General features: G+C 33.7%; 107 protein-coding genes, 22 tRNA genes, 2 rRNA genes, 1 riboswitch and 3 other annotated features (1 of these 135 running past the window's edge). Of the genes, 37 read left to right on the top strand and 94 right to left on the bottom strand.

The window, feature by feature from the left end:
* Window positions 1–40: the 5' portion of a DUF1292 domain-containing protein gene (locus tag ACX6U0_RS14660; RefSeq protein WP_464960626.1), read on the bottom strand. Its footprint begins 230 nt before the window's first position; 40 of the gene's 270 nt are visible here — the first part of the coding sequence; its start codon is at window positions 38–40; its stop codon lies beyond the left edge, outside the window.
* Window positions 41–148: 108 nt separating this feature from the next.
* On the bottom strand, window positions 149–652 hold the full coding sequence (locus tag ACX6U0_RS14655) for a hypothetical protein (RefSeq protein WP_464960625.1): 504 nt from the start codon (window positions 650–652) through the stop codon (window positions 149–151).
* 182 nt (window positions 653–834) lie between these two features.
* Here ACX6U0_RS14655 and ACX6U0_RS14650 point away from each other — a divergent pair, with 182 nt between their 5' ends.
* Window positions 835–1,137: a hypothetical protein gene (locus tag ACX6U0_RS14650; protein ID WP_464960624.1), complete on the top strand. Its 303-nt coding sequence runs from the start codon at window positions 835–837 to the stop codon at window positions 1,135–1,137.
* A 283-nt stretch (window positions 1,138–1,420) separates the two neighbouring features.
* Here ACX6U0_RS14650 and ACX6U0_RS14645 read toward each other — a convergent pair whose 3' ends face one another.
* From ACX6U0_RS14645 to ACX6U0_RS14625, 5 genes are all read right to left on the bottom strand, one after another.
* Complete coding sequence (locus ACX6U0_RS14645; protein WP_464960623.1) at window positions 1,421–1,861, bottom strand: OsmC family protein; 441 nt, start codon at window positions 1,859–1,861, stop codon at window positions 1,421–1,423.
* Window positions 1,862–1,923: 62 nt separating this feature from the next.
* Window positions 1,924–2,139 (bottom strand): hypothetical protein, encoded by a 216-nt coding sequence (locus ACX6U0_RS14640; protein ID WP_464960622.1) that lies wholly within the window; start codon window positions 2,137–2,139, stop codon window positions 1,924–1,926.
* Window positions 2,136–3,230 (bottom strand): GerAB/ArcD/ProY family transporter, encoded by a 1,095-nt coding sequence (locus tag ACX6U0_RS14635; RefSeq protein WP_464960621.1) that lies wholly within the window; start codon window positions 3,228–3,230, stop codon window positions 2,136–2,138. Before ACX6U0_RS14635 ends, ACX6U0_RS14640 begins: the two co-directional genes overlap by 4 nt.
* An 11-nt stretch (window positions 3,231–3,241) precedes the next feature.
* A complete protein-coding gene (locus ACX6U0_RS14630; RefSeq protein WP_464960620.1) occupies window positions 3,242–4,342 on the bottom strand; it encodes a Ger(x)C family spore germination protein in 1,101 nt (366 codons plus the stop codon).
* Between the two features lies 1 nt (window position 4,343).
* A complete protein-coding gene (locus tag ACX6U0_RS14625) occupies window positions 4,344–5,795 on the bottom strand; it encodes a spore germination protein (protein WP_464960619.1) in 1,452 nt (483 codons plus the stop codon).
* Window positions 5,796–6,104: 309 nt separating this feature from the next.
* On the opposite strand from ACX6U0_RS14625, the gene ACX6U0_RS14620 reads away from it, so the two are divergent.
* Together ACX6U0_RS14620 and ACX6U0_RS14615 are read left to right on the top strand one after the other, a co-directional pair.
* On the top strand, window positions 6,105–6,656 hold the full coding sequence (locus tag ACX6U0_RS14620; RefSeq protein WP_464960618.1) for a TetR/AcrR family transcriptional regulator: 552 nt from the start codon (window positions 6,105–6,107) through the stop codon (window positions 6,654–6,656).
* A 54-nt stretch (window positions 6,657–6,710) separates the two neighbouring features.
* Window positions 6,711–7,505 (top strand): alpha/beta hydrolase, encoded by a 795-nt coding sequence (locus tag ACX6U0_RS14615; protein ID WP_464960617.1) that lies wholly within the window; start codon window positions 6,711–6,713, stop codon window positions 7,503–7,505.
* A gap of 128 nt (window positions 7,506–7,633) precedes the next feature.
* Here ACX6U0_RS14615 and ACX6U0_RS14610 read toward each other — a convergent pair whose 3' ends face one another.
* The 3 genes from ACX6U0_RS14610 to ACX6U0_RS14600 all read right to left on the bottom strand — a co-directional run bounded on the left by ACX6U0_RS14610 (window position 7,634) and on the right by ACX6U0_RS14600 (window position 10,062).
* Window positions 7,634–8,008, bottom strand: coding sequence for a hypothetical protein (locus ACX6U0_RS14610; RefSeq protein WP_464960616.1), 375 nt, complete (start codon window positions 8,006–8,008; stop codon window positions 7,634–7,636).
* Between the two features lie 226 nt (window positions 8,009–8,234).
* Window positions 8,235–9,563, bottom strand: a complete 1,329-nt coding sequence (locus tag ACX6U0_RS14605; RefSeq protein WP_464960615.1) for a Na+/H+ antiporter NhaC family protein — start codon at window positions 9,561–9,563, stop codon at window positions 8,235–8,237.
* A 133-nt stretch (window positions 9,564–9,696) separates the two neighbouring features.
* Window positions 9,697–10,062 (bottom strand): hypothetical protein, encoded by a 366-nt coding sequence (locus ACX6U0_RS14600; RefSeq protein ID WP_464960614.1) that lies wholly within the window; start codon window positions 10,060–10,062, stop codon window positions 9,697–9,699.
* 534 nt (window positions 10,063–10,596) lie between these two features.
* Here ACX6U0_RS14600 and ACX6U0_RS14595 point away from each other — a divergent pair.
* Window positions 10,597–10,803 (top strand): hypothetical protein, encoded by a 207-nt coding sequence (locus tag ACX6U0_RS14595; RefSeq protein ID WP_464960613.1) that lies wholly within the window; start codon window positions 10,597–10,599, stop codon window positions 10,801–10,803.
* A 158-nt stretch (window positions 10,804–10,961) separates the two neighbouring features.
* Window positions 10,962–12,632, top strand: a complete 1,671-nt coding sequence (locus tag ACX6U0_RS14590) for a ribonuclease J (RefSeq protein WP_464960612.1) — start codon at window positions 10,962–10,964, stop codon at window positions 12,630–12,632.
* Between the two features lie 36 nt (window positions 12,633–12,668).
* Here the strand turns inward: ACX6U0_RS14590 and ligD are convergent, their stop codons facing one another.
* Genes ligD through ku form a run of 3 tightly spaced genes read right to left on the bottom strand, consistent with a single transcriptional unit; the run spans window position 12,669 to window position 15,729 of the window.
* Window positions 12,669–13,925 carry a DNA ligase D gene (gene ligD, locus ACX6U0_RS14585; protein ID WP_464960611.1) on the bottom strand — a complete coding sequence of 419 codons (1,257 nt, stop codon included), beginning with the start codon at window positions 13,923–13,925 and terminating at the stop codon, window positions 12,669–12,671.
* A 13-nt stretch (window positions 13,926–13,938) separates the two neighbouring features.
* A complete protein-coding gene (locus ACX6U0_RS14580) occupies window positions 13,939–14,883 on the bottom strand; it encodes an ATP-dependent DNA ligase (RefSeq protein WP_464960610.1) in 945 nt (314 codons plus the stop codon).
* Complete coding sequence (gene ku / locus ACX6U0_RS14575) at window positions 14,884–15,729, bottom strand: non-homologous end joining protein Ku (protein ID WP_464960609.1); 846 nt, start codon at window positions 15,727–15,729, stop codon at window positions 14,884–14,886.
* Window positions 15,730–15,869: 140 nt separating this feature from the next.
* Here ku and ACX6U0_RS14570 point away from each other — a divergent pair, with 140 nt between their 5' ends.
* The gene (locus ACX6U0_RS14570) at window positions 15,870–16,721 is read left to right on the top strand and encodes an MBL fold metallo-hydrolase (RefSeq protein WP_464960608.1); all 852 of its coding nucleotides are present in this window, start codon (window positions 15,870–15,872) and stop codon (window positions 16,719–16,721) included.
* A gap of 47 nt (window positions 16,722–16,768) precedes the next feature.
* Here the strand turns inward: ACX6U0_RS14570 and ACX6U0_RS14565 are convergent, their stop codons facing one another.
* On the bottom strand, window positions 16,769–17,623 hold the full coding sequence (locus ACX6U0_RS14565; RefSeq protein ID WP_464960607.1) for a manganese catalase family protein: 855 nt from the start codon (window positions 17,621–17,623) through the stop codon (window positions 16,769–16,771).
* 180 nt (window positions 17,624–17,803) lie between these two features.
* Between ACX6U0_RS14565 and ACX6U0_RS14560 the strand changes: the two genes are divergently transcribed.
* The 3 genes from ACX6U0_RS14560 (at window position 17,804) to ACX6U0_RS14550 (ending at window position 19,593) form a co-directional block, all read left to right on the top strand.
* Entirely contained in the window at window positions 17,804–18,277 is a 474-nt protein-coding gene (locus ACX6U0_RS14560; protein ID WP_464960606.1) for a DUF2243 domain-containing protein, read from the top strand.
* Window positions 18,267–19,061 carry a cytochrome c oxidase assembly protein gene (locus ACX6U0_RS14555; RefSeq protein WP_464960605.1) on the top strand — a complete coding sequence of 265 codons (795 nt, stop codon included), beginning with the start codon at window positions 18,267–18,269 and terminating at the stop codon, window positions 19,059–19,061. Before ACX6U0_RS14560 ends, ACX6U0_RS14555 begins: the two co-directional genes overlap by 11 nt.
* Window positions 19,062–19,134: 73 nt before the next feature.
* Entirely contained in the window at window positions 19,135–19,593 is a 459-nt protein-coding gene (locus tag ACX6U0_RS14550; protein ID WP_464960604.1) for a hypothetical protein, read from the top strand.
* A 46-nt stretch (window positions 19,594–19,639) separates the two neighbouring features.
* On the opposite strand, the gene ACX6U0_RS14545 is transcribed toward ACX6U0_RS14550, so the two are convergent.
* Window positions 19,640–19,936: an antibiotic biosynthesis monooxygenase family protein gene (locus ACX6U0_RS14545; RefSeq protein ID WP_464960603.1), complete on the bottom strand. Its 297-nt coding sequence runs from the start codon at window positions 19,934–19,936 to the stop codon at window positions 19,640–19,642.
* A gap of 33 nt (window positions 19,937–19,969) precedes the next feature.
* Window positions 19,970–20,329 (bottom strand): MerR family transcriptional regulator, encoded by a 360-nt coding sequence (locus ACX6U0_RS14540; protein ID WP_464960602.1) that lies wholly within the window; start codon window positions 20,327–20,329, stop codon window positions 19,970–19,972.
* Between the two features lie 127 nt (window positions 20,330–20,456).
* On the opposite strand from ACX6U0_RS14540, the gene ACX6U0_RS14535 reads away from it, so the two are divergent.
* A complete protein-coding gene (locus tag ACX6U0_RS14535) occupies window positions 20,457–21,224 on the top strand; it encodes an SDR family NAD(P)-dependent oxidoreductase (protein WP_464960601.1) in 768 nt (255 codons plus the stop codon).
* A gap of 40 nt (window positions 21,225–21,264) precedes the next feature.
* On the opposite strand, the gene ACX6U0_RS14530 is transcribed toward ACX6U0_RS14535, so the two are convergent.
* The 10 genes from ACX6U0_RS14530 to ACX6U0_RS14485 all read right to left on the bottom strand — a co-directional run bounded on the left by ACX6U0_RS14530 (window position 21,265) and on the right by ACX6U0_RS14485 (window position 32,652).
* Window positions 21,265–21,735 (bottom strand): DinB family protein, encoded by a 471-nt coding sequence (locus ACX6U0_RS14530; protein WP_464960600.1) that lies wholly within the window; start codon window positions 21,733–21,735, stop codon window positions 21,265–21,267.
* Window positions 21,736–21,752: 17 nt separating this feature from the next.
* Entirely contained in the window at window positions 21,753–22,082 is a 330-nt protein-coding gene (locus tag ACX6U0_RS14525) for an HIT domain-containing protein (protein ID WP_464960599.1), read from the bottom strand.
* 203 nt (window positions 22,083–22,285) lie between these two features.
* Window positions 22,286–23,578: a UDP-N-acetylmuramate--L-alanine ligase gene (murC, locus tag ACX6U0_RS14520; RefSeq protein ID WP_464960598.1), complete on the bottom strand. Its 1,293-nt coding sequence runs from the start codon at window positions 23,576–23,578 to the stop codon at window positions 22,286–22,288.
* A gap of 295 nt (window positions 23,579–23,873) precedes the next feature.
* Window positions 23,874–24,989, bottom strand: a complete 1,116-nt coding sequence (locus ACX6U0_RS14515) for a nicotinate phosphoribosyltransferase (protein ID WP_464960597.1) — start codon at window positions 24,987–24,989, stop codon at window positions 23,874–23,876.
* Between the two features lie 93 nt (window positions 24,990–25,082).
* Window positions 25,083–28,481, bottom strand: coding sequence for a DNA translocase FtsK (locus tag ACX6U0_RS14510; RefSeq protein ID WP_464960596.1), 3,399 nt, complete (start codon window positions 28,479–28,481; stop codon window positions 25,083–25,085).
* 242 nt (window positions 28,482–28,723) lie between these two features.
* Window positions 28,724–29,329 (bottom strand): YtpR family tRNA-binding protein, encoded by a 606-nt coding sequence (ytpR, locus tag ACX6U0_RS14505; protein ID WP_464960595.1) that lies wholly within the window; start codon window positions 29,327–29,329, stop codon window positions 28,724–28,726.
* A gap of 14 nt (window positions 29,330–29,343) precedes the next feature.
* Window positions 29,344–30,141, bottom strand: a complete 798-nt coding sequence (locus ACX6U0_RS14500; protein ID WP_464960594.1) for a DUF1444 family protein — start codon at window positions 30,139–30,141, stop codon at window positions 29,344–29,346.
* 17 nt (window positions 30,142–30,158) lie between these two features.
* Window positions 30,159–30,476, bottom strand: a complete 318-nt coding sequence (locus ACX6U0_RS14495; RefSeq protein WP_464960593.1) for a thioredoxin family protein — start codon at window positions 30,474–30,476, stop codon at window positions 30,159–30,161.
* 72 nt (window positions 30,477–30,548) lie between these two features.
* Window positions 30,549–31,067 (bottom strand): DUF84 family protein, encoded by a 519-nt coding sequence (locus tag ACX6U0_RS14490; protein ID WP_464960592.1) that lies wholly within the window; start codon window positions 31,065–31,067, stop codon window positions 30,549–30,551.
* Window positions 31,068–31,581: 514 nt separating this feature from the next.
* On the bottom strand, window positions 31,582–32,652 hold the full coding sequence (locus tag ACX6U0_RS14485) for a M42 family metallopeptidase (RefSeq protein ID WP_464960591.1): 1,071 nt from the start codon (window positions 32,650–32,652) through the stop codon (window positions 31,582–31,584).
* A gap of 162 nt (window positions 32,653–32,814) precedes the next feature.
* On the opposite strand from ACX6U0_RS14485, the gene ACX6U0_RS14480 reads away from it, so the two are divergent.
* Window positions 32,815–33,126, top strand: a complete 312-nt coding sequence (locus ACX6U0_RS14480; RefSeq protein ID WP_192603070.1) for a PepSY domain-containing protein — start codon at window positions 32,815–32,817, stop codon at window positions 33,124–33,126.
* 111 nt (window positions 33,127–33,237) lie between these two features.
* Here the strand turns inward: ACX6U0_RS14480 and ACX6U0_RS14475 are convergent, their stop codons facing one another.
* Window positions 33,238–34,077, bottom strand: coding sequence for a YtnP family quorum-quenching lactonase (locus ACX6U0_RS14475; protein ID WP_464960590.1), 840 nt, complete (start codon window positions 34,075–34,077; stop codon window positions 33,238–33,240).
* A gap of 123 nt (window positions 34,078–34,200) precedes the next feature.
* Here ACX6U0_RS14475 and ACX6U0_RS14470 point away from each other — a divergent pair, with 123 nt between their 5' ends.
* Entirely contained in the window at window positions 34,201–34,674 is a 474-nt protein-coding gene (locus ACX6U0_RS14470) for a hypothetical protein (protein ID WP_464960589.1), read from the top strand.
* Between the two features lie 44 nt (window positions 34,675–34,718).
* Here ACX6U0_RS14470 and trmB read toward each other — a convergent pair whose 3' ends face one another.
* Entirely contained in the window at window positions 34,719–35,360 is a 642-nt protein-coding gene (trmB, locus tag ACX6U0_RS14465; RefSeq protein WP_464960588.1) for a tRNA (guanosine(46)-N7)-methyltransferase TrmB, read from the bottom strand.
* 373 nt (window positions 35,361–35,733) lie between these two features.
* On the opposite strand from trmB, the gene ACX6U0_RS14460 reads away from it, so the two are divergent.
* Complete coding sequence (locus ACX6U0_RS14460) at window positions 35,734–36,012, top strand: YtzH-like family protein (RefSeq protein ID WP_464960587.1); 279 nt, start codon at window positions 35,734–35,736, stop codon at window positions 36,010–36,012.
* Between the two features lie 33 nt (window positions 36,013–36,045).
* On the opposite strand, the gene ACX6U0_RS14455 is transcribed toward ACX6U0_RS14460, so the two are convergent.
* The 6 genes from ACX6U0_RS14455 to pepV all read right to left on the bottom strand — a co-directional run bounded on the left by ACX6U0_RS14455 (window position 36,046) and on the right by pepV (window position 43,439).
* Window positions 36,046–36,831, bottom strand: coding sequence for a phosphotransferase family protein (locus tag ACX6U0_RS14455; protein ID WP_464960586.1), 786 nt, complete (start codon window positions 36,829–36,831; stop codon window positions 36,046–36,048).
* A gap of 142 nt (window positions 36,832–36,973) precedes the next feature.
* Window positions 36,974–39,130, bottom strand: a complete 2,157-nt coding sequence (pulA, locus tag ACX6U0_RS14450) for a type I pullulanase (RefSeq protein WP_464960585.1) — start codon at window positions 39,128–39,130, stop codon at window positions 36,974–36,976.
* Window positions 39,131–39,168: 38 nt separating this feature from the next.
* The gene (locus tag ACX6U0_RS14445) at window positions 39,169–40,170 is read right to left on the bottom strand and encodes an NERD domain-containing protein (RefSeq protein WP_464960584.1); all 1,002 of its coding nucleotides are present in this window, start codon (window positions 40,168–40,170) and stop codon (window positions 39,169–39,171) included.
* Window positions 40,171–40,191: 21 nt separating this feature from the next.
* Window positions 40,192–40,749 carry an RNA 2',3'-cyclic phosphodiesterase gene (thpR, locus tag ACX6U0_RS14440; protein WP_464960583.1) on the bottom strand — a complete coding sequence of 186 codons (558 nt, stop codon included), beginning with the start codon at window positions 40,747–40,749 and terminating at the stop codon, window positions 40,192–40,194.
* A complete protein-coding gene (locus tag ACX6U0_RS14435) occupies window positions 40,749–41,930 on the bottom strand; it encodes an MFS transporter (RefSeq protein WP_464960582.1) in 1,182 nt (393 codons plus the stop codon). The genes thpR and ACX6U0_RS14435 overlap by 1 nt, the downstream gene beginning before the upstream one ends.
* A gap of 105 nt (window positions 41,931–42,035) precedes the next feature.
* Entirely contained in the window at window positions 42,036–43,439 is a 1,404-nt protein-coding gene (gene pepV, locus ACX6U0_RS14430; protein WP_464960581.1) for a dipeptidase PepV, read from the bottom strand.
* 307 nt (window positions 43,440–43,746) lie between these two features.
* On the opposite strand from pepV, the gene ACX6U0_RS14425 reads away from it, so the two are divergent.
* Entirely contained in the window at window positions 43,747–43,947 is a 201-nt protein-coding gene (locus ACX6U0_RS14425) for a DeoR family transcriptional regulator (RefSeq protein WP_371870385.1), read from the top strand.
* Between the two features lie 63 nt (window positions 43,948–44,010).
* Here the strand turns inward: ACX6U0_RS14425 and ACX6U0_RS14420 are convergent, their stop codons facing one another.
* Together ACX6U0_RS14420 and ACX6U0_RS14415 are read right to left on the bottom strand one after the other, a co-directional pair.
* Window positions 44,011–44,733, bottom strand: coding sequence for a pseudouridine synthase (locus ACX6U0_RS14420; RefSeq protein ID WP_464960580.1), 723 nt, complete (start codon window positions 44,731–44,733; stop codon window positions 44,011–44,013).
* Between the two features lie 204 nt (window positions 44,734–44,937).
* The gene (locus tag ACX6U0_RS14415) at window positions 44,938–46,560 is read right to left on the bottom strand and encodes a putative polysaccharide biosynthesis protein (protein ID WP_464960579.1); all 1,623 of its coding nucleotides are present in this window, start codon (window positions 46,558–46,560) and stop codon (window positions 44,938–44,940) included.
* Between the two features lie 149 nt (window positions 46,561–46,709).
* Between ACX6U0_RS14415 and ACX6U0_RS14410 the strand changes: the two genes are divergently transcribed.
* Entirely contained in the window at window positions 46,710–47,975 is a 1,266-nt protein-coding gene (locus tag ACX6U0_RS14410) for a BaiN/RdsA family NAD(P)/FAD-dependent oxidoreductase (protein WP_464960698.1), read from the top strand.
* Between the two features lie 246 nt (window positions 47,976–48,221).
* Here the strand turns inward: ACX6U0_RS14410 and ACX6U0_RS14405 are convergent, their stop codons facing one another.
* The 4 genes from ACX6U0_RS14405 to ACX6U0_RS14390 form a co-directional block, all read right to left on the bottom strand.
* Window positions 48,222–48,434 carry a DUF2553 family protein gene (locus ACX6U0_RS14405; RefSeq protein ID WP_464960578.1) on the bottom strand — a complete coding sequence of 71 codons (213 nt, stop codon included), beginning with the start codon at window positions 48,432–48,434 and terminating at the stop codon, window positions 48,222–48,224.
* A gap of 179 nt (window positions 48,435–48,613) precedes the next feature.
* Complete coding sequence (locus tag ACX6U0_RS14400) at window positions 48,614–49,156, bottom strand: GNAT family N-acetyltransferase (RefSeq protein WP_464960577.1); 543 nt, start codon at window positions 49,154–49,156, stop codon at window positions 48,614–48,616.
* Window positions 49,157–49,163: 7 nt separating this feature from the next.
* On the bottom strand, window positions 49,164–51,065 hold the full coding sequence (locus ACX6U0_RS14395; protein ID WP_464960576.1) for an endonuclease MutS2: 1,902 nt from the start codon (window positions 51,063–51,065) through the stop codon (window positions 49,164–49,166).
* Window positions 51,066–51,520: 455 nt separating this feature from the next.
* Entirely contained in the window at window positions 51,521–51,817 is a 297-nt protein-coding gene (locus tag ACX6U0_RS14390) for a rhodanese-like domain-containing protein (protein WP_192603082.1), read from the bottom strand.
* Between the two features lie 161 nt (window positions 51,818–51,978).
* On the opposite strand from ACX6U0_RS14390, the gene ACX6U0_RS14385 reads away from it, so the two are divergent.
* Complete coding sequence (locus tag ACX6U0_RS14385) at window positions 51,979–53,118, top strand: D-alanyl-D-alanine carboxypeptidase family protein (protein ID WP_464960575.1); 1,140 nt, start codon at window positions 51,979–51,981, stop codon at window positions 53,116–53,118.
* A 90-nt stretch (window positions 53,119–53,208) separates the two neighbouring features.
* Here ACX6U0_RS14385 and ACX6U0_RS14380 read toward each other — a convergent pair whose 3' ends face one another.
* The 4 genes from ACX6U0_RS14380 to ACX6U0_RS14365 form a co-directional block, all read right to left on the bottom strand.
* On the bottom strand, window positions 53,209–53,781 hold the full coding sequence (locus ACX6U0_RS14380) for a YARHG domain-containing protein (RefSeq protein ID WP_464960574.1): 573 nt from the start codon (window positions 53,779–53,781) through the stop codon (window positions 53,209–53,211).
* A gap of 531 nt (window positions 53,782–54,312) precedes the next feature.
* Window positions 54,313–55,662: an amino acid permease gene (locus ACX6U0_RS14375; RefSeq protein ID WP_464960573.1), complete on the bottom strand. Its 1,350-nt coding sequence runs from the start codon at window positions 55,660–55,662 to the stop codon at window positions 54,313–54,315.
* Window positions 55,663–55,766: 104 nt separating this feature from the next.
* Window positions 55,767–55,994, bottom strand: a binding site (T-box leader).
* 55 nt (window positions 55,995–56,049) lie between these two features.
* Window positions 56,050–56,284 (bottom strand) — a binding site (T-box leader).
* Window positions 56,285–56,515: 231 nt separating this feature from the next.
* A complete protein-coding gene (leuS, locus tag ACX6U0_RS14370) occupies window positions 56,516–58,933 on the bottom strand; it encodes a leucine--tRNA ligase (RefSeq protein WP_464960572.1) in 2,418 nt (805 codons plus the stop codon).
* An 87-nt stretch (window positions 58,934–59,020) separates the two neighbouring features.
* Window positions 59,021–59,238 (bottom strand) — a binding site (T-box leader).
* 64 nt (window positions 59,239–59,302) lie between these two features.
* Window positions 59,303–60,502: an MDR family MFS transporter gene (locus tag ACX6U0_RS14365; RefSeq protein WP_464960571.1), complete on the bottom strand. Its 1,200-nt coding sequence runs from the start codon at window positions 60,500–60,502 to the stop codon at window positions 59,303–59,305.
* 456 nt (window positions 60,503–60,958) lie between these two features.
* Between ACX6U0_RS14365 and ACX6U0_RS14360 the strand changes: the two genes are divergently transcribed.
* The gene (locus ACX6U0_RS14360; RefSeq protein WP_464960570.1) at window positions 60,959–62,575 is read left to right on the top strand and encodes a cell shape-determining protein; all 1,617 of its coding nucleotides are present in this window, start codon (window positions 60,959–60,961) and stop codon (window positions 62,573–62,575) included.
* Window positions 62,576–62,618: 43 nt separating this feature from the next.
* On the opposite strand, the gene ACX6U0_RS14355 is transcribed toward ACX6U0_RS14360, so the two are convergent.
* Window positions 62,619–62,765, bottom strand: coding sequence for a glycogen biosynthesis protein GlgD (locus tag ACX6U0_RS14355; RefSeq protein WP_464960697.1), 147 nt, complete (start codon window positions 62,763–62,765; stop codon window positions 62,619–62,621).
* A gap of 64 nt (window positions 62,766–62,829) precedes the next feature.
* Window positions 62,830–63,093 (bottom strand): DUF2524 family protein, encoded by a 264-nt coding sequence (locus ACX6U0_RS14350; RefSeq protein ID WP_464960696.1) that lies wholly within the window; start codon window positions 63,091–63,093, stop codon window positions 62,830–62,832.
* 206 nt (window positions 63,094–63,299) lie between these two features.
* On the opposite strand from ACX6U0_RS14350, the gene mnmL reads away from it, so the two are divergent.
* The 4 genes from mnmL (at window position 63,300) to ACX6U0_RS14330 (ending at window position 69,158) form a co-directional block, all read left to right on the top strand.
* The gene (gene mnmL, locus ACX6U0_RS14345) at window positions 63,300–64,262 is read left to right on the top strand and encodes a tRNA modification radical SAM protein MnmL/YtqA (RefSeq protein ID WP_464960569.1); all 963 of its coding nucleotides are present in this window, start codon (window positions 63,300–63,302) and stop codon (window positions 64,260–64,262) included.
* On the top strand, window positions 64,259–64,834 hold the full coding sequence (mnmM, locus tag ACX6U0_RS14340) for a tRNA 5-(aminomethyl)-2-thiouridylate-methyltransferase MnmM (RefSeq protein ID WP_464960568.1): 576 nt from the start codon (window positions 64,259–64,261) through the stop codon (window positions 64,832–64,834). The genes mnmL and mnmM overlap by 4 nt, the downstream gene beginning before the upstream one ends.
* A 124-nt stretch (window positions 64,835–64,958) precedes the next feature.
* Window positions 64,959–65,414 carry a hypothetical protein gene (locus ACX6U0_RS14335; RefSeq protein ID WP_464960567.1) on the top strand — a complete coding sequence of 152 codons (456 nt, stop codon included), beginning with the start codon at window positions 64,959–64,961 and terminating at the stop codon, window positions 65,412–65,414.
* Window positions 65,415–66,038: 624 nt separating this feature from the next.
* A complete protein-coding gene (locus ACX6U0_RS14330) occupies window positions 66,039–69,158 on the top strand; it encodes an MMPL family transporter (RefSeq protein WP_464960566.1) in 3,120 nt (1,039 codons plus the stop codon).
* A gap of 104 nt (window positions 69,159–69,262) precedes the next feature.
* Here the strand turns inward: ACX6U0_RS14330 and ACX6U0_RS14325 are convergent, their stop codons facing one another.
* A complete protein-coding gene (locus tag ACX6U0_RS14325) occupies window positions 69,263–69,559 on the bottom strand; it encodes a DUF3817 domain-containing protein (protein WP_464960565.1) in 297 nt (98 codons plus the stop codon).
* A gap of 409 nt (window positions 69,560–69,968) precedes the next feature.
* Here ACX6U0_RS14325 and ACX6U0_RS14320 point away from each other — a divergent pair, with 409 nt between their 5' ends.
* Window positions 69,969–71,120, top strand: coding sequence for a cation:proton antiporter (locus ACX6U0_RS14320; protein WP_464960564.1), 1,152 nt, complete (start codon window positions 69,969–69,971; stop codon window positions 71,118–71,120).
* Window positions 71,121–71,134: 14 nt separating this feature from the next.
* Here the strand turns inward: ACX6U0_RS14320 and ACX6U0_RS14315 are convergent, their stop codons facing one another.
* Window positions 71,135–72,226 (bottom strand): tetraprenyl-beta-curcumene synthase family protein, encoded by a 1,092-nt coding sequence (locus ACX6U0_RS14315; RefSeq protein WP_464960563.1) that lies wholly within the window; start codon window positions 72,224–72,226, stop codon window positions 71,135–71,137.
* Between the two features lie 94 nt (window positions 72,227–72,320).
* Here ACX6U0_RS14315 and ACX6U0_RS14310 point away from each other — a divergent pair, with 94 nt between their 5' ends.
* From ACX6U0_RS14310 to speE, 5 genes are all read left to right on the top strand, one after another.
* Window positions 72,321–72,851, top strand: a complete 531-nt coding sequence (locus ACX6U0_RS14310; RefSeq protein ID WP_464960562.1) for a gamma carbonic anhydrase — start codon at window positions 72,321–72,323, stop codon at window positions 72,849–72,851.
* 209 nt (window positions 72,852–73,060) lie between these two features.
* Window positions 73,061–73,594, top strand: a complete 534-nt coding sequence (locus ACX6U0_RS14305) for a phosphatase PAP2 family protein (protein WP_464960561.1) — start codon at window positions 73,061–73,063, stop codon at window positions 73,592–73,594.
* A gap of 11 nt (window positions 73,595–73,605) precedes the next feature.
* Window positions 73,606–74,760, top strand: coding sequence for a glycosyltransferase family 4 protein (locus ACX6U0_RS14300; RefSeq protein WP_464960560.1), 1,155 nt, complete (start codon window positions 73,606–73,608; stop codon window positions 74,758–74,760).
* Window positions 74,761–74,959: 199 nt separating this feature from the next.
* Entirely contained in the window at window positions 74,960–75,805 is an 846-nt protein-coding gene (gene speD, locus ACX6U0_RS14295; RefSeq protein ID WP_464960559.1) for an adenosylmethionine decarboxylase, read from the top strand.
* Complete coding sequence (gene speE / locus ACX6U0_RS14290) at window positions 75,792–78,119, top strand: polyamine aminopropyltransferase (RefSeq protein ID WP_464960558.1); 2,328 nt, start codon at window positions 75,792–75,794, stop codon at window positions 78,117–78,119. Before speD ends, speE begins: the two co-directional genes overlap by 14 nt.
* A gap of 45 nt (window positions 78,120–78,164) precedes the next feature.
* On the opposite strand, the gene ACX6U0_RS14285 is transcribed toward speE, so the two are convergent.
* The 3 genes from ACX6U0_RS14285 to ACX6U0_RS14275 all read right to left on the bottom strand — a co-directional run bounded on the left by ACX6U0_RS14285 (window position 78,165) and on the right by ACX6U0_RS14275 (window position 79,739).
* Window positions 78,165–78,590, bottom strand: coding sequence for an OsmC family protein (locus ACX6U0_RS14285; RefSeq protein WP_464960557.1), 426 nt, complete (start codon window positions 78,588–78,590; stop codon window positions 78,165–78,167).
* A 372-nt stretch (window positions 78,591–78,962) separates the two neighbouring features.
* On the bottom strand, window positions 78,963–79,391 hold the full coding sequence (gene fosM, locus ACX6U0_RS14280) for a FosM family fosfomycin resistance protein (RefSeq protein WP_464960556.1): 429 nt from the start codon (window positions 79,389–79,391) through the stop codon (window positions 78,963–78,965).
* 15 nt (window positions 79,392–79,406) lie between these two features.
* Window positions 79,407–79,739 carry a thioredoxin family protein gene (locus ACX6U0_RS14275; RefSeq protein WP_464960555.1) on the bottom strand — a complete coding sequence of 111 codons (333 nt, stop codon included), beginning with the start codon at window positions 79,737–79,739 and terminating at the stop codon, window positions 79,407–79,409.
* A 224-nt stretch (window positions 79,740–79,963) separates the two neighbouring features.
* Between ACX6U0_RS14275 and ACX6U0_RS14270 the strand changes: the two genes are divergently transcribed.
* A complete protein-coding gene (locus ACX6U0_RS14270; RefSeq protein ID WP_464960554.1) occupies window positions 79,964–80,476 on the top strand; it encodes a DinB family protein in 513 nt (170 codons plus the stop codon).
* Between the two features lie 40 nt (window positions 80,477–80,516).
* On the opposite strand, the gene ACX6U0_RS14265 is transcribed toward ACX6U0_RS14270, so the two are convergent.
* Together ACX6U0_RS14265 and metK are read right to left on the bottom strand one after the other, a co-directional pair.
* On the bottom strand, window positions 80,517–81,050 hold the full coding sequence (locus ACX6U0_RS14265) for a cysteine hydrolase family protein (protein ID WP_464960553.1): 534 nt from the start codon (window positions 81,048–81,050) through the stop codon (window positions 80,517–80,519).
* A gap of 226 nt (window positions 81,051–81,276) precedes the next feature.
* Entirely contained in the window at window positions 81,277–82,473 is a 1,197-nt protein-coding gene (gene metK, locus ACX6U0_RS14260; RefSeq protein WP_464960552.1) for a methionine adenosyltransferase, read from the bottom strand.
* A gap of 208 nt (window positions 82,474–82,681) precedes the next feature.
* Window positions 82,682–82,794, bottom strand: a riboswitch (SAM riboswitch).
* Between the two features lie 321 nt (window positions 82,795–83,115).
* On the opposite strand from metK, the gene pckA reads away from it, so the two are divergent.
* A complete protein-coding gene (gene pckA, locus ACX6U0_RS14255; RefSeq protein WP_464960551.1) occupies window positions 83,116–84,702 on the top strand; it encodes a phosphoenolpyruvate carboxykinase (ATP) in 1,587 nt (528 codons plus the stop codon).
* Between the two features lie 835 nt (window positions 84,703–85,537).
* Here pckA and ACX6U0_RS14250 read toward each other — a convergent pair.
* Window positions 85,538–86,161 carry a hypothetical protein gene (locus tag ACX6U0_RS14250; RefSeq protein ID WP_464960550.1) on the bottom strand — a complete coding sequence of 208 codons (624 nt, stop codon included), beginning with the start codon at window positions 86,159–86,161 and terminating at the stop codon, window positions 85,538–85,540.
* A 324-nt stretch (window positions 86,162–86,485) separates the two neighbouring features.
* Here ACX6U0_RS14250 and ACX6U0_RS14245 point away from each other — a divergent pair, with 324 nt between their 5' ends.
* Genes ACX6U0_RS14245 through ACX6U0_RS14235 form a run of 3 tightly spaced genes read left to right on the top strand, consistent with a single transcriptional unit; the run spans window position 86,486 to window position 89,063 of the window.
* Complete coding sequence (locus ACX6U0_RS14245; RefSeq protein ID WP_464960549.1) at window positions 86,486–87,484, top strand: ABC transporter substrate-binding protein; 999 nt, start codon at window positions 86,486–86,488, stop codon at window positions 87,482–87,484.
* A 15-nt stretch (window positions 87,485–87,499) separates the two neighbouring features.
* A complete protein-coding gene (locus ACX6U0_RS14240; protein WP_464960548.1) occupies window positions 87,500–88,264 on the top strand; it encodes an ABC transporter ATP-binding protein in 765 nt (254 codons plus the stop codon).
* Window positions 88,224–89,063, top strand: coding sequence for an ABC transporter permease (locus tag ACX6U0_RS14235; RefSeq protein WP_464960695.1), 840 nt, complete (start codon window positions 88,224–88,226; stop codon window positions 89,061–89,063). The genes ACX6U0_RS14240 and ACX6U0_RS14235 overlap by 41 nt, the downstream gene beginning before the upstream one ends.
* Window positions 89,064–89,501: 438 nt before the next feature.
* Here ACX6U0_RS14235 and ytkD read toward each other — a convergent pair whose 3' ends face one another.
* Entirely contained in the window at window positions 89,502–89,981 is a 480-nt protein-coding gene (ytkD, locus tag ACX6U0_RS14230) for an RNA deprotection pyrophosphohydrolase (RefSeq protein WP_464960547.1), read from the bottom strand.
* Window positions 89,982–90,146: 165 nt separating this feature from the next.
* Here ytkD and ytzI point away from each other — a divergent pair, with 165 nt between their 5' ends.
* Window positions 90,147–90,302 carry a YtzI protein gene (ytzI, locus tag ACX6U0_RS14225; RefSeq protein ID WP_464960546.1) on the top strand — a complete coding sequence of 52 codons (156 nt, stop codon included), beginning with the start codon at window positions 90,147–90,149 and terminating at the stop codon, window positions 90,300–90,302.
* A gap of 9 nt (window positions 90,303–90,311) precedes the next feature.
* Window positions 90,312–90,554, top strand: a complete 243-nt coding sequence (yidD, locus tag ACX6U0_RS14220) for a membrane protein insertion efficiency factor YidD (protein WP_464960545.1) — start codon at window positions 90,312–90,314, stop codon at window positions 90,552–90,554.
* A 48-nt stretch (window positions 90,555–90,602) separates the two neighbouring features.
* On the opposite strand, the gene menC is transcribed toward yidD, so the two are convergent.
* The 6 genes from menC to ACX6U0_RS14190 form a co-directional block, all read right to left on the bottom strand.
* Window positions 90,603–91,712, bottom strand: a complete 1,110-nt coding sequence (gene menC, locus ACX6U0_RS14215; RefSeq protein ID WP_464960694.1) for an o-succinylbenzoate synthase — start codon at window positions 91,710–91,712, stop codon at window positions 90,603–90,605.
* 15 nt (window positions 91,713–91,727) lie between these two features.
* A complete protein-coding gene (locus tag ACX6U0_RS14210; RefSeq protein WP_464960544.1) occupies window positions 91,728–93,167 on the bottom strand; it encodes an o-succinylbenzoate--CoA ligase in 1,440 nt (479 codons plus the stop codon).
* An 88-nt stretch (window positions 93,168–93,255) separates the two neighbouring features.
* Window positions 93,256–94,074 (bottom strand): 1,4-dihydroxy-2-naphthoyl-CoA synthase, encoded by an 819-nt coding sequence (gene menB, locus ACX6U0_RS14205; protein ID WP_464960543.1) that lies wholly within the window; start codon window positions 94,072–94,074, stop codon window positions 93,256–93,258.
* Window positions 94,071–94,925, bottom strand: a complete 855-nt coding sequence (gene menH / locus ACX6U0_RS14200) for a 2-succinyl-6-hydroxy-2,4-cyclohexadiene-1-carboxylate synthase (RefSeq protein WP_464960542.1) — start codon at window positions 94,923–94,925, stop codon at window positions 94,071–94,073. Before menH ends, menB begins: the two co-directional genes overlap by 4 nt.
* Window positions 94,909–96,648: a 2-succinyl-5-enolpyruvyl-6-hydroxy-3-cyclohexene-1-carboxylic-acid synthase gene (gene menD / locus ACX6U0_RS14195; protein ID WP_464960541.1), complete on the bottom strand. Its 1,740-nt coding sequence runs from the start codon at window positions 96,646–96,648 to the stop codon at window positions 94,909–94,911. Before menD ends, menH begins: the two co-directional genes overlap by 17 nt.
* Window positions 96,638–98,044: an isochorismate synthase gene (locus ACX6U0_RS14190; RefSeq protein ID WP_464960540.1), complete on the bottom strand. Its 1,407-nt coding sequence runs from the start codon at window positions 98,042–98,044 to the stop codon at window positions 96,638–96,640. The genes menD and ACX6U0_RS14190 overlap by 11 nt, the downstream gene beginning before the upstream one ends.
* 144 nt (window positions 98,045–98,188) lie before the next feature.
* On the opposite strand from ACX6U0_RS14190, the gene ACX6U0_RS14185 reads away from it, so the two are divergent.
* Both ACX6U0_RS14185 and ACX6U0_RS14180 read left to right on the top strand, forming a co-directional pair.
* The gene (locus ACX6U0_RS14185) at window positions 98,189–99,121 is read left to right on the top strand and encodes a 1,4-dihydroxy-2-naphthoate polyprenyltransferase (RefSeq protein ID WP_464960539.1); all 933 of its coding nucleotides are present in this window, start codon (window positions 98,189–98,191) and stop codon (window positions 99,119–99,121) included.
* A gap of 99 nt (window positions 99,122–99,220) precedes the next feature.
* Window positions 99,221–99,970 (top strand): TraR/DksA C4-type zinc finger protein, encoded by a 750-nt coding sequence (locus ACX6U0_RS14180; RefSeq protein WP_464960538.1) that lies wholly within the window; start codon window positions 99,221–99,223, stop codon window positions 99,968–99,970.
* 161 nt (window positions 99,971–100,131) lie between these two features.
* Here the strand turns inward: ACX6U0_RS14180 and ACX6U0_RS14175 are convergent, their stop codons facing one another.
* Window positions 100,132–100,332 (bottom strand): cold-shock protein, encoded by a 201-nt coding sequence (locus tag ACX6U0_RS14175; RefSeq protein WP_088002455.1) that lies wholly within the window; start codon window positions 100,330–100,332, stop codon window positions 100,132–100,134.
* Between the two features lie 473 nt (window positions 100,333–100,805).
* On the opposite strand from ACX6U0_RS14175, the gene ACX6U0_RS14170 reads away from it, so the two are divergent.
* Window positions 100,806–101,594, top strand: coding sequence for a TIGR00266 family protein (locus tag ACX6U0_RS14170; protein ID WP_464960537.1), 789 nt, complete (start codon window positions 100,806–100,808; stop codon window positions 101,592–101,594).
* Window positions 101,595–101,667: 73 nt separating this feature from the next.
* On the opposite strand, the gene ACX6U0_RS14165 is transcribed toward ACX6U0_RS14170, so the two are convergent.
* The 32 genes from ACX6U0_RS14165 to ACX6U0_RS14010 form a co-directional block, all read right to left on the bottom strand.
* Window positions 101,668–102,462: a lipase family protein gene (locus ACX6U0_RS14165; protein ID WP_464960536.1), complete on the bottom strand. Its 795-nt coding sequence runs from the start codon at window positions 102,460–102,462 to the stop codon at window positions 101,668–101,670.
* 58 nt (window positions 102,463–102,520) lie between these two features.
* A complete protein-coding gene (locus tag ACX6U0_RS14160) occupies window positions 102,521–104,929 on the bottom strand; it encodes a glycogen/starch/alpha-glucan phosphorylase (RefSeq protein ID WP_464960535.1) in 2,409 nt (802 codons plus the stop codon).
* Between the two features lie 23 nt (window positions 104,930–104,952).
* Window positions 104,953–106,386, bottom strand: a complete 1,434-nt coding sequence (gene glgA / locus ACX6U0_RS14155) for a glycogen synthase GlgA (protein WP_464960534.1) — start codon at window positions 106,384–106,386, stop codon at window positions 104,953–104,955.
* Window positions 106,380–107,399 carry a GlgC family sugar phosphate nucleotidyltransferase gene (locus ACX6U0_RS14150; RefSeq protein WP_464960533.1) on the bottom strand — a complete coding sequence of 340 codons (1,020 nt, stop codon included), beginning with the start codon at window positions 107,397–107,399 and terminating at the stop codon, window positions 106,380–106,382. The genes glgA and ACX6U0_RS14150 overlap by 7 nt, the downstream gene beginning before the upstream one ends.
* 48 nt (window positions 107,400–107,447) lie before the next feature.
* The gene (locus ACX6U0_RS14145) at window positions 107,448–108,575 is read right to left on the bottom strand and encodes a glucose-1-phosphate adenylyltransferase (protein WP_464960532.1); all 1,128 of its coding nucleotides are present in this window, start codon (window positions 108,573–108,575) and stop codon (window positions 107,448–107,450) included.
* Window positions 108,523–110,460, bottom strand: a complete 1,938-nt coding sequence (glgB, locus tag ACX6U0_RS14140; protein ID WP_464960531.1) for a 1,4-alpha-glucan branching protein GlgB — start codon at window positions 110,458–110,460, stop codon at window positions 108,523–108,525. Before glgB ends, ACX6U0_RS14145 begins: the two co-directional genes overlap by 53 nt.
* Window positions 110,461–111,276: 816 nt before the next feature.
* The gene (locus ACX6U0_RS14135) at window positions 111,277–112,179 is read right to left on the bottom strand and encodes a DMT family transporter (RefSeq protein ID WP_464960530.1); all 903 of its coding nucleotides are present in this window, start codon (window positions 112,177–112,179) and stop codon (window positions 111,277–111,279) included.
* Complete coding sequence (locus ACX6U0_RS14130; RefSeq protein ID WP_464960529.1) at window positions 112,161–112,730, bottom strand: bifunctional transcriptional activator/DNA repair enzyme AdaA; 570 nt, start codon at window positions 112,728–112,730, stop codon at window positions 112,161–112,163. Before ACX6U0_RS14130 ends, ACX6U0_RS14135 begins: the two co-directional genes overlap by 19 nt.
* Window positions 112,731–112,962: 232 nt before the next feature.
* A tRNA-Glu gene (locus ACX6U0_RS14125) sits at window positions 112,963–113,034 on the bottom strand.
* A gap of 7 nt (window positions 113,035–113,041) precedes the next feature.
* Window positions 113,042–113,132 (bottom strand) — tRNA-Ser (locus ACX6U0_RS14120).
* Between the two features lie 4 nt (window positions 113,133–113,136).
* Window positions 113,137–113,211 (bottom strand) — tRNA-Asn (locus ACX6U0_RS14115).
* Between the two features lie 24 nt (window positions 113,212–113,235).
* A tRNA-Ile gene (locus tag ACX6U0_RS14110) sits at window positions 113,236–113,312 on the bottom strand.
* 18 nt (window positions 113,313–113,330) lie between these two features.
* Window positions 113,331–113,401: transfer RNA gene (locus ACX6U0_RS14105), tRNA-Gly, on the bottom strand.
* Between the two features lie 4 nt (window positions 113,402–113,405).
* Window positions 113,406–113,481: transfer RNA gene (locus tag ACX6U0_RS14100), tRNA-His, on the bottom strand.
* 5 nt (window positions 113,482–113,486) lie between these two features.
* Window positions 113,487–113,562, bottom strand: a tRNA-Thr gene (locus tag ACX6U0_RS14095).
* A 29-nt stretch (window positions 113,563–113,591) separates the two neighbouring features.
* A tRNA-Phe gene (locus ACX6U0_RS14090) sits at window positions 113,592–113,667 on the bottom strand.
* An 8-nt stretch (window positions 113,668–113,675) separates the two neighbouring features.
* A tRNA-Asp gene (locus ACX6U0_RS14085) sits at window positions 113,676–113,751 on the bottom strand.
* Window positions 113,752–113,754: 3 nt separating this feature from the next.
* Window positions 113,755–113,831, bottom strand: a tRNA-Met gene (locus tag ACX6U0_RS14080).
* An 87-nt stretch (window positions 113,832–113,918) separates the two neighbouring features.
* Window positions 113,919–114,011: transfer RNA gene (locus ACX6U0_RS14075), tRNA-Ser, on the bottom strand.
* Between the two features lie 8 nt (window positions 114,012–114,019).
* Window positions 114,020–114,096: transfer RNA gene (locus ACX6U0_RS14070), tRNA-Ile, on the bottom strand.
* Window positions 114,097–114,103: 7 nt separating this feature from the next.
* Window positions 114,104–114,177 (bottom strand) — tRNA-Met (locus ACX6U0_RS14065).
* 20 nt (window positions 114,178–114,197) lie between these two features.
* A tRNA-Ala gene (locus ACX6U0_RS14060) sits at window positions 114,198–114,270 on the bottom strand.
* A gap of 9 nt (window positions 114,271–114,279) precedes the next feature.
* Window positions 114,280–114,356 (bottom strand) — tRNA-Pro (locus ACX6U0_RS14055).
* A gap of 36 nt (window positions 114,357–114,392) precedes the next feature.
* Window positions 114,393–114,469, bottom strand: a tRNA-Arg gene (locus ACX6U0_RS14050).
* A gap of 10 nt (window positions 114,470–114,479) precedes the next feature.
* Window positions 114,480–114,566 (bottom strand) — tRNA-Leu (locus ACX6U0_RS14045).
* An 8-nt stretch (window positions 114,567–114,574) separates the two neighbouring features.
* Window positions 114,575–114,649 (bottom strand) — tRNA-Gly (locus tag ACX6U0_RS14040).
* Between the two features lie 25 nt (window positions 114,650–114,674).
* Window positions 114,675–114,758, bottom strand: a tRNA-Leu gene (locus ACX6U0_RS14035).
* Between the two features lie 14 nt (window positions 114,759–114,772).
* Window positions 114,773–114,848: transfer RNA gene (locus ACX6U0_RS14030), tRNA-Lys, on the bottom strand.
* Between the two features lie 7 nt (window positions 114,849–114,855).
* Window positions 114,856–114,928 (bottom strand) — tRNA-Thr (locus tag ACX6U0_RS14025).
* 3 nt (window positions 114,929–114,931) lie between these two features.
* Window positions 114,932–115,007, bottom strand: a tRNA-Val gene (locus tag ACX6U0_RS14020).
* 5 nt (window positions 115,008–115,012) lie between these two features.
* A 5S ribosomal RNA gene (rrf, locus tag ACX6U0_RS14015) occupies window positions 115,013–115,128 on the bottom strand.
* A gap of 130 nt (window positions 115,129–115,258) precedes the next feature.
* Window positions 115,259–115,343 (bottom strand): 23S ribosomal RNA (locus ACX6U0_RS14010); the annotation flags it as partial.

Here is a 115,343-nt window from a genome sequence, read left to right as displayed (position 1 = left end):
AGCTTAATGTTAGGATTTCGCCTACTTCAATTTTTTCCATGGATTTTTGTCCTCATTTCTAGATTCATTTTACATAAAGTACATCTATTCTTTATGTTCCCTAAGTGTATCAGATTCATACGAAAAGCTTAAATTTTATTTAGCGATGCTACTTTTTGAATTCAATATAGTTCCCAACATTGTATTCCATTGTACTACTAACCGAATCCTTTGTTTGATAAGAAATTCTTATAAACGTATTCTCAAAAGCTCTTCTAATTTGTTCTTCAGTTACCCCTTTTGAATAAAACACAATTTCTCGATGAACCATTGAATTGTCTTTCATTTCATTATAATTCCCAAACCAATAACGTTCTCCATCAATCGAATTGATTCTCATTTTCCAAATAGGATGTTCTGGGATATTAATACTTCGATATGTAATATGTTTCGAAGTTTTCATTTCAAAATCAAAAACTAGCTTCTTAAAATCATGAATAGTAGGATTATTTAAATCCTTCGTACCTACTTCACTATATTCTTTTTTCGTTAACTCTCTAACTATTATGTGCATTTTTATTTTTGGTTCGTACGGTATATTACTACATGAAGATAATAAAACCAATTGAAAAAAAACGATCAAAGCAACGATTACTTTATTTATTTTTTTCAATATAAAACCTCCCTAATAAAATTTTTATTCAAAATCAATAATTTTTTAGCATTTTCTTTATTTCACAGTAATATCTTTATAAAAACAAAGATTGTTATGAATCTATGAGTTTAGTTTATTCATTTGGACAAGTTATAAATCTATAAATATTGATTCATTCTATATTTTAGGAGGATATATTAATGGCTAATTCAGTTTTGATTCAAGAAAAAACAGTCTCTAAAAAAACAAAATTCAATTTATTTTTTAACCGTTTCTCAAAATCAACTCTTCAAGAAAATTCTCCAACGGAAATATTACATAACGAACTCCGAAACTTACAAAAACAACTAGAATATAAAGAAATCAATTTTATCCATGCTGAACCAGAATATATTGATGTTGCTATCATGGAGCTTGAAGCGATTCGTTTAAAATATAGTATTACTGTAAGACAATTAAAAGACATTGTATCTCAAAAAGAACAAATAAATTATGAGGCATAAAACGGTAATCTTATTGATTGCTGTTTTTTCTATTTACTTTTAGGTTCTAATCAAACCATATAGGTAGAGGTTAGCCAGGTACTCCTATCTATCTTAGTTTCTATGAACCATTAAAATACGAAACTTCACTAAATGCAAAAAAACTTATGAATATTTAATGATGTTCTGTAAATAATCACCATTTATTTCATAAGTTGCATTATATTCTCTTCGTCCAGTAAAATTACACTTCATAAACATAATTCAAAAGCTGCATGTTTCCTTAATTGAGTAATTGATTTAGTTACTTTTTCTTTACCCATGTAGATTCTAATTCTATTTCAGATTCAATGATTAGATTAAATAGGGGACATCTAGTTTCAGTATCTTTTTTTAATTCTTGTATTTTTTTATTAGACTCTGGCGTATCAACTTCAGCATAAATGGTGATTGTTTCAAAAGATGGTCTCACTGAATCCTCGACTTCAATGACACGCGGATCTAATTGCGCTTCAACATTAAATTCAATTCCTTTTAGTTCGAAATTTATTTTTTTTGCTAGAATGTGTGCAAAATTATTTTGGCTTCCAGCTAATATTCCTAAAAAAGCATTCAGTGGATGCATCCCTTTATCTTCCCCACCAGCTTCAATTGACTCATCTAAATAAAATTGATGATTTCCAGCCATAAGTGATGTGGTCATTTTAATAGAATCTGCATTTATCTTATATTTTTTTAAAATCAATTACGTCACCTCATACTTAAATATAGACAAGCAGTAAAATTACTTGCAATTATTTAAAGGACTTACCCATATATCAATTTAACCATCGGATTAAAGAATTTAATCATAAGATTCGCTATTGTAAACGGTTTGTGTTCATGGACAACCGTTGTAAAGATTACAATTAATAGCACTATGACATTAATCAATAAATAATGTTGATGACCTTCATTTCTATTACCCTTTATTTCAAAAACTAGTGCTAAAATGCAGGCTATCAAAATAAGTAAGATTTTCATCTAGTTGATACTCCTTTTCTTACAAGCATAATGATGAAAATTAATACTGGTATTAACAGTTCATAAGATAATAATGAAAATAAAGGATAAACTCTACCTAAGTAATAAGACAACTCAGTTGAATTGTTAGTAGCGTAAAATGCTAAAGTAAACATTAATAAAGTCATTGGCAATACGATTGGCTTATAACTTTCAAGATTTAAAATCTGTTTTATAGCTAAAAGTGTACAGTAAAACCAAAATGAGATTTTTAAAGTCACTCCACCTACCCAAGCGAACATGATTAATACATCTAATCTTCTCCAAAAGTAATCAATCTCAATTAATTTTGCGACAGTATAGATTGGGAAATATTGATCTTTTGTTTCAAGTCCAAGAATACCAATCGTTATAACTGATAAGATTGTACTTAAAACTCCTACTAGTAAAAGAGAATAAATAATCACTTTTTTGATATTCCCTTTTTCTTCTTTTGGAAATAGTGGGAATATCATTGAAATGAGTATGACTTGATTCATCAAACTAGACGGAGATAAAGAGCCCTTTAATACCGGTTTCATTCCTTCTGCCATAATCGGCTTTAATGGAATCTCAAGTAAAGGGATTGCAGTTAGTATAATTGTCAGAAAGGAAATTAGAAGAAAAATCGTAATTAACACATTTGTTCTAGCTAATACTGTAATTCCCATTTTGAGAATGTAAACTACGATCAAAAAATAGGCAATATAAAAATTAACCGGTTTAGATTCCGGTAGAAAAATATTTAAAGTAATAGAACATCCTTGTTTGATTACTGTACTTAATGAAACCAAACAATAGATGACGAATCCAACACCTAATAATTTTCCAATTATCTTCCCAGTTACTTTTTCAAATATCCCAATTAATGTATCGTTTGGAAAGTACTTATATAAAAAAAATACAATCATTCCGAGCAGTAATGCGTGAAGTGTACTAATAACAATCGATATCCATCCATCAATTCCTGCTATTAAAACAACTGTACCAGGTACGATTAATAGACCTGTTCCAGCGATTTGTACAAATATAATAGAACTAAGTTGTAGTGTATTTAATCTAATTTGTTTCACAATACCCACCTCTAGTCATAAACTGCGCCAGTTTGAGTGATTCTTGTTACGAATTCTAAATTAACTTTTGCATCTTTAAATCGATTTGGATAATCAGCTTTGATTCTCTTCCATTGCTTTGGATGAGAACGATAGAGTAGATTCCCAAATCCAAAGTAATCTAAACCAATGTTTTGTGCGTATTTTATTGTATTTAATACCGTTTTAGTAATCTCTTGATTTAATTCATTTTCTAATTTTGTAATATTTTTTGGATTCTTTAAATCTAACATACATTGGTTCTCTGTTATCATTGCCTCATAATAACCAGAAATTTTAATATGTAATTTATTATCTTGTGCAAGTGACACGCTTGTTTTCTTATTTTTATTTTTTATACTATATGAAATTTTACTTTTCTTTGAAGAGGATTGATTGCAATTCAGAATCATTCGTGACCAATCATTCTCTAAATTATATAGCCCCCAACCCTTAGCAACTTCTCCGTCAATGGTTGTTACATATTTATCTTTGTTAAACACTGATAATCCATCAATTCTTGGATCGTCTCCACTTACTGAGATATGAGTAACTCTTAAGTTCGGATCTTCAAAATATAAATTTTGATATATTTTATGAATCGTACTTAATTCACCAGTACTAGTCAGCTTTGATGCGTCATTGGCAATATTTTTTAAATTTAAACCCGTAATACTTTCACTTTGCATTTTACTTAAAATTTCACTAGGCTTCTTTGCGATTAGGATCAATACGTCTTGTCTCATTTCAAGATTTCTTCTAAAAAAGTCCAACGTTCCTCTAATTCCATTTTTTGCAATATCTTCACTTAAAATGATGACAAAATTATGAGACCAATATGTTCGTTTCGGAAGAAATTCGTTAAATCTCTTATTTGCATCGTAAAGCGAAATGCCCGATACAGTTTTGGTTATTAGTTTAGGTTCCATATTTTTAACAGGCTTTAAATATTGTATGGTCAGGTTATAGTCTTGGTCTTTTGTATAATCTACCCCTACCGAATTTATTAAAGATATTTCATTCACTTCTCGTGTTACATTACATGAAGTCAAAAATAGTGTTATCAACATGAAAGATAAAATCATTCTTTTCATCTTACTGCTCACTCACTTTATAAACATTGTTCTTTTTTCGTTCCTGAGATCTCTTCGTATGGAAAGGAATAATAAGGTCTTTGACTTCTTTAAAACTAGAAAAAGAAAGATCAAAGAATGGAACACCAAAAGATGTTAAAGAAGTAATATGTACAATAATTGCTACCATACCAAGCATTAACCCAAATAAACCAAGATATGCAGTAGTAATCATTAAGCAAAACCTTAGTATTCTTAATGGAATTGCAAAGCTGTACTTTGGAATCGCAAAATTAGCTATACCTGTTAAGGCTACTACAATAACCATAGCAGGTGATGCAATACCCGCTTGAATCGCAGCGTCTCCGATTACAAGGCCACCTACAATTGATACTGCTGAACCTACTGGCTGTGGTAATCGAATTCCTGCCTCACGTAACAATTCAAAAAACAATTCCATTATGACTGCTTCGAAAAAACCGGAAAATGGGGTCCCTTCTTTTTGCATTGCAATTGCAATCGCAAATTCTGTAGGTAACATTTCAATATGAAATGAAGTAACACCGATATAAAAAGATGGCAAAAGAATCGAAATTAATAATGCCATGACTCTCACAACTCTTAATGTAGCCCCAAGCCAAAATCTCTCATAATAATCCTCTGATGTTTGAAGAAACATTTTTAAAGTTGACGGAACAATTAATGCACAAGGACTACCATCTACAATAATACAGATTCTACCTTCCATAACATCCGAAGCAACCTTATCAGGACGCTCAGTCGTGACGATTTGAGGAAACAAAGAAAATGGATGTTCTTCTAAAAATCTCTCAATCGTTCCAGAATCATGTGTATTTTCAATATGTATTTCATCTATTCGATCTAAAACCTTCTGAAGTATTCCTAATGAAACCTTATTATCCATGTAAACTACTGCAACACATGTTTGTGATTCAGAACCAACTTTTTTAAATCTAATCTTTAAGTTTGGACTAGGTATTCTTGAGCGCACAAGAGCCAAATTTGTACGAATTACCTCAACAAATCCTTCTTTAGGGCCCCTGATTACTACCTCGGATTGTGGCTCTGAAACCGTTCTAAAGTTTTTACTAGAGAAGCAAACTAAGCCTGCCTTATTACTGTTTGGAAATAGAATTACGCAATATCCATAAAATAAATTAGAAATGATATCCTCTATCGTATCTAGAAAAAATATTGATGTAGGTGGGAAAACATTACTTAAGATAGACTCATCAACCATTTTCCCTTTGCTAGGATAATTTTGAATGACTTTTTCGAAAAGAGTTTCAAAGATTAACAATTCATTAATTATATTTTCACAAAAGATAAATACAATCTCGTTACCTTCGATATTGTATGGATTCAAAATACGAAACTCAATATCTTCACAGTGGGAAAGACGCTGCTGGAAAAATTTAAAATTTTCATTTACTGAATTGCTTAGTTTATCCATTTATCTCCACCATCTTATACAATTAAATTAATGTATTTGTTTCTCATATATATTGTTCCTAAAAAGCAGATTTATTCATAATTAGGTTATAAGACACCCTATATTCATTATCACTTACTATTTGTAGAAATTTTTGTGAACTGTAAAAGTAAAAAAGTTATGTAGAATAATGAAAATAACCTTATCCTTCTCTATAATGAAATAAGGTTATTTTCATTATTATTAATAGATAACGAATTGTTATGATGAAACACGCTTGACATTCTACCTACTAGTAGATAAAATCATCAATGTGAGGTGATAAAGTAAATGAGTCGTTCAAATGAAATAATATCCTCTGCTCATCAATTGATTTTAGAAAGGGGGTACAGTGGATTTAGTTATGCAGATATCGCGGAACAAATCGGTATAAAGAAGGCATCTATTCATTACTATTTTCCATCAAAAGCAAATTTAACACAGCAAGTTATAATTAACTATCGAAATGTGATTCAAAGTAATATGCGATTACTGAATTCAATCCCAGATCCTAAGGATCGAGTAAAAGAGTTCATTCTTTTTTGGGATAAGTGTTTAGCTAAAAATCCTAGAGATATATGTCTTTGTGCCATATTAATTTCTGAGATTCCTATTTTACCCCAAGAAGTTCAAGATGAGATACAGGCTCACTTTACAGAACTAAAGGAATGGCTTATTAGTACATTTGAAAGTTACGGAAATAATGATAAGAATGATTCAATAGAGAGAGCAAACTTATTGTTAGCCGGTATTCATGGTGGAATGCTTACATCAAGGATATTTAACGATTCAAATAACTTTCATTCTATAAAAAATAAATTAATAAAATTAGCTACAACCTAATTTTTTTTTGAATAAATTCTACCTACTAGTAGATAAATATAAGGAGTGTTCTTAATGACTAAACCAACAATAATATTCATTCATGGTGCATTTGTGACACCAGAAAGTTTTAAGAAAATCGAAAATTATTTTACTGATAGAGGTTTTAATACGATCACGCCACCATGGCCATTTCATGATAATTCCAAAAAAAATGATAGAAAAAACGCATCAAAGGAGCTTGGAAATTTAGGTTTAAACGATTTAATTGAACATTATTCAAAAATCATTAAATCACTTCCAGAAAAACCTATTATCATTGGTCATTCTTTCGGTGGAATGTTAACTCAGTTATTAATGGATCGTAATTTAGGTCAGCTAGGAATAGCAATTAGTCCGGCAGGAACAAAAGGAATTTTCGGTGCTGCTTATCCAACTACTGCAATAGCAACTACCCGTATATTCTCTTTCCCATGGTTAAAAACGATTAAATTGTCATTGCCAGAGTTTAAATATGCTTTTGTTAACGGTCTTCCTGAAAAAGAACAAATTGATGCTTATGATAAACATGTTGTACCGGAAACGACAAAGATTTTCTTTGAATCTGCTGCTTCTGCATTTAAATCGAACACCCCTGCTGCTGTGAATTATAATAATGGAAATAGAGGTCCACTATTAATGATTGCTGCTGAAAAAGATCGTCTCGTTACAGCAAAACAAATTAAAAAGAATTTTAGTTTTTACAAACAAAACTCAGGGGCTATTACTGAATACAAAGAATTTCCAAATCGCAATCATTGGATCATTGCCCAAGACGGTTGGGAAGAAGTTGCTGATTATATAAATAACTGGATTAAAGTAAATATCTAAAGAAAAAACGATAACACTTTTCATAATAAGTGTTATCGTTTTTCTCTTTCACTAAATATCCAACTTCTATACAGATACTTTCACCAATTCAATCGTTTGAAGGATTAAACTTTCTGTGTTTTTATATTTTATTTTTCATTCACTTTAAAATCAATTGGCGAGCTAATGTTATAGTCAATTTCAACATTTTTACCATTCTTAACTGTTTCTACATAAAATTCTGCACTACCGTTAAGGATATAGTAACCATAGGGCAAGCGTTTTGTATCCATGATTTTTTTCATAAAATCTACATATTCTTTCGGGTCATCACTACTATAGCCCCCACTTCCTACTATGTATTCTTCTCGAAAAGGTTTTCCCTTTACAATAGTTGTTTTCACTGATGGTAGATTCATAATATACCCGATATCATAATTTTTCGTTCTCTCTTTCAGATTAAAATAAAACGGTGATTCTCCATGATAAACATAATAGCAAACAACACTGTTAATAAAATACATAACTTTTTCATACAGTACCCCCTCGGCAATTCTTGATAGGTTGTATTAAAATGAATGGTTCTGTTAAAAAAGATGGTTGATTTCATAACAGAGCCAATAATAAAATATTTAGACTAATCAATTTCTAGTTTTAGCAGATTCGATTTCATTCAAAAGGTACTTTCAACCTATTAATACAAGGTCAAAATAAAAAAACACTTTTGGAAAAGTGTTTTTCGCTAAATAATTATGAACTTATCTCATATCTTGTTTGATAATTTTTACGTCTTTTCGCAAATGAAACAACTAATGTTAAGCATGGCAGTATCCATAAAAATATCGCATATGGTATATAGTCAAACAAATCCATATTTACAACAGTGCTACTCATAATAGCAAGTACATTCCATGGGATCATTGCTGGAAAAAGCAAAGTTGTATCGCTCATTATTCGTGCCAGTTCTTCTTTACTATATTTAGTTGACCAATGAGAAAGGAATGAACGACCAGTCAGAATAATTGGCATCGTTTGATTTCCGGCTATTATACAAATAAACAGAGATGCAATAACAGTTTTAAAAGAATCAGACATCATAGATGTTGATGATAAGAGCCATTTATCCAAGATGGGTTGAATTACATTTAATTCTTCCAATAATGCATTATAAACACCAGCGATTGCAATAAACAGAAGTAAGCTATACATATGAATTAGACCTCCGCCTAATCCTTCAATGCCATACCAAAGTGCATGTATAATATCTGAAAAAGAAATATTTCCATGAAAAATAGCTATGAAACTACTAGATAAAATACTTATAACGTATGAAGCGATAATGTTTAATCTTAATAAAACAAGCAAGACTAACAGAACCGGCGGGATAAAATGAATGAATGCGATCTCTTGTACGTACTCTAGTTCATTATGTATGACTGAAAGATTACTTCCATACTTAATATCCATCATGCTAAAAAACAACCCCGTCACTAAGATTGCTAAGATGGAAGTTAAAAGCATTGCTTTGCCTTGTTTTTTTACAGTTGTTTCTAATATATTGGCTAATAGTTGATGCGCACTTGAAAATGGTGAAGTTCGGTCTCCAACAAACGCTCCTGAAATAACAGCACCGGCTGTAATTTCTAATGGTATATGTAATAAAATTGCAGTACTCATTAACGGTACACCTAAAGCGCTTAATGTTCCGATTGATGAACCAAGTATCATTGAAAAAATCATTGTTGTAAGAAAACAAAAGACAAAAAAATGATGCGGATTAATAGCTTGTAAAGTAACAGAAACCATCGAGTTAATTGTTCCAGACAAAAACCAAGAGGGCAGCAAAAAGCTAATTAAAAATAAAATCATTAATACAATTTTTACTTTTCCAATTCCTTTATACCCTATCTTCAACATAAGCTTAACATCATAACCTTTTTTTAAGCTTAAAAATATTATGAAAAAAAGCCCTGGCAAAATGCCAAATACGAGTGAAAAATGTAATATAACCGAAGTAATAATTCCTAATAACGTAATAAAAATAAGTAAACTAGCTTGCCTTACAGAGTGTTGCTCCATTCTGTCTCCTTCTTTCAAAAAATCTTGATTCCTTTATTATAATGATAGAAATGAATGATTGTAAATTTTACAAGGATTAAAATTCAATTAAAAAGCACTACTTCTAGCTTTTTGAAGTAATGCTTCTATGTTCTTATGCGAAAACTAAAAACAAAATAAGAAAGATAAAATAACCGACATGTAGAAATAGAAAAACGACCACGCTCTTAATTTTTCTATGCAGTAACATGTACTTCAATACTAAACAATGTCCAAAAAGGATTAATACTGATCCAACCCATCCATAAATAAATGCTTGTAATAAATAAAAATTCATTCCGAATTTTTCACTATTTCTTGTTAATGCCTCACGCAAAAAAGCTATAATATAAAATACTGACCAATAGTTAAAAAAAGCTACAATCACTAGCGAAAAAAGAATGGCTTGTGAATAATGTCCGATCAACCATTTGAAAATCCTTCTTGCCCATCCATTTATCGCTCCAGTTTTTTTGATCAATACAATCACTTCCTTTAAGCCTTAGCAAAGTTGTATTATGGATTCCATTGAACAAAAAACTTATCTTTTCGACTGATTAACGTAAGTTATTAATCTATCAATTTTTAATATTATGATTCATTTATTATCATTACGTAACTTTTAATAAAACTTAGACCCAACTTCTAAATTATATGTACTTAATATTGCACCATTCGATGTAATGAAAAATTTTTTTACAATGCTTTTCTCTAAAAGATTGTTTCTTTGGATATAAAATGACAAAAACACAAGTTGAATACACAGAAGATGCGAGTCTTCTTTGGGAGTTGCGGGAAGGGTAGACTCCGCAGGGAGGTCAACAGGATGTCGGACATACTTGCTTTTCGACAGGACAAGATGGTTTTAGCATGCCTACCATTCTTAGCTCACGCCCCGCTGAAAGGAAACATCCTGGAGTTGTAATCAACTAACACATACTTAAAATTAAAACAATGTATACGAAAGCACATAATTGTTAACAAAAAAACCATCCTATTTAAAGGAGGTGTGATGATGTCAGAACCAATACAACCTGGAAACAAGAAGCTACCTGATTTTAATGAATTGAATGATCGTTTGATCGTGGAGCCTTCTAATACTGGGCCAACATTAGTCATAAAAACCAATTTAGATCCAAAAGACTCAACTACGGATAATCCATATTATCAACATGAGTCAAAATCAAGTAAGAAGCAATTTGAAGATTATTTTGAACAGTAAAGTTAAAAATAAGCTGGCTACCAGCTTATTTTTTTTGACTAGATAAAATTGAATCAATTCAGGTATAACGCACATACTAAGAAAAATATGGGAATTTTATGGGCATTTAATATTTAGAATTCAATTAATTTTGCTCGTAGAATTAGGAGGGATAGAAATTGAGGACAGAAGAAAGACTTTCAATTTTCGCATTAGGTGGTGTAAATGAAATTGGAAAAAATATGTATGCCATTCAATATGCAGATGAAATACTCATTATTGATTGTGGCGGGAAATTTCCCGATGAGAGTTTATTAGGCATTGATCTGATTATTCCAGATATAACGTATCTACACCAGAATAAAGAAAAAATAAAAGGATTAATTGTCACACATGGACATGAGGATCATATTGGTGGCATTCCATACATATTAAAGCAATTGAATTTACCAATCTATGCTTCACGATTAACACTTGGATTAATTGAGATTAAATTAAGAGAACATGGACTCCTAGGTGATACAGAATTACATATTATTCAATCTGATACTGAACTTCAATTTAATGAAATTGGTGTAACTTTTTTCAAAACAAATCATAGTATCCCTGATTGCCTCGGTATTGTATTTCATACCCCTGAGGGAGTTGTTGTTCATACTGGTGACTTTAAGTTCGACTTAACTCCAGTTAATAATCAATATCCAGATATTCATAAAATGGCTGACATCGGAAGTAAAGGCGTATTACTATTGTTATCTGAAAGTACTAACGCGGAACGACCAGGCTCAACTCCATCAGAACGTATGGTTGGCGAACATATTGAAGAAGCATTTCATAGAGCAAAAAGAAAAGTCATTATCTCTACTTTTGCCTCAAATGTTCATCGTGTTCAGCAAATTGTTGACGCCTCAATAAAGACGAATAGAAAGCTTGCCTTATTAGGAAGAAGCATGGTAAATGTAGTAACAGTTGCAATGGAAAAAGACTATTTGAGAATTCCTGAAGGTATGCTAATAGATACGCAAGAAATTCATCGTCTTCCACCAGAAAACGTTACGATTCTTTGTACAGGAAGCCAAGGTGAGCCTCTCGCTGCACTTGCTCGATTAGCAAGCTCCAGTTATCGAGATGTAGAAGTCTACCCTGAAGATACTGTTATTTTCGCAGCATCACCTATTCCGGGTAATGAACGAAATGTATCTCGAATCATTGATAATTTTTACGCGCTTGGTGCAAATGTAATTTATGGATCGGGTAGTTCAACTGGTATGCATGTTTCAGGCCATGCATATCAAGAAGAGTTAAAACTAATGCTTACACTAATGAAACCAAAGTACTTTATTCCAATACATGGTGAATTTAGAATGCTTCATCATCATAGTGCATTAGCAGAATCAGTTGGAGTAGAGAAGTCGAATATTTTTATCATCAAAAATGGCGATGTAGTAGATATCCAAAATTCTGTCGCATCCCAAACTAGAAAAATTCCTTCTGGTAATATTTATGTGGATGGAATGGGCATTGGAGATGTGGGGAATATTGTCCTCAGAGACCGTAAGCAATTGTCTGAAGACGGAATGCTAGTTATCGTGATTACCATTAGTAAAGCTGAGAAGAAAATCATCTCTGGTCCAGATACAATCTCGCGTGGCTTTGTATACGCTCGTGATTCTGAAACCCTTATTAGAGAGGTTAATAAGCTCGCAACTGATACTGTAAATGACTTATTGGATGCCAATACACTTCAATGGAATGTGATGAAACAAAATATGAAAAGATCAATTGGACAATTTTTATTTACAAAAACGAAGAGAAAACCAATGATTCTTCCAATCATTATTGAAATATAAAAAAAACTCCCTTAGACTTATTCGTTTAAGGGAGTTTTAGTTTTTATGTTCTTTTAACTTAGATATAACTTCTATTAAGGTTAGATTCTCTTGTTTAAAATAATCATTCATTGGGCAGCTTGTGCTTGCTAAACGATTTAAAACAAATGGTATTGTAAATGTTTCAATTTTTAAATCCTCTGTTATTTCATCCCAATAAAGTGGAGTGGCAACTGTAGCTCCCTCTCTCCCTCTTGCTGAATAGGGACAAATGATTGTTTTACCTTTAGCATGCTGTACATAATCAATATATAGTCGTGTTCCCCGATTTTTTTTAAATCGTTCAATTGTAAACTCATCGGGAAATTTCTCAATTAAATAATTTGCAATAAAACTTGTAAAAATCCTCGTTTCATCATAAGTTAATGAATGTTGTTTGATTGGGATATGAATTTGAATCCCTTTACTCCCAGATACTTTTGGATAGCTTTTAATCTGAAATGATTCAAAAATTGGTCTCATTTCCATTGCTGCTTTGATCGCTAAAGGAAATGCCGCTTTATCTGGTGGGTCTAAATCAAAAACAATTTCAGTAGGATGATTACTTTCAAAAGTTTGAAAGGGAATGTGAAATTCAATTGCTAGTTGATTTCCTAACCAAAGAAGCGTCGATACATCATTACAAATAATATAATTATTCCCTTCTTGCTCTTTTGTTACGATAAAGCTTGGTGCATAATCTGGGCTATTTTTTTGGAAAAAGGATTCCCCTTGTACACCATGCGGATACCTGATAGTAGTTAACAATTTATTCTTTAAAAATGGAAGCATATATGGTGAAATTTGGGCTAAGTATGAAAGATAGGCCTCCTTTGATAGATGAGGTTCACTCCAAATTGTCTTGTCACGACTTGTCATCGCTAACTCATCGTCTAGAGGCATATTTTTTAAAATTAAATGATCCCAGGTACAATCCTCAAAAGAATTCTGTAGCTGAAATGATGTAAATGAAGGATCGATTAAACGATCATTTTCAAGCCCTTTAAATGCCAGTTCAATACAGATCCCTGGTTCAACAAATATCGTTTTATTTTCGATATTTTTCTGATTATCAATAATGGCTTTTTTCAAAATTTCTTTTTCATTTTGATTTAGTCCATTTGCAAACGATCCAATTTCGATCATTTCATTTTGTTTTTTGATTCCTGCTATAAAATGTTCCTTGTCTGTTTGAAAACCTAAAATAAAGAAATAACCACTATAAATAGGGTCTTTATTTTTATGGAATGGCTCTAATAAATGTGTATGATTCATCATGTAACTTCCTTTAATTTGTGAGCTTGCATGTTTTTGGATCTTGGTTAACAAAAGCTTGGATACTTGGTTGACGTAAAGAGTGTCCTTCTGTCCATTCGATAAATTGTACCTTTACCGTTAATAATGGATTTAGCCACTGAATTTCTTTCACCCGCTTAGGCTGATTCGAAAACGGATTTTTTTCAATTTTTATTGCTTCAATGATTTTCGTTAGCTCTTTCCATTCAGCATGAGTCAATTTCCCTGTTCCGACATGTCCGATATACCAAAAGCGATCCGCATCATCATACAATCCAACTAAAATAGAATTAACAATTCCTGACCGATATGTAACTCCACCAATGACAGCAATAATATCTTTATAATTTTTTATTTTTTGCCAATCACTATTTTTTCCATCGATGATATATCGACTATTGAGGTTTTTACAAACAATCCCTTCTAAAGCATGTTGTTTTGAGACCTCAAATAATGCTTGATTATCGTTGTTGATTGGTACGACTTGAATGTGCTTATTTGGTTTAATGACTGAAGAAAGTAACTCCCATCTTTCCTTCAGGGTCTTATCGTTAACCCATTCGCCGTTATAGTACACAATATCAAAAATCATATAATAAATTGGCACAGCTTCCATAACAAACTTCACTCGATCTAACCGTCTAATTCCATCCCTACGCATAACCTCATGAAAAGAAGGATTACCATTTTGATCTAGCGCAATGACTTCCCCATCTAAAATAATTGAATCAGCATTTGTATACGATCGAATATTTGTTAACTCTGGAAAAATATTTGTTCTTTCATTGTGTTTGCGATTATAAAGTTTCGTTTCCTCACCATTCCAATAAGTTAAGATTCTAACTCCATCCCATTTAATTTGTGATATCCACTCTTGACCTTCTGGAACATTATTTGAAGAGACTGGTTCAAATGGATAAATTGGATTGAGCTCCATTTAACTTGTAGCCTTCTTTGGTGCTCGCGTTTTTTTCGGTGCCGGAGTTTTCGGAGTAGCTTGTCCTTTCGTTCGATCAATACTAGCTTGTAATGCAGACATAAGATCAACAACATTTTTTTGTTCCGCCGCAGGCTGTTCTTGTTCAGTAGCAATGAAATCATTACTTTGTACTTTTTGATTAATTAACTGTTCTAAAGCTGTTCTATAAGTGTCAGTATAATTCTCCGGATTAAATGTTGTTGTTAATTGCTCCACTAACATCATACCTGCTTGGAGTTCTCGCTCAGATAAACCTGCTTTTTCAGGTACACCACCAGGAATTCCTTCAATTGCTCTAATTTCGTCCGGAAAATGTAAAGTTTCCAAAATGATTGAATTTTTATATGGACGAATAGCGGACAAATGTTGTTTACTTCGAATGGTTATTTTTGCAAGGCCAATCTTCTTACTTTTTTTCAATATTTCTGAAAGTAGAGCATAAGCTTTTGCTCCTCCCGAGTCGGGGCCAATATAATATGTTTTGTCAAAATAGACCGGGTCAATATCAGCCAACTTAACAAAGTCAATGATCGAAACTGTTTTTAATTCAAATTCTTCTTTTAGCTTATTTATTTCCTCTTCTTTAATTTCAACAACTCTACCATTAGGTGTTTCAAATACTTTAATAATTTCATCAGAAGTCACATCGTCATCACAACTTGCTACCTTCTTATATGAAATAGGCGTTTTACAATCTTTATGATACTGTCTAAACTTCAAATCCTTATCTTCCACAGCTGAAAATAGCTTCACTGGAATTGTAACTAATCCCATACTGATCGTGCCTTTCCATACGGTATGCATATCTTCACACCCCTTTTCATTTTTCTATTATCTTTTGTTAAATGCAATCGTTTAATTCAATAAGTCGATTAGTATAAATTAATGTTTTAAAAGGAGAATACAAAATGAAAGCTTAAAGAATAGGAAGTGAATAGTATTCAATGGAAAAGGAGAACACTGAATTAGCAACAAGCAATTTTCATTATATGCCCATCACATCTGTATCTAGTGGAAAAGGAGAATCACTTACAGCTGATTTATTTTATGAAACTATCCAAATCGTTAATATTTGTCTATTTGGTAATCCTGATGTTTCAAATGAATGGGTTTTAATCGATACGGGAATGCCAAAGTCAGCCGCGAAAATTAAAGAACTTGCTGAAGAAAGATTTGGTAAAAATCATATACCAAAAGCTATTATTTTAACACATGGACACTTTGATCATGTTGGAGCTGTCACTGAACTTGTCAACGAGTGGAATGTTCCTGTTTATGCCCATTCATTAGAATTACCCTTTTTAACAGGTGAAACAAATTATCCTGAACCTGATGGATCAGTGGAAGGTGGACTGATTGCAAAAATCTCACCTCTATTTCCAAATGAAGCAATAAATTTAAAGAATTATGTACATGCTTTACCTGAAAATGGTGAAGTTCCACATATGCCAGGTTGGAAATGGATTCATACTCCTGGTCATACACCTGGACATGTCTCATTTTTTAGAGAAGAGGATAAATTCCTAATTGCTGGTGATGCTTTTGTTACTGTTAGGCAAGATGAATTATACAATGTGCTCATTCAAAAGCAAGAATTGAATGGACCACCTAGATACTTTACTACAAATTGGATAGATGCTTGGAATTCGATTAAAAAACTTGAGACATTAAAACCAAAAATTGCAATAACTGGGCATGGTTCACCTATGTTTGGCAAAGAGCTTGAAACAAATTTACATAATTTAGTGGTAAATTTTGAAAGTATAGCAAAGCCAGATTATGGCCGTTACGTTTAATGAAAAAACTCCCTAAATGGGAGTTTTTTTAAAATAGATTTACTTTTTTAGCTATTCAAATCATATAAACCAGAAGCATGTTCATTTGGCATATCTGGTAATTCAGGTACTGGGAATCCTTCAGGTGGATTCGTAACAATTAATTCCCCACCATTTCTACTTGGTGTTTGTCCATTGAATATTTCTCCGATACGAGTTTGATCAAGTCTGAAATTGAATTGTGCATTATGATAACCCATTTCAACATACTTTCGACACTCAGGATACTTATTTATATCATAATTCGGGACTGGGAATAATTTACCCCAGTTTACTCCAAGTGTTTCCAATGCTTTTGCAAATGCGTTTTGATGCGCATTATCACGTACAATTAAAAAGCCTAAAGTTTCCCTTAGTGTTTGGTTTGAACTCATTTCATAAATTCTTGTTTTTTCTAAGACTCCCGTTGATTCAACAATGAGGTTATTTAATAAATCTGCAATTAAATTTCCGTGACTATACACCCATGAGCCATTCCAAGGATTCCCACCTGCATCTACCGGTAAAGAAGCTTGAGCACCTGAAATAAAGTGGTGAGGATTAGCATGTTTAACAGCTTCATCAAGCGGTGCACCATCTTGTCCTGCATTTCCTGGAGTTGATAAGCCAGCACCGTTTAATAGTTGATTGATTGTATTTTGAACAAGTTCAACATGACTAATCTCCTCTAAAAATACACCTCTGATTAAATCACGATACTGCTTTGCTTTCCCTCTAAAATTTGAACTTTGAAAAAAGTATTGCATCATTGTTCTCATTTCACCGAATTGTCCACCTAATGTTTCTTGAAGTACTTTTGCCGCTGCTGGATCTGGTTTATCTGGTTTAATGATATTGATTAATTCCTCTTTGTAATAGTACATCTATATGTTAACCTCTATTCCTAATAAATTTTAATAACAAAATTATGATGTGTAGAATAGGCTTATTTATCCGAGTAATTAATGGGAATTAATTTGTAAGAAGGAATAGTTAAGCTGTTTGTGATTTTGAAGCTAAGGGTAGAATAATTGAAGAAAATACTGCTTAAAGGATGATTGATTTTGAATAGAGAAAATACTTCTGAATATAGAAAGCAAAATTTCTGGTCAGGAATACTGTTTGGACTTGGTATGGTTGCATTCATTGATGAAACGGCATTTCACCAGCTACTACATTGGCATCATTTTTATGACAAATCAACAACGTCCATCGGTCTTATTTCAGATGGATTGTTTCATGCATTTAGTTGGTTTTCTACAATTTGGTCATTATTTCTACTTGCAGATTTACGTAGAAAAAGAGCATTTTGGCTTAAACGGTGGATTGGCGGACTATTTCTAGGAGCAGGTCTTTTTCAACTTTATGACGGGACTGTACAACATAAATTCATGAAGCTGCACCAAATTCGTTATCATGTTGATATACTCCCATATGATATAACTTGGAATATGTCTGCTTTGATTATGGTCATAATTGGTTTTGTAATTGTGCTTAAAACTAGAAATTTTGAAACTATGGTTAAAAATGAAACATAACCATTTAGTGCATTCGCAATTTAATTATTTTGAGCTAATCCTTATGATTGGATTATTGTTTATGTTATTCATTTACTGTTTTGCAGCATTTTTCGGTAGAACACGGTATAAAAAATGGCCAAAAAATCGTTTTATCTATTGGTTTTTAGGCTTAGCATGTATCGCAATTGCGTTAGTTGGGCCAATTGCACATTCCTCGCATTTTAATTTCGTTTCACATATGTATGCTCATTTATTGTTAGGAATGCTTGCACCATTACTTATTGCCCTTTCTTTTCCTCTCACACTTTTATTACGTTCAATCAAAGTACAGCATGCACGTTTCATAACCCGAATGTTAAACAGTAAAATGATTGGTTTTTTAAGTAACCCGGTCACTGCATCACTACTCAATATTGGAGGTTTGTGGATTCTGTATACTACCAATTTATATAGTTTGATGCATCAATATAAGCTAATACATCTTTTTGTACATTTTCATATTTTTCTAGCTGGGTATTTATTTACGATTTCAATGATTTATTTTGATCCAACATCACATCGCTATCCTTTCTCTTATCGTTCAATTTGCATGATATTGGCTTTAGCGGGTCATGATATTTTATCAAAATTTATTTTCGCCCATCCTCCTTATCAAGTACCAATTGAACAATCGAAAGCTGGTAGTAAGGTTATGTATTATGGTGGAGATATAATTGATTTACTGATTATTTTTATCCTTTGCCTTCAATGGTATAAAACGTCAAACCAAAGAGTTTTAGTCATAAAAGGCCAACCGTCTTAATGGTCAGATTTGGTATAAATAATTCCTCCTATAGTAACAAAAAGTAATACTACATTCCTAAAGGAGGACTTGTATGAACAGAATTTTATTAACACTAACTACTCTAATGCTCACATTATTATTATCGATAAATGCATTTGCAGCTTCAGATTCAACAAATTTAGATCAAAGCTACGAAAAAAACAACAAACGTATCAATAGAGACTTTGATCATGATTTCTATGATCCAAATCATGTAATGGATGACAAAGATAACATTTTAAATAACACAAAAAATGAATTTAACGATATGAAAAATGATGTGAATCGTAATGTTGATGAGTTGAATAATGGAACAATGAATAACAATGGTACATCAGATACAAATCGTTATTACGAAAGAACTGTTACACCAAAACCAGTTGGAAATACATTAAATCCAGCAGACGATGATGTTCATATGAATTATGGTTGGTTAGGATTTCTTGCGCTTGCAGCATTACTTGGATTAATTGCATATTTTATGTTCCGAAGAAAAGAAAGAGTAGATTGATGAGTAAAACCTTATTGGATGAGCCCAATAAGGTTTTTTTAACAAATTATAAAAGTTTTACATTTTCAAAATGCTCAACTGTCGGAAATGGATCATAGAAATGATGTAATAATTTCCTCCATTCCTGATATTCTGGAGATTCTCTAAATCCAATAGTATGGTCTTCCAACGTATTCCATTTAACTAATAGAATATATTTTCCTTTCACTTCGATACATTTTTGCAATTCATGTCCTAAATACCCATTCATAGAAGAAATTAGATGGGATGCTTTTTTGAATGCCACTTCATAATCTTCTTCCATCCCAGGTTTAACCATCAATATACAGGCTTCTAAAATCATGTCATTTCTCCTTTAACGAATATCAAAGTAAAGTTAATTTTTTTGAATGAAATCTTTATAAGAACTAATTTTCTTCTCCAACATCTTGTTTGTTTCTTCTAAGGTTTTCAGCTGATTTTCAATCGAGGTTTTATGTTCTTCTAACAACTTTAATCTTGCTAGAGAAGTTTGTTCTCCTTGGGTAAACAAATGAGCATATTCTTTAATTTTCGATATTGGCATTTGTGTTTCCTTTAATTTTAGAACAAATTGTAACCATTGGACGTGGTTTGTATCATATATTCTTTCTCCATTTTCATTTCGATCAGGAAGAATGATTTTTTCCTTTTCATAATAACGCAGTGTATGTGCACTTATTCCTAGCTTTTGAGATACTTCACCTATTGAATACACAAAAAACCTCCCATATTTAAATAAACCTCAAAAAATGATTTATTGACTTAGAGTTTACTCTAACCAGTATAATAAATCCGTATTCGCCAGACAATCAATTATATATAAAATTTTAGGAGGAAATAATATGAAAAAATATACAGTCATTACAGGAGCTAGTTCAGGAATTGGATATGAAACTGCTCTTGCGTTTGCAAAGCGTGGAAAAAACTTAGTGATTGTTGCTCGTCGTACTGAAGAATTGGAGAAATTAAAATTAGAAATTAAAAAAATGAATGCTGACTTAGATGTAATCATACATCCTACAGACTTATCTATCTCTAAAAATGCGTACAATCTATATGAAAGTCTAAAGAATTTAGAAATAGAAACATGGATTAATAATGCTGGATTTGGAAACTTTGCATCAATTGGTGATCAAAATTTAAACAAAATTGAATCCATGCTCCATTTAAATATTGAAGCATTGACAATTCTATCATCACTTTTTGTTCGCGATTATAGTGCCGTTGAGGGTACGCAGATCATTAATGTTTCATCTGGTGGAGGATACACAATTGTTGGCGATGCCGTTACTTATTGTGCTACTAAATTTTATGTAAGTGCATTTACTGAAGGACTATCTCATGAATTAAAGAGAAACGGCGCAAAAATGCAAGCTAAAGTATTAGCCCCTGCAGCAACTGAAACTGAATTCGCAAAAGTTTCCTATGATTTAGACCATGACGTTAACTACGAAGGGCTAATACCTAGATACCATACTGCAAAAGAAATGGCTGGGTTTATGCTTGATTTATATGATAGCGAAAAAGTCGTTGGGCTAGTGGATGGTATATCGTACGAATTCCAATTAAAGGATCCTATCTATCCACATGTTGTGAGAATGAGAGACTAAATATAACAAGCTCAGAGTAACTTGCTCTGAGCTTTTATTTTCAGTTATGAACAATAAGATTTCTTCCAACTAAATTTGCTGAAATAGGTTGTATCCCTAACTCCCTTGCCCATATTGATAATTGACCAATATGATGGATTTCATGAGCAATAATATGCCTCACAATTTCACCTTGTGTAAATTCATTTTTTGACCATGAGGCTCTTACTGGTGTATGCTCCATTTTACTCGACCATGATTGAAAAAATTGCTTACATTCCATTTGTAGCTCATTTGATAAATCTCTTACACTTTCTACTGTTTTATATTTATCAAAATCGAATTCTACATCTGGTTTTCCTTGAATACATCTGATCCAGCTGTACTCAACATCTACAATGTGAAGTAGTGTATGAAGAATATTACCGATTCCACCAATTCGCTCTTTTAGCAATTCTTCTTTTGGTAAGGTTTCACACAAATCCAACCACTCATTTCTTACTTGCCAATTATATTCAAAAAATGTAATCATTTGAATCCTCCATTCATCTAAAGTGGATTACCTGAGGCAACATGCCAATGTAGATGTTTAGAATCTTGGTAATTTCCTAAATTTGTTAAAACTCTACATGCCCCAGCATCTGAATTCACTTTTCCCGCTACAATTTTAATAACACTTAGCATTTCTAGTAACAAATCTTGATCCTCTTCTTCTATCGTCAACAAGGAAGAAATATGTTTTTTTGGTATGACCACAATATGTATTGGATAAAAAGGCCTTGTATGATGATAAGCTAATACTCTCTCTGTCTCGTGAACAATGTTTACTTTAGTTTTACCACTTAATACTTCCTCACAATAAAAATCATTTCCGATCATAATCACCTCACTTCTAAAAGATGTCTACACAGGATATTTCTTTCTATTTAAGAAAATACCTCCATTGACATTCATTTTAGAAGTTCATTAAAAATTCTTTCCTAAAATAAATCCCTTCGGAAAAAAAGTTACATGCTTCGTCCGACAAGCTCAGAACACAATAAAAAACCCACCTATGAATAACATAAATGGGTTTAAAAGTCTTATAATTTTTCGTAAGCCGCTTGATACTTCTGAATATCTCCTGCGCCCATAAAAATTAATACACTGTTTTTATGGTTTTGAAGATCGGCAATGTTATCATCAGTTAAAAGTTGAGCACCTTTAATTTTACTTGAAAGGTCTTCAATTGTTAACGTCCCTTTTTCTTCTCTAGCAGAACCAAAAATATCGCATAAATAAACTTTATCTGCTTTTTCTAAAGTTCCAGCAAACTCAGCTAAAAATTTGCTAGTACGTGTAAATGTATGTGGTTGGAATACCGCAACAATTTCCCTATCAGGAAATTTTTGACGTGCTGCTTGAATCGTAGCTTGGATTTCAGTTGGGTGATGTGCATAATCATCGATTAGCACTTGATCCCCGAATCTTTTTTCGCTAAAGCGACGTTTTACTCCACCGTACGTTAATAATCTAGCTTTAATAATTTCCACTTCTATCTCTTCATAATGACATAATGCAATTACAGCTAATGCATTAAGTATACTATGGTCACCATATCCTGTGATATCAAATGTCGCATAGTACGTATTACGAACAAACACATCAAATGTTGTACCATTTGTATGCTTTTCAATATTTCGTGCTTGGAAATCATTATCTTCATTAAATCCATAATACATTACTGGTACTTTTGTATAAATTCTTTGAAGATGCTCGTCATCACCACATGCGATGATACCTTTTTTAACTTGATCAGCCATTTGTTGGAATGCATCAAATACGTCATCCACACTTTTATAGTAATCTGGGTGGTCAAAGTCAATATTCGTCATGATGCAATAATCTGGATGATATGAAAGAAAATGACGGCGATATTCACAAGCTTCGAATACGAAATATTCACTATCTTTCTCACCTTTACCAGTTCCATCTCCAATTAAGAAAGATGTTGGGCGCGCACCAGAAACAACATGCGCAAGTAAACCTGTTGTTGAGGTTTTGCCATGTGCACCTGTGATTGCTACACTAGTAAATTTCTCCATAAATTCACCTAAGAATTTATGGTAGCGAGCCATTGGAATACCTTTTTCAATAGCAGTAGCAATTTCTTCATGTGTGTCAGGAAATGCATTACCTGCTATCACAAATTGGCCTTCTTTAATGTTTTCTTTATCAAATGGTAAAATCGTAATATTTTTTTTTCGTAACTCATTTTCAGTGAAAAAGTGCTTTTCTTGATCTGATCCTTGAACATTAAAACCAGAGTCATGTAAGATTTGTGCTAATGCACTCATTCCAGTACCTTTAATTCCTACAAAATGGTAAACTGTCATATTAAAAGAACCTCCAAAATCGATCACTAATACAACGGCCTATCTCTTAGACAGTATATGTGTGAATAAAAGAAATGGCATCATTATTTTTTCAATTTGATGCAGTAATAAATCGCCGAGTCTAGTTATTGTTTTATTGATAACTAACTTATATTTTTACGCAAATAGTATTATATCACTTTACAAGCTAAACGACTATTCCTTTTCAGTTACACGAAAAGGAAATAGATGGAAGTGAATACATACTGTCACGAAATTCTTATACTATGAAACTGATTTTTTGGTATCAATTTTCTCAATCTCTACGTTTCATCTCTACTTTTTCAAGTCTATTGTTTTCACGTATCTTACGGCCAGCTTTTGCTTGTGGTACACCGTTTAGCTCAACATTATCACCAGTAAATCCAATGTTTACTTTTAGTAAGCTTCCACCGACACCATACAAGTCCACTGGCACACCTTGTTTTTCAAATGCTAAAATTCTATCCACTGTAAAACCACCACTTACAACGATTTGAACATGATGGTATCCTTCCTTATCTAGTGCCTCACGTAAAGCAAAAATTAATGGTGGATTGACACCTCTTGGATCAAATGTGCCTAACAGTTCTGGATTCGCAATAAAATATTGATCAATCATTGTTTTAGATGTATCTACACGAACTGCCTTTAATTTATTACCGAATTCTCGAGCCACTTTTAACGCATCATTTATAACATCATTATTATAGTCCACTAAGACAATTAAATCATCTTGTGGATAAACTTCAGTATATGCACGTGCGGCTTCTACTACATCACCGTTATACATTTGAATTAATGCATGTGGCATTGTACCCATACCTTCATTGCCCCACCATTCGTTCATTGCATGTGTAGCTTGTGCAGTTGCGCCACCTATAAAGGCAGCATAACCATCACCAGCTTGCGTTGTAAAGTGATCATCACGATCACCCATAAAAATAATCGGTTTCTTTATACCAGCTGATTTTGCTGAATGCTTTACATTATATACATTTGTTGCTACAGATGTACGTCGTGCTAAGATTCCATCAATAATTCCTTCTAGGAAACCAAAATCAGCATATTTACCTTGTACCGTTAATACAGTCTCAAACGGTTCTATTTTATCGCCATCTTTTAACGAATGCACGATTAAATCCTCAGGACTGTCTGCAAATGTTTGTAAGAGAGCAATAGCCTCATCTGTTCCACATAATACTGCATTTTCTCTTTGGAAAAATTGCATAGTAACTTCAGTTTCTGGCTTTTGTTTTCTAATAATCTCCCTCGTTTTCAAGAAATAAACTGCTGAAAACCATCCTTCACCAATACGCTCGTCGAATTTAAATGTTTGATTCGTTAAACGATTTATTTTACCTTTTAATTTTAAATCTAATTCTTTTTCCATGAATCTTCACCTGCTGATTGTATCGTTCTATTTTTCTAGTATGGGTCAAAAACACTTTAACATTCGTTTCTTAGAGTCTTACTGCCATCAAATTTATTCTTCAGAATGAAACTGCTCCAATGTCATAAGAACATCACGAGGCTTACTTCCATTTTGATTCGATACAATGCCGTGGTCAAACATTAGATCAACTAATCTTGCTGCACGATTATATCCAATTCGAAAGCGTCTTTGAAGCATTGATACAGAAGCGCCTTTTTGATCAATAACAAATTCAACTGCTTCTTCAAACAATTCATCATCTACTTCATGTGCATCTGCTTTTGCTACAAGTTCTTCCTGATTAAATAAATAATTAGGTTTTTGTTGGTCTTTCACAATTTCAACTACATGTTCAATTTCATCATCTGAAACATAAACTCCTTGTAAACGAATTGCTTGAGATTTTCCATTATCTAAGAATAACATATCTCCTCGTCCAAGTAACTTTTCAGCTCCACCAATATCTATAATCGTTCTTGAATCAACTTGAGATGATACAGTAAAAGCAATTCGTGTTGGAATATTAGATTTAATGATACCTGTGATTACATCAACTGAAGGTCTTTGGGTAGCAACTAGTAAATGTATACCACAAGCTCTTGCTTTTTGAGCAATTCGACAAATATAAGTTTCTACATCCCCTGGTGAAACCATCATTAAATCAGCTAACTCATCAATAACGATCACTAAATATGGAAGTTCATCATTATAAGCGCCTTTTTTCTTTGCCAAATCATTAAATCGTTTGATATCTCTTGCACCTGCATGAGCAAATAAATCATAACGTCGATCCATCTCATCACATGCCCACTTTAATGCCGCTGTTGCTGCTCGTGCATCCGTAATGACCGGAGAAATTAAATGTGGTATATGATTATAAGGCGCAAGCTCAACCATCTTAGGATCAATTAAAATTAATTTGACTTCGTGTGGTTTAGCTTTATATAAAATACTGACTAAGATTGAATTGATACAAACACTTTTCCCAGATCCCGTTGCACCCGCAATTAATCCATGAGGCATTTTAGAAATGTCTGCAAAAACAGGTTCTCCTCCGATATCTAGACCAAGTGCTACAGTTAACGGTGATTCACTTTGTAAAAATTTATCCTCGCTAACAAGCTCTCTTAAGTAGACTGGCTTACTTTCTCGATTAGGTACTTCAATTCCAATTGCACTTCTTCCAGGTATAGGCGCTTCAATTCTAATATCTCTAGCTGCTAAACTTAATTTGATATCATCCTGTAAATTGGTAATTTTATTAACTTTTACGCCTGGCTCAGGTTGTACTTCAAATCTAGTAACGGTCGGGCCCTGTGTTGCCGCAATGACTTTTGCTCCAACATTGAAATTTTGTAGCGTTTCTTGAAGTAATTCTTTTTGCGATTCAACCCAATCACCGTCATTAAATTGTTCAACCGGTGGCTCAGTTAATAAATCCAATTCAGGTAACTCATAAAGAACTGGTGGCATAACTGGCTCTTCTTGATCTTGGTTTGGCGTTGTTTCAATTGAATCAACCGTTTCAACAATCACTTCATCTATTTGCTTTTCTAAAGCATTCTCAATTATTTCTTCATGAACAATTTCATATTGTAATGACTCTATCATGTCATCTTTGGTTTGTGTAATTTCATGGATCGTGTCTATCTGTTTCACTGAAGGACTTTCATTTACATGATTCTCTACACTTTGTTGTTCTTTTACGATTTCACTCTCTAAAGATGTCGTTGCATTTTCGGCTTTTTGACCAGGCACTTCTGTTTCTTCGTCCACTTTTTCTAAAGTTGCTGCTGCTTCATTTTGCAGTTCACGAAGCTGTCTCATGATATTTGCCTTACGTGAAGCTTCTATATCACTTCTTAGCATCATTACATTGAATGGGAAATTTCGCTTTTTCTCCCGCTTCTCTTCGTTATTTTTCTCAGGTGCAACCTGACTTACTTGAGATGCTTCTTCTATCGAAGGCTCACTTTGTTCAACGATTGTTTCCTGTTCATTTTGGAGTTGATTTGAAGTAGTTACAATCTCTTCTTCAGCAGAATCTAACTGTTCGTTGACTACCAGATTTCCCATTTTTTCTGAATTATCAATTTGTATCATACTTTCAGTCGTTCCATTATGAACTTCTTCTTCACAATCTGAAACTTGCTCTTTTTGAATGATATCTTCCTCTTTAGTTACATATCCGTTCTCTATGATTTCTTTTAGAACCTCAACTGCTTCGTCTTCAGTATTATTTTGCTCATTCGAAACTGGCTCTTTTTCGTAAGATTCATTAAATTCTTTAGTTTCACTTTCTTGAATACTACTTTCTTCATCCTTTAATTCGTAATAATCTGTGACTAGATTTGTAGAATCAATCGTGTCGATTACCTCTGTTACTTTTGGTTTTTCTATTTCTTCCTCTATTAAAGGAACAACTGGATCCGGGGTGAGTTTCATATCAGTAACGACATCTACGTTATTATGAATTTCATGTTGCATTGCCTCGGAATGATGGTCCTCTTGACCAGATTTTTCCTCAATAATTTCAATTCCCTTTAACTCATTATTTTCATAATCATGCTTTTGCAAATTCTCTTGAATAACGTCTTCTACAAGCTCTTCACTTTGCTTTTCATCAGAAAGAATACTTGGCGTGCTATTTACTTCGCTTTCAATCGAATCTTGTTGATTTTGATGATAGTTATGAGCTGTTTGATTTAGCTCGATTTGGTTAACTTCAACTGTCATTACTTCAGGCTGAGATTGTACTTCTTCTATAGCAGCAACTTCTCTTTTTAATAGTTGATCAGATTGCACTTCATTTTCTGAGTTAACAGGTTTTTGATAACCATATATAGGTGAAATATATTCACTTGGTCGAAAAGGAGTTTTACGTTTAGGTCGAAATACAATATCAACTTTTTCTTCTTTTTCAGGTACTGCTTTTTCTGTTTGATGAATCTCTTCACTTCTCGTGAAATTATGTTTCTGTTGTTTATACACAGATTGAACTTCTTCTCTATGTAATTGATTCTTTGAGTTCGTTGAATCCTGCCAAAAATCATCTCTTTGATTGTATGTAGGCTGGATTTTTTCTCTATTTGATTGACTCATTACATTCGATGAACTATGCCAAAAATCGTCTCTCTGTTTGAATGAAGTCTGATTTTCTCTATTTATTTGATTATGGTTGGTTGATTGTGAAGAATTATTTTGCCAGAAATCATAATTTTTTTGCTTCTGGAATACTGCGTCGACTTCGTGATCTTGTTCTTCTTTCATTATGACATCGTCATCTAATTGCAAGGGAAATCTAAAATTAGGACGTTCAACTTCATCTTGTTTTTTTATATCGATAGAGTGCGATTGTAATACTCTAGCATCAGATGGCTTTTCGTCAATCTCATCTTTCATCTCATTAAGGCTATCTCCCTTAAATAGACTCTTTAACCACTTTTTCATTATTCTCACTCTCTCTATTTCATTTCGTATCTTCTATTTTACCATGTGATATAATGACAAAAAACACAATATTATTACAAATTCTGCTTTATCTAGTATATTTCGAGATAAAAATTTAGAAATCAATTAAATAATGACATATTTCAAATCTAAATAGAAAATAGCTTTCTTAAAATAAGTTAAATATAATAAAAAAATGCTAGTTGCCCATTATTGGCCCTAGCATTTTTTACTGCTTTTATTTATTGATTGAAAGGTTTTCCTACTTCAGCATCTGACTCTAAAACTAGAATTCCTTTTTCTTGAGGAGCATTCGGTAAATCAAGTTCACGTGCAGAACAAATCATTCCAAATGAGTCTACACCACGTAGGTTTGCATCTTTGATGACTAATCCTGATGGCATAACAGCGCCAACTTTCGCAACAACTACTTTTTGGCCTTGTTCAACATTTGGAGCACCACATACAATTTGTAAAGTTTCTGTTCCTACGTCAACTTTACATACATTTAATTTATCAGCATTTGGATGTTTTTCTTTTTCAAGAACATAACCAACTACGAATTTAGGTGATAAGTCTAACACTAATGAATCAGTAAAGCCTTCTTTCGCTAATAATTCATTTAATGTATTCACCAATGGTTCAGTAATTGTAACGACTCCTTGTTCTTGTACATCAACGTATGTAGATGCTGAAAAAACATTAATAGCTACAGTTTCATTTGTATGTACACTATAAACACGGGCAATATTCCCTTTACGTTCTACTTTTCGATCTTCTGATGGAATTTGTTTTAAAGTGATTAAAAGTGTATCACCAATTCCTTCAAGATTATAAAAAATGTTCACTGATTTCTTCCTCTCTACTGTTTCTTCTGTTTTCCTAAAATAAATACTGGTGTTAGCTTTTCATTTTCATAAGCAAATGAAAGTGATGTTATCGGAATTTTCCCACTTGCAAAGAAGCTCATATTCATTTGCGCCATTATATCATAACCTACGTTATTTCGAATGTCTGCAACAATTAATACATCTCCATGTGGGATTCCTAATAATAATTCGCCTTTTACTTTTGATTGGATTTCTTTTAAGAATGTTCCATTTAATACTCTACTTGCATCATAACCATCATTTGTTCGTACAAAGTAAAATATATTGTCAGCAACCGTATCTTCTTTTATATTAGCAGGCATTTTCCGTAAATTAAAGAGGGCCATTGTATGAATCTGTTCTTTCGTATATCCAGATTTCGTTAATAGATTTTCATCGATTAGTTGGTACGTTTTTTCTGAATCAATTGCATAGTAAACTCTTGTTTCAGCTGTATGTTCAGTTGTAACAAATAAATTTCCTTCTTCTTTTTCAGTTGGGAAAGAAGTTGCACGAATAACAGGTAAAACTTGTTCTTCTAAAAACACCGTTTTCGAATGCATTGCAGTGAGAGCTTCTTCAACGTAATAAATTAATTCTTCAAAAGCTGCTTCACCTTCAGATTCATATTTCGCTACCGCACTATTTAATGAAACACTCATCCCTTTTTGACTTTCTTTTCCCTCTATACGTAGATCTTCTTTTTCTCGATCGTAAATAAAACTCCATTGTTCGTCCTTAAGACGATTTTCAATCATTCTTTTGATATCTAACGTTGTTTTTTTAGCCAATTGAACTACCTTCCTTATTAACCTCTTAATCCAGCAAGAAACTCTTCAACTTGTTCCTTTGTTTTTCTGTCTTTATTTACATAACGTCCAATTTCTTCACCTTTATTAAATGCTACAAAGCTAGGAATTCCAAAAATATCTAATTCTTGGCAAATCTCAATGAATTGATCGCGATCTACATAATAAAAAGTAAAGTCATTATTTTCATCGATAATTTCTTGGAAGAACATATCTAAAAATCTGCAATCTGGACACCAGTCCGCAGAAAATTGAAAAACGACCTTTTCTCCTTGTTTTGCTTGTTCAAATTGTTCAACTGACGTAATTTTTTCCATTTTATTTACTTCCTTTCATGTCTAGTTTTCTTATATTTTAACGTATTTTTATCGATATGCAAAAATGACGACTTATTTCTTAGTTGTACCATGGCCAATCTGAAACTCAAATTGCCCTAATAATAGTTTAGAGATATGTTCAAAGATTTGTGTTCTTGTGATTTGACCGTTAGTAAAGATTCCAACTGCACCTTCTTTACTTCGAATATCTTTTTCATTTGTGTATGTTTCCATTATTTCTGATAGCTCAGTACCATTTTGCAACTCATTAATAAATTCCCTTGGTAATAATATTTTTGCACCACTGGCTAAAATTGTTTCATTTTCATATACAAGGGCACCCCAGTTACAAAGAAATAATCTTTCATTTTCAATGATCACTCCACCTTCTAAACCAATACCAATTTCTGAATTGCCTTCTCTTTTTGCATTATTTGCGCGGTTAATTGCACCCTCCATTGTTTCCTGGTCAGTCATCGGTTGATTTGATACGTTCGATGGGACGTTTTTTCCAATTACTTCAAAATGATGAAATACACTTTTTACTGCATCTACTTTAGTCGGATTTAGTGAACCAATCGTTATTTTCATTGTAGTGGCTCCAATTCGTTGTTTCTGTTTTTGCTCTTATACTATGATAAAAGAAGAGTGTTGAATTCCACTCCATGATGCTCGCTTTCCATGGGGCTGGCGCTGAGCCTCCTCCTTAATGGTAGGCATGCTAAAACCACGACGTCCTGTCGTAACGCATGCATGCCCCACATCCTGTGGGCCTCCTGCGGGGTCTCAGCTGTCCAGCATTTCCCATAGGAGTCGAGCACCCTTACGTTCCATTCAACTTCATAAAAAAACTATCTTTTAGAGAATTTGTTGCAACACATCTTTGGGCTGGCGCTGTGCTTTCTCGTCGCATTCACACCTACGGGGTCAAGATTTCCAGAATTTCCCTTAGGAGTCAAGTAGTCCTACATTCCATTCAACTTCTAACATTAAATAATTTTTCTCAATACTTCTTCTAATTAATCAGAAATACTTACTCAAATATAAAAGAGAAGCCCATATAAGGCTTCTTCTCTGTGTAGAAAAATAAAAAAACTTAGATTTATTAGTAGTTACGTAATGTTTCAACAGTTGTTTTGTCTGTTGATTTAACAAGTTTAACAAGTAATTCTTTCGCTGCCATATAATCATCAACATGAATAATAGAAGCTGCTGTATGGATGTAGCGTGAACAAATTCCGATAACTGCTGATGGAACGCCGTCGTTTGAAGTATGTACTCTTCCTGCATCAGTTCCACCTTGTGATACAAAGTATTGATACGGAATATTATTTGTTTCTGCAGTATCTAAAATAAACTCACGTAAGCCTTTATGTGTGACCATTGTACGATCAAGAATTCGTAATAGAACTCCTTTACCTAGTTGACCAAATTCTGATTTTGCACCTGACATATCATTTGCTGGACTAGCGTCTAACGCATAGAATATATCTGGTTTAATCATATTTGCAGCTGTCCCAGCACCTCTTAATCCAACTTCTTCTTGGACTGTAGCACCTGAGTATAAAATATTTGGTAATGTCTCATTTTGAACTTCTTTTAATAATTCAATTGCAAGACCACAACCATATCGGTTATCCCAAGCTTTTGCCATTATTTTCTTTTCGTTTGCCATTGGTGTAAAAGGACAAACTGGAACGATTTGTTGACCAGGACGAATTCCAATTTTCATTGCATCTTCTTTATTATCAGCACCAATATCAATTAACATATTTTTAATATCCATTGGTCTTGCTCTTAATTCATCACTTAGTAAATGTGGTGGAATTGATCCAATTACCCCAATAACTGGACCTTGGTCTGTTATAACTTGGACTCTTTGAGCAAGTAATACTTGGCTCCACCATCCACCAAGTGGTTGAAAACGTAGCATTCCATTTTCAGTAATTTGAGTGACCATAAATCCTACTTCATCCATATGTCCGGCAACCATTACAGTTGGTCCATCTTCAACACCACGTTTTACGCCAAAAATACTACCAAGTCGATCTTGTACTATTTCATTTGTGTATTTCTCTAATTCTTTTCTCATAAAATGACGAACTTCATGCTCAAATCCTGATGCGCCTTGTAATTCTGTAAGAAATTTAAACAGTTGAAGAGTATCTTGATTCATATTTTCGTTCCTCTCTATAGAAAACATTTTATTTTCTTCTTTATTTTATCGAAAAATAGCATATAATACCAATGCTAATCATTGAAATATTGACTCTATTTGACTAAGATTAGGTATAGATAATTTTTCACGTAAACTATTACATATTTAGAGGTGGCATAAATGAAATTAAAACGTGTATTAATCGGTTTAGGATTAGGGATTGCAGGCGGTCTTTACCTACAGAAAAAACTCTCTTCACAGTATGTACCAGCTGAGAAAGCTTTAAAAACAATTAAACCTGTCTTCTTATCCTATGGAAATGTAACAGGTACATGGATTCATTCAGAACCTAAATGGGCAGAGTTACCTGACTATGAGGGTGACGTGTATGAAGGTGGTTTCACGGTTGTTGAAGCTGATAATCATACTACAAACTATTCATTCATCATTAATGCCGTAAACGGTGAATTAATTTCAGCTCAAATTGTTTAATAATAATGTAAACTAAATCAAACTATATGTTATGTAGGCAAAAGCCCTTCATCATGATCCATTCATCTAATCGTAGAAATCGGATCAACAATGAAGGGCTATTATTACTGTTTAGCCTTTTTGAATTGATTCAAGAATTTTCCCATCTGAATTCCACTTTACTGCTCTATACACATTGTCATGATAAAAAGTAAACCAAGAGTTTCTATTCAATCCTTCGTTCACCCATTTTTCTTTTGCATATACAGAAGTCATTGGATAATCATCATATGCCATAACCCATAATGGTGACTTATGTGCATGAGTCGGCATTAAATCACCCATATGTAATAATAATTCATTTTCAGTTTCGATTTTAATGATACTATGTCCATCACTATGGCCACCCGTGTGAATAACCGTCAGTTCGTCAGTAACTGAATATTCATTTTCAAATGCTATGACTTGATTTTGAATAGCTTCCCAATTTTCTTTCCAATATGTATTAGCTGAACGAATATTAGGGTTTCTCATTTCATCCCACTCTATTTTAGATGTAATGATTTTGGCATTTAAAAAGACAGATTGGAATTCACCATTAACAAATTTCGTTAAACCACTAGCATGATCAAAATGCAAATGAGTCATAACGACATAATTGATATCTTCTACTGTTACACCATATTTTGATAAATGTTCTTCTATGCTAGAATCCTCTGTTACACCAAAGTTTCTTTTTTGTTTTTCATTTAATTTATTTACACCAATTCCGCTATCAATCAAAATATTTAATCCATTTGTTTGAATAAATAAAGGGTCTGTACGCAAAGGTATTTGATTTTGTTCATTCACAACATATTTTTTTGACCAAAGTGCTTTCGGAACAACTCCAAACATTGCACCTCCATCTAACTGAGTATTTCCACCATTCAACCATCGAATGACACAAGATCCAATCTTTAATTGTTCCATGAATATCCCCTCCAGTATTTCTCATATTTATTATAACATTTTTCGAAATTACCTGAATATTACTTGTTTTACAAATCTATTGTATACTGTTGTAAGAGTTTTTTTTATTCTAGGAGGTACATCATGAGTTTTCTTTTCAACTATTTCATTTTAAAAGCCATTATCTGTTTGTTATTTACGGTTGGATTATTTTTCATTGCGTATTTTATCAGTCTTTATTTTCAATTTAAAGACGCTAAAAAGATGAAAGAGGCATTAAGTAATGAAAAAGGTAATCAAAAAAGCTTTTTTCTAAAACAAATCTTCAAAATTGTGATTGTCATTGTTGTTGAGTACTTTGTTTCAGCACTTATTTGCTACTATTTTGATTTAGATTTTACTTCAACAGCGCCTTTCGTTGGATTATTTATTTTGATTGCTCTGCTTTTATTTAAATTTGCCCCAAGTGAAACAGGTGAAGTTTCACCTGATGCTGGAGGATGGTTCGTTGAACAAGTTGTCCCTTCTCCACACGATTATTTCAGTAGTACTGGAATGACAGCCATTTTTGGTTCTATCGTCTTTACTTTATTTGAGTTTTTACAGATCCTAATATAAAAAAGGACTAGCATTGACAATATTTGTCTTTGCTAGTCCTTTTATTATTTTCGATATGCTGCTTCCACTCTGTAAATTCGATTTCCTTTAGATGAGAATTTTTCCTCATACTCAGTCATAATATTTCCTTCAAATTCACTATTATGAAGATCTAAGCTTAAGAAATGAATTGTCATACCAAAGTTCGCCATACTCATGATTGAAAATTCGAATAACCCTTGGTTATCTGTTTTAAAATGGATTTCACCATCAGCATGTAAAATTTGTTGATACATTTTTAAAAACGTTTTATAAGTTAAGCGACGTTTTTCATGACGCACCTTTGGCCAAGGATCTGAGAAGTTTAAGTAAACACGATCTACTTCTCCATCTTCGAAAAAGTCAGTTAGTTTTTGCGCATCAACATTTAACAGCTTTAAGTTCGGAACTTCCGCTTCAATTAATTTATCTAATGCATCTGAAATAACACTTGTATACTTTTCAATTCCAATATAGTTAATATGAGGGTTCGCCTTCGCCATCTCAACCATAAAGCGTCCTCTACCTGTACCTACTTCAATGTGAAGTGGTTGTTCTTTTTCAAACACTTGCTTCCATTTCCCTTTTTGCTCTGTTGGATTTGGAATAACATAGTGAGCATATTGCTTTATTTGATCAGCCGCACCTGGCTTATGTCTTAAACGCATATTGTGCACTTCCTTTCAGTTATCTCGTTATCGAATGACTTCAAATACGCCATATTTATTTATTTTTTATAAATTATCGAATTAAGTTTAACTTTTCTATTTAGGGCGAGTCGTCTACACTTTTCGTTTTGTCTAGTTCCAACGACTTGCCCCTCGAGGTCATAAGTCAATGCCATTTAAAGGTTAAAGAGGCAACCTTTAACTGTCCTCGCCTTATGCTTGTCGGGGCAGGGCGAGTCGTCTACACTTTTCATTTTTTTCATAGAAAAAACCAAGCACAAATGGCACTCGGTTATTACGTCTATAGTATAAAATCATATTGTCTTACACAAACTATTTTAAGTGTACTTACTTAAAAAAGGATGTGGGATGTATGCCTTTAAATCACGAACATCAATTAACGATTTTAAAAGATATTTTAACCAATCATCAATCAGATTGCTGCGGTACCGTTTCAGAATGCGAGCAACTTGAAAGATTGGTACAGTCTTTATTAGCTAACGATCAAGTTACTGATGATGTAAAAAGTAAGTTAAATGATGTATATTACTATAGTCAATCTGGAAAATATTCATCAGATTTAGACCAACATATTACTAATCATCAAAATCAGCTTTCAGAGTGGGTATCAGATATTGATTCGTACTCTTAATTTATGACAATTTCCGAGGAAATTTTTGTTACATCAATTTAAGATTTTTTCAAGCAGACTTTCCATTTTAAGGGTCTGCTTTTCATTTTCACGAAGAGTATACCATTTTATCCAAATGATTGTTTGTGCAACTACATACCACTTCATTCGATTCATTAAATCTTCTGTATAGCGAATGCCATAATTTCGAAGCCATTTATCCCAATCATTTTGTTCAACATAAGTAAACAAAAACATTCCAAGATCAAATGCCTTATCAGCAATAATTGCTTCATCCCAATCTATCAAATATAAATTATTCGTTTCAGTTAATAACCAATTATGGTGATTTAGATCACTGTGACAAACAACTAAGTCGTCTGGATTAAATGAGGGCATATTTTCCTCTAAGTATTCAATTCCTTTTACAATGATTTTACTTTGAGTAAATTCCTCTGTTAAATTCCCCACAATTGTTTGTAGTAATTCTTGAGGTTCTAATGGATTGATTCCAAGTTTTGTTAACATATATACCAATTCTTTTGAAGAATGAATACGATGCAAAAACTGAGCAACCCCTTTCGCAGATAACTCAAAGGGTTCTAAACTACGCGCAATTACCCATTCCTGGGCTGTTAATACATCACCATTTTCAAGTCTTCTTGTCCAAACTAACTTCGGCACAAAACCTGCTGCAGATAATACTGCTAAAAAAGGAGAAGAATTTCGCTTTAGAAATAGTCTCTTATCTTTATTTTCAGCTATATACGCTTCACCAGTAAATCCACCAGCGGGCGAGATTGTCCATTCTTTTCCTAGTATTTCTTGTATAAGATCCATTTTTCTTCCGTTCCTTGTTGAAAAATATGTTTGAATTGGTATTTATTATTTATAGCAAAAAGAAAGATAGCCTATTACATCTAGCCGTAATAAGCCATCTTAAACAAGTTTACATCGTTTGATTAGAATCTGCAAGTAGTTGCTAATATTTTACTAATACGACCGTAGAAAGTGCACGTATGGTCAACTGATTATCATCTATAACTTTATGTTGAGTATCATACTTTTCCTTACCATCCCATAAATATTCCCATCCAGATTCATCTTGATTCAGTTCAATTTTAATGTCATTCGTACCATTGTGGAATAGCACCATGACCCCTTGTACGCCATCAATCTCTTTAATATCAGATACTTGATACCCAATTATATCCTGATGTAGGTTAACGGGTTTTACATGTGCTTGAATTTCTTCTTTTAAAGAAAATCTCAAACTATTGAATCGCTTTCTAATACTGATTAGCTCTTTAATCACCAAAATAGAACTTTTTTCACGCTCTGCTCTTGCCCAATCAATACTATTAATAGTATCACCGGCATTATAACTATTTTCATTCCCCATTTTTGTACGAAAGAATTCTTGCCCACAATGAAGAAAAGGTACACCGTAAGATAAAATCACTAGACTAGTTCCCAATAAATGTCTCTTTTTTAGGATGTCTTCACTTTCATTCGGATTAGAAAGTTGTAATCTATCCCACATCGTATGATTGTCATGTGATTCTACGTAATTGATTGACTGGTTTGGATGATTAAACAATGATAAATGATTAAATTCTCCTAAGCTTCCAGTTAATAAATCATCGAAATAATCATTATTTCTTTTCCCTTGAATAAATCCATATTCATTTATGGAAAACGTACTACCTTTCATGCCATCTCGAAACTTATCATTGAAAAATCCGATTTTTTTAAGTTGGTGACTTTGTTGAATTGACGCTTTTTGAGTTGGTTCTAAAGAAGTATTCAAGTCCCAACCTTCACCAAATAAAATAATATCTGGCTTTAATGTCAACAGCTCTTCTTGTATTTGATTCATTGTAATCGTATCCAAAATACCCATCAGATCAAATCTAAATCCATCAAGATCATATTCCTTCGTCCAATATATAAGTGAATGTAATATATAACGTCTGGCCATCAATCGTTCAGATGCGAAATCATTTCCAACTCCAGTACCATTTGATGGTAAACCGTTTTCATCTTGTCTGAAGTAATATCCTGGAACGATTCTTTCAAAGTGACTAGTTTGAAGATCATAAACATGATTGTAAACAACATCCATTATGATTCTAAGCCCAGCATCATGATAAGTAGATATAAGCGTTTTCAATTCATTTATTCTTACATAAGGATTTTTAGGATTCTGGCTATAACTACCCTCTGGTGCATTAAAATTCAAAGGATTATATCCCCAATTATATGACTGGAATGGATTCTCTTCATCTACTCCTTCAAAGTCAAAAAAAGGTAGTAATTCAATATGTGTCACACCTAGACTACGTACATAATCAAATCCAGTAGGCATATTATTAAAAGTTGTTCCTGACTCAAAAAAACCTTCATAACATCCCTTCTTTTGTACCCCACTTAAAGGATGTGATGTAAAGTCTCTAATACTCGCTTCGTAAATAATACAGTCTGTGTACCTTTCTAAAGAAGGGCTAGTTGCTTTCTTAACGTTTATCGTCTTTGATAAATCAACTACTACACCGTGTTTACCATTAACGGTTACTGCTTTTGCGTATGGGTCGACAGCTTCTCTCCAAATTAAATTCACACATACTAAAAATGTATAAACTAGTCCTTCACAATCTTCATTCTTAATGAATTCCCAAACTCCATTACTTTTTCGGTCCATTAGAAATTCTGTATACTTCTCTTTTTCATCAGTCCGTAGATATACCCTTAATTTAACTTTAGAGGCGGTTGGAGCCCAAACTTTAAATACCGTTGAATTTGTTGTATAAGTTGCACCTAGATCATTGCCTTCATAAGCGTACTTTTCATCAAATTCAATAGAATGGATTACTCCTCCCACTTGTAAATCTGTCCGCAAACCAAATTCATCTTCAACTTCATATGATTGATCTAATAAAAGGGTATTTGGTGAATGTACTGTATATTTAATAAATGTTTCAAACTCAACTCTTGAAATTACTGGTAGTCGAGTTTGATTATGTTCATGAACCAAATGAAAATAAGTATGCTCTGTCTGTTTGTTTGTTTTGGGAATAATCATTGTTATTTCTTGAAATCCATCTATATAAGCTTCAAAAGCTCTTTTAATATGAAACAATGCTATTCACCATCCAATATTATTTGAAACGCTTTACTTTACTCTTTCTCTGACTCATCACTCATTAAGTCGATATGATTAGTATATTCACAAAGTGCTAAAACGGACTTAGCAGCTTTTAATTGTCTTAATTTAATTGGCGAGGATTTTTTTAGAATCCCTTCATGCCATTGCTGATAATTTCTTCTGTCTATAATTTGAATATCTTTAGGAGGCTGTTGATAATCAATAAAACCATTTGTCGTTAACAATATTTTATGCACTGTACTCTCAATATTGTTTTTTAGATAAATTTGTTTTATTAATTTTCCCATTCGATTTAAGCCAAACATTGGATTCACAATTTTCTTTTCATGCTTTAAAACTTTTTGCAACCAAAAGTTTCCTTTATCAGCAATCGTAACATGGTGTTCATCACCTTTTACAACTGAAATGCAATACGTATCAATAGGTCCAACAATGAGTATTTCTAATTCAATTGGTGCCTTACCAATATATAAAACAGGACGATACATCACTAGCAGGTTATCTGGAAACGATTGTAAAAAATATTTTAGTGTTTCATCATAACGTATTTTACGCCCCGCTTCATTTTGATCTAAATCAATAGAGGATGCCCATTTTAATTGAAAATCAAAAAGCTCGTCTAAAAATTTTTGCTTAAGCTCATCCTCTGAAAAATACTCATTAGCAACTTTAAAAATATCTAATATAGAGCTCATGTCATCTACTTTAACTTGTGTTTCCTCTTGTTCAAGCGTAACTGGCTCATTATGTTTTCGTCTTCTTACTTTACTCAAAATTTTTGATAGAAATGATTTTTCTTCCTCTATAAAATCATTTACTTTTATCGGATCTAAATCTTCAATTTGAATCTGAGAATTTTTTTCTTCGTCTATAAATTCCCAATTATTCGATTGCCATGCCCCTTTAATTTTCTCCCAATGCTCTCTTTTTAATAGAACGTATTGGCTTGGATAGTGGTAGATATCTGCTTCGTATCGAGATGGATAATCTAGTAATTTTATTAACTGAGCCATACTTTGTTTCCCCTTTGGTCATTAATCTTTTAATAACTTTATCATTTCAATCGGTTCATAACTTGGTTGTTTCGATGGATGAATTTTATATAAAACGATTTCGTTGACATCAAATTTAATATTATTATCCTGCCATATTAAAGGAACCTCAAACTCCTTCTTAAAATGATCGTTGAATTTCTTTGCAAGGGTAATATGTGGGCTATACGGTCTTTTTTCGATAGGTAAACCGACAGATTCACATGCTTTACTTACTCTTTTTTGACATTCTAATAGTTCATTACTTTTATCTACACCACACCACCATACACGTGGTTGTTTAGTATCTCCAAACGTACCAAGATTTTGTAATGTAAGTGAAAAGCTTTTAAAGTTCTTTAGTTCTTCCTGTAATTGTTTCACAAGTTCATTACTTTTTGTATATGTAACTGGACCTAAAAATGATAAGGTTATGTGAAAGTCATCTTGATATGTCCATTTTTTAAAAGGTAATTGACCGTACCAGCTTTTTGAAAAACTACTCAACTTCTCTTTTATTTGCATCGGTAAAGGCACCGCTAGAAATAAATGTTCGCTCACTATGCAATCTCCTTCTTCGCACTAATAGTTGAATCTTTTTTGATATATTGCATTATTCCAACACCTATTAAACTTAATACGCCAAATAAAACATAAATCGCTTTTAGTGAAAATGCTTCTGATAAAAATCCACTGATAAAAGTGCAGAACCATTCACCTAGACCTAATCCTAATCCTGCATAAATCGTAACTGCAGTTGCTTTTAAAGATTCTGGTGCTTGCTCTCTTGTGTATTGCAATGCAGCTGGAATAAAAAGTCCGACTGTTAAACCTTGTGATAAACAAGTTAAAAATACAATTATTAACGGAGGATTCGTAAAGTAAATAAACCATCTCAATGCAGATACGATCGCTGTCAAAATTAAAATATTATAAATCCCATATTTAGAAATTAGTTTTTTAGCGAAAGGCATAAATGGTGCTTCACTGCCCGCTGAAATTAAAAATGCAATTCCTACTCCTGTTAATGTGCCACCTATTGATTGAATATATAAACCAAAGTAAGTATTATTTGCACTGATTGGACCAAACACAACAAATACAAACACTAAGAATAGTAAGAAGTTCTTTTTAGAAAGTAAAACTGGTAAACCTTTTACGATCGATTCTCTCTGATTCGTCGGAACGGATTTAGGTAAGAAAAATGTAATACATAAACCAACTAAAATTAAAAATGAAAATATGTAAAAAATGATTGATAAACTATAAATTTCTGCAAGACGTCCAGAAAATAAAACAGCAATTGCAAATCCAATTGAGCCAAATAAACGAATAGCCCCGTAGTTTCCACCTATTTTTTGGACATAATTGAGTGCAATGCTATCCGATAATGGAATTAATGCACTTTGCGTTAATGAAAGAGCAATAACGATAAATAATAACATGCCAAATGATGTGATTGTTGAATAGAAAAGTGCTATTGCAATCGTGGATATTTGAGCAATGAGTAGCATTTTTTTAGGATTTTGAGTATAGTCACTGATCATTCCCCATAGTGGCTGTGAAAATATGGCCACGATCGGCGTTAGTGACATTAATAATCCTATCTGTGAGGTAGATAGATCCAATACAGTTTTAAAATAAGAAGAAAGTAAAGGTCCTAGAGATCCAATTGCAAAAAACAAACAAAAATAATAAGCCATAAATATGTAAATAATACTTTTTTCGCGTAAATTATTCAAAATGATTTTCCTCTCAATTAAATGTGTAAACAAAAAGTCTCTATATAGACTTAACTATTTAAACATGATGAAAAAGGGAAAGTATTTCACTTTCCCTTCATTTTATTATTTCACTAATTCTGCAATTGCCTGTGCGTAAATTGCAGTTGCTTTTAATAAATCCTCAATCTCAGCATATTCATCTTTTTGATGAGCTACTTCTGGCTTTCCTAAAAATAGTGGTCCAAACGCAACTCCTGCACTAAGAGAACGTGCATATGTACCTCCACCAATTGTTAATAACGTAGCTTCTTCACCAGTTTGTTCTTCATAAACTTTTTGTAAAGTTTGAATTAAAGGATGATCTTTTGGAACATGATGTGGATTTGAATTTTTTAATTCATTAAATTCAAATCCATATTTGGTACCACTTGTAGTTAGGGTTGAAATAACTGATTTAATATCAGTTGTGACAGGATAACGTAAAGTACATCCAAAAGTTCCACCTTTTTGATCTTCATATTGCATAATTCCAAGATTGATAGTTAAGTCACCTGTTATATCATCACTATATGCAACCCCAAGTTTTTTACCACGTGAGTCACCTTTAAAGTTTTCAACAATAAATTTGATAAAGCTCTCTGCATGTTGGTTCATACCAAACTGATTTAAAAAGCTTGCTAAAGCAATACCAGCGTTTTTCCCTTTATCAGGTTCCATACCGTGCACAGATACGCCTTCTACTGTAAGTACTTGATAACCATTTTCTTCGCTCATACTAGGTTTACATCCTAATTCACTAATATGACGATTAAATGCATCTACATCAAATTTTGGTCCTGAAATGATCGCTTTCGCATGATCTGGTACCATATTTACACGTCTACCAGATGCAAATGAAATTAATTTATATTCACTCTCATTATTTTCTTTAGATAGATCTTGGTTAAATTGAATATCTAAAATACCTTTTTCAGCATAAATGATTGGGAAATCTGCATCAGGTGCAAAGCCCATAGTTGGCATTTCTTCTTTTTCAAAATAATGATCCACACAGCGCCATTGACTTTCTTCATCAGTCCCTAAAATCATACGAACGCGTTTATTAATAGGTAATCCTAATTCCTTCACAATTTTCATCGCATAATAAGCAGCCATTGTTGGTCCCTTATCATCGATTGCACCACGTGCATAAATATTTCCATCTCTAATAATTGCATCAAAAGGATCGTGTGACCAACCGTCTCCTGCAGGTACTACATCTAAGTGACAAAGAATTCCTACTAATTCTTCACCGCTACCCATTTCTAAATGACCAGCAAATCCATCAACATTTTTTGGTGTAAATCCATCTTTTTTACCTAGGTTCAACATGTATGTAAGAGCCTCGTTAATGCCTTTTCCCATAGGTGCTTCTTTTGTAATAGTTGATTCATCGTAAACGCTTTCGATATTTAATAACTCAATCGTTTGCTTAAGAAAATCGTCTTTTCGTTTTAAGACTTCTTCCATCCAATTAATTTGTGTCATAAAAAAACCTCCTTATATGTAGATATTCTATCATCTTCTAAAATTTAATCATAATTTCTTTATAATTGGAACGAAAAAAGAAGGATTATGACATTCTTTGTAGAATATATTACCTGAAACTCATTTAGTGATTACGTTTGCACAAATTTTCATTAAATTTTTGTATAATTTTCATAAATTTTGTTATGAATCTTCTGAAAAAGAGTACAATGAAAATATAGCTTAATCTAGTAAAATATTTTTTAACCTGTTATGAGATCAATCTAGCGGTAAAAGGAGTGGTTTTTTGAATTCTGGAACTTCTCGAATGCTAACTCGTATTAAAGCCATCTACATGTATATTAGTGAAAATGGTACCGTTTCTACAAAAGACCTAGTGGAGGAGTTTGGTATAACACCTAGAACAATCCAACGAGATTTAAACATTTTAGAGTTTAATAATCTAGTTTATAGTCCAAGTAGGGGAAAGTGGGCCGTAACAGGTAAAAAAGTAAAAGCAACTTCATAAAAAATGTAATGAAAAAAACAAGTACCTTGATTTGTCTGACGTCTAATCAAGGTACTTGTTTTTTTATTTCTCTTCATTTACAGATCTTAGTAATTCTAGTTCTTCATCCGTTAATTCTCTATATTCACCTAACTCCAAGGTGTCATCTAACTTTAAAGGTCCCATTTCTAATCTCTTTAAATATGTTACTGTTTTGCCAACAGCTTCAAACATTCTTTTTACTTGATGGAATTTGCCTTCCATAATGACAAGCTCAATTTCAGATTCTTGATCTGATTTTAAAATCGTTAAGTAGCCAGGTTTTGTTTCATAACCATCATCTAGCGTTACACCTTGTTCAAATGCTTTTATATCCTCTTCAGTAACGATTCCATCAATTGTTGCGTAGTATTTTTTTGGTACGTGCTTTTTAGGTGAAAGTAATTGGTGCGCCAATTGTCCATCATTTGTAATTAATAATAATCCTTCAGTATCTTTATCAAGACGACCTACTGGAAACGGATCAAAAATAATATCTTCATATTCTAATAATCCGATTACTGTTTCATGCTCTGAGTCCTCAGTCGAAGAAATAACACCTGGTGGTTTATTCATCATTAAATAAACATACTCTTTATACTCTACTACCTCGCCATTAACAGAAACGACTTGATTATCTAAATCGACATGTTCCTTTGGGCTTTTAACAATATTATCACCAATTTTCACAACACCTTGTTTTAATAAACCTTTTACTTCTTTTCTACTACCATAACCCATGTTTGCTAATATCTTATCGATTCTCATGATCATACACCTTGTCTTTTTTATTTTATAAAAGTCTACCTCGACGGCGCTTTCTGCCTGTTAAGTTTCACATAGATCGCTCCTAAACAGGAAAGGAACGTTTATGGAAACAGAGTTGTTTATATGATACCAAAACACTCTTTGTTTACAAAACTAAGTTAAAAAAAGTGAACCATTCTCTTCAAACGGTTCACAATGAGTGAATTAACCTCTTTTTCCTCTTTTAAACAATCGATTTGTAAGTCTAGTTCCTAATATAATTTCAAATAAGTTTAATTTATATGCAACCCCTAAATAAACAACTGCACCAACAGCGGCTCCAATTAAAACTAAAATCATTGAAACAAGTCTGCCATCATTATATGTGAACCATATACCTAAAAATTGTTCGACTATAAATACTGCACCTGCCATTATACCTGACAGTAAAATCATAAATAGGATTCGTCTCAATACCCTATTAAAAGAAAAATTTGCATGTTTTTTAATATAATAGAAATTATAGCCGATAGAAAACATATAGCCCAATGCCGTTGCTAAAATTGCGCCTTTTGTTTGAAGTAATTCAATTAAAGGTATATTTAGGATGAGTTTTATGACTACTCCATATATTAGACCCTTAATTGCATATCTTTGCTTGTCTATTCCTTGCAAAATAGCAACATTAACTGTAAATAGTGAATATAGTAAAGCAACCGGTGCGTAGAAACCTAGGATCATTCCACCAAGCTGACTCTTTTCATAGAATGCGCTATACATCGGTTCCGCTAAAACTGAAATACCAACGACTGCTGGTAGTGTTAAAAAGAACACAACCTGATATGTTTGCGTAATTTGACTATGTAATTTTTTTTGATTTTTATTTACGAATGCTTCTGTGATTGCGGGCACTAATGTTAATCCAAATGCTGTCGCAAGAGAAACAGGTATCATGACTAATTTGTGACTCGTGAATGAGAACATTACGTATGTTGTTTCGGCGATTTCTTTTAAATGGATCGATTCCATTGTACGATTATATGTAAACTGATCTATAAGCTGATATAAAGGAATTGCTAACCCAACAAATACATACGGAATCGAATATGAAAATAATTCTTTAAACATTTCCATATTGGTAGGATTGATATTCCCTTTTGATTTCGGAAGTAATTCGTCTAAATGAGTCTTTCTTTTTTTCCAGTACCAAAATAAAATTAATAATCCTCCAATTGCACCTAATGTAGCTGCAAAAGTAGATAAACCAATTGCTTGAGTAATTGTTCCACCAAAAACCTTCAGGATTAAATAACTTCCGACTAAAGTAAATACAATTCTAACTACTTGTTCAAATAATTGTGAGACAGTTGTTGGCCCCATAGACTGGTGCCCTTGGAAAAATCCTCTATATAAACTTTGAGAAGGCACAAAAATTAATGCTGTACTAACAATCCTTATGACTCCTACTACATCTTCAACACTATTTCCATGCGTATCCTTAGGAAGCATCAATGGTGCGATAATTGGAGCGATACAATATAAAACTAGGAATGCTAAAAAGCCTGTACATATTAATAGTAGTTGACTAGCGTGAAATAACCGTCTACTTGTTTCATATTCTTCAATTGCATTATATTTTGAAACGAATTTTGCTACTGCTAAAGGAACACCTGCAGTTGCAATACTAATGAATAATGTATATGGAACATAACCATAATTATATAATGCAGAACCTTGTGTACCAACTAATGCAAAAAATGGGAATGTATAAATCATTCCTAAAAATTTTATAAAAAAAGTTCCAGCAGTTAAAATAAAAGTACCACGTAGCAATTTTGAATCTGACATAAACTGCCTCCTACTAATTCGATCAAACTAACTAATCTATCTTACCATATTCATATAAAAAGAAAAAATTAAAAATAGGTAAGAAGTTGGAGCTTATTTGAAATAATGTTATGCTTTATGAAACAATTTGTAATGAAAGTAGTGAAAAAATGAACTATGATGTGATTGTAATAGGTGGCGGCACGTCTGGATTAATGGCTGCCATTAGTGCCGCTGAAAAAAAGGCAAAAGTACTTTTGCTTGAAAAAGGAACTAAACTCGGGCAAAAGCTACTGATTTCAGGTGGTGGTCGTTGTAACGTAACAAATCGCTTACCTGTTGAAGAAGTTATTAAGCATATTCCTGGGAACGGACGTTTTTTATTTAGTGCGTTTTCAATTTATAATAATGAAGATATCATTCAGTTTTTTGAAAACATGGGTGTTGCTTTAAAAGAAGAAGACCATGGAAGAATGTTCCCTGTTTCAAACGATTCAAAATCTGTTCTTGAAGCATTACTTCAAAAACTAAAAAAACATCATGTCGATATTCAAATCAATAGAACTGTTAAAGATGTATTATATGAAAATGGTAAAGTTGTAGGGATTTTGTTAAATGATCGCACAGTTATTAACGCGAAAAGTGTAGTTCTTGCAGTAGGAGGTAAATCAGTTCCACACACCGGTTCTACTGGAGATGGTTATGCTTGGGCAAAGAAAGCTGGGCACACGATTACTGAATTATTCCCAACTGAAGTTCCAATTACTTCCTCGGAGGATTTCATTCAACGTAAAACTTTACAAGGTTTGGCGTTAAGAGATATTGAATTAAGTGTCTTAAATCCAAAAGGTAAAAAAGTAATCTCACATAAAATGGACATGCTTTTCACTCATTTTGGTATATCTGGTCCGGCGGCTCTACGTTGTAGCCAATTTGTGTATAAAGTCCAACAAAAATTCAATACAAAAAATGTAACAATGTCTATCGATTTATTCCCAGAGCAAAATGAAGAAAATTTGTTCCAAGAAACAATGAAAATTGTAAAAGATGAACCCAAGAAAGCGATTAAAAATGTTTTAAAAGGTTTAGCACCTGAACGATACTTATTATTTTTATTAGCAAAAAATGGTATAGATGAATCATCGCCATGCAATGAAATTAGTACGCTTAAAATTAGAGAGCTTGTCCAAGCGTTTAAAGGCTTTACATTTGTTGTTAATGGTACATTATCAATAGAAAAAGCATTTGTTACTGGTGGCGGGGTATCAACAAAGGAAGTTCATCCAAAAGAAATGTCTTCAAAAATAATGAATGGATTATATTTTTGTGGGGAATTATTAGATATCCACGGCTATACTGGAGGATATAACATCACTGCAGCATTTGTTACTGGTCGACTAGCAGGTGCATCTGCCGCTGAATATGCAAAACTTTAATATATTTATAAACAAAGGACCGAACGAATACCATTTTTTCGTTTGGTCCTATCATTTTTTGAAAAGCATAAGATTTGATCAAACCTTCTTCCATTTAATATGACTAGTTTATTCTTAACGTAATAACCTTCTATTATCTCATTTGTTTTTACAAACTTTATCAGCGATTTTGCGAAATGTATCTCATGCTCTTCGTCATATTTGTTTGTCTTTAACACAAATTCACCGTCCCTAAATTAAGGTGTTTCAGCGTACATTAGATGGTTCGTGATGCAAATTGATTAATAAATAAAATCTACCATCCTCTTCGACATAACCTTCTGCCAATTGGAAAGTCTGTTCCATATCTTTAAAAAAGAATTTCCCAATTAAATATTTAGAGGAATACAACTCTATATATCCATCCTTAAACTTCCCAATCACTTTATCCGTAATATCAACTTTCAATGATTTTGGCAAATCAACCCCCTCCTTTCTAACTATGCAGACCTCAATGAAGAATATATGAGGTATTATTACAATATATGCTGATTCTCCAATTGTTAATCTTTTTAATAAAAAATAGACAGCCCTTTTTTTAAGGAACTGTCTATTTTCACACTAATTCACTAATAAAAATATGATTTAAACGCTGAAGTTTACGAATGATCCTCTTCAAAAAATGCTTTCGAATATGCCACGACACCTTGAACGTTTTTAAGTGCACTTTCAGTTAATTCTAAAGCCATTAATACATCGCTTTGAACCTTAAAGGGGGCTTTTATATTCCATAAATGTGCTGGCTTAAAACCAAATTTCGGATAATAATCTTTATGCCCTAGAACGATTACTGAATGATAACCGAGATCCTCTGCCCTTTTTAACCCAAAAGAGATTAACATTTGACCTATTCCTTGTTTCTGGTACTCTGGCTTAACAGAAACTGGTGCTAATGCTAAGGAATTTACTATGTTATCTTCATTCAAAATCGTAATTTTTGATAACAAAACATGCCCAACTATTTCCTCATTTTTTTCAGCTACTATTGAAAGCTCTGGAATAAATGCATCTGTTCTTCTAATTCTACTAACAAGTTTATGTTCAGTTTTATCACTAAACGGTTCGTTCAGAAATGCTTTCCTCACAACTTCTTCTGTTTCAATATAATCATTCACACGCTCTTGTCTGATGACAAATTCCATTATATCCTCACTCTTTATTCTTTCTTATTTCTTTTTGAATTTTTCGGAGCGCTTTTTTCGAACCACGTTCGATATCATGCTCCATTTTTCTTGTCTTATAATCAATAAATAATGTGTCCAAATCATATCCATCTGGATATAATTCAGACGCTTTAACCTCTAAAAAAATTCGCTTTTCATTCACTTCTATTAATTCACCATTAAAATACACTATAACATTATGGTAATTATCTATTTCTTTATATATTATTCCGAATTGTTCGTAGTCTAGTAATTTAACACGATCTCCTTTATGAAAGACATTTTTCACTTCTACTTTCTCTTTGATTACCTTAGGTTTTCTAAGTTTATTTTCATTCACTCTCTCTAAATGGTACGCCTTATTTTCCATATATTCCTTTGCTCTTTGAAGAACTTTTTCTCGTATTTCCATTTTCTTTGAAATCCATAAAGCATTACTTTCTCCAGACTTTCCAATCATTAACTTATATAGAGGCTCTAATGTTTCATTATTAAATCTCATTGCTGCATTCATAAAATCACTATGCATTTCTGAAAAACGTTTGATTTCACCATAATGAGTGGTCGCGATCGTAATACATCCCATTTGATAGAACTCTTCTAAAATAGAAATGGCAAGGGCAGCACCTTCATTCGGTTCAGTTCCACTTCCAATCTCATCAAATAGTAAAAGTGTACTATTATTAGAGGCTTTCATGATTTCAGACAGATTTTTCATATGAGATGAAAATGTGCTTAGTGCATTCTCAATACTTTGATTATCACCAATATCAACAAAGATATTTTCAAATACCGAGACTTCAGTTTCCTTTCCTGCAATCACGTGAAAACCTGACATCGTAGCTAATGTAATTAAACCAATTGTTTTTAAAACAATCGTTTTCCCTCCAGCATTTGGTCCTGTGATAATTAGACTTCTATAATCTGTTCCAATTTCAAAGTTAAGTGGTACAACATTTCCTGATAAAAGTGGATGTTTACAGTTCACTAATTTTATATAGCCATAATCATTTAATTTTGGCTCAATGCCTCCAATATGTTTGCTAAACTTCGCTTTTGCAAACACCATATCATACTGGCTAATCAATTCCATATTAATATTGATGTGATAAATATTCTCTAATACCATTCCAGACAGAGTAGCTAGAATTTGGTATTCTTCCATTGCCTCCTCAGCTTTTAAAATAGAGAGTTCTCCATTTAATTTAGTAACTGTATTTAATTCCATAAAGACGGTTGACCCTTTGGAGGAAGCTTCAACAACAGTTCCTGCAACTTGGTTTTTAAATGAAGCTTTAATTGGTATTGTAAAACGATCATCCTTCTTACTAATGAAGAAATCTTGTATATATTTCTTATTGGCACTACTATTTAAAAATTTATTTAAACGTTCTTTAATTTTCTCCTCAACTGTTTCAATATTACTTCTTATTCGCCTTAATTCCTTACTAGCAGCTGAATCAACCATGCTTCCTTTGATTGAAAAATTAATTTCCTCTTCTACTTTTTTAAATTCTGTCATTGAGTTCGCATAAGATGCTAGAACTGGTGCAAAAAAGACTTTTTCAAGCATGAACTTTTTAATCTTCCTACATCCTCTTAAAAAATCAGATATGCTAACTAAATCGCTCGAATCAAGAATCAAGCCCTTTTCAAGATTTTTAATGAGATTTTCTATATTTGAAACCCCTAAAAATGGTACATGACCTTCTGCATCTAAGATTGCTCTTGCTTCGGTAGTCTCATTTAAACGGGTTTTAACTACCTTCATATTTGAGCTTGGTTCCAATTGATCAATCAATTGTTTCCCTAATCCACTAACACAATAGGATTTTATCATTTCCTTTAAATCATTATATTGTAACTTTTCATAAGTCATCTTGTTCAATTTTTATTCTCCTCACCATGTCTTTTTTGATCATAAATGAAGATACCTACCCATTAGATTCCAATGAGTATTGTATTTAGTTTTCACCTTTTTAAAATAAACATAAAAAAGCTGCGGAGATACCGCAGCTTTCTTTACATTACAAGGCATGTGTAATTTCAAATAAAATAAACTAACTCAAAAAAGTATAGATTTATCCTATCATTATTACACGCTTTATAAAGTATTGTAGGTATCTTCATAGGTATTGAGAAATAAACCATGACAAAACTAAGGGATGAATATATACAAAATTCCCCTTAATATCATGCTTATTTCATTAAATTTTTCCTATTTAGAACCTACCGCACTCACAAAAGCACCTCTATTATCGATTTATAGTGTTTTTCATTGAAATCTAACTAATTAAAATAATCTTACTATGTGGTAAATGAAAAGTAAAGTTGAATTCTTTGTTAATCTAATTCACCTTCCCAAGCCATCATACCACCTTCCATGTTGATTGCTTTATATCCAAGCTCTGTCAAGTATTCACAAACGTTTTCGCTTCTTACACCGGCTTTACAAATGAAAATGTATTCCATTTCCTTATTAAATACATCTAATTTACTTGGTATTTCTCCCATTGGAATATGAATTGCTTCAGGAATTTTCCCATGTTGTACTTCATAATCTTCACGAACATCTACTAAAAAAAGAGTCTCACCTGCATCTAGGCGATCTTTTACTTCATTTGCAGAAATAGAATTCATTTCTTCATTCCTCCTTATTATATGACACAATCTTAACAAGTTCTTATTATCTATGCAAAAAGTATGATTTTTTAACAAAATATGTCTGTTTTTAACGGTATCGAATATATGTTATACTTTAATAAATTTTGAACAAATCTGTTAATTTCAAGGAGAGAAAAATGAGTAAGAAGTTATTATTGTTTTTTGCTACAATTTTTATCCTGGCAGGAATTCTGCCAACACCCCAAACTCAAGCCTCCATTAAGACACCTACAGTGTATAGCAATAAGGCAATTACCATTGTTGCTGAAACAGGAGAGGTTGTTTATTCCAAAAAAGGAAACTATAGAGATTTCCCTGCGAGTACAACGAAGGTTTTAACTGGATTACTATTATTAGAAAAATTAAAACCAAGCGATACCATTACAATGACAAACAGAAGTTTACAAGAGGAAAGAAGCAATGACCAAATCATTTTTAAATCTGGTGAAAAAATAACTAGAGATGAAGCGCTAAAAATATTAATGCTCAATAGTAATAATAATATAGCTTATGCAATTGGTCAGCGAATTAGCGGTAGTGTCTCAAAGTTTGCTGAATTAATGAACAAAAGAGCGAAGGAGCTTGGTGCAACTAACTCTCATTTTGCAAATGCAAGTGGTTTACCAAATTCAACTCACAAAAGTACGGCATATGATTTAGCAATGATTACAAGAGTAGCCATTAAACAGCCTTTAATGGTTAAAGCGATGAGTCTAACTAAGACTTACGTAAAGACATCTCGTCAAAAAGTCGTTTTGACAAAGTCTAGCCCTATTTACAGTAACCCAAACTTTTTAGCTGCAAAAACTGGCTATACAAAAGCAGCCAAAAATACATTAATTCAAGCTAATAAGAAAAATAATATTACTTTAATTCATGTTGTTCTCCGCTCAGATAAGGATAAATATTCAAATGATATAAAGCTATTAGACCAATATGCTTATAGCAAAGTTAAGAATATTAAACTTGTTGATCATTCAACATGGAAGACGAATTTAACAGTATTAAACCAACGAATTGAAGGAAAAGTACAAACGGACATTGTCATACCTACAGCTTTTTCATCATCAAGCTTTAAAACTAAAATCATTCCAGATCCATTAAATTACGAGAATCTATTTTCCACTGGAATCTTACCATTGCAAAATTTAGGACGAGTAGAGGTTTATCTGAAAAGTAAAAAATTAAAGCAAACTAATTTTGTTTCCTCAAATGCCTATACATTTAACGGAGATAATCTCATTATACCTGCGAGTACACAGGCTAGTTCATACTAGATAAAAAAAACAAGACCACTTATTATGTGGTCTTGTTTTCGTTTGTTTTGTACTTAACATAACTTGATCAAAGCCCGTACTACATTCATACTACTCTTTAGATTTAATAAAGTTAATATTATATTTTTCAATGTCATTTAAATCACCATTATATGTTGGATCTGGATTATACCATGACTTTGTTGAGAAATATTTATTTAAATCACTGGATTTAAATATATAACCGTGTCTCGCATATATTTCATTTCTTGCTAGACTTAACTCATTTGTTGGCAGCTTCCCAATTGCGTCATCTGTTAATTTCATCGTGTTACTATTCGGCAAAATATAATCTTTTGAAATTGGCTTTTTTTCAATAACCTTTGTTTGACTATTAGCCGGCTTTTTAGCTTTTTGATTAGACGTTTTTTCGGATGTTCCTTCTTTTTTTTCTTCTTTCTTAGCTACTTTAATTTCCTCTGTTGAAACACTTTTTTTCGATGTATTCCCATCAGTCATGATCTTTGGATATACATAAAAAATGGCCGTGGCCCCTAGTATGATAAACCCCGCAATTGTTATAAAAATTGGTAAATATCTTTGATTCCAATTTCCTTCAACATTTTTTTGTAATTTTCTTTTATCCGTTCGACTATTTTCATTTATGTATTTATTTTTAGCCATATTTTTCACTCCCCTGATCTAAAATTAAGGCTATTTTCATAGACATTGTTGCTATAAGTATGCGTTAGTTGATCACAACTCCAGGAGATCCCCTTCCGTGTGGAGTGGGCTGAGTCCATGGTAGTCAGCATACTCTCTACATCTACTACAGACGTCTCGTATCTCCCATTATAATCAACTTTTGTCTTCATCATATTAAATGAAAAAAGCAAAACTCTTTTAAAAAAGAGCTAAAATTAAATAAGTAGACCTAAAACATTATCAACCGTATTTAACGCATTTCCACTGATTTAATGAAAGTTTAATAGTTTATTAATACAATTGAAAAATCTATAAAATAAAGATTAATTTTGAAAGAAAAACTTACATTGCATAATATAGAGAAGGTTTTGCAAGTCATTTCATAAAAATAAATACCCCTAATGCTATAGGAACATTAGAGGTAAGGTGGTTTAATAATGTAAATCCAAGAATTATTCAGTTTATATTAAAAAAGAAAAAATAGTTGCCGTAGCAACTATTTTTTTCTACTTATTTCGTTATTGTAAGTTGCTGATTATTATCCTTCTTATCTACAATCATCGCTCCAAGTATTAAGAAAACTAAAATACCTAAACAAACCATAATACTTACTCGATTTTGTTCACTAAATGCAAATGCAACGCAGCTGATGATTAATGCAAGTGCCGTAAATGAAGTGATATATGGAAATCCCCATACTTTAAAATGTGGTATTGCAGCGTATGTTTTGCGTAATTTCAGCTGTGCTAAACAAATACTAATCCAAACTAATGATACCGTAAATCCAGGTATTGCCATTAAGTAACCAAATACACGATCAGGTGAGAAATAAGCAACAAATGTACCGCCAACAAGAATAACTGCACTCAATATAACGCCATATAATGGGACACCGTTCTTAGAAACGTGTGCAAATAATTTTGGTGCTTCTCCTTCTGAAGCTAAAGAAAACAACATTCGTGTACATCCATAAATACCAGAGTTTGCTGCAGATAAAACAGCTGTAATTAAAACAAAGTTCATAATATGAGCTGAACCATTAAAACCGACTGTTGATAGTACTTGAACAAATGGACTTGCTTGATTACCAATTTCATTCCAAGGGATTAAACCACAAATAATTAGAATTGGAAGCGTATAGAAAATCACTATTCTCCAAATGACACCTTTAATGACTTTAGGTAATACTTTCTCTGCATCTTTTGTTTCAGTTAATGTTAATCCGATCAGTTCCGAACCACCATATGAAAAAATGACGATTAATAAAGCTGAAAATACTCCTGACCAACCGTGCGGGAAGAACCCGTCGTATTGAATATAATTTTGCATATAATTCGTGTCATTACTTGGTATGATTCCAAATAAAATCCCTGCACCTAAAACAATAAATAAAACAATCATCGTAATTTTAATGCCTGCAAACCAAAATTCAAATTCTCCGAAACGTTTAACATTCATAAAATTTATCGCAACAATGAAAATAGCACTGATAAAGCTTAATGACCATAAAGACATTGATGGGAACCAATACTGAAGGAAGCTTCCAGCAGCAATTACTTCAATGACACATACTACTAACCACATGAAACAGTACAACCAGCCGATAACAAATGACACTTTCGTACCAAATGCTTTACGAATAAACCCTTTCATATTTAAACCTGGGTATGCAATAGCCATCTCCGCAATTGCACTCATAACAACAAGAAGCAGTAACCCTGCAAACAAGTATGAAAAAATAACCGCTGGCCCCGCTATTGAAACTGTTTCAGTAGTCCCTTTAAAAATTCCTGTACCGATTGCTCCTCCGAGTGCCATTAATCGTATATGACGTGGCAATAAACTTTTCTGTAATTCCATGATATATCTCCTTTATATCTTATTAATCTATCAATTATTCATTTCATAAATTCAATTAGTCGATTGTGCTTTTTTCAAAATAAAAAATCGCCCCTGTCATTAACGACAGGGACGATTTACACCGTGGTACCACCCTAATTGCAGACTATGCATCTGCCTCTTCATTTGATTAACGATCGATTGACCGTCTTTCCCTTATAAAAGATATCTTTTATTTCGAAAAAGATGCTCCAGGATTGAAATTCACACTTATCTATGTACTGATTCTCACCAACCATCAGCTCTCTAAAACAGTGAAATAAGTATTACTTTATTCCGTTCATTGCACGTTCTATATTAAATTGTTTTGTATTCCCGAATAATAAAAAAGTCCCTACTGATTATATCAGTAGGGACGAAAAATTCGCGGTACCACCCTAGTTGCAGACTATACTTATGTCTGCCTCTCGACTTTGTTAACGATCATATTTGACCGTTTTTTCCTCTATAAAGATTAGCCTTTATTTCGAAAAAAATGCTCCAGGATTGAAATTCACCCTTATCTATGTACTGATTTGCACCTTCCATCAGCTCTCTAAAACAGTGAGATAAGCACTACTTATATTCCCTTCATTGCCCAATTATTCTATTAACTTTTAAGACGTAGCTACGGTCCTTATTAAGTATGTTTTGAATTATAGATGTTACTCTACTATTCTGTCAATGGTTTATTTCGATATAATATTTTTTCTATTTGAAAAAGTAATAAAAGTTGATGACAACTCCAGGTTGCTTCCTTTCCATGGAGAGTGAGCTCTAGTCAATGGTGGACCTAATAAAAAGGACTAATCAATTAAGATTAGTCCTTTAAATATTAATTAGCTACAATATTTACTAACTTTCCAGGAACAGCAATAATTTTACGTACTGTTTTCCCTTCAACTTGCTCTTTCACAGCTTCATCTGAAAGTGCAATTTGCTCCATTTGTTCACGAGAAGCATCTTTAGCAACTAGTAATTTTGCTCTTACTTTACCATTGATTTGTACGACAATTTCAATCTCATCTTCAACTAACTTTGCTTCGTCATAAGCTGGCCATGTTGCATATGCGATTGAATCAGCGTGACCAAGTTTATTCCAAATTTCTTCACCAATATGCGGTGCAACTGGAGCTAGTAATTTAATGAATCCTTCTACCATATCTTTTGGTAATTGTTCAGCTTTGTAAGCTTCATTAATGAATACCATCATTTGTGAAATAGCTGTATTAAAACGAAGTCCTTCAAAGTCTTCTGTTACTTTTTTCACTGTTTGGTGATAAGTTTTTTCAAGATTGCTTACTGTAATACCTTCAACAATTTTATCTGAAATTTGATCGTTATCAGAAACAAATAAACGCCATACACGGTCTAAGAAGCGACGTGAACCGTCTAACCCATTTTCTGACCAAGCGATCGAAGCATCTAATGGTCCCATAAACATTTCATATAAACGTAATGTATCTGCACCATGACTTGCAACGATATCATCTGGATTTACGACATTTCCTTTTGATTTAGACATTTTTTCATTATTTTCACCTAAGATCATTCCTTGGTTAAATAACTTTTGGAAAGGCTCTTTAGTAGGAACTACTCCTAAATCATAAAGGAATTTGTGCCAGAAACGAGCATAAAGTAAGTGAAGTACTGCGTGCTCTGCTCCACCGATATATACATCAACTGGTAACCAGTGTTTTAATAAATCTGCATCTGCAATTGCTTCATTATTTGTTGGATCGATGTAACGTAAGTAATACCAGCAGCTTCCACCCCATTGTGGCATTGTGTTTGTTTCACGGCGACCTTTTTTACCTGTAACAGGATCAACTACATTTACCCAATCTGTAATATTTGCTAATGGTGATTCACCAGTTCCACTTGGGCGGATATCATCAGTTTTAGGTAGAATTAGTGGTAATTCTTCATCAGGAACAACTGTCATTGTACCATCTTCCCAGAAAATAACAGGAATTGGTTCGCCCCAATATCTTTGACGAGAGAACAACCAATCTCTTAAACGATACGTAACTTTTTTCTCTCCAGTTTTTGAAGAGTCTAACCACGCTAACATTTTTTCGATTGCTTCCACTTTATTTAAACCATTTAAGAAATCAGAGTTAACATGCTTACCATCGCCAGTGTATGCTTCTTTTTGAACATCTCCACCTTCAACTACTTCTACGATTGGTAAGTTAAATTTCACTGCAAACTCGTGGTCACGTTCGTCATGTCCAGGTACTGCCATAATTGCACCAGTACCATAGCTTGCAAGTACATAGTCAGCGATCCAAATTGGAAGTTTTTCATTATTAACAGGATTAACTGCATATGCACCTGTAAATACGCCAGTTTTGTCTTTAGCTAAATCTGTACGCTCTAAATCACTTTTTGATTTGATTGAATCGATATATGCCTCAACTGCTTCTTTTTGATCAGCTGTCGTAATTTTATTTACTAAATCATGTTCAGGAGCTAATACTAAATAACTTGCACCAAATAAAGTGTCTGGACGAGTAGTAAATACAGTAACTTTATCATCGTATCCTTCAACTTTGAAGTAAACTTCAGCACCTTCAGAACGACCAATCCAGTTTCGTTGCATTTCTTTTAAACTTTCCGGCCAGTCTAATTCTTCTAGATCTTCTAATAATCTGTCTGCATAAGCAGTAATTTTTAAAATCCATTGTTTCATAGGTCGACGTTCAACTGGATGTCCTCCACGTTCACTCTTCCCATCGATTACTTCTTCATTTGCTAATACTGTTCCAAGTGCTGGACACCAGTTTACTGGAACTTCATCAACATAAGCTAACCCTTTTTCAACCATTCTTGAGAAAATCCACTGTGTCCACTTATAGTATTTAGGATCAGTTGTATTTACTTCACGATCCCAATCATAAGAGAAACCTAATGCTTGAATTTGATTTCTAAATGTATTGATGTTTTTCTCAGTAAACTCGGCTGGATCATTTCCAGTATCAAGAGCATATTGTTCAGCAGGTAATCCGAATGCATCCCATCCCATTGGATGAAGTACATTATAACCTTGCATTCTTTTCATTCTTGATAAAATATCCGTTGCTGTATAACCTTCCGGGTGACCTACATGAAGTCCCGCCCCTGATGGATATGGAAACATATCAAGTGCATAAAATTTTGGCTTGCTTGTATCGTCAGTTGTTTTAAATGTTTTATTATCTAACCAATACGATTGCCATTTTTGTTCAATATTACGGTGATTAAAACTCATATTATTGCCTCCTTTTTAATGATTAAATGGCTCGGCTGGCAGTTATCACAGGACTTTTTATGAAAATAAAAAAATCCTCCCGTCCCAAATAGGGACGAGAGGATTTCCCGCGGTACCACCCAAATTAATGTAAAAAATACATTCACTTGTTTCCGTAACGTGGAACACGACATTCATTACTTGGTAAAAACCGTTCACAAATGTGGCTTATGGGCGAGTTCATGAAAAGAAGGGATTGACTTTCACCAGCCGTCAACTCTCTAAACCTCTTCACTTTCATTACTATTCCCAATCATTGCCGATCATTTAGATTTAATTTATACCATTTTATTATAACCAAGGAAAAAGGTCAATTATACATTGCCTATTTTATGAAGCAACAGTTTGTTCTTGTGCATTAATAACCTTTTTTGCAAATTTTTCATACAATACAGAAAAAATCATACTGATTACTAAGAAGAAGACCAAGACAATAAATAATATTCTCATACTAAATGTATCTACTACTGCTCCCCCTAGTAAAGGACCAATCATTCGTCCTACTGTACCTGCACTATTTACGATCCCTTGATACATTCCTAACTTATCTTTTGGAGCTAACATATTTGCAATTGTTGGAACTGCAGGCCATACGAACATTTCACCAATTGTTAAAATAATCATTCCAATCATAAACATTGAAAATTGCTCTGCCGTACTAACAAGAATTGTAGAGGCAATAAAAAATCCAATACCAAATAACATTTGCTTTCTCATACTCGTTACATATTTTCGAATGATTGTTGATACAATTGGTTGTGCTAAAACAATCAACGCGCCATTAACTGTCCATAGTAGACTGTAATTAGTTAACCCAATTTTTAGATTAGACATTTCAGAAGCAATTGTCGTCTGCCATTGAACATACACTAACCAACATAAAACATAAGAGCAACAAACAATTAATAAAGCCTTCATTGATGGCGTTAGAGAAAACTTAGGTTTTTCTTTCCCTACGATGTCCACTACCTTTTCATCCCTTGTTATTTCCATATTTCTAAAACCAACAGCCGCTACGAAAAAGAAAATAATATATAAGATCAAATTAGCTGTGAAAATATAATTGATATCGAAATCTGCTACGATTCCACCTAATGCAGTACCGATTGCGACCCCTAAATTTTGAGCAACATACAATGCATTAAATGCTTTGCGGCCACCTTCTGGCCAAGCTGTTCCGACCATTGCATACATAGATGGAAAGACAATTCCCACACCAAACCCTAATGTGATTAAGAAAAAACTATAAAATGACCAAGAATGATTAATGACTAATCCTAAAATTGAAAGAAAAGTAATAATAATCCCTGTTAGTATTGACTTGTATCCCCCAAATTTGTCAAAAAGCCAACCACCGAGCATATTACCAAAAACGCCAGCCAATGAGTTAAACATTAAAATAAGCCCTGCGACTGACAAGGACTTTCCTAAATGTTCATGTATATATATCGCATTGAATGGCCACAAAAATGAATTTCCTGTTACGTTTAAAATCATACCTATTAATAAAAACCAGAGTTTTTTTGGCATTCTTTACTCCCCTTTAAGCCGACCCTTTTTCTCTATATAACTTATTTATTGTAGATGAGAAAATGTAACCTTTCAACTAAAAAAACTGGAGAAAATTTTTCCTTTTTGCTTTTTTATAAGCTATTTGATTATTGTATTCATATCCATCGTTACTATATTAAGGAGCGTTGATTGATAACAATTCCTGGTTGTCCCTTTCCGTTGGACGTAAGCTGAGAAAGGTAGGCATGACTAAAACCACGACGTCCTGTCGTAACGCATGCATCACCCACATCCTGAGGGCCTCCTGTGGGGTCTTTAGCCTTCCCATATCTCCCACAGCAGTCGAGCAACTTCCATTGTAATCAACTAACTGCCTGTCGTTTCAAATACGGACCTTCTTTTTTTATATACTTAATTCAACACTCCAAAATTCTGGTAAAATTATATACACACTGAAAGAAAAGAGGTCTTAGTATGTCATCAGCTTTTAAAATGACTAAATATATTGCATTTATTATTTTGACGGTAATCTATTATCTTATCATGCAGTATTTTAATTTATTGCCTCATGATACTACGATTAGTTTTATCGGATTTGGCTTAATGAGCATTATTCCATTTGCAATTTTAGCCCTATTGTTAATGATTGATGTGAAAAATTTTAAGGGGCAAGTTAGCATAATCGGAATAGGACTACTTTCGATACTCCTGTTCATCGTCATAATTGTTTTGAACTCAAGACTTGGTGACGCTAGCACTTATCGAAATATGATTGGTAAAGTCGAGAAGAAAGAATTTGTGAAGGATATGAAGGTTGCGGATTTAGATCAAATCCCAATTGTTGATCATTCATTAGCACTAAACATGGCTGATAAAAAATTAGGTGAAGTTCCATCACTTGGATCGCAATCAGACATTGACCGATTAACACTTCAAGAAGTTAACGGTGTCATGTATTATGTTGGTCCATTAGAGCATACAGGATTTTTTAAATACTATAAAAATAAAAGTGGTACAAAGGGATATTTAATGGTAAATGCCAGCAATCCAGATGATGTTAAATTAGTAACTAATCTGGATGGAAAGGCCATTCATTTACGCTATTTAGATAGTGCATATTTTGGTGACGATTTAATGAGGTATGCATTCCGCCATAATAAAAATACTGGTTTAAAAGATTATACATTTGAAATTGATGATAAAGGGAAACCTTATTGGGTGATTTCAAAATTTGATTTTCATAAAATTGGAGGGGCAGAAGAAGTAACTGGTGTCATGGTAATCGATGCTCAAACAGGCGATACAAAAGAGTATTCTTTAAAAAATGCACCAGATTGGATTGAGCGCATGTACCCTGCTAATACAGCTGTCGAACATTTTGATGATTGGGGAACGCTAATTCATGGTTATTTTAATTGGAGTGACAGAGATAAAATAGCAACTACAGAAGGTATTAAAGCAATTACGAATAATGGAAAAATGTATTACTATACAGGCGTTTCATCAGTTGGTAGAGATGAAAGCTTAAGTGGATTTACGTTAATCGATACACGAACAGGTCACACGACAATTTACAAGATATCAGGAGCAACTGAAAAGGCGGGAATGACATCAGCAGAAGGTAAAGTCCAGCAATATAGATACAATGCAACCTATCCTACATTAATTAATATTCAAAATGAACCAACTTATTTTATGGCTTTAAAAGACAAAAAAGGCCTAATTAAAATGTATAGTATGGTGAATGTAAAAAACTACAATATTGTAGGTACGGGAAACACCCTTCAATCAACACTGAATAATTATATTGAAGGATTAGCTTTGAAAGGATCCTCTGCAAACTTAAAAGATTCTGATATGTATCAAGAAATAGAAGGAAAAGTCAGCCGAATCGGATTAACCTTAAAACAAGGTGAAAGTATTTACGATTTAATGCTTGAGAAAGACGGAAAGATTTTCTCTGTATCAACAGAAATTTCTCGTGAAATTGCACTTACAAAAGTTGGCGATCCTGTAAAGATTTCGTTTATCAAAGTTGGTGACACAAGCTATATTTTAGCAAAAACATTTGATAATAAAGCAATTCAATAAAAAGAAACTGCCTTCCTAAAAAGGCAGTTTTAATTCATAATATTTATTGCTTAGATCTTTGCGGTTGACCTTTTTTAGCATTACTTTGTTTTACTTTGTCCACTGCAGAAAGTTCTCCAGAGAACTCAGTAATCGTTGCATTTTTTGTTTTTTGTTCTGGATTATTACTTTTTGATCGGTCCTTTGCCATATTATAGTTCCTCCCAAGAAACATAAATTCACGTGTGTATTCTTGCATATGTTTTCACCCTCCTCTAATGCGGAGTTATGATCATTTGATGCTGCAATTGGACAAGTTGTCTGCGTAAACGATTGAACTCATCTCGATTCTCTTGATTTGCGAGTCGCTCTACTTGCTCAAGCTGTTGAATTGCTTGTTCCAGTTGCAATTGTGCATCTGAGTACTCTATATCATTATAGTGTTCCTGTTTCATACCTTCTTCTAATTGTTGTGCTGCATAGTCATAGGCTGCTTTTGCTTGCTTCACTTGTTCTTGTCCGAATGCGCGATCTGTTATTGGCAAGATAATTCCTCCTTCAGACTTTACAAAGTAATATATTGAAGTATCCGGGCTTTTAGGCTACCTCAAGGATAGTGTCTCCCAACCAATCAAAGAAAGTACAAAAATTTGTTTACAGTAAAGAGAGGTTTTTCCATTTGGTTTTCTAATGAGAGCATGATAAAATCGAGAATAGTGACTTAAATTAAGGGAGGGATGAGGAAATGACAAATAATAATCCTTTTCCATATACAATAGATCATAAAAGATATCATTCGTGGAATTATCATTTGAGACAGCAATTCGGCGAAAAAGTATTTAAAGTTTCGATTGATGCTGGCTTTGATTGCCCAAATAGAGATGGTACTGTAGCGTTCGGCGGTTGTACTTTTTGTAGTGCCTCCGGTTCAGGTGATTTCGCAGGTAACCGTGCCGAGGATGTTGTTACACAATTCCATAAAATCAAAGATAGAATGCATGAAAAATGGCAAAATGGAAAGTATTTAGGGTATTTCCAAGCCTATACGAATACGCATGCTCCAGTAGAAGTTTTAAAACAAAAATTCGAACCAATCTTAGAACAAGAAGGCGTTGTAGGTTTATCTATTGCGACAAGACCTGATTGTTTACCAGACGACGTTGTAGAATATTTAGCAGACTTAAATAAACGAACATATTTATGGGTTGAGCTTGGATTACAAACAGTTCATGAAAAAACAGCAAATATTATCAATCGAGCTCATGACTACAAAACATATGTTGAAGGTGTCGAGAAATTAAGAAAGCATAATATCCGTATTTGTTCACATATTATTAATGGCTTACCTCTTGAAACGCCTGAAATGATGATGGAAACTGCTCTTGAAGTAGCGAAACTTGATATTCAAGGAATTAAAATTCACTTACTTCATCTTTTAAAAGGAACAGCTATGATGAAGCAATACGAAAAAGGTCTAGTTGAATTTATGTACTTTGATGATTATATCAAGTTAGTCGTTGACCAGTTGGAAATCATTCCAAGTGATGTAATTGTTCATCGAATAACTGGAGATGGTCCACCTGATTTATTAATTGGACCAATGTGGAGCTTGAAAAAATGGGAAGTATTAAATGCGATAGATCGTGAATTTGAGCGACGTAATAGCTGGCAAGGTAAATTTGCAAAAAATAGAGTGCAATTAACATGATTCTAGAACGAATTTTACCTTATGCTCGAAAACTTCTTCAACTAGCTCTAAATGAAGGAGATATCGCCATAGATGCAACAATCGGTAATGGTCATGATACAGTTTATTTAGCCAAATTAGTTGGAAAAACAGGACATGTTTATGGATTTGATATTCAAGAGTTAGCAATTCAAAATACGACTGAACGTATTCAAAAAGACAATTTATCAAATCAAGTTACACTCATTCAAAAAAGTCATTCCCAAGTACAAAATGAGGTACCAAATCATTTACACGGGAAAGTAAAGGCAGCAATTTTCAACTTAGGTTATTTACCTGGGAGTGATAAAACAATTGTTACTGTCCCCTCATCAACAATTTCTGCGATTGAACAGATTCTTAATATAATGGCACCGGAAGGAATTATTGTTGTAGTGATTTACCATGGACATGAGGGTGGAGAAATTGAAAAAGATGCATTGATGGACTATGTACAAAATATCCCACAGGATCATGCACATGTATTAACATATCGATTTTTAAACCAAGCAAACAATCCACCTTTCATCGTTGCAATAGAAAAAAGAGAATAACTTTTTTTCAAACTGTCTAGTTACCTTGCTAGGCAGTTTTTTTATGAAATTTTTATTTTTGGTAAATTTTTCTTATAAAGTTGGGCACGATAAGAAAATAATAATTTGAAAAGGAGTTTTTAGAATGAAAAAATTGATTCTAGCTAGTGCAATGTTAAGTGCTTTAACTTTTAGTACGATGTCAGTAGGCGCACAAGAGGTTGATTGGTCTAAATTCAATCCTAAACATAATGAACCACAACACCATGGACACTACCACCACCATGACAATAAGCATCATCAACTGTTAAACAAACATAAAAAAGAAGTTGTTACGTATATCTCCAATTATTTAAATCAACCAGAAGCAAATGTAAATAAAATTGTAAATGAACAAAAACTCGAAATGAAAAAACTTATATTTGTAGCGGTTATTTCTAAGCTTGCAAACAAACCTATGGAAAATATAATCGCAGCTAAAAAGGAAAATAAATCATTTAAAGATTTATTAAGTAAATATAATATTGATCATGAACAATTTCATAATGAAATGAAAAGAGTTCATGGAGATATTTTCACTAGAATTTCACCAAAAAACTAAACAAAAAGCATATCTTCAATTTTAGAAGATATGCTTTTCTCGTATCATTTGAATTCATTATAAATTTTGTTAATCTGCAAAGAGAAATTAAAAAATATCGTAGCAGTAAGTACTAAATATATAAGAAAGCACCTACAATCCGCTCCAGTCACTCCTTCGCATTTTCATTTATTTTCCCCTTTATTTACTTAGCTTCAAATTCAAACTTGAGAAAAGAAGAAACTTTCGACTTGTTTCGACAAAACCAATCACATTTCGAATATTACTTTAAAATAAAATACCGTAATAATAGTTTAATTGTAATAAAAAAGTTTATTACATGTAGTCTATTCGCATTATATACAAAAATCTTCTTATGACAAATCGATTAGGTTTTTTCATTATTTCACAATATAAAAAAGCAAACAATAGACAAGCTTCGAGTTATAAATTGGCATATTTTTTAAAAACTTTGTCTAATTTTTTGTCTAATTTTTAAAATAAGTCTGAATTAAAATGATATACATACAGTCTTTTTGTACAGGTTTTAGCCATATTTTATTTAAATTAAATTCAGAATTTTCAATCTAAAATACTGTAACTGTACAAAATATTGTATTAATTAAATTTAACGGAGGTGTATCAATGTCATCATTTTTCGTAAAACGAAAATACTTAGTTATTGCTATCTGGTTAGTACTTGCGATTGCTCTAAGTTTCTTATCCCCTTCCCTATCTACTTTAGTTGAAGAAAAAGGAACATTAAAGCTGCCCTTAAGTACGCAAGTTATGAAAGCCGAACAAATCCAACTTGATCATGACATGGATCCTAAGAACAAAAAGAGTTTTGCGATTGTTTTTTACAGTAAAGAAACATTATCCGACTCAGATAAAGAGACTGTAAAAGATGTAGCAAGTAATCTTGAAGATAATAAAGATTCAATTGGTCTTGTTTCAGTATCTAATTCAATTGACGAACCCGCTTTAAAAAATACATTAGAATCAAAAGATGGAAAAGCAATCTTATTATCTGGTACGTTGAATATTAAAGATAAAAACTTAACAACTCTATACGATGAATTAGAGTCATTGTCTAAAGTTGATGGGTTAGAAAGAATTGTAACAGGTAAGATTTTCGTTGATGAACAAGCTAATTTACAAAATGAAGAAGGGCTTAAAAAAGGGATTATCATTGCTGGTATTCTTGCATTAGTTGCTTCAGTACTAATCACACGAAAACCACTTGTTGTTGTATCTGCTGTTGTTCTAACGTTAGTTAACTATTTAGTAAGCGCTTCAATTTATAGCTTATTAGTAGATAATGGACAGCTTCCGATCACGAATATCGCTCCACTTGCTTTAGGCTTATTCTCATTTTTACTAAGTATAATTGCGACCTTTAGTTTGTACTATCGTTATGCTGGAATTTTGTCTACCCAAAAATCGAATGAACACTCACTCATTTTTGCATTATCAAATAAACAATATAGTTTACTAGTTTCACATGCAGTTTTTACATTATTAAGTATTGGCTTACTAAATACAACATTTCAAATCACAAAATCATTAAGTGCATTAATTGTTTTAGGTGTCGTATCTTATCTTGCTTCAATATCATTTTTACCTAGCTTATTTGCTTTATTTGGAAAAACACTCTCTATTCCAAATGGCAAAACAACAGGCTTTGTAGGCTGGCAAAAATGGAATAGCTTAGTCGTAAGAAGAGGTGGCATTTTTACTTTAGTAGCTTTAATCATCATTGCTCCGATTGTTGGACTTTACCAACAAAAGATTGCTTATAGTACAGTAGATGGTCTTCCAAATGAAGATGCAGCTAAAGGATCAAGATTAGTTGCAAAAGAATTTGGAGAAGGTAAATCTACGCCACTTAAACTTGTCATCGAAAATACTGTACCATGGAATACAGTAACAGGTATGACGACTATTGAAGCCCTATCTCGTAGTTTGTCACAGATGGATGGAGTAGAATCTGTAAGAAGTGCTTCTCGTCCATTTAGTAGTGAGTTAGATCCATTAATGCTTGTAACACAAGCTGCTACTTTAAAGGATGGTATTGGTAAAGGAAATGATGGTGTCAATCAAATCCGTGAGGGACTTCAAGGAGCAAAGGATGAATTAGAAAGTTCTTCTCCTAAATTAAAAGAAGCAACTGACGGTATTGATCAATTAGTTACTGGTACAACAAAACTTGAAACAGGTGTTGGTAAATTAGAAGATGGTTTATCACAAATTGAAAATGGTTTAAGAAAAGGTACTGTTGGAGCTGGTCAATTACATGACGGCTTAGGAACTGCAAAAGATAGTACAAAGAAATTAATAGCAGGAAGTAAAGAATTATTAACAGGCTACAAAACAATTGAGAAGAATTTTAAAACACTTTACAACGGTGTTAGTGATATTAAAATGAACCTTGCTAAAATCCAAGCTGGTATTCAAGGCTCTCAACAATTAGCTGCAGGTCTAGGTAAAAAGTATCCTGAAATTACTTCAGATACATATTACAAAGAACTACAAGGCACGCTTAAACTGTTGGATGATAGTTTAACAGAGTTCATTACAAAAGTAGGTACAGCTGAACACGGCGCGGGATTACTTTTAGCCGGTCTTGAAAAAGCAAATGCTGGTATGACTCAAGTAGTAAATGGCCAAACACAGTTAGTAGCTGGTTTAGAAAAACTGTACGCAGGTATGGGTGAATTAGAAAATGGTATTGAAAGAGCTGCTGACGGTCAATCATTGGTACTTAAAAATGTTCCTCAAGTTACAGATGGTTTAGGCCAATTAAAGGATGGTCAAGTACAATTAGGTGATGGTATTGGTCTATTTGTTGATAAGGTTGGAGAACTGAAAGATGGATTAGGTCAAACTGTTGGTGGGTTAAATCAAATTTATGATGGCTTAAATAGTGCACAAGGCTATTTAGGTGGTTTAACAACTAGTTTTAATCCAAGTTTAACTGGTTGGTACTTACCAGAAGAGGCATTAAGTAAACCTGAATTCCAAAAAATCTTTGATAACTATATGTCAAAAGATTCATTGGTAACAACACTGGATGTTACATTTGAGAAAACACCAATCTCTACTGAAGGTACTAATTTAGTAGATCAAGCTAGAAAAACTGCTCTGAAATCATTAAAAGATCAAGGATTAGAAGCCGCTAATTTAGCTTTAGCTGAAGATCCTTCAACAGTATATAGTTTAAAACCAATTATTACTGATGATTTAAAATGGTTAATTACTTATTCATTAATTGCAGCTGTCTTATTATTAACAATTGCATATAGAAATATTTTCTATTCTATTATTTCTATAAGTGCAGCAGCCATCGTTTATTTCGCTGGTAATGCTTTTGCTGAACAAGTATTTATCCGAAATTACGATCAGTTAGGTCTGAAATTCCTAGTTCCGATTTTTGCAATCTACTTGGTATTTGCTCTTGCATGTACTTTATTAGCTCACTTATATGTTAATTCTTCTACTGACACAGAAGAGAAAGATGCTTTATTAGCAGGTAATATCGCAAGCATGTTTGCTGTTGGAGTTGTAGGTAGTGCAATTTTTGCAGGATTGTTATTTAGTAGTAGTTACTTGTTTGTTCAATCTGCTCTTGCTGCCTTAGTTGGATTTGTAGGATTAACGTTCTTGGTAATCCCAGTTCTATATCCTATTTTCTCGTCTAAGTTATTTACAACGAACAAATCACATAATCAAGTAGTGGAACACAACGTAACCCTTTCAGATTAAGAATAAAAAAAAGGATAGGTAAGCAGAGAAAATCTGCTTACTATCCTTTTTTATTTACATTAAACCGAAATTTCTTATGTTTGAAATCTGTAAAAACATCTGTATTAATTATATTGTGATCGGCGAAGTTTCGCATCTAGAATAAGATTACCAAAAGGTATAAATGCAACAACAAACGCTGAAATTGCCCACATAAATGACCATCTAATTTTAAAGGTAACATATGTTATTGTTATGACATATAAAACGAAAAAGAAACCGTGAATTGAGCCAACTAAAGTCACAATTTCAGGTAAACCTGCGAAGTACTTAAGTGGCATTGCAATAAATAATAATACGAGTAACGATAAGCCCTCTATGAACCCCATCAATCTAAATTTTCCAATTGGTGAATTTAGCATATAATTTCCCCCTGATTGATCCTACTTAACATATTAATAAACATTTAGAACAGTCCTATTATCAACACTATCATAAAATTTGAAGTTTTATATTCTAAATATGTGGCAAATTATTTACAAATCTCTTACTTATCAACATTCAACTTGTAAGTTCCATCAACCTATTATTTCAAAAGTTCAAAATGCGCTATGTACAAAACATCTTATCCTTTTCCCCTTCTTTTGTCCCTCCTCTTTTAAAATTCTATCTTGTATTACCATTCGTCCTTCGTTTATACTATTCTTATAACATATTAATTGAATGCAAAACTTGGAGGAGCCTGTCACATTAGGATAAGTATGTCTTGTACTTACCTTAATGTTACAGGCTCTTTTTTATGTACAAAAATTAGATAGGAGGAAGTTACTTATGCTTTATGTTCAATTAACCATTATATTAATCGCTTCTAAATTGGCAGGTGATATTAGTACAAGATTAGGTCAACCCGCTGTATTAGGGAAGCTTTTGATTGGGATTCTTATTGGACCAGCAGTCCTTGGTCTTGTTACAGAAACTGACACTCTACATGAAATCAGTGAAATTGGGGTCATCCTTCTTATGTTCATAGCGGGGTTAGAGACTGATGTGAAAGAATTTAAAAAGTCATGGAAAGCCTCAACCTATGTTGGAATTCTAGGTATTATACTTCCACTTTGTATTGGGTATTTATATGGGATTATGATTCAATTATCTAGCTTTGAAGCGATTTTTCTAGGACTATTGCTTTCTGCAACTAGTGTCAGTATCTCGGTAGCCACCCTAAAAGAAATGGGACAATTAAATTCAAAGGAAGGTGCCACGATATTAGGTGCTGCAGTGATTGATGATGTCCTTGTCATTGTTGCTCTAGCTTTTGTAATGAGCTTTAGTGGAGGCGATGTTCAATTATCAATTATGCTATTAAAGAAATTCGCATTTTTTATCATTGCTATTTTTGTAGGATGGAAAGTCGTTCCATGGATTTTAAAGAAATTTACTAAATTAAATGTTTCTGAAACATTAATTTCAGCTGCATTGATTATTTGCTTTGCTTTTAGTATATTTGCTGACAAAACTGGGGTAGCTGCCATAATTGGTGCATACATCGCTGGCGTTTCGATCTCTGTCACAGATTTAAAACATGTAGTTGTTCAGAAGGTTGAGACGATTGCATACTCAATATTTGTACCTGTATTTTTTACGTTAATTGGTGTATCAGTTCAATTTACTGGAATTGCATCCTCTATCCCTATGATCATCCTTTTAAGCTTGATTGCAATCGCAACGAAACTAATTGGTGGTGCACTTGGTGCCAAGCTAGCTGGCTTTAATCGCAAAAGTTCGTTAGGAATCGGCTCTGCAATGGTTTCCAGAGGTGAAGTTGCGCTGATTATCGCTTCAACAGGTTTAGCAAACCAATTATTAACCGATAAAATGTTCTCAATCATTGTAATCGTTGTACTCATTACAACAATCGTTACACCTCTACTGATGAAAATATTTTTTACAGAAAAAAGCACTTACCTAGAAATTTCTGCATAAAGAAAAGTGAAGCATTATACTGAATGCTTCACTTTTTTGTTTGATTTTAATTCTTTTATTTTAAAATATAATTTTGCATTTCCATAGAAAAAAAATGAAGTCAATCCACCATTTTTAACAATGCCTCTTCTAATCTTTTTCATCTCATCTGGACCTGCCATTTTCTTGTCTGCTAAATAAATCCCCAGTAACCCTTGATAAATCATACGGTGAAAACGATAATCTCTCAAGTTCTTTAATGATTCATCACTTTTCGTTGAAAAATATTCGATACGATTTAACATGACGTCCTTGGATGGATAGTAACTACAGAAGTTTAAATCTCCGCCATCTTCATCTTCTTTTTGATCTATCACATAATCAAGTAAAATATGAAGACCTTGCACATACGGGAAGTAGCTCTTGTAAACTTGTTCAAATAAATCTTTAGAAATTCTTTCATTAAATGAATACGAAACTAAACAAAAAATTCCTAGTGTTGAACCAGCACATGCAGAAAACTCATACCATTCTAAATCAGGAAGATCTGCCTGGTAATTTTCAAACCAATTTGTAAGTCTTGGTACACGTTCATCCATCTTAACATGCTTATGTATTTGCAATTTACAGTAATAATCTGCTAGTTGAATTAAATACTCTTTAATATCACCATAATACTGTGACTGTCTTAAGCTTTGATGGCATTTTTCTACTAACGCTTTTAAATAGCCACCATCCTCCTGCTCTTCTCTATATCGGTAGTATTGTTGCTCTGACTTCTGACAAGTAACTGCATCGATCATTGATTCGTGCAACGCTTCAAAATCCTTTGGATCAAGTGAGGTGCTTCGGTCACATAAGTTATCTAAGTAATCACTAATAGTTTGATAGGCAACTATAAATTCTATAATTGGCTGTATGTTTTTTTCAGAAAGTAATGCTAAAATTGCCCCACCTTCACAATGAAACGTTTTTGTATCAATACTCATTAATGCTTGTTTTCTTAGTTCTGGATCTGGAATCCTTCTCGCAAAATTTTTCCAATAATCTAATTCCTGGTGCACTAAAGGAAATACGTTTTTATAAACCTTAGGCATTAATTGAACTGGATTTCTAGGTAGTGACATTTTTTCACTCCTCCCTATTTTCATTAATTACAAGTTCGTTAAATAAGTTTATACTCAGTATATAGAATATAAATCATGGAGGCATAGTATAAGTATGATATTACCATATAACGGGAAGCAACCCCAAATTGATTCAACTGCTTTTATAGCTTCAAATGCAACAGTTACTGGTTCTGTCACAATTGGAGCAAAAAGTAGTATTTTCTTTGGTGCAGTTATTCGTGGAGATGTTAACGATACAATTATAGGAAATGGTGTTAATGTACAAGATTTATGTGTACTTCATCAAAGTCCTAGCTATCCGCTAATTTTAGAAGATGGTGTGACTGTAGGGCATAGCGTCATCTTACATAGTTGTACTGTTCGTAAAAATGCATTGATTGGAATGGGATCAATTATTTTAGATGGAGCCGAAATTGGTGAAGGTGCAATGATTGGTGCTGGCAGTTTAGTTCCAGGTGGTAAAGTTATCCCTCCAAATTCATTGGCATTTGGTAGACCTGCTAAAGTCGTACGAGAACTAACAAAAGAAGACATTGAAGATATGAACCGTATTCGTAGAGAATATGTGGAAAAAGGACAATATTATAAAAGCGTTGAATCAAATCATTCACCGCAAAGCTAAGAGACTTTTGATAAGTCTCTTTTTTATTGCTCGTCTAAATCCTACATGGATATCAACTATACGATATTAAAGTCTGTACATTAGGCTTAACAGGTTTTCTTAACATTTTTTTACACTTTTACATTGTTCATTTACAAAAGCTTCTATTTAAATCCATATTCCTTTTTTATAATTAATTTACAAATAACACTTATAATGAGGGATGAAAAATGAGCGCACTTCTTCAAAAGATTTATACATTTGAATGCCAATTATTTTATCGCGTTAATTCATTATTCAAAAAGCGTTACTTGAATTTATTTTTTAGTACGATTACTCATCTCGGTGGAGCGACTTTTTGTATTGTATCAACGTTAATCCTACTAATTTACTCACGTAATGATTTACAACAGGTCTCTATTTTGAGTGCATGTACATTAACACTTAGTCATATCCCTGTACACTTTTTCAAAAAATTTTATCCACGTAAACGACCTTATTTAAAATTAGAAGGTGCATTTGTTCCAAAACAACCTTTAACTGATTATTCATTCCCTTCTGGTCATACAACAGCAATTGTTTCAGTTACATTGCCAATCATGATTTATATACCAATTACTGCAATTTTCATACTACCTATAATCGGCTGTGTAGCTTTCTCTAGAATTTATTTAGGTCTTCATTATCCTACAGATGTTTTTTGCGGTCTTGTATTAGGTACATCCACCGCCTTTATTTCACAGTTTTTGCTATATAACTTATGAGGGGGAGAAATATGAAAATCGCAATTTTTACCGACACCTATGTTCCTCAAGTGAATGGTGTGGCAAAAACATTAAATCGTTTCACAAATTATTTAAATGAAAATGGCCATTCATTTCATGTATTTTCTCCAGAAGATTGTGGAGCTAGTTCTACTGCAAATGTCACAAGATTAAAAAGTGTTCCGTTTAAAATTTATCCTGAATGCAAAATATCACTTCCTAATTTCTCTAAAATAAAAAAGAAATTACAAGAATTCAATCCAGACATCATCCATGTTGCTACCCCTTTTACAATTGGATTGTGTGGTCTTCAAATCGCTAAAAAACTGAATATTCCGTTAGTTGCTTCATACCATACAAATTTTGATCATTATCTTCATTATTATAAATTAACCTATCTAGAAAACTTTTTATGGAAGTATTTAGATTGGTTTCATCGACCAACAAAAAAAATATTCGTACCATCAAAGGATACTTTACATCACTTAAATACAAAGGGTTTCAACAATCTTTCAGTTTGGACACACGGAGTAGATTGTTCATTGTTTAAACCAGCTGAGAATAAGGAAGTAATAAAACAGAAATATAATATAACCTCAAAATATACGATTTGCTTTGTTGGAAGAATTGCTCCCGAAAAGGACTTAGATACACTAACAAATATAATGAAATATTCTAAACAACGCTTTGGTAATCAACTTAACTGGGTCATTGTCGGAGATGGACCAAAAAAAGAAGAAATGATGAAGAAAACTGGAACAGATCAGATCATCTATACTGGGTATTTACAAAAAAATGAATTAGCTGAAATTTATAGTGTAAGTGATGTAATGGTATTTCCATCAGATACCGAAACCTTTGGTAATGTTGTACTTGAAGCAATGGCATGCGGCACCCCGGTTATAGGCGCAAATGCTGGCGGTGTTAAAAATATCATAAGAGATTATTCTACAGGCATACTTTGTGAACCTAAAAATACATTGTCATTTTGCAGAGCAATAGAAGAATGTTTACAACAAACTAATATGTTAGATCGGATGTCTAAAAAATCCAGAGACTATGCGTTAACACAAGACTGGAACAGTATATTAAACGCTTTAGTAATGGAATACGAGGAAATCATCACACCTTCCCTTTCCCCCATGCTTTTCACTCAAAAAGCCTGAGTATGAATATCTCAGGCTTTTTACTATAAGAAATTTGAAATCTCCCTCTTATTTTAAGACTCCTTTGGAATTATTTCTCTATAGATAAAAGTTGATTACAACGGAACGTCTGAAAAAGATAACTTATGTGAATAATGCATAATTCATAAACAAACAATACATAGGAACTAATTATCTTCGTTACTAGGAGGACTTATAAATGAAGTCATCATCAAACAATAATCATATTCAACTTCATGGTTTTAATAATTTAACAAAATCATTAAGTTTTAATATGTATGATATTTGTTTTACAAAGACAAAAGAAGAGCGAGAAGCTTATATCCAATATATTGATGATCAGTACAATGCGGACCGTTTAACAAAAATATTAACCGAGGTTACTCATATTATTGGTGCACATATCTTAAACATTGCTAAACAAGATTATGATCCTCAAGGTGCCAGTGTTACGATTCTAGTATCAGAAGGTCCGGTTGATAACCCATCCTCTGAAACTTATTCGGAATCCCCTGGACCTTTACCTGAGTTAGTGGTAGCAGCGTTAGATAAGAGCCATATCACAGTCCATACATATCCTGAATATCATCCTGATGATGGCATTAGTACATTTAGAGCTGATATTGATGTATCCACATGTGGAGAAATCTCGCCACTAAAAGCATTAAACTATTTAATCCATCAATTTGATGCGGATATTATGACGATCGATTATCGAGTTCGTGGTTTTACAAGAGATGTTAGTGGATATAAATTATTTATTGATCATGATATTAATTCAATCCAAAATTATATCCCACAGAAAATCAAAGATTTGTATCAAATGATTGATGTAAATGTGTTCCAAGAAAATATCTTTCATACAAAATGTAAATTAAAGCAATTTGATTTAGATAATTATCTCTTTGGCTATACAAAAGAAAAATTAGATCAAAATGAAATTCAAGAAATAGAAGAAAAAGTTAAATATGAGATGGATGAAATTTTTTACGGGAAAAACCTTTGGAATGGTCCTGATATGGAGGAAATTGATGGATCACAATAAAACACCGCTTTTAACAGAATTAGTCCGCTATGCTAAGGAGGATATCACGAGCTTTGATGTTCCTGGGCATAAAAGAGGAAATTCACTTGAAGAGTTAAGAGAACTTTGGAGTGATATGGCTCTTAAAATGGATGTAAATTCTTCAAAGCGTGTGGATAATTTATCGCACCCAACAGGTATTATTCAAGAAGCTGAAGCGCTTCTTGCTGACGCATTTCATTCAGATCATGCATATATGTTAGTCAATGGTTCAACTTCAGGCGTACAGTATATGATTATGAGTGCCCTTGAACAAGGTGACAAGATCTTATTACCTAGAAATGTTCATAAATCTGCAATTAATGCCTTAATCTTAGCAGGTGCTAAGCCAGTTTTTATTGAGCCTGAAATCGATTATGACTATGGCATTGCAAATGGTATTTCTGTAAAAGCAGTCATGCACGCCCTTGACTTAAACTCTGATGTAAAGGCGATTTTAATTATCAATCCAACATATTTCGGTGCAACATCTAACTTAAAAGAAATCATTGATGTTGCACATTCAAGAAGTATTCCCGTCTTGGTTGATCAGGCACATGGTGCACACTTTTCCTTTCATCCAGATTTACCAGATAATGCTGCATTATTAGGTGCGGACCTCGTTACGTTAAGTTTACACAAAACAGGTGGAGCATTAACTCAAGCTTCTGTTTTACTACATAACGATGGTTTCATTACAAAAAATAGAGTTCGATCTACGATTAATTTATTTCAAACTACATCTGCCTCGTATCTGTTAATGTGCTCTATCGACGTAGCCCGTAAAAAATTATATTTAGAAGGAAAAGAGCGATTTGAAAAGCTCCTTACCTTAACTAGAAAAGCAAAACAGGAAATAAATGAAATGAATGGCTTACAATGTATAACCCGGGAAACATATCGCAATGGTGTAGGTGTTTTCGACTATGACGAGTTAAAGCTTGTTGTGAAAGTGTCAGATTTAGGTATGTCCGGCTTCAAGGTTTACGATATGCTGGCAGATGAATATAAAATTCAAATTGAGCTTGCTGAGCCAAATGTCATTTTAGCCATTATTTCTCTTGGCGATAATGAGGAAACAATCCAAAAACTGTTAGATGCTTTACGTGACATTAGTGACAGGTTTTACGGTAAATTACCAAAGTTAGATACTGACATTAGTGTCGCCTTGAAGAATCCAAAAATGGTGATGACACCAAGAGAGGCGTATTATCATCCAAAACGGATTATCTCAATTCATGATGCAAGTGGTTTAATTAGTGGGGAATCTATTATGATTTATCCGCCTGGTATTCCATTGTGTATCCCTGGTGAGCTCATTTCCACAGAGCTTATCCAGCATTACTTATACCTAAAAGATGAAGGTACCATCACTATTAATGATGATGATGATCCGTATGTAATTAAAGTTGTTGATAGAAGTTTGGAGGAAAACTTAATGGATTTATGGTATACAGAAAATCACCAGGAAGATACAAAGTTTTCAATTAAAGTACAAGAGCATATGCACTCGGAAAAAAGTGATTTTCAACAAATCGACTTTTTCAGAAGCGAAACATTTGGAACTTTTTTCACGCTAGATGGCTATATGATGGTAACTGAAAAAGATGAATTTATTTATCACGATATGATTACCCACATTCCAATGGCAGTGAATCCTAAAATCAAAAAAGTATTAATTATTGGCGGAGGAGATGGTGGTACTGCACGTGAAGTATTACGATATCCATCAATAGAAGTAGTCGACATGGTAGAAATTGATGAAAGAGTTGTTCGCTTATGTCAACAATACCTTCCATTGACCGCTTCAAAATTAGACCAAGATCAAAGATTAACACTTTATTTTGAAGATGGCTTAAAATTCGTACAAGAAGCAGATGATGGATACTATGACCTGATATTAGTAGATTCAACAGATCCAATTGGACCTGGTGAAGGACTCTTCACAGTAGCCTTCTACAACAACTGCAAACGAGTATTAAGTGAAGAAGGTATTCTAATTAATCAACATGAAAGTCCATATTACGAAAGCTATGCACATGAAATGAAACGAGCGCATTCAAAAATTAAAGAAACATTCCCAATTTCAAAAGTATACCAATTCCATATGCCTACATACCCATCTGGACATTGGTTATTTGGATTCGCTTCAAAAAAATATGATCCAATTAAAGACATAAAAGTAGATGAATGGAATGCACTTGGAATCGAAACAAAATATTATAATACTGATCTCCATGTAGGTTGTTTTATGTTACCTACATATGTAAGAAAACAATTAGATAATGCAAAATAAAAAAGAAAAAAGCATCTACAAAGATGCTTTTCTTTTATTTTACCATTAAAGCGTCTCATCGCTCTTTGTTCCATTGATCGTAAAGCTTGCTGAAATATTGGCATTTAATGAATGAGCCACTGAACAATATTTATCCTTCGAAAGTTTGATCGCTTTTCTAACTTTTTCAACATCTAATTCTCCACCTAAAATATAGTGAAGATGTATGTCTGTAAATCTTTTCGGATGCTCCTCAGCACGATCACCGCTAACCTCAATTTCAAACGATGTTAATGTTAATCGCATTTTTTCTAATATTAGTACGATATCAATAGCTGTACATCCCGCAACAGCATTTAATAAAAGTTCCACTGGTGTTGGAGCACTATTCTCTCCACCTAGTGACTCCGCAGTATCCATTTTTAATTCATGTCCCGAAGGCGTTATTCCTGAAAAAGCTAATTTACCATTCCATTTAATACTTGTGTTCATGATCAAATCTCCTTTTTCTAAAAATATACTCTGTTATTTTACTCTTATACAGGTTGTTAATTTAGAATGTGTTTGTTGATTTCAACTCAAGGATGCTCCCTTACCGTGCAGCTTGAGCTGAGCCAAAAGGCATGCTAAAACCACGACGTCCTGTCGTAAAGCATGCATGACTCACATCCTGTGGGCCTCATCTCCCACAAGAGTCTCCATTAATATTAGCATTTCCTTCTAATAATACTAAATAAACTGATCTGAAAATCATGTTTCCTGCACTAATATATGTTTTTCATAAATTCCTGTTATTAAAACTAACACATTATTCTCATATTCCGATTAGAGTTTGATAAAGAAGACTCGTTCATCACCCAAATTTTATTCTTCATCATAAAATGTCATATGGCTTTTTGATTGTTTATAATAAGACATGCGATCGTGTAAAGTACCAGTATGAAATTCAAACTTATGGCCGTCGGGATCGGTAAAATAGATGGATTGTTTATCTCTTTCATCTCTTTCGCGGCTAGTTAGAATGTTTACATTTAGGTTAAATAATTTCTCATACATACTGTCAACTTCATCTTCGTCTATCGAAAAAGCAATATGTGTATAGGATTGATATATCTCATTTCTTAGAACATTTCTTTCTTCATTTAAAGCAAGCCATATCCCATTCAAATCAAAATATGCAGTTGTTCTCCCCTTGACTAATAGCTTTGCATCAAAAACCTTTTGATAAAATTCAATTGATTTCTCTAAATCTGAAACCGAAAAAAGAAAATGATTGATCCCTTTAATCCCCAATGTTTTCACCCTCTTTTATTCTTCATAAATAAATGCTTGTTCCACGAGATTAAGTCTGTCAAACTCTTTTATTAATTCCTCTTCTCGAATGAACCTTACTTTCCTAGCAACTTCTTTTCCATTAAAGAAAAACAATATTGCTGGAACAGTGAATACTTGGTACTGACCAGATAACTCAGGAATCTCATTAGCCTTTGTATGTAGCAATTTGAAAGTAGGATACTCTTTTATGATTTCTTCAACAAGTGGAAATACTGCATCACAAACTGCGCAATTTAATCCACTCACAAAGATGACAGCACTTTTGTTCTGTGAGATGAAATTTTCTATCTCTTGAAATTTTTTCATTTTTTGACCTCTATTTTTTTGTTTGGTGGATTATGTAACAAACTTCTAAGTACATTAATTCTTTTAATATATTGATCGAAATAGAATTTTCAATTTTAAATGAATCACAATCTACTCAGTATTTTTTTAAAAATTCACTATTCTATTTACACAATTTTACCATAATGTATACTGATACTTAGTAGTTTATATTTACATAAAATGGTAAATTGGAGGAGATCGCTATGTTGAAAAGACCTGAGGCAACAGAATACCATGCAAACTTTAGTGGTTATATCGGACTTGTACCTGAAGGAAATTTAATTGAAATTCTTTTAAACCAAATTGATGAAACAAAAAAATTCTGCCAATCACTTACTTCAGATCAAGGTAATTATAAATATGCTGAAGATAAATGGACGATTAAAGAAGTACTTGGGCATATGGCCGATACTGAACGTGTAATGAGCTATCGTTTATTAGCTATTGCTAGAGGAGAAAAAGCTAATTTACCTTCGTTTGATCAAGAGGTTTATGCTTCTAATACACAATTCAATGAACTAGAATTACACCAAATTCTATTCGAATTATCAAATGTTCGTCAATCTACTCTGTCCTTACTTTCAACACTTTCTAATGAATCTCTACAAACCATCGGTTCGGTTAATCATGCTCCAACTACTGCTCGTGCAATGGCTTATGTAATTGCTGGGCACGAGCTCCATCATTTAAACATTCTAAAAGAGCGTTATGTATAAAAGGAAATACCACCGTACTAATTACGGTGGCATTTTTTATTTATTCAAACGACATATCCTTTGTTTCTTTTAAGATAGCGAATCTTCCGCCACCGAGAATACCATTATGATGGTTAATTATTTGAGAAGCTTCTAGATTTCCATTATCAAAAGTACTATGTGCGTCTTTAACTAATGTATTGTTGTAGCCTTTACTAAAGGCACTTCTTACAGTTGTATCAATGCAAAACTCAGTTTGCATTCCGATGATGACTAAGTTTTCGATTTGTAGTTTATTCAGCTCTTCCTGTAGACTCGTCTCGTAAAAAGAATCACAAGTTCTTTTTTGGACAACGATATCAGTTGAACGTGGTTCAATTCTCGGATGGATTTCCCAAGTAGATAAACCTTCTTTATATTCAGAGTCGTCCTCGGTATGCTGAATATAAACAATCGGCATTTTTGCTTCTCTTGCTTTTTCAACCAAACTAGTAATGTTATCTAGTACTTTTTCTTCATTATGTAACTTAAAATCAGGGTAAGTAAACATTGCATTTTGAACATCCACGACTAATAATGCTGTTCGATCATTCATTTTACAATAATAAGGAGTACATTCCCCTTATTACATTCACCTCCGTCCTTCATTTTTATCACGTTAGTGCTGAAAATAATACACAATCATATCATCTTACATAATCATACTTTTTGAAAGAAAAATTTAAAAAAGATAAATGACAATAAGCATTTATTCGATAAAATAATCCCAAAATAAAAAAGAGACTGTAACAGCTAATGCTGTATACAGTCTCTTTTAAACATTAAAGACCAGCTTCAGTTTTTAAAGCTTCTGCTTTATCAGTACGTTCCCAAGGAAGGTCGATATCTGTACGGCCGAAGTGACCATAAGCAGCAGTTTGTTTGTAAATTGGACGACGAAGGTCAAGCATTTTGATAATTCCTGCTGGACGTAAGTCAAAGTTATTGCGAATAACTTCTACAAGTTTTTCTTCTGAAACTTTACCTGTACCAAAAGTATCAATTGCAATAGATACTGGTTTCGCAACACCAATTGCGTATGCTAATTGAACTTCAGCTTTATCAGCTAATCCAGCAGCTACGATGTTTTTCGCAACGTAACGTGCAGCATAAGCAGCAGAACGGTCAACCTTCGTTGCATCTTTACCAGAGAATGCTCCACCACCGTGACGAGCATATCCACCGTAAGTATCAACGATGATTTTACGACCTGTTAATCCTGCATCCCCTTGAGGTCCACCGATTACGAAACGGCCTGTTGGGTTGATAAAGAATTTTGTATTTTCATCGATTAACTCAGCTGGTACAACTGGTTTAATAACAAGTTCTTTAATATCATTTTCGATTTGTTCTTGAGTTGCTTCTGGACCATGTTGTGTTGATACAACAATTGCATCAATACGAACTGGTTTGTTGTTTTCATCATACTCAACTGTTACTTGAGTTTTTCCATCTGGACGTAAGTATGAAACTGTTTCGTTCTTTCTTACTTCAGTTAGACGACGTGCGATTTTATGAGATAAAGAAATTGGAAGTGGCATTAATTCAGGTGTTTCGTTTACAGCAAAACCGAACATTAAACCTTGGTCTCCAGCTCCGATTGCTTCGATTTCTTCATCTGACATGCTTCCTTCACGTGCTTCTAATGCTTGGTCTACACCTAAAGCAATATCAGCTGATTGCTCATCGATAGAAGTTAATACTGCACATGTATCTGCATCAAATCCGTATTTAGCTCGGTCATAACCGATTTCACGGATTGTTTCGCGAACAATTTTTGGGATATCTACATAAGTAGAAGTTGTGATTTCACCTGCAACAAGTACTAAACCTGTTGTAACTGAAGTTTCCGCTGCTACACGAGCATTTGGATCATTAGCTAAAATTGCATCAAGAATTGAATCTGAAATTTGGTCACAGATTTTATCTGGATGTCCTTCTGTAACTGATTCTGAAGTAAATAAACGACGTTGTGACATTGAGTCCCCTCCTAAATTGAATTGACGGATCTCTTTTTTCTCAACATAAGATTAGAAAAATGTTTTCCTATATCTTATGTTTCCCATTTAAGATAAAGATAACTCAGTGTAAATTACGAAATTGCCATCTGTATTTAAGTTTTGAGCAAAAAAAAAGCCTTCCTCTTATCCATATTGCTTGAGGAAAGGTTTAGTTATTTGCCTTTCGCTCTTATCGTCCAAGACAATAAATTGCCTTGCATCAGGTTCAGCACCTTTCACTTAAAGTGAGGTTGCTGGGCTTCGTAGGGCCTGTATCCCTCCACCTACTCGGGATAAGAGAGTATCCGTATGAAAAGTATCATATTAAAAATTAACTTTCTTGTCAACAATTTTCATCATTCTTTAGACACATTTCAACATCTATAAAAAATCAGCACATGCTTTACATTCATTCCTATTAAATGGGAAATACCTAATAATATCTTTCATACAGGCTAATTTACTCCTTTAAGTATACTGTTTTACTCATTTTAAAATTTTTAATAATTTCGTTACACATTTTTCCAACTAATAGTATACACTATTAAAATAAATGTGTTATACTATTTAACGAGATACCTACATGGCAGACAAATTATATTTAAAGGATGGTATTAGTATATGAAGACAGTTGATGTAAATATTGAATTGAATGAATTACTTTCAAGTAATCACATGTATAACCAACTTAGCGTTTCTGAGCTAGTTGAAAAAGTTCTAACAAGACAAGAAGGTATTCTAACGTCAACGGGAGCAGTTAGTGTATCAACGGGAAAATATACTGGCCGTTCACCAAAAGATAAATTTATTGTTAATGAAGCATCTGTAGAAAACTTAATTGATTGGGGAAAAGTAAATCAGCCAATCTCTTCAGATGTATTTGAAAAATTATATAGTAAAGTACTTACTTACTTAAAAGATAGAAACGAATTATTCCAGTTTAAAGGATTTGCTGGTGCAGATACTGGATATCGTTTACCAATCCAAGTTATTAATGAATTTGCATGGCATAATTTATTTGCACACCAGTTATTTATCCGCCCTACTGAAGAAGAATTACTTACACATCAAACTGAATTTACGATTGTTTCTGCTCCAACATTTAAAGCTGATCCAGTTGTTGATGGTACAAACTCAGAAGCATTCGTTATTATTTCATTTGAAAAACGTATTATTCTAATCGGTGGTACTGAATATGCGGGAGAAATGAAAAAATCAATTTTCTCAATTATGAACTTCCTATTACCACAAAAAAATGTATTACCTATGCATTGCTCAGCTAATGTTGGTAATGAAGGTGATGTTGCATTATTCTTCGGGCTTTCTGGTACTGGTAAAACAACATTATCAGCAGACGCAGACCGTAAATTAATCGGTGATGATGAGCATGGTTGGTCAGACAATGGTGTTTTCAATATCGAAGGTGGATGCTATGCAAAATGTATTAATTTAACATTTGAAAAAGAGCCACAAATTTTCTCAGCGATTAAATTTGGTACAGTTCTAGAAAACGTAGTCGTAAATCCTGACGGACGTTTAGCAGATTATGACGATACATCATTAACAGAAAATACACGTGCAGCATACCCAATGCAAGCAATTCAAAATATTGTTGAGCCAAGTGTTGCTGGACACCCACATACAATTATCTTTTTAACTGCTGATGCTTTCGGAGTATTACCTCCAATCAGTAAATTAACGAAAGAACAAGCTATGTACCATTTCTTAAGTGGATTTACTAGTAAATTAGCTGGTACAGAACGTGGGGTTACATCACCACAAGTAACTTTCTCAACTTGTTTCGGTTCACCGTTTTTACCGCTTCCAGCTGTAGAATACGCGAAAATGCTTGGTGAAAAAATCGAAAAACATAATGTAAATGTATTCTTAGTAAACACTGGCTGGACTGGTGGAGAATATGGAGTAGGTAAACGTATGAATCTTTCTTATACAAGAGCAATGGTACACGCTGCACTTGAAGGAGATTTAAATTACGTTGAAACTACTCAGGATGAATTTTTCGGTCTTGCAATTCCTCAACACGTTCCAGGAGTGCCTGATCAAGTATTAGTTCCATCAACAACTTGGGAAGACAAGTCAGCATACGAAATCAAAGCGCTTGAATTAGTAAATAAATTCAAGGAAAACTTTAAAAAGTTCGAAGGCTTTGATGCTCAACTTGCTGAGCTTGGCGGTCCTATAAAATAATTTTAACATTGAAAGGTCTTCTAATCGAAGACCTTTTTTTGTGATGATTAAGTTTAATCTGTTATTGAAGCGTGTTGAATTCCGCTCCAGGTGCTCGCTTTCCATGGGGCGTGAGCTGAGCCTCCTCGGCGCACAGGAAGTGGTTCTTTCATGATCACAGTTTTAGTATGTCTTCCTTTTTACGCGCCTGTGGGGTCTCAGCATTCCCGCATTTCCCATAGGAGTCGAGCACCTTCCTCTCCATTCAACCTCTTAAAATAATATTCTTATTAAGGAATTAGTTAAATGAATAATAACATTTTATCTAAAGGCCAGTTTAAAGAAGTGTGTTGAATTCCGCTTCAGGTGCTCGCTTTCCATGGGGCGTGAGGTGAGCCTCCTCGGCGCACAGGAAGTGGCTCATTCATGATCACGGTTTTAGCATGTCTTCCTTTTTTGCTCGCCTGTGGGGTCTCAGCATTCCCGCATTTCCCATAGTAGTCGAGCACCTTCCTCTCCATTCAACCTCTTAAAATAATATTCTTAATAAAGGATTTGATAAAAGAATATTAACATTTTATCAAAAACCAAGTTAGATGAGGTGAGTTGAATTCAGCTCCAGGTGCTCGCTTTTCATGGGGCGTGAGCTGAGCCTCCTCGGCGCAAAGGAAGTGTTTCTTTCCATGATCACGGTTTTAGCATATTTTCCTTTTTTGCGTGCCTGTGGGGTCTCAGCATTCCCGCATTTCCCATAGGGATCTAGCACCTTCCTCCATTCAACTTCCTAATAATATTCTTACATTTGGGAACGCTGATCCTCGATGATTTCCAATATCCTTCACCGTCTTTTCCTTAATCAACCCAATTTTTTAATGACCTTTTCCACCCTTTTTCGTTTCGTTTCTTTTTCAATTTCATTCATTCTTGCTTTCAAGGTCATTATAAATATTTGTTTATTTTGTTGATCAATAATTGGCATTGCTCTTTCTGCGTACATTGGCAATTGGTTTGTTGGGCTTGTTTGTAGCTGTTGGATTAGATACTCAAAAGCCCTTTGTTTGTATTCTTCAATGGAGCATAGCTTGATTAAAATATTTACAACCTGATCCTTTGTTATCACTGAACCTTTCTCGCCTGCTGAAATAATCGCTGGTAATGCAGTAAAAATGGTTTGTGGAATTTCTAATACGATACTACTCAGTGCAGTCATCGCACCCCACTGAAGTCTATTATTTTTACTAGTAAGTAGTTTAAGGAATTCTTCCGTATACTCAATCAATAATGCTGGTTTACGTTCACCAATTTCATATAGGACTTTAATACAGTCATTTTGAATGTCTTTACTTTTATTTGATAAATTTTCGACTAGCTCTTTTACTCCATTTATATCGTTTTCTTGAGAGATTCTTATGGCCAATTCAATATTTGGCTCTTCGTCTCTTCGCTCTAGTGTAGTTGCTATTTTATTTAAAACTGTCACGTTTTTTCCACCTTTCGAGGGATTCATAATGAATAGTTAAAATCCTAGTATTAAAGGGTTGTCCATTTCTATTTCATTCTAGTCCGTGTGTTTCAATATTCTACATTTCATATGTACTTACCGTTTATTTTATCATAGTGATTTTTAATTTTAGGCTTTTAATTTGAAGTTATTGGATTGTAACTATTCATTCATTAGAATCTTACAGCCACATTCAATATAAGCATCACTATAGAACTATAGTTAAATATATCATTTCCATATTCACCCATTTTTTCCTATTGCATAGGCTAATGTATAGTATTTTATGCTAGGAGGGATTACATGAAAACTAAATTGCTATTAGTCTTATTTTTATTAATTGCTTCTGTTTTTGGGGCTTGTTCAAAAGAAAAGTCTAATGATGGAAAAATAAAGGTCCGTGTTGCCGAGGTAACTCGTTCACTGTTTTATGCTCCAGAATATGTTGCAATCAGTGAGGGAATCTTTGAAAAACATGGTCTAGATGTAGAACTAACAACTACTTTTGGTGGAGATAAAACAATGACTGCTGTTTTGTCTAATGGAGCTGATATTGGATTAGTTGGTCCAGAGACTACTTTATACGTGTATGCTCAAGGTGCAAATGATCCAGTAAAAAGCTTTGCTCAACTAACGCAAACAGACGGTACTTTTTTAGTTGCGAGAAGTCAAAAAGGAACATTTAATTGGGAGCAACTGAAGGGTACAACATTCTTAGGTCAAAGAAAAGGTGGTATGCCACAAATGGTTGGAGAATATGTTCTCAGCAATCATGGTATCGAACCACATAAAGACTTAAAACTGATTCAAAATATAGATTTCGCTAATATTGCCAATGCTTTTGCATCTGGTACTGGGGAGTATGTTCAATTATTTGAACCAACTGCAAGTATTTTTGAAAAAGAAGGAAAAGGAAAGATCGTAGCTTCGTTTGGTCTGGAATCGGGTAAAGTTCCTTATACAGCATTTATCGCCAAAGAAAGCTTCCTGAAAAAGAATGCTAAAACGGCACAAAAATTTACTGATGCGCTTTATGAAGCTCAGGCATGGGTAGACTCACATTCGGCAGAAGAAATTGCCCAAAGCGTTGCTCCATTTTTCCAAGACACTCCAATGGATATTGCAACGAAAGTAATCGATCGTTACAAATCTCAAAATTCATATTCAACAAACCCTATTTTAGAAGAAGATGAGTGGAACAATCTTCAAAAAATCATGGAAAATTCCGGGGAACTACCTAAGGAAGTACCACATTCTACTTTAGTTGATACAAAATTTGCTGAAAAATCTACTAAGCAATAGTAGTAGGTTATGCATATGAGTTATCTTACAGTTAATGAAATTTCACATGTTTTTCTATCAAAACAAAAAGCTATGAAAATATTAGATAATTTGACATTTAAAGTTGAAAAAGGTGAATTTGTATCTATTTTAGGTCCAAGTGGTTGTGGAAAAAGCACACTTCTTTCAATCATTTCATCTTTATTAACACCTTACGATGGTTCAGTTCAGTTTAAAGGTCATCCTTACGACGTTAAAACTGGAGAAATTGGCTATATGCTTCAACACGATTATTTGTTTCCGTGGAAATCAATAAAAGAAAATATCTTTCTTGGGCTTGAAATATTAGGGAAGGATACTGAAGAAAATAAACTAAGAGCTTTAGAATTGCTGAATGAAGTTGGTTTAGAAGGCTATGAAAATGCCTATCCAAGGGAACTTTCTGGGGGCATGCGTCAACGAGTAGCATTAGTGCGTACCTTAGCTACAAGCCCATCTATCGTATTACTAGATGAACCTTTTTCTGCTCTTGACTATCAAAACAAAGTGAAACTTGAAGAGTTAGTTTTTCACTTATTTAAAAAATTAAAAACGACTGCTCTATTAGTAACCCATGATATTGAAGAAGCTGTTGCTATGTGTGATCGCGTCATTACGCTTACGAATGTTCCAACGAAGATTTCAAAAATTTTTCACTTACCTGAAGAATTACGGAATGATTCACCATTTGAGGCAAGAAAGCAATCACTATTTCCTTCTTATGTTTCTTCGATTTGGAAGGAGCTGGAGAAGCGTGAGTAATGTAAAAGATGAGTTACAAACCTATCATGCTTACGTTATGAAAAAAAATCGCAGAAAGAAGCTCTTCGTGGTCTTCTTTCAATTATTACTAATAGTATTATTTTTTATTGCTTGGCAGCTATTAAGTCATAGACAAATCATCGATCCATTATTGTTTAGTTCACCTACTAAAATATACGATTTATTTATTACGAAGCTGCTGGATGGCACAATTTATCATGATGCTATGACAACAATTACTGAAACATTGGTTGGCTTTGTATTAGGAACAATCATCGGAATCATACTAGCAATTGTCCTTTGGTGGTATCCTTTTGCTTCAAAAGTACTCGATCCATTCTTAGTAGTCTTTAATGCAATGCCAAAAGTAGCACTTGGACCTATAATCATCGTTATTTTTGGTCCAACATATTCTTCTATTATTGCAATGGGGATTATTATTAGCTTTGTTATTACAGCTCTAGTCATTTACCAAGCATTTCAACAAGTTGATGAAAATTACATTAAAGTCATTAAAAGTTTTGGAGCTACAAAATCACAAGTCTTTAAAAATGTCATCTTTCCTGCTAGTATACCAACTGTCATTTCAACATTAAAAGTAAATGTCGGCTTGGCTTGGGTAGGAGTGATTGTCGGAGAATTTTTAGTTTCCAAAAATGGACTCGGCTACTTAATCGTTTATGGATTCCAAGTATTTAACTTCACCTTAGTTCTCATGAGCGTCCTCATCATAAGCATCTCAGCCGGTTTAATGTACATTATTGTTGAATATATTGAGAGAAAAACTGTAAAAAAATAGAAAAGTGGAGGCGACTGGTCAGCTCCGACAAGCATAAGACGAAAACAAAAAAAGGTGCTTTTTACCTTTATTTGTTTTTGGCTTATGACCTCGAGGAGCTAGGAGCCGGAACTAGACATCATGAAAAGTGGAAGGCGTTCGCTCAGCCCCGACAAGCATAAGGCAAGGACTAGGTAAGGTTGCTTTTTAACCTTAACTGGGCATTGACTTATGACCTCGAGGGACTAACGCCTGTAACTAGACAACAAGAAAAGTGGAGGCGACTGGTCAGCTCCGACAAGCATTAGACGAAACCCAATAAAGGTGCTTTTTACCTTTAATGGGTTTTGGCTTATGACCTCGAGGGGTTAACGCCAGTAACTAGACCTCATGAAAAGTAGCAGCGACTAAAAATTAAAATCATAAAAAAAATGCTCACTAGTACAGTGAGCATTTTCTTTATTTTGCATCCTTAACAATAGAGTTCACATAGCTTAAGCTGTGTGAGAATACTTCATCACGCATAATGAAGCTAAAACGGCGGTCTTTTTTAATGCTAGGTGGAAAGTCTTTAAACAGAACAGGTCCATTTGTTTCAAAATAGTGCTGCTGAGTTAAAAGTTCTCCAATATTAGCAAAGTAAATGTTTTTAATAATTATTTTGTCTTTACCTGTTACACGGTATTGACCAAGATAATTGATTGAAGAGACACTACCACCAGTTTCTTCTAATACTTCTCGTACAGCTGCTTGTTCAGGTGATTCACCTTCCTCAACTTTTCCACCTGGAAATTCGTATCCTCTTCTTTGGTGGTCGGTCAGTAGCCATTGATCTTTGTATTTACATATAACCCAAACATGTTTTGGATTAGGCGAGAATGGATGCTTTTCAAATGATAGTTCAACCGTGTTATGGTAAAAATCTTTAAATGTATACATTTTAACCTTCCTACATTCATACTTTGTTTTCCATTGTACTATGTCTATTAAAATGTTTCATCTATATTGATATATTATTCGAAAAACAAATTGAAATTATTTGATTGTCTTGCATATTCGACAGTATACTATATGATGATAGTATAATCATTAGGAGGTTATATAATGACTGGAGTTTATGTCGTTAGTGCAATTATTATTGTTGTTGTTTTTGGTGCATTTGTTTTGACTGTAAATAAAGGATACGGTGTTCAGCATAAAGTGGACAAACTTGATGATATTAAAGTAAAAAACAATCATGATGAAGATCTAAAAGAGTAATTATCATTAATGAAAACATTATTAATAGGTTTTATTAAATTTTACCAAAAATGGATTTCCCCTGCGACACCACCAACTTGTAGATTTTATCCCACTTGCTCACATTATGGTCTAGAAGCACTTCAAACACATGGAGCTCTTAAGGGAACCTATTTAACTACAAAAAGAATCCTTAAATGCCACCCGTTGCATCCAGGGGGATTTGATCCTGTCCCGGAAAAATATACAAAAGATGATATCAAAGAAACTTGAGCGAATGGACAAGTAGCCTTTGATATCATCTTTTTTTATTATGCCTCATCATTCATTCGAAAATTTAAATACTTTTTTACTAAGTTTTTTTATTCTATCTTCATCCACTGTTATGCCTAATCCAATCCCATTTGGAACTTTTACTTTTCCATTTTCTAACTTTACTTCGGGATAGATAATATCTTGATCCCAATGCCTTGATGAGGCAGATATGTCACCAGGTATTGTAAAACCTAATAGTGATGCAAGTGCGACGTTTTGTATTCTAGATATACCTGTTTCAATCATCCCTCCAACCCAAACTGGCATATTATTTTCAACACAAAATTGGTGGATATTTAGCGACTCAGTTAAGCCACCTACTCTGCCAGGTTTTATCGTAATAATCTTACAAGCCTGTAGAGCAGATGCAATCTCAACATCCTCTAATGAATAAATACTTTCATCTAAACAGATAGGTGTCGATATTTCTTTTTGAAGGATAGCATGATCCAAAAAATCACGATCGCCAAATGGCTGTTCAATCATTAATAATTCAAATTGATCTAACCTTTTTATATGTTCAATATCATTCAATGTATAGTCAGAATTTGCATCAATCATTAATGAAATCGTTGGGAATTGATCACGGATTCTTGAAATCACTTCATAGTCATTTTGCTTGGATACTTTGATTTTAAATCGCTCATATCCTTCTATTTGATACTTCTCTATTTGCTGTAGCATTACTTTTGGTTCATTCATGCTGACAACAACTCCAACTGGGATCTCTTCTTTCAACCCACCTAAAGCTTTTGCTAAAGATATACCATTTATCTTGGAAAATAGATCCCAAAAGGCACCTTCAACTCCTGCTTTAGTCATTGGATTTCCTTTGAACATTTTAAAGGTTTCTGCAACCTCTGATGGGTGAGTAAATACTTTGTTTAGTATGGTTGGTATCAAAAATTCCTGCAAAATATGAAGTGAGGTTTGAATCGTTTCTGCTGTATACCATGGTTCAGAAAAGGCTACAACTTCACCGAACCCTACTGTTCCATTTTCATCAGTTAGTTTAACAATAATTGATTCTCGGTTTTCATAAAGACCATAACTAGTTTTAAAAGGTATTTTAAGCTGCTGTTCAATTAAAAACAACTCTACTTGCTGAATAATCAACATAATTTGTTCCCCTTATAGTAGCTTATGAAGCTCTCTTCTTACCAACTTGTTTGCAGCATTTCTTGGTAGATTTGAGACAAAGTGAATTTCTTTAGGTATCTTGAACTTGGCTAATTTTTTCTGGCAATATTCAATGATTTCTTGCTCTGAAAGGTGAGCTTTTGATTTCGCTATAACAAATGCAATTGGCACCTTACCCCAAGTCGGATCTTCTCTCCCAGTAACGCCAGCCTCAACTACATCTGGGTGTGATAATAAGATTGATTCAATTTCCGCTGGATAGATATTTTCTCCACCAGAAATAATCAAATCACTTCGTCGATCAACAACAAATAAAAAACCCTCTTCATCTACATACCCTAAATCACCCGTATAAAAAAATTCCGAAGACTCATTAGTTTGTAGTTTATAATAGCCACTACTTACATTTGGACCTTTCACAACAATTTCACCCACTTCACCTGGAGAACATTTCTTGTCATTTTCTCGTATTTCAAGTGAACAACCAAAAAGGGCTTTACCAGCTGAACCGATTTTTGAAAGCATAAATTCTGGGGATAGCGTTGCAATTTGTGAACAGGTTTCAGTCATACCATACGTTTGATAAACTGGTACATTTCGCTCTTGGGCTTTCTGTAAAAGCGGTAAAGGCGCAGGACCACCTCCAAGTAAAGCTGCTCTAATATTACTTAAACCTTCATTTATGTCCTCAAAATTCAGCAAATCATTTAATACCTTCGTTACAACAGATAAAATTGTTATTTTATATTGATTGATATAATGTAGTACAATTCCAGCTTCAGCTTTTTCCGCTAGCACAATCTTCATACCGTAAATGGCACTTTTATAAACCGTAGAAAGTCCACCTACATGAAACATTGGTAAGCACACAAGCCATACGTCACGATGATCTAATCCTAAATTCAGGACTGACGCTATCGCACTACTCCAATGATTCCCATAAGATTGGCACACAGCCTTAGGAAACCCTGTCGTACCTGATGTATACATCATAGTGGCAATCTCATCTTGATTAAAAAACTCACGAAATGCTATGGATTTTACTTCATATTGCAGTATCTTACTCATCTCAATTACATGTACTGTCGAGGGAAGGTCTATGTAATTTTCTTTTTCCACAATTAAAAAATTCGAATCACTATTTTGTATTTGATAGCTTAATTCTTCTTCACTTAATCTAGTATTTAATAATACAGCTACCGCTCCAATATAATGGATTGCATAGACAGTAACGATAAACTCTATTGAATTATTCATTAGTACAGCAACATGCTTTCCTTTTTCAATACCACTACTATGGAACCTTCCTGCAAGCAAAATGACTCTTTCATGTAGTTCTTTAAATGTAATTTCTTCTAGTTCTGATACAACAGCAATTCGATTAGGTGTTAATCTAACTCGTTCGAGTAAAAAATTTGGAATTTGATTCATTCCAACACCTCCTAATTCATTCTTCTGATCGTTCATACCATTCAAAAAAAGCTTGATGATTGCTCACCAAGCTTAAATCTTCTTCGAATCAAGGGAAACGTGGGAATTGACCAAAATCAGGCTTACGTTTTTCTTTAAACGCGTCACGGCCTTCTTTTGCCTCTTCTGTAGTGTAGTAAAGTAATGTTGCATCCCCAGCTAACTGTTGAAGACCAGCTAGTCCATCTGTATCAGCATTCATTGCTGCTTTTAAGAAACGAAGTGCAGTTGGGCTCTTCTCAAGCATTTCTTCTGCCCATTTTACAGTTTCAGCTTCTAGTTCTTCTAAAGGTACAACTTTATTAACTAAGCCCATATCCAATGCTTCTTGTGCATTATATTGACGGCATAAGTACCAAATTTCACGAGCCTTTTTGTGTCCAACGATACGAGCTAAGTAACCTGAACCATAACCAGCATCAAAGCTACCTACGTTAGGACCAGTTTGTCCAAATTTTGCATTTTCAGCAGCAATTGTTAGATCACAAACTACGTTTAATACATTACCTCCACCAATTGCATAACCTGCAACCATTGCGATTACTGGTTTTGGTATAACGCGGATTAAACGTTGTAAATCTAATACGTTTAGACGAGGAATACGATCTTGTCCAACATATCCACCATGTCCACGAACACTTTGGTCTCCACCTGAGCAGAATGCTTTTCCGCCTTCACCAGTTAGAATAATAACACCAATTTTTTCATCATCTCTTGCCCAAGCAAATGCATCAATCATTTCTGAAACTGTTAATGGTGTAAATGCGTTATGTACGTGTGGACGATTGATTGAAATCTTTGCAATACCATTATATGTAGAATATAAAATTTCTTCATACTTTCTTTCTTGTACCCATTCAATTGTCATGACATTTCCTCCTTTTCACTTTTCAAAAAAAACTCACTTACTATTGTAGCAAATATTTCCGATTGTTCCACATGAATTGCATGTCCTGCACGTAGAATTTTTCTAATTTCGCTATTTTTAATCTTCTCGTTCATTTTTCCCATAATGGAACAAAACTTTTCATCATATTCACCACAAATCAATAAGGAACGAATTTCCAATGTATCTAACCGATCCCAAAGAGATGGCTGCATGCCAGTCCCCATTCCATATAAACTATTACTTAAACCAACAGGCGACTGCGACAATCTTCCTTCTCGGATTTTTTCTTGCTGACTTTTAGGTAATTTCTTTTGAGATGAAAATAAAGAGATATTCTCCCAGTACTCCACAAAGGAGTTCATTCCCTTATTTAATAGCATTGTTGCCAACTGTTCATCTTGATTAATTCTCGATAATCTTTCCTCTTCCGAAACAAGACCCGCTGTACAGCTTTCTAATATCAGTGATCGAATTTTATGTTGATAATTCAAGGCAAAGTAAAGCGCAAGCCTACCTCCCATTGAATAACCAAGAAGATGTACGCGATCGATTTGTTTTTCAGTTAAAAAATCATCTAAATCCTTAGCAGCTTGTTCCATTACATAGCGATCAGGATCTTCAGGAGAATCAGTTTCTCCGTGACCTAATAAATCGATTGCTATGACATGAAAGTTTTGTTTCAGTTTTTTGATGAGTTCAGCCCACGTTTTTTTCGTTCCCGTAAAACCGTGAAGTAAAAGTATAGTTTGACCTTTTCCTTCTTCTATATATGAATAGTTAACGCCATTCAATTTAATGTTTGAAGCACCAAATTCATTGTTCATATTCATTTTTTACAATGCTCCATACTTTTTGATGAAGCTCATAATTTTCTTTACGGTTTGTAAATACCTCAATTACATGTAGATTCTCATGTTTAAACGCTAATGCATCTTCAAACTCAAACCAGCTTGTAACTTTTGTATGCACACCACCAAACAAAGCTGTAGCATGTTGAAAATCTAAACCTAGTGGTGTACCAAATAATGTCTCAAAATGCTTTTCTTCTTTAGATTGAGGTAAAAATGAAAAGATTCCCCCTCCATCATTGTTTACTAATACAATTTTTATTGGAAGTTGATGTAATTTAGCTAAGACTAAACTGTTTATATCATGGTAGAAAGATAAATCACCAATTAATAGCGTAATATCCTCACCCGCTGCAGCCATTCCTAATGCGGTTGCAATCGTACCATCAATACCATTTACGCCTCTGTTACAAGCAACTTTAAGTTTATTGTTATGCATATGTAAAAAAGTATCAACATCGCGAATCGGCATGCTATTTGAGACGAATAAAGTACTATTTTCAGGTAAGTTTTTAGCAAGTACTTGAACGATTTTCCCTTCAAACAGTTCTTCAAATAGTTCAGCTTTCTGCAAACCTGATTTTGTTTTTTCATTGATTGTCTGCCATTTCATTAACCAGTCTTGATCAACTGACTCATTGAATTGAAAATCTTTTAAAATCGCATGACAAAATTCTATATCGTCACATGAAATCATTTGAGTCGCTCTTAATGTCGGGTCTCTCCATAAGTCACCTTCATCAATAACAATGATTTCGCAATTCTCCTGCTTTTGAACATATTGTGTAAATGTTTTTGAAACAGGCATTGCTCCGAATCGAACAATTACATCTGATTCAAGGGCATCAACCTTCTCACCGAAGCGTAAAAATGTGTCATACGTATCGATTGTCAGTGCTTTATCATTTATGAGAGTTCTTCCATTCGAAAGTGGGTCAAACAATACAGGATAGCCAACTTTCTCACCTAATTCTAAAATTGAATGTAAGGCTTTATCTTCAACATAAGGACCACAGATTAATAAGCCTTTTCTTTTTAACTGAAAAAGCTCTCGCATTTGCTCAATAGTATTTTTGGAAATTGTAGCAAAGGATTCAGAAAGGTTTGTATAAGCACGGTCCTGATGACGTTTGCCTGCTGAAAAAAGGTCCTCAATTTCGAAGTTCGGAACTAAAGGTTCTCTTAAAGGTATATTTACATGTACTGGCCCCTTTGGAGCAGTCATACAAGAACGATACAATCTATTCATACTTGCACGTGCATATTGATACATTGTTTCTGAGGCTTCAGGCAAAGCAAGTTCAATAAATTTTTTCACAAACGATCCATATAATCCTATTTGATTCATTGCCTGTGGTGCACCGATATCTCTTAATTCATGAGGTCGATCTGCAGTTATGACAATTAATGGAATTCTAGATTCTTTTGCTTCCGATATTGCAGGTAAATAATTTGAAGCGGCTGTACCTGACGTACAAATAAGAACCGTAGGCTGCTTTGTGCTTTTAGCTATTCCTAATGCAAAAAATGCTGCGCCTCTTTCATCAATCGCGATAAAAGACTTTAAGGTTGGGTGCTCATTCACTAGCATCGCAATAGGTGTAGATCGTGACCCTGGACTGATTACCACATTTTGAATATTTAATGCACTTAGTTCGTCAACAAGAGAACCAATGTACTTTGATAGCGCTTCATTATCTTTCATTTCGTAACCCTCCTAATGCATTTAGCATCGGCAGAAACTTCACACCAGTTTCGTAAAACTCCTCTTCCGGTTTTGAATCTTGAACGATTCCACAACCAGCAAATAACCTCGCTTTATTTGCTTTTACTAATGCACTTCGTATTCCAACTGCGAAGTCACCATTACCATTTAAATCAATCCAACCAATTGGAGCTCCGTACCATCCTCGTTCAACAGGCTCAAGCTCGCGAATCAGTTTACAGGCAACGTCCTTAGGAAATCCTCCAAGTGCAGGTGTGGGATGAAGTGCTTGTATTAATTTGAATATCGAAACATGTTGTAAAACAGTTCCCTCTACTGGCGTAAAAAGATGTAATAAACTTTTAGTTGCCATAATTCTAGGTGAACTTGGAATCGATAAATGATCACAATATATCCGAAGTGTTTCTTTTATATAATTTACGACAAAAGCATGTTCATCATTATTCTTCTGACTTTTTAATAACCAATTAGCAGCCTCGCTATTTTCTTCTTTTGTTTTTCCTTTAGCAGCAGATCCTGCAAGGCACATTGAAGAAACTGTATTTTTCTTCTTTGCAATCAATCTTTCCGGCGTTGCACTGATAAATACAGTATCTTTTAGTTGATAAGTAATGACATAATTAACATTTCTTGTTGCTTCTAGTTCGTAAATTACTTTTGAAGAATTTACTTCAGATGAAAATGTTGCATTTAACGTACGATTTAATACAACTTTTTCTAATTTTTCATTTTTCATTTGATGAATGGCTGTTTTCACGCTTTGAATCCATTCATTTGGTTCAAACTCATCCTTTTGGATACAGTCAGATTGAGTAAATGTTGGTTGTCTCATACCGTATTGCTCTAAATAGTCATCATATTGTTTATATTGACTTAATAAATCCTCTAATGTAGTTTGTGCATTAATTTCATAATTAGATGTTATAAATGTCCCCTCTTGTGTAACGGTTATCATTAGTTTTGGTACAAAGAAATGTGATGTACCAAATTCCTTCCAATCATGGTCATGTTTGTAAGTTTCAAAAAAAGAGAAACCCCCAAGAGCCAAAGGTCCAGTACCAAAGCAATTCTCTTGCTCGATATACACTTCCTCTCCAAAGCGTTTCCATTCTTTTTCTATTGCAGAATACTGTTCTTCTGTACTATGATGAAAAGGAACTAAAGTACCGATTCCTGTGAGAATTAACGAATTTTCTTGGTTTGACCAATAAAAGCGTTCAGTAAAACCCAATTTATGATAAAAATGGTAAACACTTAGGGGATGAATATTCATTATTTTATCCACTTTACAAATAAAGCGTTTTGAACAAGCTTTTGCCTTCTGAAGTGATTGCTCGAAAAAAGCGATCGATTCCAGTTGACCTGTTCTAAGCATAACAGTTCCCCCTAGCTTAATATACGTAAATACATGATATAACTAAAGATACAACGATGAATGTAGACTGTCAATTTTATGAAGTTCGTCCATACTTTTTTAAACTAAAACGATCTACATTTTCAAATAATATAATTAAGGAGGATGTTAAATATGCAACCAACTATTCAATCTCCGACCTCCTCAACAGGTTTTCGAACATGGTGGAATTTATTAAGACCACATACTTTAACCGCAGCCTTCATTCCTGTTGCGATAGGTTCAATATTGGCACATATCGATAATTCATTTCATACACTTTTATTTATTGCAATGCTAGTAGCAAGTTTATTAATTCAAGCAGCTGCTAACATGATAAATGAGTATTATGACTATAAGAGAGGTTTAGACCATGAAGGCTCAGTCGGTATTGGCGGAGCAATCGTAAGAGATGGAATTAAGCCTTCAACTGTATTACAGTTAGCTTTTACTTTTTTTGGTATTTCAGTCCTTTTAGGTATTTATATTTGTATACAAAGTAGCTGGTGGATCGCTGTAATTGGAATTATTTGTATGACAGCAGCTTATTTATACACTGGTGGACCCTACCCAATTGCTTACACTCCATTTGGCGAGTTAGTTGCTGGATTTTTTATGGGTGTAGTTATTATCGGAATTACTTACTATATCCAAGCCGGTAGTATACCAACAAAAATAATGTTACTATCATTACCAACTTCAATCACAATCGGTGCAATTTTAACGGCGAATAATATTCGTGACTTAGATAATGACAAGGAAAATGGACGAAAAACACTTGTTATCTTATTAGGCAAAAAAAATTCAATTATCTTTATCGGTTCAATGTTTGTCGCTGCATACGCATTAATTGTAGCATTTGTCATTGCAAAATTAATGACGCCATTTGTTCTTATTTCATTAGCAAGTATTCCTTTAGCTATTAAAGCAACTAAAGGATTTATTGGAAAAACTGAACCAATCGAAATGATGCCGGCAATGGCTGCAACAGCGAAGACAAATACAATAATGGGCTTTTTAATTGTAATCGGATTAATAATTGGAAATATTCTTTCCTAAGTAAGTCGATTCAATTCCTCAAAAAACTTAACTCATGTTTTCCTCCTTTTTGAACAAAATATGGATAGCCATATCCATTTATTGAAAAGGGGGAGCATGATGCTTTCACAAACACAACTTCAAACAATAAAATCCAATCTCTTACAGCAAAAACAACATATAGAAGAGAGACTTGAAGACCCGGCGTTTACACCTTACTCATTAAGAGATTCTGTTGATGAGCTTTCTCTAGCTGATAATCATCCTGGAGATTTGGGAACAGAATTATTTGAACGCGAAAAAGATATTGCACTACACGAACACTTACGAAATGAATTAACTGATGTTGACGCTGCTTTACAAAAAATCGAAAACGGGACATATGGTATTTGTGAAGTAAGTGGTGAAGAAATTCCATTTGAACGATTAGAAGCACTTCCTACGGCTAGAACAATGATTGAACATGCTCATGATCAACATATTTCTAGTTCCAATAGAGAGTACGATCGTCCAATTGAAGAAGAAGTTCTAACTCCACCATTTGCTAGAGATAAAAAAGATCGATCAATGATGTTCGACGCAGAAGATTCTTTACAGGCTGTAGAACGCTATGGAAGCTCTCAAACCCCATCAGATTTTGAATTTAACAATATTCAGGAATATGATGACACATACACTGAAAGTTACGAAAACGTTGGTTATGTTGAAGAGTTCGAGAATTTTATCGGAACTGATATGTATGGAAAAAACCGAACAGTCTATCCAACAAAAAAACATGAGCAATACGAAAGAGAACTTGATGATTACGAAGAACAAGCACTAAATGGTGAATTGGATAGTATCGATGCAAAGGATATAGACAAATATTAAAATCCTCATAAACAATAAATAAACACGCATTTTAGAATGCGTGTTTTTATATTGAAAAATTGTTATTAACGCTGACTTTTAGTTGGACGGAGTAATAGATAGATTACTAGTTTCATAATAAAAAGGCACCCTACATGAGGATGCCTTAGACATAACAAAAATTATTTTTTGTTTACGTTAGCAGCTTGTGGTCCACGGTTACCTTCGATGATTTCGAAGCTAACTTCTTGACCTTCTTCTAAAGTTTTGAAACCTTCGCCTTGAATAGCAGAGAAATGTACGAATACGTCGTTTCCACCTTCAGTTTGGATGAATCCAAATCCTTTTTCGCTGTTAAACCATTTAACTTTACCGAATTCCATCGATAATACCTCCTAGAAATACATTTATACACTATTAGAACGTGCATAAAGAGGGATTAAGAAAAAGAACGTCATTGTCAATCAACTTAAGATTGCTACAACATTGAAAGTGGTCATTACTTCTTTTCAAGACAAAGAAAAATATGAGCAGTACTAAAAATTTTGTAGTGCAAATGGATCGTTAATTTCTTACCTTCAAATGAATATGCAGTTAATAGTAATTTAAATATATCATATATAAAAAAAGGCGTCAATGATACTAAATCTCATTTTCTGGTAAAATTTTTATATAATTCATACAATTTTTCATTTAAAATATAGATAGATATTGTAAGGTTTTTTTTTGATTTTTTTCCTTTGTATTAAGTCATAATAAAAAAAGGATTATGTAAATTTTTGGTTATTTTTTTTACGAAAGCATAGAAATTTGTATTAAAAAAGATGTATATTTATTCTTTAGGAGGAATGTAAAAATGAGAAAAGCACATGAAGTTACATACAAAATCCATGGACATGATATGCAGTTTGTTCAAGTAGAACTTGACCCAAAAGAAAGCGTTGTTGCTGAAGCTGGCGCAATGATGATGATGGATGACGGCATTGAGTTAGAAACAATTTTCGGAGATGGCTCTCCACAATCTGGTGGACTGTTTGGGAAGTTAGTAGGTGCTGGTAAACGCTTAGTAACAGGTGAAAGCTTATTCATGACAAGTTTTACTAATAACGCTAATAGCCTTAAAACAGTTAGCTTTTCTGCCCCTTATCCAGGATCTATCATACCATTAGACTTACAAGAGTATGGAAATAAAGTTATCTGTCAAAAGGATTCGTTTTTAGCTGCTGCTAAAGGCGTTTCTGTTGGGATTGAGTTCCGTAAAAAATTAAGTACTGGTCTTTTTGGTGGAGAAGGTTTTATTATGCAAAAGGTTGAAGGTGATGGCCTTGCTTTCTTGCATGCAGGTGGTTCGATTTATCAAAAAACGCTTCAGCCTGGTGAAAAAGTAAAAATTGATACTGGATGTATTGTTGCCTTCACTGGTGATGTAAACTATGAAATCGAATATGTTGGGAATGTAAAAACGGCATTATTTGGCGGTGAAGGATTATTCTTCGCTACATTACAAGGCCCTGGGACAATTTGGGTTCAATCATTAACATTAGCAAGATTAGCATCAAGAATTGGTCAATATTTACCTTCTTCATCAAGCGGTGAGGGAAGCATCCTTGGAGGAATTGGAAACTTATTAGACGGAAATGATTAATTTTAATACAAAAAAGAAGATCCACACTTTGTGGATCTTTTTTTGAAACAATTTTTAGATAAAAGAGTTCATTTCATTTTGCCTGCTCTTCCATTTGTTCTTCTTCACGGAATTTAAACGTAAAGGTTGGTGTATAGTCATACTTCAACTTCATCTTATTGACACCATCAACATACGTCATGATATTGTGACTTTTTGAAATCGAACCCTTATTGATAGCAAATGTGATAGCCTGCTGAACGTGTAAATATTCTAAATAAAGATTTAGTGGCTTGATTTCAACTTTAAAAGGTGGACTGAGTGGGACAACGTCATAAATATTAACGAATCTTATACTTTGCCGAACAAATTCATCATATTTCTCTTTGAATTCTTTATTTCCAACCTTAGGTGCTCCAAAACTATACACATTCGGAGTACATAAGTTTGTCATTGCTAATTCAAATCCAAGTAAAGTAGCAAGCGAGCCACCTAAGCTATGGCCTGTTATATATACTTTTTTATTGGCAGCTCTTTCTTTTACAATATCTAATAATACTTCTCTACACGATTTATAAATAGATAGAAATCCAGAATGCACACTACCACTGTTCATTGCATAAGGAAATAACTCTTGTTCAACCTTTAAATCTGCTAGCCAATCTAAGTCAGATTTTGTCCCTCTAAAGGCAATAATGAGTGAGTTTTCATTTTCAATAACATATCCAAACCACTCCATCTCAATAATGGCACAAGCTTTGAATCCACAAACTAGTGTGTAATTTGCCGGTACCATAAATTTCCCATCATTTTCCCACTGTTTATAAGTCTGTATGCAGCACTGTACTAATTCTAAAGCAATATCGTAATCAACTGAAAGGAATTTCAAACTATCTCCCCTTTCTGTTTCACAATTATGTGAAAAACCTCCTTAAAACAAAAGGAGGTTAGGAATGATGAAAACTTCTTTGCTGTATATTCCAAATATCAGATGCATACTCACGAATTGTACGATCACTTGTAAAGAAACCAGATTTCGATACATTATAGAGGCTTTTTGTAGCCCACTCTCGTTTATTTTGGTAAGTTTGGTTTATTTTCTCATGTGCTTTTACATAAGACGAAAAATCCCTCAGTAAGAAATATTCATCATTATATGACATGAGTGAATCAAATATTTCTTCAAATTCAACTCTTGGTAATGGAAATAAACCATAAAGTAACTGATCAAGAACTTTTTTAATGCGAGAATCATGGTGATAATAATCACTACTTTTGTATCCACCATGCTGATAATAATTTAAAACCTCATCAGCAGTCAGTCCAAACGTAAAGATATTATTCTCGCCTACTTCTCTTAAAATTTCAATATTAGCACCATCTAATGTTCCTATTGTTAATGCGCCATTCATCATAAATTTCATATTACCAGTTCCTGAAGCTTCCTTACTTGCAGTTGAAATTTGTTCACTAACATCAGCTGCTGGAAATATCATTTCTCCTAAGGAAACTCGATAATTCTCAATAAATATGACTTTAATAAATTGATTAATGTAACGATCATTATTGACAATATTAGCAACTGAATGAATGAGTTTTATGATCTTTTTCGCGTAATAATACCCTGGAGACGCTTTTGCACCAAAAATGAATGTCCTTGGATGCATTTTAAAATGCGAATCTTCTTTTAGTCTATTATATAAGTACATTATGTGAAAAACATTCAATAACTGACGCTTATAAGCATGCATTCTCTTCACTTGAATATCAAAGATTGAATCGGTATCTAAAGCAATTCCATTTGTGTAATGAACATAGTTTTCTAAAACTTCTTTTCTTTTTTTCTTAACGAACATTAATTCATTTAAGAAAGATTCATCATTTTCATATTTTAATAGATTATCTAATTGGGTTGGTTCATATATCCAGTCATCACCAATCGAATCCCTAATTAAACCACTTAACTCTGGATTACATTGGAGTAACCATCGCCTGTGAGTGATTCCATTTGTTTTATTATTAAACTTAGTCGGCTCATATTCGTAAAATAACTTCATTTCTCTTTGCTTTAAAATTTCTGTATGAATTTCGGCTACGCCATTAACACTTTTACTACCCACGATTGCTAAATGTGCCATTTTGACAACTCCATGAGCAATTATGGCCATATTTTCAATACGATCCCAATCACCAGGATATTTCTTCCATAGCTCTTTGCAATATCTCTCATTTATTTCTTCAACAATCATATAAATTCTTGGAAGTAAGGGTTGAAATAAATCAATTCTCCACTTTTCAAGTGCTTCAGATAATGTTGTATGGTTTGTGTATGAGATTGTTTGAGTTGTAATCTCCCAAGCTTCCTCCCAAGAGAGCTTTTCAATATCTATTAAAATTCTCATTAATTCAGGAATTGCCAATACAGGATGAGTATCATTCACATGAATAGCGATCTCATGATGAAACTTACGAATATCACCATATTGCTCTTTATATGAATCTACTATTCTCTGTATACTTGCAGAGACTAAAAAGTATTGCTGCTTTAATCGTAAAATTTTCCCTTCATCATGCGTATCATCAGGGTATAAGAATTCGGAAACAGCTTCTGCTTCACGCTTATATTTCATCAAAGATTTATTAGAAGAGTGAGATGAAGCTTCCGCACTCCAAAGTCTTAAGGTATTAACTGTGTTTGTATGATACCCAATGATTGGCAAGTCATAAGGAACAGCTTTTATTGCTTCAGCTCCATGTAATCGAAATTCTAAACGATTTTTACTATTATACGCTTCAACTTCTCCGCCAAATAAGACTTCAATTGATTGATCATCTCTTCTGACTTCCCAAACATTTCCATATTTAAGCCATTGCTCAGGAAGTTCAACTTGATACCCATCAACTATTTTTTGGTCAAATAGGCCATGTTTGTAGCGAATGCCACATCCATGACCTGGTAAATTCTGAGAAGCTAAAGAATCAAGGAAACAGGCAGCTAGTCTTCCTAGACCTCCATTCCCAAGACCTGCATCGCTCTCAAATTCTTCTAATGTAGCTAGCGATATCCCAAGCTTATTCAGACCAGAATCACATAATTCTCTTAGTCCTAGATGGATTAAATTACTCTTCAAAAGCTTTCCTAAAAGGAACTCAATTGATAAGTAATACACTTGTTTTTTCCGTTCCAAACGATACTGTTCACTTGTAGCCAACCATTCTTCGCTTATATATTCTCGAATCATTGTTCCAAGTGTTTCATATTGTTCTTGAATAGAACTTTCAGAAATACTTTTTCCATGCATACTTTCTAGTTTTTCTTTATAATTCCATTCAAATTCCTCCACACTAGAAAACATGGAACCACCTCGCCTTAAAAGATTTACTTTGTAGATTGCAAATATAATTTTGCATATTCTTTTGCAGACTGTAACCAGCTTGAGTCTCGATTCATCGCGTTTTTAAGCACCGCTTTTCGATGTTGTTTCTGGTTATAAATACTAAGTGCACGTTCAATTGTAAAAAGCATATCGTGTGCATTATAGTTACTAAATGAAAAACCATTTCCGCTCTTCGTCTTTTCATTATATGATTGGACGGTATCGTTTAGGCCCCCAGTTTCTCTAACGATTGGCACACACCCATATTTCATCGCGATTAACTGTCCTAATCCACAAGGCTCAAACAAAGATGGCATGAGGAATAAATCGGCACCAGCGTAAATCTGGTGTGCAAAGTTTTCATCAAAACCAATGTAAGACCTTACTTTGTCATAATAATTATGTTCCATCGCTTTAAAGAAATGTTCAAATTCTTCTTCACCAGTACCCAAAATAATGACTTGCACATTGTGGTCCATTAATTGTGGAAATACATGCTGAATCAAGTCAATTCCTTTTTGACTTGTTAAACGAGAGACCATAGCGATAATTGGAATATTTTCATCAACTTGCAATGCTAATGATTCCTGTAAATTCTTTTTATTTTCAGCTTTCTTTTCAATTGTGAACTCATCATAATTCGTATGAATTTTTGTATCTGTTGCTGGATTATAAATCGTTTCATCAATCCCATTTACAATACCAAATAATTTATGATCCTGAGCCCTTAGAAGACCATCTAATTGCTCTCCGAAGAATTCATGTTTAATTTCTTCTTTATACGTAGGACTAACAGTTGTCACTATATCACTAGCAATAATTCCTGCCTTCATAAAGTTGATACAGTCATAAAATTTTAAATAATCATTGTTGAAATACACTTCATCAATCCCCAAAATATCATCCATTACCATTTTTGGGAAAACACCTTGGAATTGTAAATTGTGGATTGTAAAAACTGATTTCATCTTCGGGTTTATATCTTTTAATACACCATATTCCTTCATAAAAAATGGAATCATAGCTGTATGCCAATCATGGCAATGAACAACATCTGGTATAAAATCTAATTCGCGAATACATTCAATAGCTGCAATAGAAAAAAACGCATAGCGTTCTCCGTCATCGTAATGTCCATATAATTTATCACGATTGAAATAGTACTCATTATCAATAAAATAATAAGTCAATCCTTCAACCTGTAATTCATAAAGACCACAATATTGTTTTCTCCAGCCTAGTGTTACCTCAAGTTCTTTTACTAATTTCGCTTCTTCACGATATTTAGTAGGAATTTGAGAATAAAACGGAAGCATGACACGTACATTCAAATTTAGTTTATTTAAATATTTAGGGAGGGCACCTGCAACATCTGCAAGCCCTCCTGATTTAACAAATGGTACACATTCTGAAACGATATATAATACATTTACCACTGAATCAACGCTCCTTGAACTGAGCCTTTCTGAAGAACGACTGGCTCATTTAAACTCCCTTTAATTTCGACACCTTCTTCAATCCGTACATCTTTATCTAAAACAACTCCATCTAATATACAGTTATCTCCAATGATTGATTTTTGCATAACAACACAATTACGAATAATTGTATTTTTTCCAATTTTCACTGCTCGAGAAATAATGCTATTTTCAACAGTACCTTCAATAACGCATCCATTAGCAACAATTGAATTTTTTACGATTGCTTCTTTTGAATATTTCGTAGGTGGTTCATCTTTTACTTTCGTAAAGACCGGATATGATTTTAAGAATAATTGATTCCAAACTTCTGGGTTCAATAGTTTCATACTGTTCTCGAAATAGTCCTCAATTGTTTGAATGATTGCAACTTGCTGTGGAATTTCATACCCACTTAACACTACTCCATTATTTTTATCACGAACAACGTCCATGATTGTCTCGTAACCTTTTTCATGGAAGTTCTCAAATAACTTCAACAATAAATCTTTTTCAAGAAAATATATATTTAAAGATTTGCCAAATTGTGTTAGCTCAGTAATCGCAGCATTCGTGTCAATATGACGTTTTAGGATTGGTCTAAAATCTACAGAACAAATTGTATATGTATTTGCTACAACTACATATTTCTGAGTAGAACGCTGTAAAAATTGAATATGTTTTTCGATAAAATCAAACGTGCCAAATGCTCCATCAGTTGGTTCAGGCGTAAATATGAATAAGCCATCATGCTTTCTATTCAAATCCCAGTGCTTACCAGAACCCAAATGGTCAATAATTGAACGATAAGGCTGATCAGGAAATACAGCCACACTTGTTATTCCAGAGTTCACCATATTACTTAACATAAAATCAATTAAGCGATAACGACCAGCGTAAGGTAGCGTAGCAAGTGGTCGATGCTTTGTTAATGGTTTTAAAGATTCAAAATGTGTAGAAGCCTCAATTATACCTAGCATAGTTTGTTTCATCGAATACCCCTCTCAATCTATTTTTCTGTTTGAGGAATGAGCCACCTCTTATACTTCGTTTGTCACTAATATGACTTCTTCATATTCTTTTTCAGGACGTAATACTGTCCCATCAACTACTACCATACCCGGAGCGACAACCGCATTTTCTATTTTTACATCCTTACCTATTACACAACCTGGCATGACGACTGAATCTTTAATAAAACTACCTTCACCAATTGTCACTCCTTGGAATAATACAGAGTGTGAAATATAGCCTTCTACAACACAGCCTTCATTAATAAGTGAATCTTCAACGATTGCAGTAGGAGCAATATATTGTGGAGGCTGATTTGGATTCACAGAATATATACGCCAATCACGGTCATAAATATTCAGTTCACTCTCTTCATTTAACAAATCCATATTTGCTTCCCATAAGCTTTTTACCGTACCTACGTCCTTCCAATATCCTTGGAATGGATAAGCAACGATTTTCTTCTTTTCTTCTAATAAAAGTGGAATGACATCTTTACCAAAATCATTGCTTGATTCTGGATTGCGATCATCCATTTCTAAAAATTCCTTTAAAACATTCCATTTGAATATATAAATTCCCATTGAAGCTAAATTGCTTTTTGGAAATTGTGGCTTTTCTTCAAATTCAACAATGTCCAATTGTTCATTCGTATTCATAATTCCAAATCGACTTGCTTCTTCAATAGGAACCTCAATTACTGAAATTGATACATCAGCATCTTTTTCAACATGATAATCAAGCATTTTGCTGTAATCCATTTTATAAATATGATCACCTGAAAGAATTAACACGTATTCAGGCTGATATTGCTTAATATAATTTAAGTTCTGATATATAGCACTCGCTGTTCCTGTATACCATTTAACACCAGATGCTTCTGAATATGGTGGTAATACAGTAACTCCTCCATTCAAACGATCCAGGTCCCATGCACTACCTATACCAATGTATGAATTTAATACAAGTGGTTGATATTGCGTTAATACACCAACAGTATCGATCCCAGAATTTGTACAGTTACTTAATGTGAAATCAATTATTCGATATTTTCCTCCAAAGGCTACTGCTGGCTTTGCTAATTCTTTTGTGAGGGAACTAAGTCTACTCCCTTTCCCTCCTGCTAGTAACATTGCTACGCATTTTTTCTGAACCATTGCTGCTAATCCCCTTTCGCATTTTAACTGGACGAATGATTGTAAAACTAAAAGCAGGTAGTGCGATTTCAATGCTATATGGTTGACCATGGAATGGAGTTTCATCAGTCTCAATAACCGAACGATTTATTTTGCTTTCTCCACCAAATCTTACATAATCACTAGATAAAATTTCTTTGTAACGATGCTTAAATGGTACACCAATTCGATATGTCTCATAAGCAAGCTCTCTGAAATTGCAAATGATAATAACATAATCATCTTTGTTTTTACCTTTTCGAATAAACGAGAAAACACTTTGTTCTGCGTTATTTGCATCAATCCAAGAAAAGCCATCCCAATGGTTATCAACTTCGTATAATGATTTATTTTTCTTATAGATTGCTAGTAATTCCTTAACATAATCGTTTGTTTTTGAATGATATTCATAATCTGAAATCATCCAATCTAGTTGATCTAGATCCTTCCATTCATCAAATTGACCAAATTCACTTCCCATAAATAAAAGCTTCTTACCAGGGTGAGCTAAATAATACCCTAATAAAACTCTTAGCTGGGCGAACTTATCCTCATATTTTCCAGGCATTTTATTGAGTAGTGATTTCTTGCCATGAACTACTTCATCATGTGAAAATGGCAAAACAAAATTTTCAGTGAAGGCATATAAGAATGAAAAGGTCATTCTATTATGATGATGTTTTCTCTCAGATGGTTCTGTTTCCATATAGGTTAAAACATCATTCATCCAACCCATATTCCATTTAAAATTAAATCCTAAACCGCCTTCGTATGTAGGAGCTGTTACTAATGGCCAATCAGTTGAATCCTCTGCAATCATTAAAACTTGCTGATCATACTCAAAGACTACTTCATTTAGTTTTCTTAAAAATGACACAGCAAATGGATTCTCTTCTTTTTCATGCCCTTCTTTCCAGTACAAAATATTAGCTACAGCGTCAACTCTGAATCCATCGATATGAAAGTTTTCTAGCCAAAATAATGCATTAGACAATAAAAAAGATCTTACTTCTGGTTTTGATAAGTCAAAGTTTGCTGTCCCCCACACTTCATTCTCTCTCACATCATAACTTTCATATTCATATGTGGGTTCCCCATCAAACATGTATAATCCATGTGAATCCTTGCAAAAATGACCAGGCACCCAATCTAAAATGACCCCTATTCCATGCTGATGACATTCATCAATAAAGTTCATTAATTCATGTGGATTACCATAACGACTTGTCGCCGAGTAATATCCTACTCCTTGGTACCCCCAAGAACGATCATATGGATGCTCAATAACAGGTAGCAATTCTATATGCGTAAAACCTTGTTCTTTTACATATGGAACTAACTCGGTAGCTAATTCTGCATATGTATAAAAATCTCCATTACTTTTCTTTTTCCAAGTACCCAAATGTACTTCATAAATTAAAACTGCTTCTTCATAAACTACTTTTTTTGATTTCTGTTTACGATATTTTGAATCCTTCCACTTATAACCTGAAAGATCATATACAACCGAGGCTGTATACGGGCGGAGCTCACTATAAAATGCAAATGGATCACTTTTTAGTAAAACATCTCCACTTTTTGATACAATCTCATATTTATAAATTGTTCCGTGCCCAATTTCTGGGATAAAAATTGTCCATATGCCTTCATTGTTTAATTTCTCCATTTTATGATCTGAGCCATTCCAGTCATTAAAATTCCCAACAACGGAAACACACTTTGCATGTGGTGCCCAAACTGTAAAATGCGTTCCTTTTTTATTCCCCTTCTTCCCTATATGTGCGCCAAAGCATTCGTAGCTTTTGAATAAATTACCTTCATGGAATAAATGCACATCAAATTCAGTTGGTCGAGTCAAAAGCAACATCCTCACCTCATTACAATCTTCTATATTCTTCTTGTTCTTAATATTCTACAAACATATATATTTCCCTTGTAATTATGCAAAAAAAATTCATAAACAAATATTGGAAAATGAACATGCATTCATGAAAACGTTGTCATAATTGACTTTGTCGTATTTATGTCATTTTTGTCGAATGAATATAACGGAATAAATATTCAAAAATAATCTATTTTCCCCTAAATAAATTCGATAAATTGTTATTTACTATAAAATTTCATACATAATTAGCATATTTAAAATTCTAAAATGATGTATTTATTAAAATATGTTGAAGAATGTCGGATTATAGAGAAGAAAATATTTTTGATATTTTTTAAAAAGATTTTTGTGTTTTTATAGATTAATCATTTTTGGAGGATTTATTAGATGAACAAAGTGGAATTACGCCTTAAGAAATGATCACTATTCCGTACTTTTTTTGAGAGATACTTTTATCATCTAAGTGAATATTTAATTGGTGAAATCAGAGCTTTACTTCCTTCTATTACAAAGTATGAAGTATTTAATTATTACACCTGGGGAAGCTTAGTACGCTCAAATACAAACTATATAAATGGATATTAAATAGTAATAACGAAACGATTGATGCGGAGTATACCACCGTAAATAACTTAATAATAATAAATGGGCCATTTTTAGAATATAAACAAAAAATGAATATCCACTAAAAAAAGATCTTCATATAGAAGATCTTTTTTGGTCCACGATTTTTTATACAATTACATTTTCAAACTAATTGAAAAAGCTTCCGATCTTTTGGTGGACGTCAGAATCTAATTATAATTCATTGTGTCTCAAAACCTTTGATTTAGTAGCTAATTTAATATCCGAAATAAGAAACACTCCCATTAATATGACAACAAAACCTACTAGCATTCCAAATGTAATTTTCTCATTAAGGATCAATACACCCCATATTATTCCGAAAACTGGAATTAAGAAAGTAACACTTAATGTTTTTGTTGGCCCTACACTTTCTATTAAGTAAAAATATAATAGATAGGCAATAGCTGTACAAAATAAAGCTAATGCTAGGACTGCTAATATTGGGATAAGTGAAAAATTGCTTGTAGTATTAGGAAGATTAAAAAATGTAAACGGAATTAAAAGTATGGATGCCGCAATCTGCTGACCTGCTGCTAGTGATAGTGGTGCCACACCCACAAAAGTTTTTTTAGCATAAACGCCTGCTAACCCATATGAAATTGTCGATAAAACAGCTAATGCGATTGCAATCATTGTTTCTTTTGTGAATGGTATGCTACTCCATCCAACTAACAGAACTACTCCAATCACTCCTACTAATATCCCTACCCATTTTCTAATACTAAGCGTTTCATTCATCCATCCCCAAACAATTAATGCCGTGAAGAGAGGCGTTAATGAATTTAGAATAGAGGACATTGATGCAGTTAGATGGAGTGCAGATGTTGCTATTAATGTAAATGGAATTGCCGCATTTAACGCACCAATTATTAAATATTGTTTCCATCTCTTACTAAAATCTAAAGACTTCCTAGTAATAAGTAAATATAATACTAAAGCTAGCGCTGCAACAGCGACTCTCCCCTCAATTGTAAGGACAGGTCCAAATACTGGTGCAGCAATTCGAATGAATAAGAAGGATGCTCCCCATAGAGCAGCAAGTCCAATTAAGGCAATTAGTTCTTTAAATGACATGAAATTCCTTCCTTTCTATATTCCGTAGGACTATAGTCTGTATGCTGTCGGAACAAATTCGAAAAATGAGAGGAACTCTTGAATCCAAGATGAAATGCTATTTCAGTGATCGTATCTTCAGTGTGGAGCAGGCGTTCAATTGCATCAGATATTTTTAACTGTGTTGCATATTCTAACGGTGACAATCCTGTCATTCTTTTAAATAAACGCTGCAAGTGATATTTACTTACCCCGACATGTTGAGCAAGTTGATCCAATGTGATTGAATTGCGATACTGCTTTTCTATATATTGTTTGGAAGAATAAATAATTTCCTCTTCATTAGATTGGTACAAATCAGGCCGGCATCTTTTACATGGACGAAATCCATCTACTATTGCTAAAGTGATAGTTGAATAAAATGAAATATTATCTCTTAAGGGTGCTCTAGATTTACAGGATGGCTTACAACATATACCAGTAGACTTGACTGCATAGATAAAAATTCCATCATACTTTTCATTACATTGAATAACAGCATTCCACATATCTTGATCGCTTATTAACCCCATATCCTCACCTCGTCTTAAGCTATTCACATTTTAGCATGATGGAATACTCTCCGCTTTCAATATCTTGCTTTGTAATTATATCTGAATTCATTAACATACGATTGAATTAAAGCGTTACATTCAATTTATTATTCCTAGAGTTATATTAGAGTAAAGTATATAATATTTTTTCTTTAGAATGCTAAAAAAAGCTCAGTTACCTGTGTTATCACAAATAACTGAGCTTTAGATATGACCCGTACGGGATTCGAACCCGTGTTACCGCCGTGAAAGGGCGGTGTCTTAACCGCTTGACCAACGGGCCGTTATTATGGCAGAGAAGAAGGGATTCGAACCCTCGCACCGCGTTAGCGATCTACACCCTTAGCAGGGGCGCCCCTTGAGCCACTTGGGTACTTCTCTATAATGGCTCCGCAGGTAGGATTCGAACCTACGACCACTCGGTTAACAGCCGAGTGCTCTACCACTGAGCTACTGCGGAACAATAAAAATCATATAATATATATGGTGGGCCTAAATGGACTCGAACCATCGACCTCACGCTTATCAGGCGTGCGCTCTAACCAGCTGAGCTATAGGCCCATAAATATTATAATAAAAAGCGGGTGATGGGAATCGAACCCACGACCGAAGCTTGGAAGGCTTCTATTTTACCATTAAACTACACCCGCGTAATGGGGCGACCGATGGGAATCGAACCCACGAATGCCGGAACCACAATCCGGTGCGTTAACCACTTCGCCACGATCGCCATAATGGTGCCGACTAGAGGACTTGAACCCCCAACCTACTGATTACAAGTCAGTTGCTCTACCAATTGAGCTAAGTCGGCTTTACATTATTTAAATATAAAAATTAAAATGGTGGCTCGGGACGGAATCGAACCGCCGACACGAGGATTTTCAGTCCTCTGCTCTACCGACTGAGCTACCGAGCCAATTTAAATGGCGGTCCCGACCGGGATCGAACCGGCGATCTCCTGCGTGACAGGCAGGCATGTTAACCGCTACACCACGGGACCATATGGTTGCGGGGACAGGATTTGAACCTGCGACCTTCGGGTTATGAGCCCGACGAGCTACCAGACTGCTCCACCCCGCGATAATGTGGATACTAACTAATTTAGATCCATGAATATTTACTTATTAATAGCATCCCAATATCAGGATGTTTTGTAATTAATAAAAATGGAGGAGTAAGAGGGATTCGAACCCCCGCGGGCTGTTACACCCCTGTCGGTTTTCAAGACCGATCCCTTCAGCCAGACTTGGGTATTACTCCATATTTAGTGGTGGACCTTGTAGGACTCGAACCTACGACCGGACGGTTATGAGCCGTCTGCTCTAACCAGCTGAGCTAAAGGTCCTTAAAAGTAGCGGCGGAGGGAGTCGAACCCACGACCTCACGGGTATGAACCGTACGCTCTAGCCAGCTGAGCTACACCGCCATAATTTTTAAAGTTTTAAGTGGAGCCTAGCGGGATCGAACCGCTGACCTCCTGCGTGCAAGGCAGGCGCTCTCCCAGCTGAGCTAAGGCCCCATGTTAAAATGGTCGGGAAGACAGGATTTGAACCTGCGACCCCCTGGTCCCAAACCAGGTGCTCTACCAAGCTGAGCCACTTCCCGTTTAGAATACAGGTAATTTATTGTTTTGAAATAATATGGCGCGCCCGAAAGGACTCGAACCCATAACCTTTTGATCCGTAGTCAAACGCTCTATCCAATTGAGCTACGGGCGCATATTAAAAATGGTACCGAGGGCCGGACTCGAACCGGCACGGGGTCAACCCCCGCAGGATTTTAAGTCCTGTGTGTCTGCCATTCCACCACCCCGGCAGCATATGTGGAGCGGAAGACGGGGCTCGAACCCGCGACCCCAACCTTGGCAAGGTTGTATTCTACCACTGAACTACTTCCGCATATATACTGTTAAACAAGTGTAAATGGTGCGGGTGAAGGGACTCGAACCCCCACGCCATAGGCGCCAGATCCTAAGTCTGGTGCGTCTGCCAATTCCGCCACACCCGCATATTCATTAAAAATGGTGAGCCATGAAGGATTCGAACCTTCGACCCTCTGATTAAAAGTCAGATGCTCTACCTACTGAGCTAATGGCTCAAAAGAGTGCCGACTAGAGGACTTGAACCCCCAACCTACTGATTACAAGTCAGTTGCTCTACCAATTGAGCTAAGTCGGCATATGGTGGAGGATGACGGGCTCGAACCGCCGACCCCCTGCTTGTAAGGCAGGTGCTCTCCCAGCTGAGCTAATCCTCCATCAAACCAAGCGACGTTCTACTCTCACAGGGGGAAACCCCCAACTACCATCGACGCTGAAGAGCTTAACTGCCGTGTTCGGTATGGGAACGGGTGTGACCTCTTCGCTATCATCACTTGATTCAATTTATTTGGGACAATAATCATTATATCAAAATATCAACTAAAGTCAATAACTTTTTGGTAATATTTTTCGATGAAAAAATGATTTTTTGTACCCTCAAAACTAGATAATGTCATTATCAAACTTGTTAGTTAAGTCCTCGACCGATTAGTATCAGTCAGCTCCACGTGTCACCACGCTTCCACCTCTGACCTATCAACCTGATCATCTCT

Source organism: Gottfriedia sp. ABJ_BB2_2 (assembly GCF_055484705.1).
The sequence above is the reverse complement of the archived record's forward strand: the minus strand, read 5'-3'. Positions and strand labels throughout refer to the sequence as shown.

Bases quoted from the DNA above. Each gene is read 5' to 3' on its own strand.
- ACX6U0_RS14620 (WP_464960618.1), top strand. From the start codon at position 6,105: ATGAGTCGTTCAAATGAAATAATATCCTCTGCTCATCAATTGATTTTA.
- ACX6U0_RS14130 (WP_464960529.1), bottom strand. From the start codon at position 112,730: ATGGGGTTAATAAGCGATCAAGATATGTGGAATGCTGTTATTCAATGT.
- ACX6U0_RS14160 (WP_464960535.1), bottom strand. From the start codon at position 104,929: ATGTTTTCTAGTGTGGAGGAATTTGAATGGAATTATAAAGAAAAACTA.
- ACX6U0_RS14415 (WP_464960579.1), bottom strand. From the start codon at position 46,560: ATGTCAGATTCAAAATTGCTACGTGGTACTTTTATTTTAACTGCTGGA.
- ACX6U0_RS14515 (WP_464960597.1), bottom strand. From the start codon at position 24,989: ATGGAAAAAGAATTAGATTTAAAATTAAAAGGTAAAATAAATCGTTTA.
- ACX6U0_RS14555 (WP_464960605.1), top strand. From the start codon at position 18,267: ATGAAACATAACCATTTAGTGCATTCGCAATTTAATTATTTTGAGCTA.
- ACX6U0_RS14210 (WP_464960544.1), bottom strand. From the start codon at position 93,167: ATGAATCAAATTCCAAATTTTTTACTCGAACGAGTTAGATTAACACCT.
- ACX6U0_RS14400 (WP_464960577.1), bottom strand. From the start codon at position 49,156: ATGGAATTTGTCATCAGACAAGAGCGTGTGAATGATTATATTGAAACA.
- ku (WP_464960609.1), bottom strand. From the start codon at position 15,729: ATGCATACCGTATGGAAAGGCACGATCAGTATGGGATTAGTTACAATT.
- ACX6U0_RS14270 (WP_464960554.1), top strand. From the start codon at position 79,964: ATGTTGAAAAGACCTGAGGCAACAGAATACCATGCAAACTTTAGTGGT.
- ACX6U0_RS14170 (WP_464960537.1), top strand. From the start codon at position 100,806: ATGAGAAAAGCACATGAAGTTACATACAAAATCCATGGACATGATATG.
- ACX6U0_RS14485 (WP_464960591.1), bottom strand. From the start codon at position 32,652: ATGAATCAAGATACTCTTCAACTGTTTAAATTTCTTACAGAATTACAA.
- ACX6U0_RS14380 (WP_464960574.1), bottom strand. From the start codon at position 53,781: ATGGCTAAAAATAAATACATAAATGAAAATAGTCGAACGGATAAAAGA.
- ACX6U0_RS14335 (WP_464960567.1), top strand. From the start codon at position 64,959: ATGAAAAAATTGATTCTAGCTAGTGCAATGTTAAGTGCTTTAACTTTT.
- ACX6U0_RS14390 (WP_192603082.1), bottom strand. From the start codon at position 51,817: ATGAATTCTATTTCTGCAAATGAAGTAAAAGATCGCCTAGATGCAGGT.
- ACX6U0_RS14490 (WP_464960592.1), bottom strand. From the start codon at position 31,067: ATGAAAATAACGATTGGTTCACTAAATCCGACTAAAGTAGATGCAGTA.
- ACX6U0_RS14365 (WP_464960571.1), bottom strand. From the start codon at position 60,502: ATGCCAAAAAAACTCTGGTTTTTATTAATAGGTATGATTTTAAACGTA.
- ACX6U0_RS14545 (WP_464960603.1), bottom strand. From the start codon at position 19,936: ATGATTTTAGAAGCCTGTATATTGATGGTTAAACCTGGGATGGAAGAA.
- ACX6U0_RS14285 (WP_464960557.1), bottom strand. From the start codon at position 78,590: ATGAACACAAGTATTAAATGGAATGGTAAATTAGCTTTTTCAGGAATA.
- ACX6U0_RS14525 (WP_464960599.1), bottom strand. From the start codon at position 22,082: ATGATCGGAAATGATTTTTATTGTGAGGAAGTATTAAGTGGTAAAACT.
- ACX6U0_RS14570 (WP_464960608.1), top strand. From the start codon at position 15,870: ATGGAAAAGGAGAACACTGAATTAGCAACAAGCAATTTTCATTATATG.
- ACX6U0_RS14535 (WP_464960601.1), top strand. From the start codon at position 20,457: ATGAAAAAATATACAGTCATTACAGGAGCTAGTTCAGGAATTGGATAT.
- yidD (WP_464960545.1), top strand. From the start codon at position 90,312: ATGAAAACATTATTAATAGGTTTTATTAAATTTTACCAAAAATGGATT.
- ACX6U0_RS14410 (WP_464960698.1), top strand. From the start codon at position 46,710: ATGAACTATGATGTGATTGTAATAGGTGGCGGCACGTCTGGATTAATG.
- ACX6U0_RS14265 (WP_464960553.1), bottom strand. From the start codon at position 81,050: ATGAATGATCGAACAGCATTATTAGTCGTGGATGTTCAAAATGCAATG.
- ACX6U0_RS14480 (WP_192603070.1), top strand. From the start codon at position 32,815: ATGAAATTAAAACGTGTATTAATCGGTTTAGGATTAGGGATTGCAGGC.
- pckA (WP_464960551.1), top strand. From the start codon at position 83,116: ATGAAGACAGTTGATGTAAATATTGAATTGAATGAATTACTTTCAAGT.
- ACX6U0_RS14510 (WP_464960596.1), bottom strand. From the start codon at position 28,481: ATGAAAAAGTGGTTAAAGAGTCTATTTAAGGGAGATAGCCTTAATGAG.
- ACX6U0_RS14625 (WP_464960619.1), bottom strand. From the start codon at position 5,795: ATGGATAAACTAAGCAATTCAGTAAATGAAAATTTTAAATTTTTCCAG.
- ytkD (WP_464960547.1), bottom strand. From the start codon at position 89,981: ATGTATACATTTAAAGATTTTTACCATAACACGGTTGAACTATCATTT.
- ACX6U0_RS14460 (WP_464960587.1), top strand. From the start codon at position 35,734: ATGCCTTTAAATCACGAACATCAATTAACGATTTTAAAAGATATTTTA.
- ACX6U0_RS14310 (WP_464960562.1), top strand. From the start codon at position 72,321: ATGATATTACCATATAACGGGAAGCAACCCCAAATTGATTCAACTGCT.
- ACX6U0_RS14615 (WP_464960617.1), top strand. From the start codon at position 6,711: ATGACTAAACCAACAATAATATTCATTCATGGTGCATTTGTGACACCA.
- pepV (WP_464960581.1), bottom strand. From the start codon at position 43,439: ATGACACAAATTAATTGGATGGAAGAAGTCTTAAAACGAAAAGACGAT.
- ACX6U0_RS14240 (WP_464960548.1), top strand. From the start codon at position 87,500: ATGAGTTATCTTACAGTTAATGAAATTTCACATGTTTTTCTATCAAAA.
- ACX6U0_RS14325 (WP_464960565.1), bottom strand. From the start codon at position 69,559: ATGCTAAATTCACCAATTGGAAAATTTAGATTGATGGGGTTCATAGAG.
- ACX6U0_RS14425 (WP_371870385.1), top strand. From the start codon at position 43,747: ATGCTAACTCGTATTAAAGCCATCTACATGTATATTAGTGAAAATGGT.
- glgB (WP_464960531.1), bottom strand. From the start codon at position 110,460: ATGTTGCTTTTGACTCGACCAACTGAATTTGATGTGCATTTATTCCAT.
- metK (WP_464960552.1), bottom strand. From the start codon at position 82,473: ATGTCACAACGTCGTTTATTTACTTCAGAATCAGTTACAGAAGGACAT.
- ACX6U0_RS14475 (WP_464960590.1), bottom strand. From the start codon at position 34,077: ATGGAACAATTAAAGATTGGATCTTGTGTCATTCGATGGTTGAATGGT.
- ligD (WP_464960611.1), bottom strand. From the start codon at position 13,925: ATGAATCATACACATTTATTAGAGCCATTCCATAAAAATAAAGACCCT.
- menD (WP_464960541.1), bottom strand. From the start codon at position 96,648: ATGAAAGATAATGAAGCGCTATCAAAGTACATTGGTTCTCTTGTTGAC.
- ACX6U0_RS14355 (WP_464960697.1), bottom strand. From the start codon at position 62,765: ATGGCAAAGGACCGATCAAAAAGTAATAATCCAGAACAAAAAACAAAA.
- murC (WP_464960598.1), bottom strand. From the start codon at position 23,578: ATGACAGTTTACCATTTTGTAGGAATTAAAGGTACTGGAATGAGTGCA.
- ytzI (WP_464960546.1), top strand. From the start codon at position 90,147: ATGACTGGAGTTTATGTCGTTAGTGCAATTATTATTGTTGTTGTTTTT.
- mnmL (WP_464960569.1), top strand. From the start codon at position 63,300: ATGACAAATAATAATCCTTTTCCATATACAATAGATCATAAAAGATAT.
- ACX6U0_RS14530 (WP_464960600.1), bottom strand. From the start codon at position 21,735: ATGATTACATTTTTTGAATATAATTGGCAAGTAAGAAATGAGTGGTTG.
- ACX6U0_RS14330 (WP_464960566.1), top strand. From the start codon at position 66,039: ATGTCATCATTTTTCGTAAAACGAAAATACTTAGTTATTGCTATCTGG.
- ACX6U0_RS14375 (WP_464960573.1), bottom strand. From the start codon at position 55,662: ATGGAATTACAGAAAAGTTTATTGCCACGTCATATACGATTAATGGCA.
- ACX6U0_RS14630 (WP_464960620.1), bottom strand. From the start codon at position 4,342: ATGAAAAGAATGATTTTATCTTTCATGTTGATAACACTATTTTTGACT.
- menH (WP_464960542.1), bottom strand. From the start codon at position 94,925: ATGAATATGAACAATGAATTTGGTGCTTCAAACATTAAATTGAATGGC.
- ACX6U0_RS14190 (WP_464960540.1), bottom strand. From the start codon at position 98,044: ATGCTTAGAACAGGTCAACTGGAATCGATCGCTTTTTTCGAGCAATCA.
- ACX6U0_RS14135 (WP_464960530.1), bottom strand. From the start codon at position 112,179: ATGTCATTTAAAGAACTAATTGCCTTAATTGGACTTGCTGCTCTATGG.
- ACX6U0_RS14245 (WP_464960549.1), top strand. From the start codon at position 86,486: ATGAAAACTAAATTGCTATTAGTCTTATTTTTATTAATTGCTTCTGTT.
- ACX6U0_RS14300 (WP_464960560.1), top strand. From the start codon at position 73,606: ATGAAAATCGCAATTTTTACCGACACCTATGTTCCTCAAGTGAATGGT.
- ACX6U0_RS14455 (WP_464960586.1), bottom strand. From the start codon at position 36,831: ATGGATCTTATACAAGAAATACTAGGAAAAGAATGGACAATCTCGCCC.
- ACX6U0_RS14185 (WP_464960539.1), top strand. From the start codon at position 98,189: ATGTTAAATATGCAACCAACTATTCAATCTCCGACCTCCTCAACAGGT.
- ACX6U0_RS14640 (WP_464960622.1), bottom strand. From the start codon at position 2,139: ATGAAAATCTTACTTATTTTGATAGCCTGCATTTTAGCACTAGTTTTT.
- ACX6U0_RS14445 (WP_464960584.1), bottom strand. From the start codon at position 40,170: ATGGCTCAGTTAATAAAATTACTAGATTATCCATCTCGATACGAAGCA.
- trmB (WP_464960588.1), bottom strand. From the start codon at position 35,360: ATGCGTTTAAGACATAAGCCAGGTGCGGCTGATCAAATAAAGCAATAT.
- speE (WP_464960558.1), top strand. From the start codon at position 75,792: ATGGATCACAATAAAACACCGCTTTTAACAGAATTAGTCCGCTATGCT.
- ACX6U0_RS14650 (WP_464960624.1), top strand. From the start codon at position 835: ATGGCTAATTCAGTTTTGATTCAAGAAAAAACAGTCTCTAAAAAAACA.
- ACX6U0_RS14580 (WP_464960610.1), bottom strand. From the start codon at position 14,883: ATGGAGCTCAATCCAATTTATCCATTTGAACCAGTCTCTTCAAATAAT.
- ACX6U0_RS14320 (WP_464960564.1), top strand. From the start codon at position 69,969: ATGCTTTATGTTCAATTAACCATTATATTAATCGCTTCTAAATTGGCA.
- ACX6U0_RS14595 (WP_464960613.1), top strand. From the start codon at position 10,597: ATGTCAGAACCAATACAACCTGGAAACAAGAAGCTACCTGATTTTAAT.
- ACX6U0_RS14420 (WP_464960580.1), bottom strand. From the start codon at position 44,733: ATGAGAATCGATAAGATATTAGCAAACATGGGTTATGGTAGTAGAAAA.
- ACX6U0_RS14175 (WP_088002455.1), bottom strand. From the start codon at position 100,332: ATGGAATTCGGTAAAGTTAAATGGTTTAACAGCGAAAAAGGATTTGGA.
- speD (WP_464960559.1), top strand. From the start codon at position 74,960: ATGAAGTCATCATCAAACAATAATCATATTCAACTTCATGGTTTTAAT.
- ACX6U0_RS14550 (WP_464960604.1), top strand. From the start codon at position 19,135: ATGAACAGAATTTTATTAACACTAACTACTCTAATGCTCACATTATTA.
- ACX6U0_RS14495 (WP_464960593.1), bottom strand. From the start codon at position 30,476: ATGGAAAAAATTACGTCAGTTGAACAATTTGAACAAGCAAAACAAGGA.
- ACX6U0_RS14315 (WP_464960563.1), bottom strand. From the start codon at position 72,226: ATGTCACTACCTAGAAATCCAGTTCAATTAATGCCTAAGGTTTATAAA.
- menB (WP_464960543.1), bottom strand. From the start codon at position 94,074: ATGACAATTGAATGGGTACAAGAAAGAAAGTATGAAGAAATTTTATAT.
- ACX6U0_RS14180 (WP_464960538.1), top strand. From the start codon at position 99,221: ATGCTTTCACAAACACAACTTCAAACAATAAAATCCAATCTCTTACAG.
- leuS (WP_464960572.1), bottom strand. From the start codon at position 58,933: ATGAGTTTTAATCACCGTAATATTGAACAAAAATGGCAATCGTATTGG.
- ACX6U0_RS14275 (WP_464960555.1), bottom strand. From the start codon at position 79,739: ATGAAAAAATTTCAAGAGATAGAAAATTTCATCTCACAGAACAAAAGT.
- ACX6U0_RS14145 (WP_464960532.1), bottom strand. From the start codon at position 108,575: ATGGTTCAGAAAAAATGCGTAGCAATGTTACTAGCAGGAGGGAAAGGG.
- ACX6U0_RS14470 (WP_464960589.1), top strand. From the start codon at position 34,201: ATGAGTTTTCTTTTCAACTATTTCATTTTAAAAGCCATTATCTGTTTG.
- ACX6U0_RS14385 (WP_464960575.1), top strand. From the start codon at position 51,979: ATGAGTAAGAAGTTATTATTGTTTTTTGCTACAATTTTTATCCTGGCA.
- ACX6U0_RS14305 (WP_464960561.1), top strand. From the start codon at position 73,061: ATGAGCGCACTTCTTCAAAAGATTTATACATTTGAATGCCAATTATTT.
- ACX6U0_RS14150 (WP_464960533.1), bottom strand. From the start codon at position 107,399: ATGAAACAAACTATGCTAGGTATAATTGAGGCTTCTACACATTTTGAA.
- ACX6U0_RS14235 (WP_464960695.1), top strand. From the start codon at position 88,224: ATGTTTCTTCGATTTGGAAGGAGCTGGAGAAGCGTGAGTAATGTAAAA.
- ACX6U0_RS14565 (WP_464960607.1), bottom strand. From the start codon at position 17,623: ATGTACTATTACAAAGAGGAATTAATCAATATCATTAAACCAGATAAA.
- ACX6U0_RS14360 (WP_464960570.1), top strand. From the start codon at position 60,959: ATGTCATCAGCTTTTAAAATGACTAAATATATTGCATTTATTATTTTG.
- ACX6U0_RS14605 (WP_464960615.1), bottom strand. From the start codon at position 9,563: ATGGAGCAACACTCTGTAAGGCAAGCTAGTTTACTTATTTTTATTACG.
- mnmM (WP_464960568.1), top strand. From the start codon at position 64,259: ATGATTCTAGAACGAATTTTACCTTATGCTCGAAAACTTCTTCAACTA.
- ACX6U0_RS14610 (WP_464960616.1), bottom strand. From the start codon at position 8,008: ATGTATTTTATTAACAGTGTTGTTTGCTATTATGTTTATCATGGAGAA.